The organism is Neorhizobium tunisiense (genome assembly GCF_039631515.1).
GTDB lineage: Bacteria > Pseudomonadota > Alphaproteobacteria > Rhizobiales > Rhizobiaceae > Neorhizobium.
The window spans coordinates 1-115,343 of sequence record NZ_JBDIUU010000003.1 but is presented as its reverse complement, the minus strand read 5'-3'; the positions used below and the strand labels follow the sequence as shown (position 1 = coordinate 115,343).

The following is a 115,343-nucleotide window of genomic DNA, read 5'->3' as shown; positions in this document are numbered from 1 at the left end:
GGAGATCGATGCTACCTCGTCGATCCAGACGACCGGCAGCGAGAAGACATAACGGGAAATGACCCCTGCCAATAGAAGCGCGATGATGCCGACGAGAAGGGCAGCAGCAATCGCTTCTACCGGTCGCATCCAGACAGAACCGCTCTGCTGCGGCGCCACGCCCTCGAGCCCGGCGAGCAGAGAAGCCTCATCCATGGGCTCGATCGTATTATGGGCTGCCGTCACGCATCATCCTCCTCTGTGCTGTGCAGGAGACAGACGGAAGAAACGCTCCGGATCGATCCGCGAATCCAGGCGGACTACACCCCTCTCCGGCGTGCCCGCTTCTCCTCCCGGCGTCCGGCTCCTCCAGCCATCCGCAATGGTCCATTATCTGGATCTTGTTCTTCTTCAAGTTGCCGGAGTTTGCTGAAGACGGACGGATTAGGCAAGCCTAAATTTGTCGGCGAGGCATAAAACTTCGAAGCAGATCCATATTGTAGACCAGACCATGTCGTGCCTCTGACCGTTTCAATTCAAGCTGCCGGAGACCGTTACATGCAGCCCGCCATCGATCGGAAGCTCGACCCCGGTAATGTATCTCGCCTCGTCCGATGCAAGGAAAACCGAGGCCCAGGCGATATCCCAGCCGTCTCCCTGGCGTTTCATCGGCGAAAGCGCGTCTCTTTTAGCCTTCATTTCATCGGGAGAGCCGTAGTAGCCGCTGATCTGTTTCTGGATATGCGGCGTGTCCATCACGCCGGGCAAAATCGCATTGGCGCGGATACCCTTGGCCGCATATTCGATCGCAATCGCCCGCGTGAAGTGATTCAGCGCCGCCTTCGATGCATAATATGAAACGTATGGATAGCCGGTCCATCTGATGGAGGCGAGCGACGAAATATTGACGATCGCCCCGCCGCCCTGCTTTTCCATGATCGGCAGAACGGCCTTGCAGGTGAGGAAGGCGCTGGTCAGGTTGACGTCCATCACCTTGCGCCAGCTCTCTTCGGTCGCCTCAGCTGCCCCGCCCGGCAGGTTGATGCCGACATTGTTGTGCAGCACGTCGATACGTCCGAAACGCTCCATGGTCCTTTCGACGACGACGGCGATGTCGGAGGATTGGGTGACGTCGGCGGCGAGCGCCAGGCCCGTGCCGCCCTCTGACTCGATGACGTCGAGCGTATTCTTAGCCGCATCGAGATTGACGTCGACGCAGACGACGCTGCCGCCCTCGCGGGCATAGGCGACGGCGGCGGCCTTGCCGTTCCCGAAACCCGGGCCGACCGAACCGGCGCCGAAAACGAGAACGACCTTGTTCTTCATGCGATCCATAAACTGCTCCTCCGAGCCACCCTCCCCGGCGGCGCGAAGCAACTTACGGTGCGGTTTCCGTTCGGTCCATGTCCAATCGCGGACAGAACATGTGCAAAAAGGTACATAACCGCCCGGAAATGCCCGATGTCCGCGCATTTTCGCCGATATGCCGCAATGAAAAAGTTATTTCGCGTCTGCCGGGCCGGTTTCGAACGCGGCTCGGGCGAGGGATCGGGCATGGTCCCGGATGTCCGTCGGCCAACTCTCCGTCAGTTCCTTGAAGCGACCCTCTTGTCCGGCATAAAGCGCCCGCGCCGCTTCCTCGTATCCCGGCTGATCCCCGGCGAGCGCCCGCATGAAACGATCGGCGGCCTCCTGAGCGCGGCGCCGATCATCTCCCGAACTGCTGGCTGCGCGCGCCGCATCGACGAGCCTGCGCAGAGCAACCGACGCGCCGCCCGGCTGCTGGCCGAGCCACTCCCAATGCCGCGGCAGCAGCGTCACCTCGCGCGGCACCACCCCAAGTTTGGGGCGCCCGGGCCGCCGTTCCACCGGCTCGACAGGCTCCGCATTATCCTTGGGAAGGCGACCGAGACAGTTTTCGAGTGTGCCGCGGAGGTCGAGATCGACCGGCTTTCCCGTCGCATCGTCAAAAACCAGGACGCTTTCATGTTCACCCTTGATCGCCGTCACGACCTCGGCCGGTGATCCGCTCGCGATGCGGTTTTCGCCTCGAAAAGCTGTCCAATGAAAATCTGCCATCTGCTTCCTCGGAATTGAGACGTAGATTTACCCGGGTAAAATAAAGCCGTCAATCCGGATCAGGCCGTCCGCTGTCTCAGGCGGCCGAGACCTTCTCGAAGATGACCCGCGGCGCGGATGATCGCCCGCCGCCCCGCCGGTTCGATGGTCCGTGCGATGATCCAGGCAACGAAAAGCAGGACGGCAATCACGCCCAGAGCGACGAGCCAACGGTTCTGCTCGGTCCCGAAACGGGCAAATACCGCGTAGCCGATATTCTGATGCAGCAGGTAGAGCGGATAGGTGAGACCACCGAGCCCGATCGCCAACCCTGGAGAAATGCGCAGCGACGGGGCCGCCGCGCAGACCGCGACCGCTGCAAGGGCCAATGGCCCAATGAGGGCAAGCCCGACGGCGTTGCGACTCAACGCGTATGTTGCGACGAAATCCGGTTCGGTCAGGAAGGGCGTGGCGATTGCCCAGCAGACTGCGGCAGCAAGCACGCAGAGGCTCGACAGGGAAGCGTGCTGCCGCATCTTGTGGAGCGCCAGGCCGAAGGCGAAATAACCGGAATATTCGGTGATTAGCAGTTTCTGGATGGCGACGCTGCCGATAAAGGCCTCGTTGACGACGGAAATCGCCAGCCATGCCAGCACGACGACGCGCCAGCCGCGCTCGAAAAGGCCGGTCGCGATCAGCAGGAAAACCCAGAAGTAGAAGATGATCTCGTAGGCGATCGTCCAATAGGCGCCGTCAAGGAACGGCTGGCCGAGGCCGCGCGAAATAATCACCACATGCGCCAGCCATTGCCTGGCCGTCGGCGGATCGAGGGTCGGCACATGCCAGACGGCGAGCACGGCGGCGGTGATCGTCGCGCAGGTGATGAAGGTCGGCCAGAGCCGCGCGAAACGACCAGCCGCGAAATCATAGGCCGAGCGGCCTTCCGCCGACATGGTGATGACATAGCCGGAAATCGCAAAGAAGATCAGCAGGCCGGTGTCGAACCACATGGCAAAGGGTGCGAGTTCCGGAAACCCGATGCCACCGCCCTCGCCGGAAATCCGCATGCGGAAACCGTAGTGGAACGTCAGCACCATCAGCGCCGAGACGAGGCGCAGGATATCCAGGTTCAGCAGCCTTGGCGTCTTCGGGGCCGTCATCCGATCCTCTGGGTGTGGAACAAATCCGCCCGACCCTATCGCACCCGCCTTTGGAAAACGTGAATTCTTCCGGGACAATATGAGCGGTTCCGGCTGGAAGACGCCAGGTGATGCGAGGACTTCCCTTCCCTTGACGAATATCGTTTGTTGTCAAATTCATGACAGGGCCTACAGAGGGTCCTGAGGGAGGTTTCGATGTCGATTTTTCTCTGCGGCGCCTGCGGCACGTCCTTCGACGAGGCTGAGGACGCGCCGCAAAGGTGCCCCATCTGCGCGGACGAACGTCAGTATGTGCCGCCATCCGGGCAGGCCTGGACGACGACGGAAAAGCTTGCACGGACGCACCGGAATGCTTGGAGGCAGCTCGAGCCGGACCTGATGGCGGTCCAGACGGTCCCCGCCTTCGCGATCAATCAGCGCGCCCTGCTGCTGCGGACGTCGGCGGGAAATATCCTGTGGGATTGCATCGCGCTGCTGGACGACGCGACCAAGGCGATCGTCCAGGCGCTGGGCGGCCTCAGCGCCATCGCGATATCCCACCCCCATTATTACACGACCATGCAGGACTGGGCGGCCGCCTTCGATGCGCCGATCTATCTGCATGCCGCCGACAGGGAATGGATCTGCCGTCCCTCGGATCATGTCCGGCTGTGGGACGAGGATGCGCTGGTGCTCTCCTCTTCCGTCACGCTGGTGCATGGCGGCGGGCATTTTGCCGGCGGCACCGTGCTGCATTGGATGGGCGAGGACGGCAAGGGCGTGCTGCTGGCCGGCGATATCGTCCAGGTCACGCCCGGCACCGACCATGTCTCCTTCATGTGGAGCTATCCCAACATGCTGCCGCTGAGTGCCGCCGAAGTTGCCGATGTCGCAGAGCGCCTGGCACTTTGGCCTTTCGAGCGCATCTACGGCGCCTTTTCGCACCAGAATGTCCGGGCGGACGGGCAGGCGATCGTCGCCCGCTCCGCAAAACGTTACATCGACCGGCTGTCCAAATGAAAAACGCGCGGGCGTTTGCCGCCCGCGCGCTCGATAGCTCAGAAAACCGGATCGCTTATTTCAGGCCGAGAAGCTTCTTGGCATTGCCTTCGTAGATCTTCTGGCGGGTGGCGTCGGAAATGTCCATGTTGTCGAGAACCTGAATGGTCTCGCGAATGTACATCGGCCCGCCTTCCGGGTCGAACGGCGCGTCGGACGCGAACAGCACGCGGTCTTCGCCGAAGAACTCGATTGCGTGCTCGATCGCCTTGGTCGAACCGAAGCTCGCCGTATCGGCATAAAATTCCTTGAAATATTCGAGATGCGGACGCTCCAGAGCCTTCAGCACGGTAGAGAGATCGCGGTCGGAGGTGCGCTTGCCCATCTGATCCCAGCCGGCACCGACGCGGCCTTCGAAGAAGGGCACCATGCCGCCGGCATGATGGGTGACGACCTTGAGGCCCTTGTACTTGTCGAAGATGCGCGAGAAGACCAGGCGCGCCATTGCCGCCGAGGTTTCATAGGGCCAGCCGAAGGTCCAGAAGATTTCGTATTCCGAACGGTCTTCGGTCAGGTAGTCCGGGAAATTGGCGCCGCGCGACGGATGCAGGAAGACCGGCTTGCCGGACTTTGCCATATATTCGAAGAAAGGCTCGAACTGCGGCAGGTCGAGCGGCTTGCCGCTGTAATTGGTGAAGATCTGGACCGCGCAGGCGCCGAGATCTTCGACGACCCGCTTGGTTTCCGCCATCATCCATTCCTGGTTTTCCATCGGCACGGTGGCGATGAAGGCCGGGAAGCGCTCCGGAAATTTGTCGCAGAGTTCCTTCTGGGAATCGTTGCCGATCCGGCCGAGATCGTAAGCGCGCTCAGGCCCGGCCAGCTTTTCGAGCGGCGGCGAAGCGAGCGACAGGACCTGCTGGTAGTCTTCGCCGAACATGTCCATCACCTGGAAACGACGGTCGAGATCGGTCATCATCGGCACCGCGCCCGAGCGCATGGTGACGTCGGTCATCGTGCCGATATAGCCGATCAGCTTGTCGAAAAAGGGCTTTGGCCAGATATGGTTGAAAGCGTCGATCTTCTTCATGGAATGCTCCTCCTGCCTGTCCTGCTGCGGCACCGCGAACTTGAGGGAAGTCCAGTGCCCCTAGGCGTTTAAAAATCCGCAAGCGAAGACATGCCGAGGTTCCGGCCACGCTCCGCCGCGGCAAGATGCGAAGGCAGGCGCCGAAAGTCAACACATTTTCTTGCAATATGAGATTATTGACTCGAAATTCGATGTCGGTGCGAGGCGAGCGCGGCGCTGATCTCGCCGGCTGCGCGCAGGACTTCCCGGCCGATCTCCTCTACAACAGGCCCAGGGACATGATCCTGGGCGATCGTTACAGAAAAACTTGCAATCGGGCTCTGCCCCGCGTCAAAAATCGGCGCTGCGAAGCCGACGACGCCGGGCGTCACTTCGCCATAGGCCACGGCATAGCCTTTCTTGCGAACGGACTTCAGCCCGTCCAGGACCGCTTCCACGGTGTCGCCGGCGCCTGCCGCCTGCCATTCGTCGAGCGTGCGCTTGATCAGCGGCACCTGATTGCGGCGCGGCAGGAAGGCGACGATGGAGCGGCCGATCGCGCCGCGGCTGAGCGGCATCGGCCGCCCTCGCGGATAGCTGCTGATCGCCTCGCGGCTGGAACTGATCGAATCGACGCAGAGGATCTTTTCGCCGTACCAGCGCACCAGAAGCGCCGTGCATTCGTATCGTCCTGTGAGCTTTTGCAGATAGGGCGCGCCGGACAGGATGAGGTTGTCGGACTTCCGCAGCAGGTAATCCATCTCCACCACCCTTGGTCCGAGCGTGAAGCCGGTATTGGGCATGGAGGTCAGAAAACCGCTCTCCTTGAGGATCTTCAGATAACGATAGAGCGTTGGCCGGCTATAGCCCAACTCCTCCATCAGCTCTTCCGGCGTCCATTCCAGACGGTCCTCGGTGAAGACCTCAAGGACTGCCTGCAGGCGTTCGAGACTGTTGACGGCCTTTTTTCTCAAGAATGCTCCCGCTCTCTGCTGGCGGCGCGTGACATCAGACCGGCCGGACATTCGGCAATAACGATAACCCCGAAAACTGCAATGGCAAGTGGCGCTACTCGGCGGCCTTGAGCGCGGGCAGGCGGGCACCATCTGCAGCGCTGACCGCCTCCTCCGTCGCCACCACGCGACGGATCGCGGCCAGATATTCGGCCTGAAGAGCGGTCGGCTGCCAGTTGCGCCGGGTGGTGATGCCGATCGACAGCGGCTTTCCCGGCACGTCATAGTTCAGAAGCGTCAGGAACCCCGCCTTCAGCTCATGCCGGAGCTGATGCCGGGAGAGCAGCGCCAGCCGATCCGTCTGCATCAGGATACCGCGCAACGCCGTCAACGAACCGGTTTCCACGGTTCCCTGCGTCTGCGGTCCATCGGGGAACTTCGCCGCCAGCGCATCGAACGTGCTGCGGTTGGGCGTGCCCTTGCGCGCCACGACCCATGGGTAGGAGGCAAGTTCGGCAAGCGAGACATCCGTCTTGCCGGAAAGCGGATGGCCGGCACCCGCGACGACCGCGAGCCGGAAATCGAAAAGCGGTTCTTGGCTCAGCGACGACGTCAGGCGGCTGCGCAACGCACCGATCAGAAAATCGATATGCCCCATTTCCAGATCGCTGAGGAGTTGTTCGTAACTGCCTTCGAGGATTTCGAACCGCGCCAGCGGATGGGTGAGGGCCAGCGACGCGATCGCATCCGGCACGATGGTGGTGCGCGCCATGGGCAGCGCGCCGATCGATACCAGGCCGTCGAACTTGCCGCGCAGTTCCTGCACTTCCTCGGTGGCGTTGCCGAGCTCTTTCAGCGAAAGGCCGGCCCAGCGGGCAACGGCACGGCCCGCGCTGGTAAAGCGCGTCGCGCGGCCGTCGGCCTCGAAAAGGCTTGTGCCGAAGATCGCCTCGGCATTGCGCGCCGTGCGCTGAACCGCGGCACCCGATTGTTCGAGAATGCGCGCCGCACCCGGAAATCCTCCGGTCTGGGCAAAGGCCTGCAGGGCGCGCAGGTGCGAGATCGTCAGCCTTGCGTCGGCCGGGGACCCTCGCGACCCCGAATCCGCCTGGAGTTTTTGGCAACCGGTACGAATAAGTTCAAGCGCGCGCAGCGACCGGGCCTGAACGACGCGGCCCGCCGGCGTCGCCATGGCATGCCCCGGACCGCGCTCGAGAAGCCGGGTGCCGAAAAGGTCTTCGAGACGGGAAATCGCCTGCGACGCCGCAGGCTGGGTAACGCCGACGAAATCGGCCGCCCGCGTCAGCGAGCCGGTGCGCAGGCAGGCGCAGAAAAGACGAATGTGGCGCAGATTGGGATAGTCCACGTATCTGTCCTCCCCTGCCAATCTCCTCCCGGCAGCGGGTCAAGCGGGGCAAGCCTATCGCCTGTCCCGCCTCGGTTAAATCACGGTGCGACGTTGCGCTCGCCGGTCTGCTGTTCGTTCATCCATTCCGCGCTGGCCCGAATGCCGCCGAGCGGGAAGACATGGATCTTCTCAATCAGGCTTCCCGGATGGGCGGTCTTGTAGTTGGCGATGTCGGTCAGCACTTCGGTCGGGTCGTAAGGAACCAGCAGCTTACTGAGGTCCATCGCGCGCTTCTGCAGCACGCTGAGCGACGGGCCGACGCCGCAGGCGATGGCAAACTTGATGAGTGTCTGCAGCTTGGTCGGGCCGGCAATCCCGAGATGGATCGGCAGCTTGACACCGGCAGCAGCGATGCGCTCTGCCCAGGCGATAACCGGCTTGGCGTCGAAGGCGAACTGGGTGGTGATCGCCATCTCCGCATCGGTACGTTCGGAATAGGCCTGCTTGAACTTCAGCGCCTCATCGACGATCCTGGAACTGCCGTCCTTGTCGATATCCTTGTTGCCCTCCGGATGGCCGGCGACATGCAGCCGCTTGAAGCCGTAGCGGTCGAACAGGCCGGTCTCGATCAGCTGGATGGAACTGTCGAAATCGCCGGCCGGCGTCGATACGCCGCCGCCGAGCAGCAGCGCCTGGTCCACGCCCGCCTCGTTCCTGTAGCGCGTGATCCAGTCTTCCAGGATCGCGCGGCTTGCAATGATGCGGGAGGGAAAATGCGGCATGACAGGGAAGCCGTCTTCGTGGAGGCGCCTTGCGGTCTCCACCATGTCCTCGATCGGCGTCCCGTCGATATGCGCGATATAGACCCGCGTGCCCTTCGGCAGCAGCGTCCTGAAATCCTCGATCTTGGCCGCGGTGCGCGGCATGACTTCGATGGAATAGCCGTCGATAAGGTCCCTGAAGCCAGCTGGCTCCGCAGCCTTCTCTTCCTGCTTGCTCCTGAACAGATTCAAAAGTGCCATTGTCGATCCTCCCCCCATTTAGCCGGTAAAAACGTCCGCTCAGAACGGACGGAGCGGCGTGCGAGAAGAGCTTTCTCGCACGCCATGACCATTAGAGGGCCTTCTTGGTGCGCCAGCTTTCGGCGTAATTTTCGCGGGCTTCCTGAGCATAAGGCACGGCTGCGACACGAACGCGGATTTCAGCCTGGCCGTGGCCCTGCTCGACCGAGGTCTTGGAAGTGCCGCCATCCGGCTCGCCCCAGACGAGGGTGAGGATGTCGTTTTCCTTGATGTCGGCATCGACGACGCCGAGCGACAGCATGGAACGCTCGTTGTAGCTGTAGCCGTTGAACATCGACAGACCAACGACCTTGCCGTCCTTCAGCACCTTGTCGAAGCTCGACGAGGCATAGTTGGAAAGCGGAAAGTCGATCCACTTCTTGGCCTGTTCGCCGGGCTGGAAAGCCGAAGCGATGACCTTGACGACGTCGTCGGAGTTCCACTCGAAGGTGACCTTGCGGCGCTGCGGGGTTGCCTTCTGCTTTTCGACGGCGGCGCGGCCTACGAAGTCATGGTCGAACTTGACGTAGACGCCGTAACCCAGCTCGTAGGGGTTCAGGTAGTAGTCTTCGATATTGTCCGAGACGTAGCTGCCGCCGATCGAGCCCGAAGCTTCGTAGCTCTGGGCGGAAAGCCAGTCGCGATAGGCCTGCAGTTCGTCACCGGTGTAGATCGCCGGAAGCGGCGACGGGATCCAGCCGGATTCCAGGGTGTTGGTGGCGTAGGCGCGGCTGCCGACCGGGCGCAGATCGACGCCGGCTTCTTCAGCTGCCTTGATGATGGCAGCGCGGACTTCGTCCTTCTCCGCATACGGACCCCAGATTTCGAGACCCGGAGCGCCGGCCATGCCGTGACGCAGAGCCTGAACCTTGCGGCCGCCGACATTGATCCAGTCGACATGGAAGAACTTGATCTCCGGGATCGGGCCGCCGTTCATCTTTTCGAAGACTTTCGGCGCATCCGGACCCTGGATCTGGAAGCGGTAATGGATGCGGGTGACGAGCTTGCCATCCGGACGCGAAGGCGAACGCGGGTCGTGGGTCAGCTTGACGTTATGCTTGCCGAGCGACGCATTGTAGAGCAGCCAGTTGGCGGTCGGCGCGCGGCCGACGAGGACGAACTTTTCTTCGGTTTCGCGGAAGATGATCATGTCGCCGATGACGTGGCCGGCAGGCGTGACCGGAACGTAGTGCTTGGCGCGATCGACGCCGAAATTGGCGAAGCTGTTGATCGACAGGCTTTCGAGGAACTTGGCAGCGTCCGGACCTTCGACGACCAGTTCGTCCATGTGATGCGACTGGTCGAAAAGAACGGCGCCTTCACGCCATGCAGCCTGTTCCGAGCGCCAGTTCGAGAATTCCGGAGCGACGACCGGGTATACATAGATGCCGGTCTTGGAGTTGCGCAGATGCTCGACGGTGTTGCCCGCATCCTTCAAAACTTGAGTGAGATTGGCCTGAGTCACGGAATTCCTCCCTATGGTTTGCCTGTGGCTTGCGATATCATGTATACATGACGGCATCGGCAGACAAATTCAAGGGGAAATATTCGGCAGGCTGATGATCACCTCCGGATAGGAAACCGAAGGCTTCCGACCATGAAAAATGCGGCAGGCAGTCGGGTCTCAGGAGTTGAGGAGCACCAGGCCCGGAACGGTCAGCATCAGCTCGGGATCCTCAAAGACGGCGTATTCGAGGTTCTTGCGGGCGATGCGGGCATGCTCGCGGGCGATGAATTCGGCCCTTGCACCCTCGCGCCCGGCAATCGCCGACACCAATGTGCGATGCTGTTCCTGCGCGATATGCAGCGACTGGCGGAAGGCCGCTACATGCGCCCGACCCGACAGAAAGGCCGATGGTGACGCGAACGGCAGCCGTGTCGCGCGCTCGACCTCCCGCTGGATAACGGTACTGCCGGAAAGCTCGACCAGCACCGCATGAAACTTCGCGTTCGCCTCCGAATAGGCTTCCAGATCCACATCGTCCGCAGCTTCGCCGAAACAGTCGTCGAGCCGGGCCTGGATTTCCCGAAGTTGGTCCAGACCTGCCTGAGAGACGCCGCGCTCGGCGGCCAGCCGCGCCGCGGTCCCTTCCAGCACGCCGCGCAGCTCGATCGCATCGACGGCATCCGCATAGGTGAAGCTGCGGACCACGAAACCGCCATTCGCCAGCCGGTCCAGCAGCCCCTCTTCCGCAAGGCGCGACATCACCTCGCGCACCGGCGTTCGGGAAATCTGCAGCGTTTCGGCCAGCGATACCTCGAAAAGCCGGGTGCCGCCGGGATAATCGCCGCTCAGGATCTTCTTGCGCAACTCCATCAGCGCGCGCATCGTATGGGTCGTTCTCGAGGTCTCTTCCAAATCCGCACCTTTGCCCGGACAAGGCGCACAACTTCCGCCTGTCGATCACAAATCTTAGCCATATCTGATGGATTGGCCAAGCCTCATGTATACAGGGGTTTCGGGCTGTGGATGACGGCGGATATTTCGGGCGGAAAAGAATGGCGCGTATACAAGGAAGGCCCTGAAGAGACGGCCTTATTTTCCTTCGCGCCGAGCTGAAAGAACCCGCGCGACCGTATCCCTGAGATCGTCGGCCGGCTTCACGCCGCTCGCCGCCATTTCGTCCTGGACCGCAGCAATCTCGCGGGCGAGGCCACCGTTGAGCCCCAGCGCATCGAGCGTGACGCCGCTTTCGCGCATCTCGGCAGCCCGGCGGCGGCCGTGGCGGGTCGTGCGCTCGAACTGGTAATCGGCAAATTTCGACCAGTCGAGACCCGGAAAACTCCGGGACAGCGAGAACAGGATCTCCTCGAAACAGCCCGAGGCTTCTGCCGCGAGCAGCGCCTCGACAGTGATCGCTTCCAGACCCTTGACGAAAACGGACCGAACCATCTTGATGGCCGTCGCGGAGCCCACTGCTTCTCCGGCTACATCGGCACTGAAGCCAAGAGCGCGAAAACGTTCCAGAAGCTCGGCGGCACTTTTGCCGGCAATCAGAACCGGGGTCGCATGGCCCTTCGGATGGACAGGGGCCATGACCGCCATGTCGAGGTAGTCGGCACCAGTTTCGTTGATCAGCACGGCAGTCTCGCGTTTGCGGCCGGGGGAGACGGAGTTGATGTCGATCAAGAGAGCGCCCTGGCCGAGATGCGGTGCGATCGATTGGGCTGCCTTGAGGCTCTGGTCTGCCGTGACCGCACTGAATATCCATTCGGCATCGGCAAGACCGGCAGGCGAGGCCTCCGGTCGGACCCCACGGCTCGTCATCGCCGCCTGCATCTCGCCTGCCTTGTCGGCATTGTCGAGGAGCAGGTCATAGGCACGGAATTCGCCATCTCCGAGCTTCGGCGCCAGGCTGTCATGGAAGGCGCGTGCCGCTTCGCCGAAACCCAGGAATGCGATCCTCATGCGCTTATCCTACTCTCAGTCCCCGAAAACCACGCCGTCGAAAAGCTTGCGCGCCGTGCGCAGCACGGCCGCACGATAGACTTCGCCGTTCTTCATAGTGGCGATGACGCTCATCTCGCCCGTCGGATGTTCGATCGACAGCAGCTTTTCGTCACCATCCGGAATGACGGCCAGTTCCGAAGCCGGACCTTCCGGCAGAAGGCAGGCCGTCGCAACGCTGACCGCGCCGAGCACGCCGATCGCGTCATGGCACGTATGCGGAATGAAGGTGCGGGTCGAGATCGCCCCGCCCGCCGTCGGCGCCGAAACCATCGTCATCTTCGGAACGGATTTTTTGGTGACGTCCCCAAGGTTCATCATCGGCCCGGCCTTCAGCCGGATCGCCTCCAGTTTGGCGCGAAGCTCCTGGTTCGCCTCGAGATCCTTGGGGCTTTCGTTACCGGTAATGCCGAGCACATCGCCGCGCATGACGACGCAGGGCATGCCGTTGTCGATCAGCGTGCAGGCAATACCTTCGATGACGTCAACGGAATTTCCGGTCGGCAGCAGCGCGCCGCAGGAGGAACCGGCCGTATCCGCAAACACGATCGGCACCGGCGCGGATGTGCCCGGTACGCCGTCGATCCGTGCGTCGCCCTTGTAGGTCACCTGGCCACCGGGTGTCTCGATCGTTGCGATGGCGATCTGGCCGGTATTTTCCATGAAGATCGAGACTTCGGTCTTTTCGCCCTTAGCTGGCACCAGCCCGCGTTCGATGGCGAAAGGCCCGATGCCCGCAAGAATATTGCCGCAGTTCTGCGCGTCGGTGACGATCGGCTGGTCGACGAAGACCTGCAGGAAGAGGTAGTCGACATCGACCCCTTCCCGCTCGGATTTCCGCACCACCGCCACCTTGGACGTCAGCGGATGGGCGCCGCCCATGCCGTCGATCTGGCGGGGATCAGGCGAACCCATGACCCGCAGCAGGAAGGTGTCACGATCGGCCGGCAGGTCCGAGGCGAGAAAATATCCGCCTTTGGAGGTGCCGCCGCGCATCCACATGCAGCGAATGCCGGTTTCAGTGTCAGTCATTCTCCAACCTCCCTCTTCTCCCCTGTAGGAAAAGGAGAAGCAACTTTCGCTGGCCGCGTGCCGGAAAAGGTTTCAACCTTCTCCACCGCCATCCTCGGGCTTGTCCCGAGGATGGCGCAAAAACTCACCGCTCAGATATACTTCAAACCCTTTTCGGCGAGCTTGCCGCGCATGTTATAGATATCGAGACCGAGTTCGCCGGCCGCGAGCCGCTTGCGTTTGTCTTCTTCCGCCGCGACCCGGGCTTCCGCCTTCCTGGCGACCGCTTCCGCTTCCTCGCGGGCGACGACGCAGACACCGTCGTCATCGGCAACGATCACGTCGCCCGGCCGAACATAGGCGCCGGCGCAGACGACCGGGATGTTGACCGAACCGAGCGTCTCCTTGACGGTGCCCTGCGCATAGACCGCCTTCGACCAGACCGGGAACTTCATGGCGGTGAGATCGACCACGTCCCGCACGCCCGCATCGATGATCAGACCCTTGCAGCCCCGCGCCTGCGCCGAGGTGGCGAGCAGATCCCCGAAATAACCGTCTTCGCAGGGGCTGGTCGGCGCAAGCAGCAGGATATCGCCGGCCTTAAGCTGTTCGATCGCTACATGCAGCATCCAGTTGTCGCCCGGAGGTGCGGAGATGGTGACGGCGCTCGCGGCCAGCCGCGCGCCCGGATAGATCGGCCGCATGTAGCTGGCGAGCAGGCCCTTGCGGCCCTGGGCCTCATGTACAGTGGCGACGCCGCAGGCGGCCAGCCGGTCGATGACCGACTGATCCGCGCGTTCGATATTCTGGACGACAACCGACATCAGAGTTCGTCCCCTATCAAAGTTCGTCGACAGTGCGCGGGAAGACCGACTGGAAACCTTCCGCATGGGTCGATTTGCGCCCGCTGGCCTGGCCGCCTGAATTGCGCATGAAATGGTTGCCGCGGTTCTCGGCGACGTTCTTGTAGAAGTGCCAGAGATGTTCCTGCCCTTCCATGCACTGGATGGCCGCCCACTTCTTTTCCCAGACGGGCGAGATGTCGAGGAAGACGTCCGGCTTCCATTCCATCTGTTCGGTCTGGTGCGGCTCGAACAGATAGAGTTGCGGCGCGCCAAGGATCTTTTCACCGGGATTGTGGCCCCAGGCCTGGGCGATCATACGCGCCTCGATCGCCACCTGCGTCGCATACATGTGGTCGGTATTGTAGGGGTCCCACTTGGAGTGCGAGAGCATGAATTCCGGCTGAACCTTGCGGATCACATCGACCAGCTTGAACTTGGCGTCCTGGTCGACGACCAGCGGATAATCGCCGAGATCGAAGAACTGGATGTCGGTGACGTCGAGGGCTTTTGCGGCGTTTTCCGCCTCCTTGCGGCGCTCGGTCTTCACCTTTTCCAGCGTCATGCCCGGGTTCTTCCAGAGCTTGGCGCTTTCGCCGCGCTCGCCATAGGACAGGCAGATGACGGTGACGTCATAGCCCTTTTCCTCGTGAAGCGCGATCGCGCCGCCACAACGCCAGACGAAATCCGCCGAATGGGCGCTGATGACCAATGCTGTCTTTGCCATGGGATACCCCTTGCTCTTACTTGTGCGCAACCGGCGGCGTGCCGTGCGTATGGAAGGTTTCGATCGTCTTCATGCCCCAGGCCTGGCCCTTCTTGCGGTCGGTTTCGGTCCACACGACCGGCTTCCAGTCCGGCCGCAGGATCAGGCGGGCGCCGGCATTGGCGAGTTCGACGCGGTTGCCGGCAGGCTCCCAGACATAGAGGAAGAACGTGCCCTGGATCGCGTGTTTGTGCGGCCCGGATTCGATGTGCACGCCGTTCTCCAGGAAGATGTCGGCGGCGCGCAGGATGTCCTCACGCTGGTCGCAGGCATAGGTGACATGGTGGAAGCGGCCATGCGAGCCGGTATGGTCCTCGGAGCAGGCGAGGTCATAGGTCTTGTTGTTGATGGTGAACCAGCAGCCGCCGAGGCGGCCATTGTCGAGCTGGATCATCTCCGTAACGCGGCTGCCCAGCGCCGTGGTCATGAATTCGCGGATGAGGCTGACATCGGCTGCGAGCAGGTTGACGTGGTCGAGGCGGCGCGGGCAAGCGCCACGGCCATGGTAACGCTGGGCGATGTTCTTGAGCGCCGGCTTTTCTTCCGGCGGCGCCACATATTCCCTGGTGTCCCAATAGAGTTCGAACAGATGGCCGTCGGGGCTCTTGAACTGGTAGGCGCGGCCATGGCCAAGATCGCCTTCCGTCCAGCCAACGCCCCAGCCCTTTTCCTCGATTACCTTTACGCGGCGTTCCAGCGCTTCCGCAGATGACGTCCGATAGGCGATATGACCGACACCCGTGGTGTGATGTTTGGTGAGCTTCAGCGTGTGGAACTCGTAATCGTCATAGGCGCGCAGATAGACACTGTCGCCCTCGCGGCCGCTTTCGGTCAGCCCGTAGACACGGGTGAAGAAGTCGAGCGATTCCTCGAAACGGTCTGAATAGAGCTCGACGTGGCCGAGATGGGCGACGTCATAACAGGGTTCGGTCATGGCTTTTCCCAGATGAACGATCTTCAGCGCCCGGCGGACAGGCGCATTCTCCTCCAAAAATCGAGCCCGCGTCCTCCACTCCAACACGGCCGGCGCATGGGCGCCGCAGCTTGGCTTGAAGACATAAAAGCAGATCGGCAGCCTGACGAATAGGTTCTGCTGACGCGGCATAAGTTTTGGTTGAGATCAGGAAAAAGCCGCCCGGCAAATGGCGAGCGAAGACGGGAGTTGGAGACCCGAAGGAAACGGCGCGGCGGCAGGACCGCCGCGCCGGAAGACATTACCCGGCGATATAGGGCGCAATTTCGTGATAGCCGCGCCAGATCATCTCGAGCGCCACGTAAAGGATGACGGCCAGACCGACATAGGCAATCCAGCGATGCTTGTTGAGCAGGCGTGCAATGAAGCTTGCCGCGATACCCATCAGCGCGATCGAGAGGACCAGGCCGAAGATCAGGACTTCTGGATGTTCATGGGCGGCACCCGCAACGGCAAGCACGTTGTCGAGCGACATGGAGACGTCGGCAATGACGATCTGCCAGGCAGCCTGGGAGAAAGTCTTGCGCGGCGCGCCGCCCGCGACCGTACCGTCGGCATTGAGGTCTGCATTCTGCAGCGCCTCGTTGGCTTCGTCCTCATGCTGATGGGGGGTGCGCAACTCGCGCCACATCTTCCAGCAGACCCAGAGAAGCAGGACACCACCGGCCAGCAGCAGGCCGACGATCTGCAGAAGCTGGGTCGTGGCGAGCGCGAAACCGATACGCAGCACGGTCGCTGCGATGATGCCGACCAGAATGGCTTTGGAGCGCTGTTCCTTCGGCAGGCCGGCAGCGGCAAGGCCGATGACGATCGCATTGTCGCCGGCCAGCACGAGGTCGATCATGATAACCTGCAGGAGGGCGGACAACGCCTCTGCACTAAAGAATTCCATCATTTGGCACCCAATCTCTCAAAGGCGGGAGTGCCCGCGAGTGGACCGAGACGAACCTGAGACGCTCACGACCTGCATTTCCGCCTGCCGTAGGTCACCGCCGTTGTCGTCACATGATTTCCACGAACACCAGGCACCCAAGTTGGACTAATCCAGTCCGACATCACAGCTCAAGCTTGAACTGTCAGAGGGGCCCGGTCCTGGCGGCGTGAGATTTAGCCGCATGATCGCAGAAACTCAAGTGGCGAGTTTATGAAACAGCTGGTTTTGGGCTGTTTTTGCCCGGGATCGTTGACGATCCGTTGTAATCTGTCCACAGCGCCAATAGCGGCATCGATGGAAGTGGCCGCCGCGCTTGCAGCGAACCAGCCCCAGGTTACGAAAGGGTGGGGTCGAGCTTGTCGCGCAGCCAGTCGCCGACAATGCTGATCGAAAGGGTCGTCAGCACGATCACGACCGACGGAGCGAGCATGATCCACGGCGCGCGCGTCAGGTATTCGCGGCCGAAACCGACCATGTTGCCAAGGCTCGTCTCCGGTGGCTGCACGCCGAGACCGAGGAAGGAAAGGCCGCTCTCCATCAGGATGATTTCCGGGAAGGTCAGCGTCATCGAGACGATCAGCGTCGAGGCGACGTTCGGCAGGATATGATGGAAATAGACCCGCGCCGGTGTTGCGCCGAGCTGCACGACGGAGGCCGCATATCCTTGCGAACTGGCGGAAATCGCAAGGCCGCGGGCGATGCGGGCGTAACGTTCCCAGCCGTAGAAGCCCATGAGGCAGACGAGCAACACCATCGAGGAGCCGAAGAAGGCGAGCACCGCGAGCGACATGATCAGGAACGGCAGCGCTGCCTGAAAATCGGCAAGCACCAGCACGAGATGTTCGACCGCGCCCCGGAACTGCGCCGCCGCGAAGCCGAGCGCCGTGCCGAACACCGCAGACAGGATCGTGGCGCCGAAGGCGATGATCAGCGACACCCGGACCGATTGGAGAAGGCGCGAGAGCACGTCGCGGCCCAGTTCGTCGGTGCCGAGCAGGTGTTTCAGAGCCCCCGGATGGGAAAGGCGGCTCGAAAGGTCCATCGCCGTGATGTTGTACGGGCGGATCTGGTCGGCGAAGATCGCGACCGCGACCATGGCCGCCAGCCAGACAATGCCGAGCCCGACGGTGAACGGCACGTTGCGGCGCAGGCGCTTGATGAAGGTCGCATACCAGCCCGGCGGCCGCGAGGTTTCCGACAGATTGATCGTAGCCATATCTCTTGTCCTCAATGCGCCGCGTTGGAGCGAAGGCGGGGGTCGAGCCAACCGTAGAGCAGGTCGACGACCAGGTTCGAAACCACCATGGTGGCTGCGATGATCAGCAGGATGCACTGGACGACGGCGAGGTCGCGGTTACCGACCGAGACGATCAGCAGCCGGCCGATGCCAGGCCACGAGAAGATCGATTCGACCACGACGGCACCGGCGATCAGCGAGCCGACCATGAAGCCGACGATCGTTACGATCGGCACGGCAGCGTTGGGTAGCGCGTGGTTCCAGACCACGTCACCCCATTTCAGGCCCTTGGCGGAGGCAGTGCGGATATAGGGCTGCCCCATCACCTCGATCATCGCGCTGCGCGAGAACCGGGCGAGGATGCCGATCCCGCCGATGCTCATGGTAATCGTCGGCAGGATGCCGTGTACCCAGGTATCCTGACCGCCGGACGGCAGCACGCCGAGAATGACCGCGAAGATCAGCACCAGCAAGAGACCCATGACGAAGGAGGGGATCGTGAAGCCGAGAACCGCGAGCAGGATCACGCCGCGATCGGCAAAGCTCTGGCGATGCAGCGCCGCGTAGACGCCGGCGGGGATGCCCAAGGCGAGCTTCAGGAGCAGCGCCGGCACGGTGAGCTGCAGCGTCGCGGGCACGCGCTGCAGGACCAAATCCAGCGCCGACGCCTTGTCACGCATCGACACTCCGAAATCGCCGGTGAAGATCGATCTTATATAGGCGAGATATTGAACCCACAGCGGCTGGTCGAGACCCCAGGAACGGCGGAACGCATCGACAGCCTCCTGCGGCACGTCGGGACCGAGCATGACCTGCGCCGGGTCGCCCGACATGCGCAGAACGACGAAGGCGAAGGTGACGACGGCAAAGATGGTGATCAAAGCCCGCAGAAGTCGAACGGCTATGAAGCGGATCATCGAAAACTCCTCTCAGGCCGCGATCGAGGCGGCTTCACCGGCCACGATATGGCAGGCGGCCGTGCGGCCGTTGCCGATCGGGCGGAGCTGCGGCACGACGGAACGGCAGACATCCTGCGCCAGCGCGCAACGGGGGTGGAAGGCGCAGCCGGACGGACGATTGGCCGGGTTCGGCGGCTCGCCCTGAAGGATGACGCGGCCTTCGAGGATCTTGCCCGGCACCGGCACGCTCGAAACCAGCGCCTTGGTATAGGGATGCTGCGGCGAATGGAAAATCACGTCGGAGGACGCTTCCTCGACGATCCGGCCGAGATACATCACCGCCACCCGGTCGGCGATGTTGCGCACCACTTTCAGGTCATGGCTGATGAACACCATGGCGATGCCGTTCTTTTCCTGCAGGTCGCGCAGCATGTTGACGACCTGCGCCTGGATGGAGACGTCGAGCGCCGAAACCGGCTCGTCACAAACCAGAAGCTTGGGACGCGCGGCAAGCGCGCGGGCAATCACGGCGCGCTGCCGCTGGCCGCCCGACAGTTCGTGCGGATAGCGACCGGCCTGATCCGGACGCAGGCCAACGGCCGTCATCAACTCGGCAATACGGGCTTCCTGGTGCTGTTTCGGAATGAGCTTGTGGATCTCCAGCGGCTCGCCGATCTGTTTTGCAATCGTCACGCGCCGGTCGAGGGCCGCCAGCGGGTCCTGGTAGACGAACTGCATCTTGGCCCGCAGCGCGCGCCATTGCGGCGTCTTCAGATGCGGCATCGGCTTGCCTTCGAACCTGACTTCGCCGCCCTGTGCGGCGTCGATGCCGAGCAGCATCCGCCCGAGAGTCGATTTGCCCGAGCCCGACTCGCCAACGATGCCGAGCGTTTCGCCCGGCTTCAGTGCCAGCGAGATGCCATCGACCGCGCGCACGGGATGTGCCTTTGCAAACACGCCGCGGCGGATCTGGTAGATACGAACGAGATTGTCCGCTTCGATAAGGGCGGTCATTGCAGCATGTCCTCGGTCACTCTGGTTCTTGGCTCGACGGGCTCGTTCGCCGGAACCGGGCGGAAACAGGCGAGCTGCCGGCCATCGGCCGACGTCTCGAGCGCGGGGCGCTCGCTGCGACAGCCCTCCACTGCGCGAAAACAACGCGACGAAAAGGAACAGCCTTCGGGCGGATGTTTCGGGTTCGGGACCGTGCCGGGGATGGGGATGAGCCGGTGGCGGGGACCGTCGATCCGCGGGATCGCGTCGAAAAGACCGCGCGTATAGGGATGGCGCGGCTCGGAAAAGAGCTGCGCGACGCTGCCCTCCTCGACGATCCGGCCGGCATACATGACGCAGACCCGTTCGCAGACCTGGGAAATGGCGCCGAGATCGTGGCTGATGAACACCGTCGCCATGCCGGTCTCGGCCCGGAGCTGGATCATCAGGTCGAGGATCTGGGCCTGGATCGTCGCGTCGAGCGCCGTGGTCGGCTCGTCGGCGATCAGCAGGTCCGGCTCGCCGGCAAGCGCCATGGCGATCATCAGGCGCTGGCACTGGCCGCCCGAGAACTCATGGGGATAGAGATCGAAACGGCGGCGTGCATCGGGAATACCGACCATGTCCAGCAGCCGCAGCGCCTCTCTTTTCGCGGGGTCACCCCGCAGGCCACGATGCAGCGACAGCGCCTCGACGATCTGCCGACCGATCCGGAGCACCGGATTGAGCGAGCTCGACGGATCCTGGAAGATCATCGCAATCCGGCCTCCGCGCACCTGTTCATAAGCCTCGCGCGGACCGCCGGAGAGTTCTCTTCCCTCAAGCTTTACGGACCCGGTGACGCCTGCCTTGCCGGGAAGCAATCCCAGAGCCGCAAGCCACGTCACCGACTTTCCGCACCCCGATTCCCCGACGAGACCGAGCGCTTCGCCACGGCCCACATTGAGATCGATACCGTGCAGAACCTGGACGCCGTCGAAGGCGACCTTCAGATCACGCAGTTCCACCAGATTGGACGATGCCCTATCCATATCCCGCCATACTCCTGCCTCCCGCCGCTTCCGGGCGAAGACATTGCCGTTCTTGAAAACAAATGCTCCGGCGGCCGCATGGTCGCCGGAGCAGGGGAGAAAGATCCGATCAGATCGCCCAGTTGGTGGAGCGGAAGTCCATCGCGAAAGCCGGGGCGGCCTTCCACTTGAGCGACGACTTCATGCCCGTAAACACGGCGTTCTGGTGCAGGACCTGATAGACGGGGTCTTCGCGCTCGGCGATTTCCAGCATGCGGGCGATCGCCTTCTTGCGCAACGCGCGGTCGGTGGAGGTCTCCATGACCTGCGAAAGCTTGTTCATTTCGTCGTTGGTCCAGTCCTTCTTCTGCTGGATTTCGCCGTTCGGGCCGAACTGCACGACGAGCGGAGTGATCGGGTCGTTGATCGTATTGGAAGCCGACCAGTCGCGGACGCCCTTGACGCCTGCCGGATCATGGATTTGGCCCCAGTTTTCCTTCATCTCGATCTGCACGTTGATGCCGACCTGCTTCCACATCTCGACCATGATCTGGCCGTTGGCCGTCTGGTTCGTGTAGTAGTTGTTGAGCAGGCGGTAGGGGATCGGGTCACCCTTGTAGCCGGCCTGCTTGAGGAGATCCTTGGCAAGCTGCGGATTGAATTCCGGAGCGGCCCAGCCTTCGATGAACATGTCCGAGGTCCGGAAGGATTCGAACTGCAGACCGGCCGGGACGACGGTCTGGCCGGCCCAAAGAGCCTCGACGATCGCCTTGCGATCGATCGAATGCGTCATCGCACGACGCATCAGCGGGTTGGCAAGGATCGGGTTCTGGGTGTTGAAAGTCGAAACGCGGTGGTTCCAGATGGTGGAGCTCTGAACTTCAAAGCCCTTGGCAGCCCGTATCGTCGCGATCTGGTCCGGCGGCAGGTCGCAGGCGAAGTCGTATTGGCCGGAAAGCAGGCCGTTGACGCGCGAGGCAACTTCCGGAACTTCGACGAAGCGGATCTGGGCGAGCGGCGGACGGCCACCCCAGTACTGGTCGAAGGCGACGAGCGTCAGCGAGACGTCCGGCTTGTATTCGGCAACCATGTAGGGACCGGTCGTGACCGGCTTGCGGGCCCATTCGGTGAAGGACTTGGCTTCGTCCCAGGCGCGGCGGTTGGTGATCTGGCTGCCACCGGAATAGAGGCGGCCTTCCATCGTGACATCCGGCGTCGCGTTGTGGAAACGGACGGTGTACTTGTCGACGGCCTCGACGCCGGCAAGGGCCGGCCACAGACGGCGGCCAACGCCGGGAACGGTAGCCGGCAGTTCCTTGACGGTGGTCGGCTTGTGCTCCGATTCGAAAATCGTCTTGCCGCCGGCCGGCTCCGTATTGCCGAACACGCGCTCCCTGGAGAACGAGAACACGACGTCGTCAGCCGTCAGCTCGTCACCGTTGTGGAACTTCACGCCCTGGCGCAGCTTCAATTCCAGCGTCTTGTCGTCGATGCGCTTCCATTCGGTGGCGAGACCCGGAAGCGGACCCTGGTTGCCCATCCAGTTGCGCAGGATCAGACCTTCCCAGAGATTCGGGAAGAAAACGCGCTCGCCGACATTCGACTGTTCGTGCCAGACGTCGAGCGTATTGTTATTGGTGATCTTCTGGACGGCGATGGTGATCGAGGGGCGCTTGTCGCTCTGGGCGATCGAGAAGCGCGGCAGGATCAGCGAACCGGCAGCGGCGCCGGCAAGACCAAGCGTGCTGCGGCGGGTGAAGTTGACCATGGAATATGTCCTTTGGCGTCGGGTTAATGGACGAGCTCGATCAGCCCCTGCGGGCTGGAGCGGTGACGGTTGAGGGGTCGGAAAGCTTGAGCTGATAACAGCAAGCGACCCGCGCGGGCTGAGGACATGAAAGCCGCTCGGCCCGATCCGCGATGATGAAAAGCGTATTGCTGCGGCTCACGGCTACCCCCTGATTTGCAGGGGCTATTTGGCCAGCCTGTGTATCAGTTCCGTGACGCTATCTTGGCGATTCGATGAAATTGAACACGGATGCAAACTTCATGATCCTGCGTTACAAATGTAATATTGCCGACACAAAATTCTGGCATGGAGGCCTGTGCGAGGATTTTCTTCCGGCGCATTCCCCTCCCCACATTTCTTTGTTTAATGGAGTTTTCCATGTCCTCCCTTCCCGTGATCGGCGCCGCCATGACGCTTGGCGAGCTCGAAATTCACCGCAACTGGCTTTTCGACAAGCAGCGCGATCTCGAACTCCAGGATTTCACCACGGCTGATGTTCTGAACGGCGACTGGACGCCGCTCGCCGAACGCGCCAGGAAGCTGCTGGATGGTTTTGAAGGCCGTCTCGGCATCCACGGCCCGTTCTGGGGCTTCACCATCGCCTCCCAGGATCCGGACATCCGCGCCGTCGTCGCCAAGCGCCTGAAGCAGGGCCTCGACGTCTGCGCCGCGATCGGTGCTACGCAGATGGTCGCCCACAGCCCCTACACGACCTGGTCCTACAACAACCTGGACAACAACAAGGGCGAGGCCGAGCGCGTCGTCGAGCAGGCGCACCTGACGATGCGCGATGCCGTCAAGCGGGCCGAGGATATCGGCGCCGTGATCGTTCTGGAAAACATCGAGGATATCGACCAGCATATCCGCGTGGCGCTCGCCGACAGCTTCAATTCGCCGGCGGTTGCCGTGTCGATCGATACCGGCCATGCCCATTACGCACATGGCTCCACCGGCGCTCCGCCGGTCGATTATTTTGTGAAGGCAGCCGGCAACCGCCTGCAGCACGTGCACCTGCAGGATGCCGACGGTTACGCAGACCGCCACTGGGCGCTCGGCGAAGGCAATATCCTCTGGCCGTCAGTCTTCCAGGCGCTCGCCGAGCTCACCAGCAATCCGCGCCTGATCGTCGAGATCAAGGACAAGTCGAAGATCCCGGCTTCGGTCGAATATCTCGCTTCGCTCGGCCTCGGCCAGTAAGCATTCCTTGGACGAAGGCTCCGGCGCCCGGCGCCGGGGTCACCGCAATTCCGGGGACATCTCCCGCAGGTGTGATTGCGTGGCGAGGATATCCCCCACCATCATGTCCCGCGCGAGCGCACCGTTGCGCTCGCGCAGTGCGGCGACGATCCGGAAGTGATAGGATGAGAAGGGGTGCACGACGCCCTTGTCGAATTCCTTTTCCACATACTTGGTCAGCATCCGCATATAGGGGCCGAACCGCAGCCAGAGCATCTCGATATGCTGCGGCAGCACTTCGGAGCGCGACGCTTCGTAGATGCCGAAATGGAACTCCTGGTTCTTGCGCAGCATGCCATAGACGTCGCCGGCCTTGCCGGTTTCCTCGTGCTCCCGGGCAAGCGCCTCCGAACGGTCGATATCCTCGTCAGTCATGTGGACGGCGGCCAGCTCCGTCGCCAGGCCCTCGAGCGCGATGCGCGCCTGGCAGAGATCGTCGAGCCGCTCGCGGGAGACTGCCGGCACGCGGGCCGAACCGTTATGGCCGATCTCCAGGCCGTTCTCCGCCGCAAGCCGTCTCAGCGCCTCGCGCACCGGCATATGACTGGTGCCGAACTCGGTTGCCAGCGACGAAATGGTGATCGCCTGCGATGGGGCAAACGAACCCCACATCAGCGCCCGGCGCAGCTGCTCGTAGACCGTATCCTGAACAGTCACGCGCGACGTGACCTTCAAAAGCCCGCTATCCGCCATCCTTGTCCTCTGATCCATTCCCATCACAACCAGGCCTCGCATAACGGGCCGCGCTCTTCAAGTCTCCTCGCGTCCGGTCATCTCCCGTTCCCGAAGCAATTCCCCTTGATCAAATGCCGACCGCACAATAGAACATTTGAAAGTTTGATCAAATGCTCATTTGGTAACTGGGCCAAACATAAACACGGGGAGGCTCGTTGTCACCTGCATCCCTCCTCATCAATCCACGACATCTGGGAGAAATCCATGAACACGCATGTGACGGCAGGCGATAATCTCGCCAAGGCTTTTCCGGTCGATGAACTACGGCTGAAATTTCCAGCCCTCCAGAAATACAAGGACTTCATCTTCTTCGAAAACGCCGGCGGCGCCCAGGTGCCCCAGGCCGTCGTCGATGCGGTCGCGGCCCATCTCGTCGATTGCAACGTGCAGCGCATGGCGCCCTATCTGCATAGCCAGGGCGTCGATCGCACGATTGCCGAAGCCCGCGTTTCGGTTGGCCTCTTGGTCAATGCCTATCGTCCGGAGGAAATCTCCTTCGGCCTCAACGCCACGTCCTTCATCCGCCTCGTCAGCCTCGGCATCGCCAAGATGCTGCAGGAGCGCAACGAGATCATCGTCACCGACATGGACCACGACGCCAACATCGCTACCTGGACGGCGCTTGAAGCCGACGGCGCCAAGATCGTCTGGTGGAAGATGCGCGAAGACGGCACGCTGCATACCGACGACCTGAAGCCGCTCCTGAACGACAAGACCCGCCTCGTCGCCTGCACCGTGACAGCCCATTCGATCGGCACGATCGTCGATGTGGCAACCGTCGGCAAGCTGGCGCATGCGGCCGGCGCCGAGGTCTTCCTCGACTGCGTGCATTACGGCCCGCATGCGCTGATCGACGTTCAGGCCTGGGATTGCGATTATCTGGTCTGCTCCGGCTACAAGAACTTCTCGCCGCATATGGGCTTCCTCTGGGGCCGCTATGACGCGCTGGTGAAGCTTCCGACCTTCAAGGAAGACTTCATTCCGGACGTACCGCCCTACAAGATCGAGGTCGGCACCTTCACCTACGAGAACGTCGCCGGCATGAACGCTGCCGTGCTTTATCTGGAAGACCTCGGCCGCAGATTCCTGCCCGAAGGCGAGCATTCGCGCCGCGACGCGCTTGCCGCCGCCATGGGCGCCATCCGCGCCTACGAGCAGACGCTGTCGAAGAAGATGCTGTCGGTGCTGAAGAAGCACGGCGCCACGATCTACGGCGTTTCCGACGAAGCCCAGGTGGAAAAGCGCGTTCCGACGATCTGCTTCAGCATTCCGGGCCTGACCCCGCAATATCTCTCGGCCGAGCTCGGCAAGAACGGCATCGGCAGCCGCGACGGCCACATGTTCGCACCGCGCCTTATGAAACGCCTCGGCCTCACCATGGAAACCGGCTGCATGCGCGTGTCCATGGTCCACTACAACAAGGCGGAGGAGATCGACCGTTTCGACACGGTGCTCGGTGAGATCATCGCAAGGGCGAAGTGAGCGATGCCCGGCGCCAAGGCCGGGCATGACGAATGGTTGGGTTTGGCTGCCACGAAGGAAGCTCGCTTCACTTGAGATGATGGTAACGCCGCCGGAAATAGACGAGCGCCTCTTCATCCGCCGGGCCATGGGCAATCCCGATGACCCGGCAAAACAGCACATGATGCGTACCGCTCGCGACCGCGCTTTCCACTTCGCAATCGAACGAGACGATCGCATCGGTCAGCCGCGGCGATCCGGTCGCGCCGAGCACCCAGTCGCCAACCGCGAACCGTTCGTCCTGAGGCGTCGAGCCGCCGAACAGTTTCGACATCGCTTCATGGCTGGCATTGAGCGTATTGACGCACAATACCCGGTTCCTCTCGAACATCCCGGCCACCGAACTCGACCGGTTGAGGCAGACGAGAAGCGTCGGCGGCCGGTCCGTCACGCTGCACACGGCCGAAGCCGTAAAACCCGCAAGCCCGCCCGGCCCGTCGGTGGTGACGATATTCACCGCCGCTGCCAGCTGCGCCATGCCTTCCCGGAAGGCGAGCCGCGTTGATTCCGTTTCGTCGCTCAGGATATCCATCGTCATTCGACCCTTAGTCCCGCATCTCTCAACAAAGGCATGACGCGATCGCAGAAGAAAGGCAGCTCATAGGTGTAGTTCACGAAGGACATGGCAATACCGGAATACCCCTGTTCGGATATGGCGATCATGTCTTCGACGATTTTTTCGGGCGTACCGATCAACGGAAAACCGCCCGCGCCCCCTGCAAACCGCTTGCGATAGAGATCATAGGCGTTTTTGTCATGCGACTGGGTAAACTCCTTCTTGCCGGCCATATGCGCGTCGACCGCAGCGTGATCGGCCATCGTCACCGCATAACGCTCGTAATAATCCTCCGCCTCCTGCTGGGTTTCGCGACAGACGACGTGGCAGACCGTATAGGCGCCGACATCGCGCCCCAGCCCGTCCGCCCGGCCCTTGATGTCTTCCACGTGTTTTCCGGCTTCGGCAATCTCGGTGAAGGTCGTGAACAGATATTCGCAGTTCCTGGCCGCAAAATCCCGGCCCGGCCCGCCGAAAGCGGCGTTCATGGTAACCGGCCGCGGCGACTGCAGGCTGGCGGGCCGGCTGACGACGTCCTTGAGCTTGTAATAGGTGCCATCGTAATCGAACGGAGCGTCTGACGTATAGGCCCGCTCCATGATCTCCAGCCATTCGCCGGCCTGGTCGTAACCCTTCTCGACCAGCGGTACGCCGAACATGCCGAATTCCTTCGGGTTCCAGCCGCAGACGATGTTGAGCCCTGCCCGACCGCTGCTGATATGGTCGACGGTCGCCAATGCTTTCGCCGCATAGAGCGGATGCACGAGCGGGACGTGCACCGTCATGAACAGCCCGATCCGCTCGGTGACCGAGGCGAGGCCTGCCGCCCAGGTGAAGGTCTCGAACGACCATTCGCGCACCCGGTTCTTGCCGCCGAACCCCTTCCACCGCGCGATCGGCAGGAAGAAATCCAGCCCGCCGCGATCGGCGATCTGCACCGCGTTGAGATTGTCTTCCCAGCGCGCCTGCCAGCGTTCAGGCACGTCGGTAATCGCAAGCCCCCCGTCTGCATTCGGCGAAAACACGCCGAGTTTCAGTTTGCTGGGACCTTTCAGCGGATGCGGCTTGATCATGCTGTTCCTCTCTTCCGTGTTCTTCTGCGGGCGGGGCGCGCAGTCTCCGCCTCTTCCAACTGGCGCCGCCGGACGGAGAGATAGGCCTCCTCCGCCGCGAACATAAAAAGGGTCATGCGGTCCTGCGCCATCAGCGGATCGTGCGCCAGGAAAGCCGCGTGAATGCGGGAGAGACCGTCGATATACTGGTAGGCGGCGCCCGGATCGGCGAACGTGCCGAGCCGCACCGACTGGAAATAGTCGATGAAGCGCGAAATCGTTGCCGCCATATGCGGATTGTTGACCGCCTTCAGCCAGGCATTGCGGAAATCGACATTGGCCGCCAGCAGAGCCGGAATGTCGCTTCGGCTCAGCGCCAGCTCCACCCGGTTCATCGCCGCAGTAATTTCCGCCTCGATCTCGGGCGTCATGTCGCGGGCGGCACAGGCCGCAGCCCGCGGCTCAAGCTGACGCCGCACCTCGAAAAGTCCGGAAATATCGTCCAGCGACAATTCCCGCACCGCAAAGCCGCGGGTCGTGCCAACGAGATAACCCTCCGAAACCAGCCGAAGCAGCGCCTCGCGCGCTGGCATGCGGGAAATGCCGTGGGCGTTGGCGATCTCGGTATCCACCAGGCGATCGGCCGGCGAAACGGCACTCCGTTGCAGCTTCAGCCGCAGATCGGCATAGATCGCATCCACCAGATTGTCGTTCGGCTTTAACATGGAAATCTCCTGCGCAAACGGTATACTGATTCCAGCGATATTCAAGAGTATCTTTAAAAAAGCCTTTTGATGTGACTGATCGCTGGCATTTTTAGTATACTGTTTTATTCACTTGCGGCATCAAGAATTTTAGGCTTAAACTTTAATTTGGCGCATATCCCGAAGCCGCGCCGGGCAGATTGCAAAGGCACCCCGATGAGCGAATTCCGCAGGAAATGTATCGGTCATGAGCGCGTCATCGGCACATTCGCGGCGATCCCTCATCCGGTCGCCATCGAAGTGACTGCCGCGGCCGGTCTCGATTTCATCTGCATTGACGCCGAACATTCCCAGATCGGCCGTGAACTCATCGAAAACCTCGTTCGTGCCTCGGATGTCCACCGGGTGCCAGCCATGGTGCGCGTCCCGGGCCATGCACCGGAATCGATCGCCGGCGTGCTGGATGCCGGAGCCGCCGGCGTACTGGTGCCACGCGTCTCGACCGCAGCCCAGGCCAAGGCCGCCGTTCTGGCGACCCGCTATCCGCCGATCGGCGAACGCGGCGTCGGACCAGGACGCGCCGCAGGCTACGGCTACCGCATTCCCGACTACCTGCTATCAGCGAATGAAAGCCTCGTCCTGGCGATCCAGATCGAGACTGCCGATGGTCTCGCCAATGTCGACCAGATCGTCGCCGTCGAGGGCATCGATGTGATCTTCATCGGCCCGGGCGACCTCTCGGTCTCCATCGACGCGATGGGGCCGGATGGAGCAGCAAAGCTCGACGCGGCCATTCTCAGGATCACCGAGGCCGCACGCAAGGCCGGCAAGGCCGTCGGCATCTTCCGCCCTTCCGCCGATGACGTCGGCAGGTGGTCTCAAGCCGGCATCAGCTTCTATCTGCTCTCAAGCGATACGAGGTTTCTCGGCGCCGGCATCGCGGCCGACGTCGCCGCCGCGCGCTCCGCATAAGCCGCATCAATTTTCCGGGAGTGAAGACGTGAAGGCCATCCAATACAGCGAGCACGGCCCGGCCGACGTGATGCACTATGTCGATCTGCCTGATCCGGTTGCCGGACCGGGCCAGATCCTGGTGAAGCTCGAGGCCGCCAGCGTCACGCCTTTCGACTGGAAACTCCGCGCCGGTTATCTGCAAAGCCATTTCACCCTGCCGATGCCAAGCGTGCCAGGGCGCGATGGCGGCGGCACGGTGATCGCGGTCGGCGACGACGTCACGGAATTCAAGGTGGGAGACCGGGCCGCGGTCATTGCCGGCGTTTTCGCCCAGGGCGGTTATGCGGAAATGATCGCCGTCGATGAAAAGCATGCTGTCAAGATTCCAGACAGGCTCTCCACGATTGAGGCCGTGGCGCTGACCAATGCCGGCCTCAGCACCTGGATTGCGGTGCGAACCGCGGAAGTCAAATCCGGCGACAAGGTTCTCGTGCATTCCGGTTCCGGTGCGGTCGGCGGATTGCTGGTCCAGCTCTGCCACCATCTCGGCGCCCATGTGACCGCCACCTGCCGCTCGACCAACCGCGATTATGTCCTCGGTCTCGGCGCCGATCGCGTCATCGCCTATGACGAGGAGGACTTTTCCGAACTCCTCACCGATCAGGATATCGTCTTCGAACTGATGGGCGGCGAAGTCCATGACAAGTCCTACAAGGTACTCAAGAAGGGCGGCCACATGGTCTGGCTGGTTGCCGACCCGATCAGGGATCGCGGCGAGGAATTCGGCGTCAAGGTCACTCGCGCGATGATCACCGACGACAAGTCGGCGCTCCAATCGATAATGGATCTCGCCGGCGCGGGCTTGCTCAAGCCCCAGATTGCCCGCACCATGCCCCTGTCGGCGGCGGCCGAGGCTCACCGGCTAATGGAAAAAGGCGCCATCTCGCGTGGGCGCCTCATGCTGACGATGTGACGTGCATGTCCTCAAAGCCTGAAGCGGTTTTGGGATGACGACAGGCGTAACCAATAAAGTCAGTTGCCGCTCGGAAACAGCGGCGCTTGACGGCCGTTGGCGACGAAAGTCCGGAAATCCTCGATCGCATGCTCGTTGGCGAGCGCACAGAACGGCCCGCGGCTCACTTCGATGCCGTTGATCTTGTGCAGCCGCACGTCCATCTCGGCGCTCTTCAGCGCCACCGCCGCCGTGTTGACGACCGGCGCATGCAGGACCTTGAACCCATATTCGCCGCCGACCAGGAGACCCGGCAGTACGCCCGCCGGCACCACGACATCGGCGCCATCGCGCACCAGCGGCTCCGCGCAGGCGGTGAAGTTTTCAAGCATCCGCCACCGCGCCTCGTCGTCGCCCGCAAAGGCGGCGCTGAAATCCGACGGTTCGCAATTCATGCCGACCACGTGCTTCACGCGGTTGCCAAGGCCATAGAGATCGGCCTGCTCGTAGTGCCAGGCCTGGAAGACGTCGTCGAGAGTGACTAGCGCCATGCGCCGCCCGAGCCGCGCCGCATAGTGCATGCAGACCTCGCCGGTACCGATCACCGGAATTGTCAGTGCCGACTTGAGCTCGTAGAGGCCGGGATCCTGGAAATGGCCGATGACGACGGCGTCGTAGCCGCGGCTTGCCGCCTCCAGCCCGTTGTCGATTGCGATCGCAGCGCAGCGGAACTCAGCCAGCCGCCCGAAATGCCGGTCCGGCGGGTTGATGCCGAAGACGTCCACCGTCGTGCCCGGCTCGGCAATCCTATTCAGATAATTCGAGAGCCGCTTCATATAGGCGGCGCTTGACGTGGCGTCGATGAAGCTTTGCCAGAAGATGCGCATGTTCCCCTCGTTTCGTTCGTTTGCCCGTGCGATTTTGCGCTCGTCAAAACACCAATTTAAAGCTTTACTCCGATTGCAGAAAACACCCGGAGAGCCGCATGACGTCACCGACCACGCCCGAGAACCCGCTGAGCGACACGGCCGTCGAGATGTCGGAAGCCGCGCTGACGGAGTTCGAATGGTCGCTCTGGCGAATCTCCGCCGCCTTCCTGCGCTGGCAGGCGGAATGCTCCAGCGAACTCGCCGGCGCGGGCCTCAGCGGCCTCGACACCGCCATCCTGCACACGATCCGCTATCGCAACAAGCCGAAAGGGCTTGGCGAAATCTCCCGCCTGCTTGGCCGCGACGACACCGCCAACATTCAATACGCCATCAAGAAGCTGCAGACCCTGCAGCTGATCGAACGCGTCAAAGGACGGTCGCGCAAGGACACGCTCTACACGCCGACCCGCAAGGGCACCAAGCTCACCCAGGATTACCGGGCTCTGCGGCGGCATCTGCTGATTTCGCTGATCCAGAAGATGGACCATGCGGAAGAGGGACTTGGCGGGGCGACGGAAATGCTGGAACTGTTGACGAGCTTCTACGACACCGCCGCCCGGCGGGTGGCGAGCGGGTCTCATCCGGTCGAGCGTTCCTGAACGAGTGCCAGCACGCGCAACGGGCTGCCCGAACCGTTCTGGATTTTAAGCGGCGCCGCGACGATCATCGCGCCTGTCGGCGGCAACTGGTCGAGATTGGTGAGGCATTGCAGCCCGTAGCGGCCGGCGCCATGGAGGTAATGATGCGCCGGATAGGGTGGCGAAAAGTGCCCCGCCTGCCCGGCATCGGTGCCGATCGTTTCCGTCCCGAAGCCGATAATATCCCGTTCCGCGACAAGCCAGCGCATCACTTCCGCATCCGGCCCGGGCGTATGCGCGCCATCGGCCTGCAGGTTGGCATAGGCAGCGCCTGACTTCTTCGACCAGTCGGTGCGCAAAAATACCCAGGATCGCGCCGGAATGCGCCCGCGCTGCTCTTCCCAGGTCACGACATCGGCAACGCTCAGCAGGAAATCCGCATCCCCGGCCGCCTGCCGTGAACAATCGATCACGCAGGCCGGCGCGATCATGTCGGCCGGCGGCAGTGTATCGACGGAATTGAGCGGCAGATCGCGGCCCGTATACCAGTGGATCGGCGCATCGAAATGGGTGCCGGTATGCTCGCCGAAGGAGAGGTTGTTCCAATACCAGGCGGGCCCGCCGCCATCGTAGCGGGAGATCCTCTCCATGCGGAACGGCGCTGATTGCCCGAGTTCCGGCGGCATGACGATGACCGGAAAATCCGGCGACAGCGTGTGGGTGAGATCGACGACCCGGACTGCCCCGCTCGCCAAGGCTCCGGCGAATTTGCCCAGAATATCGCCGCTCATTGGCCAGCCTCCCGCTCGACGGCCTTCGGATTGTCGAACAGCCGCGCCTCGATATCCTTGGCGACATCGCCGACATAAATGTCTTCCAGCCCGCGCTTCAGCCCGTTGAGAACGGCATCGGCCACGGCCTTTGGCGCCACCTTCGGCGGCGGCACCGTCTGGAACCATTCGGTATCGAGCGGCCCGGTGAATGTGTTGATGACCCGGATACCGCCCGGCCTAAGCTCGGTGCGCAGCCATTGCGACAGCGACAGGCAGGCCGCATGCGCGGCGGAATGGACGCCGAACTGCGGCACATTGCTGAGCCCATGGACGGAGAGCACGTTGACCCAGGCAACGGCTCCAGCCGCACCATCGGCGCCGCGCGAACGCATCACCGGCCCAAAAGCCTGGGCAAGGCGCATCAGTCCCATCACGGTATGATCCATCGCCTCACACGCCGCATTGGCCGCTCCCGCGTCGAAAAGATGCGCGGGCCGGACATGATCGGCCGTGTTGACCAGGATCTCGACCTTGGCGCCGATATCCATCGCCAGCTCCTGCACGGAACGCTCGCTGGTCAGGTCCAGATCGACAAGTTCGATGCCCTCGATCGCCTCCAGCGACGCCTGCTGGTCAAAAGGCTTCCAGCGATCGGCGAGGCCTACGAAAATCTTCGCCGCTCCCCCTTTCCGAAGAGCCTGCGCCAGCGGCAATGCAACCGGGCAGCGTCCGTCGGTGATCAAAACCCGCCGATGCTTCGGATCGGCAGTCATTTCCCGCCATTGAGGATCGTCTTCCATGTGCGGCACCTCCGAAACGGGCTTGGCGAAGAACACGGCCTGTCCGGCCCGGTCCAGCTGCAGGGACAGTTTGAGCCGACTACCCGGCCCGCCGCAATCGCCGTGCAGATGCACAACGGCGACCGGCCCGCAATCGAGCTGAACCAGCCCCGTGCGCCAGGGCATATGCTCGCGGAAATAGGGGTCGCTGGTGACCTCGATCCGCGTTTCCGACAGCAGCGAACCGCCGGTCGGCGCGTCCCTGAACGTCAGGTCGGACGAAAGGCAGTTCGGGCAGGCCTCGCGTGCGGGATAGGTGTAGCGCCCGCATTCGCCGCAGCATTGCAGCAAGAAGCGGCCTGTCGCGGCAGCGAGCGTCAACCCATGCGCCTTGCGGCTGCGCGCTTGAGGCGGCAGCAGCGGCTGCGTGGTGCGGGCGAGCGGATTCTTTCGCTTCGGCTTGAGAAAGGGTCCGGTCATGATGCCCTCGCCAGAATGGCGGCCGCGGAAGCGAGCCCGCGGTCGTAGTTGATCATGCCGAAACCCGAAACCAGCCCGAGCTTCGCATCCTCGACCTGCCTGCCCTCCGCCGTCCCCAGAAGCTGGCGCATCGCTTCGGTAATCCCGAGATGCCCGCCGGCCGCCCCCGCCTGGCCGGCCGAAAGCTGGCCGCCGGACGTGTTGTGCGGAAAGGACCCGTCCACCGTGAACGTGTGCTGGCGCACGAAATCAGGCCCCTCGCCCTTGGCGCAGAAACCCAGATCCTCGAACTGCATCATCGAGATCACCGCATAATCGTCATACGTCTGGACAAAATCCACATCGCCTGGCGCCGAACCGGCCATTCCATATAGCTCGTCGCGATCGACCACCCAGCCGCCGCGCACCTGCACCGGATCCTCGGCAAACGCATTGTGCCGCTCGATGGCCGACAGCAGCCGGACGAAGGGAAGCCCCAGCGAAATGGCCGTCTCCTCCCGCATCACCAGAAAGGCCTCCGCGCCGGCGCAGGGCATGACGCAATCGAACAGATGGAACGGTTCGGCGATCGCCCGCGCCGACATATATTGCTCCAGTGTCAATGGCTTCTTCATCAGCGCATTGGGATTGCGCAACGCGTTGTCGCGCTGGGCGACGCAGAGCTTGCCGAAATCCTCACGCGTCGCGCCGTAGCGGTCCATGTAGTGGCGCGCGATCAACGCGAAACTCGCATTGGGGCCACCCGCGCCATAGGGATAGGAAGCATCCTGTGCGAAGCGGGAGAAGTTGGCGAGCGTCTTGCGGAAGGTATCGACTTGATTGGTGTCGGCCGCGACGCAGGCGACGATATCGGCGTCACCCGCCTGCACCGCCCGCGCCGCCCGACGGAGCGAGACGATACCCGCAGCCCCACCCATCGGCACGTGGTCGATATGGCGCGGCGACAACCCGAAGTGCTGGGTCAGGCCAACCGCGACATCCGGCCCCATCGTGAAGCTAGCGACCGAAAAACCATCGAAATCCCGATGGCTGATGCCAGCGCCTTCCGCCAGAGCCCTCAGTGCCTTGCCCATCCACCAATGCGCGGTCTCTATGGAATAGCGCTTGTAGGGAACCGTCACCGGAACCGCCAGAACGACGCCATCATAGGATTGCCGCGCGCGGGGAGAAACCATCAGGCCACCGTCAGCTTGACATCGACATTGCCCCGCGTCGCGTTGGAATAGGGGCAGCGCTCATGCGCACCGGCAACGATCTCTTCTGCGACTGCTCGCTCTATGCCGGGCAAGGACGCCACGAGTTCGACCGCCAGTGCGTAGCCGACCGGCACCGGGCCGATGCCGACCTTGGCGGTGATCGAAACATCATCCGGCAACGCGATCTTGCTGGTGCGCGCCACCAGCTTCACCGCGCCGAGAAAACAGGCCGCATAACCGGCCGCGAAAAGCTGCTCCGGATTGGTTCCCTCGCCACCCGGACCGCCGAGCCCTTTCGGCACCGACAGATTGACGGCAAAGCTGCCGTCCGTGCTCTGCGCTTTCCCTTCCCGGCCGCCGTGCGCGGTAACGGACGTCTCGTAAAGGATCTTTTCCGGGGTCATACATGTCTCCATATCATGATTTAAGCTGTGATTTATTGTATAACAGAAGCAACAGAGAACCGTAAGAGAATTCAGCCCGACTTGCGGATCGATGTCTTCAGCTTCCTGAGATCGATCGCCGAACCATCCTCGACCGCCTTCGCCGCCATCGTCTTGATCTCGCCGCGCAGCAATTTCTGGGTCGAACTCACCGGCAGTCTGTCGATAAAGACCACGTAGCCAGGAAGTTTGTGGTAGGCGATATGGGCGCCGGCCGCCTCGATGATCCGCTTCGCCTTTTCGGCCGGTTCGCCCACTCCGGCGGTCTCGCTTTCGACGATGAAGGCGAAAACCTCCTCGCCGCGCAGATCGTCCGGCACTGGCGTTACCGCAGATGCCTTGACCGCCGGATCCTTGGCAAGGGCTGCTTCCACCTCCAGCACGGCGATGTTCTCTCCGCTGCGCCGCACGATGCTCTTCTTGCGGTCGAAGAAATAGAGGAGCCCCTTCTCGTCGGCATAAACGACGTCGCCGGTGTGGAACCAGCCGCCTTCCCACGCCTCCTCGGTCGCCTTTTCGTCGTTAAGGTAGCCGCTGAAGAAGCCGTCTCGCGGATTCGGCCCCTTGGCGCGAACCAGCAATTCGCCCGGCTTGCCGAGCTCCGCGTCATTCCCCGCATCATCGACGATCCGAAAATCCATGCCGGCACGCGGCCGGCCGATGCAGCGCAGGCCTGGCGTATAGTCATCCGCCGCTGTGGTGGTCACGGCTCTGCCGCCGGTCTCGGTCATCGCCCAGGCTTCAACGATCGGGATGCCGTAACGCGCCTCGAACTCGATCTTGTGGCGCGCATCGACGCCCGGTCCCAGCGCGAATTTTACCCTGTGTGCCCGTTCCGCTTCGACAGCCGAGAGCTGCAGCAGGATCGCGGGGATGACGCCGAGACAGTGAATGATCGTCGCGCCGGAATCGGCGATCGATGCCCACCAGCTGCTCGAATGGAACCGGTCGAGCGGCACGATCGCACCACCCTTCATGATCATGCCGACCGCCGTGCAGCCGAGCGCATTCATGTGGAACATCGGCAGCGGCGTCAGCGCTACTTCGGCTCCCTCGCCCATTTCGGCGATGCCGCCCTGCGTCGTGTACCATTCGGCGATGCCGATGAAATAGATGTTCGAAAGAATACAGCCCTTCGGCTTGCCGGTGCTGCCGGAGGTGAACAGCAGCGCGCATTCGGCATCCGGACCGCCGGGTCGTGCCTCGCGGGTTTCGGGCGAAGGCGGAATGTTGTCGCCTGCAGCGATCACCGTCACCTTGCCGGGCGAGATGGCCCGCAGATCATCCAGCCGCTCGCGGATAACCACCATCAATGGGGCTTCGGCCATGTCGAGCTGGAACAGCAACTCGTCGCGGCGCAGATCGGGATTGATCGGCACGATCGAGACGCCGATCGCGTTCAGCGCCAGCCAGTAGTCGAAGAACTCCGGGCGGTTTTCGAGGAGGAGCGCTACGCGGGCTCCGATCCCGTATCCTGCCGCCACGAACTTCTGCTTCAGAAGACCGACGCGAGCGAAAACCTCGCCATAGCTATAGCGAAAGCCTTCCGGCGCATAAGGCAGTTTGGCGCTGGCCGGCGCAATCAGCATCGGCGCATCGGGGCTTTTCAGCGCCTGGTTTTCGAATAGGAGATAGGGAGAATGCATCGTCCTGTCCTTATGCCCGTTCCAGGATGCCCTTGATCAGGAACATTTCTGCCTCGTGGATCGTGCCGAACTGGATCCACTCCGCATCCGTCTGCGTCTCCAGCCGCCAGGTCAGCAGCGTCACCACGCACTTATCCGGCGCCATGCGAAGCAGTTCGCCCGGGATGACCCGGGACATGTTGCGGAACTGCATGGCGTCCTTGGCCGCGCCGACTTCGTAGTCCACCTGGAAGCGGGGCCGGTCGACATGGAGCCGCACGAATGTCTGTTTTCCCGTGAAGGTCGAGGTGCCGGCGAAGAGACCCGGCTCGACCTCCGTGCGGTTGAGGCTGCCCCACGCCCACTGGCCCTGTTTCAGCCCGTCCGACATCAGCTCGAAGGCGACCGCCGCTGGGCGCTCCACCATAATGCTGCTGGAATGACAATGCGGATCGATCATGAGCGTCCCTCTTTCAGCTGCGCTGGGCGTCATTTCTCTAAAAGACATTTTAAGCATAAAATAATTGGAAAGGACGTCAACGGATTTTTGTGTGCTCGGCCTTCGGCTGCCGCTTTGGCAATCGGCGCTCGTCGCGTTCTCAACCTGCAGGCTGAGAAAACCCCTGCATTTCCGGCCTTCCACACGCAGAAGTCGACAGGTTTCTCAATTTCTGACGATCGGAAATTTTAGGCTTGAAGTAATTTATACCTCGTTCTACGATCCTCTCAATTGTTAAGGGGACGACCGCAAAAAGCGGCATCGAAAATCAAGAGAAGCCCCTGGCAGGATTGCAGGCTTGCGTTTCACCAACCGCCGCAGGTCCGTCGGTCACGATCGACGGGCAAACCAGAGGGATCGTCATGACTTTTGAAATCGACCGCAGAAATCTCCTGCAGATGCTCGGCCTTGCCGCGGTCAGCGGCTCCGTGCTCTCGCAGGCCAACTTCGCCTTCGCCCAGGGCACCGACAGCGTCACCATCGGCTGGCCGTCCGACGTGCCGTCCTGGGACCCGAACCTGCGCTTCGTTCCGGATGCGCAGCCGCTCTTCAAGATGGTCTTCGACCAGCCGCTCGACCAGTCGCCGGACCTGAAGCTGATCGGCAATCTCATCACCAAGTGGGAGCTGAAGCCGGATGGCCTTTCGATGCCGTTCGAGATCCGCAGCGACGTGAAGTTCCATAACGGCGATCCGATGACGATGGAGGACTTCAAATATACCTTCGTCGATCGCATCAAATCCGGCCTGAAGCTCGACATCGCCAATTCCTGGCGCACGCTTACCGACATCGAAATCCTCTCGCCGACTTCAGGCGTCATGAAGTTCTCCGCCCCGACTCCGACCGCGCCGCAGTGGCTTGCCTTCCTCGGCAGCTATCTGGTGCCGAAGAAATATATCGAATCCGTCGGCCCGGAAGAATTCGCCAAGAAGCCGGTCGGCACCGGCCCCTATAAGCTCGTCGACTATCAGATGAACTCCCGCATCGTGCTGGAGCGCAACGACGACTATTTCGGCACCAAACCGAAGATCAAGCGCGTCACCATCGACATCATCAAGGACCCGTCGGCGCGCACCGCTGCCATCCAGTCCGGCCAGGTGGACCTGACCGTCAACATTCCGGTCCGTGAAGCCGAACGTCTCGGCAAGACCGAGGGCCTGACCGCCGAGATCAACCCGTTCACCCGCCTGATCCTTCTGCAGATGCGCAACGACCTGGGCTTTACGGACAAGGCCGTCCGTCTTGCCGCCCACCATGCGATCGACAAGGCAGCGCTTTCCAAGGCGTTTTATGGCGGTGCCGCAGTGCCGCTCTCGATTCCGGCAACCCCCGGCACGCCGGGCTACCTGCCCGACTATAAGTTCCCCTACGACCCGGAACTGTCGAAGAAGCTTTTGGCCGACGCGGGTTACACCGCGGACAAGCCCGCAACCTTCAAACTCGCCGCGACCAACGGCCAGTTCCCGAGCGACTTCGATATCGCCCGTGCCCTGGTGCAGATGTGGCAAAAGGTCGGCCTCAAGGTCGAACTCGAACAGATCGAATATTCGAAATATTTCGAGCTCAACCGCGGCGGCAAGCTGCCGGAAGCGACCCTCTACAGCTTCGACAACGCCACCGGCGACCCGGAAATCTTCTCCGGTTATCTGATGAACCCGAAAATGCCGTTCGGCGCCTGGAAGGGTCCGGAGATCGGTGAGAAGATCCTCAAGCTCTTCGTCGAGCCGGTCTATGAGAAGCGCATCGCCGGATATAAGGCCGTCGCGCAGGAGGCTGTCGAAACGGGCGCCAATATTCCGATCCTGCAGAGCGTTCAGACGCTGGTCAAAAAGAAGAGCCTCAACTACGTCAAATACGGCAATGCCTGGGTCCTGGGCAGCACCATGTCCTGGTCCTGATACCGGCTGACGTCACCATCCAGGGGTCCGGGCACGTCCGGACCCATTCCTTCACATCGTCATACGGGGCATGCGCATGATTGCGACCATTGCCAAGCTCTTGGTAAAGCGTGTCCTCACCGCGATACCGATCCTGCTGCTTGTTTCTGCGCTTCTCTTCTGCATCCTGCGCATCCTGCCGGTCGATCCCGCTGCAATGTCGCTGCCGCCCAATGCGACGGTCCAGGAAGTCGAGGCGATGCGCACGGAAATGGGGCTCAACCTTCCGCTCTATCAGCAGTATGGCATCTGGCTGAACAAGCTCTTCCATGGCGATATCGGCCGCTCCATCCATTTCCGTCAGGATGTGACGAGCCTGATCGGCTCAACCTTGCCCGCCACCATCGAGCTTGCCGTCATCGCCATGATGGTTGCCACCGTCTTCGGCCTCGCGGGCGGTCTCTTCCTCTTTTATGTCCGCGGCACCCGCGCCGAAGCGGTGATGGATTTCGTCTCCATCCTGCTGCTCTCGCTTCCCGAATTTCTCTGGAGCCTGTTCCTGCTCCTCATATTCGGCGTCTTTTTCGAGGTCCTGCCCTTCACCGGGCGGCTGAGCCCCGGTTTCGAGCGCCCACTCGTCACCGGTTTCCTGCTGCTCGACAGCCTGATCACCGGCAATATCCCGACATTCTCCAATGCGCTCCAGCACATGATCCTGCCGTGCCTCGCACTCGGCATCGCCTTGTCCCCCTCTCTTATGCGCGTGCTGCGCTCGAGCCTGCTCGATGCCTACCAGGACGACTACATCCAGCAGGCGCGCCTGCGCGGGCTTTCCGAAAAGCGCATCCTGATCTGCCACGGCCTGAAGAACGCCATCCTGCCGACGCTCAGCCTGATGGGCGTGCAGTTCGGCTTCCTGTTCGGCGGCACGCTGCTGGTCGAAATCATCTATTCCTATCCGGGCATGGGCAACCTGATGGTCGATGCGATCCGCAACGCGGACCTGCCGATCATCCAGGGCGCGGGGCTTACCTATTGTGTCGCCGTTCTGGTGATCAGCATCGTGGTCGACAGCCTCTATCTGATCCTCAACCCCAAACTGAGGGTGCGCTGACATGCTGCAATATACGAAGGGGCGACCGCTTCCACTCTGGCTGAAATCCGGCCGCGTCCAGACAGGCCTTGTGATCATCTTCATTCTGGCCGTCTGCGCAATCTTCGCACCCTATCTGGCGCCCAACGATCCGAACGAACAGAACCTGCTGTCGATCCTGACCCCGCCCGTCTGGGCCGACGGCGGCGATGCGATGTTTCCGCTCGGCACCGACAGCCTCGGCCGCTGCGTCCTGTCCCGCCTGATTTTTGGCGCCCGCGTGGCGCTCACAGTGGCGTTTACAGCCTCAATCGGCGCGATGATCATCGGCGCCTTTTTCGCCCATGTCGCCGGTTATTTCGGCGGCTGGGTCGATTGGGTGATCGGCCGTATCGTCGAAATCTGGCTCTCCTTCCCGCCGGTCATTCTGTCCCTGATCCTGATGGTTGGCCTCGGCACCGGACTGCGCAACGTCGTACTCGCCATCATCCTTGTCGACTGGACCCGTTTCTGTCGCGTACTGCGAAGCGAAGTCATCGTCCTGCGCCGACGAGACTACGTCTCTGCCGCGCAACTCATCGGCTTTTCCCACTGGCGCACCATCACCCGCGAAATCCTGCCTGGAACCCTGCCGCTGCTGATCACGCTGATGAGCCTCGAAATGGGCGTCGCCATCATCGTCGAGGCGATCCTCTCCTTCGTCGGCATGAGCGTCGGCTCGGAAACGGCCGCATGGGGCCAGATGATCGCCGATGCGCGCCAGAACATCTACGAAGCGCCGTTCAACCTGATCGCGCCGATCTTCGCGATCTTCTTCGCGGTCTTCGGTTTCAATATCCTGGGCGACGGCCTGCGCCGCACCCTCGACACGCGCCTGACCCAGACGGAGCGCACCTGACATGGCCATTCTTACCGCCCAAAATCCCATTCTTTCAGCAAGGAATCTCTGCGTTGAATCGGTAGGAGCCAAGGAGAGCTTCCCCGTCCTGACCGACCTCAACTTCTCCCTGGAGCCCGGCAAGATCCTCGGCCTGGTCGGCGAATCCGGGGCCGGCAAATCGATGATCGGCCGCACCATCTCGCAATATCTGCCGAAGGGTTTTGCGGTCACCAAAGGCACGCTCGCCTTCGACGGCGAAGACCTGGTGAGCATGCTGCCGGAACGACGCCGCAACCTTCTCGGCCGCGACATCGCCTTCATCCCGCAGGAACCGCTTTCCGGCCTCAACCCGGTGCTGACGGTCGGCCAGCAGATCAAGGAACATCTTCTGCGGATCGGCCTTGCCGCCGGCGAAAACTGGCGCGAGCGGGCTCTCAAGGAATTCGAATCCGTACATCTGCCGCATGGCGCGGCGCTGCTCGAAAAATACCCGCACCAGCTTTCCGGCGGCATGTGCCAGCGCATCCTGATCGCCATGGCCTTTGCCAGCCGCCCGCGACTGTTGATTGCCGACGAACCGACCACCGCGCTCGACGTGACGATCCAGGCCCGCATCGTCAAGCTGATCGCCGAAATGCAGAAACGCGACGGCACTGCGGTGATCTTCATCACCCATGACCTGCGCCTCGCTTCGCAGATCAGCGACGAGATCATGGTGCTCTATGCCGGCCGCCCGGCCGAGCGGGGCCCTGCCAAGCAGCTTTTCTCGTCCCCGGCGCATCCCTATACGCGTTGCCTGCAGCTGGCCAATCCGACCATCACGGGCCCGCGCCGCGGCCTCTTCATCCTGCCCGAACGAATGCCCGGCCTGCGGGTGCTGAAGGAGTTGAAGGGCTGCCGTTTCGCCTCGCGCTGTCCGAACGCGATCGAGGCCTGCACCCAGACCGAGCCGCCGCTTGCCGATATCGGCCCGAACCATATTGCCGCCTGCATTCGCACGGAAAAGACGCCGGACATCGTGCCGCCGCCGCTGGCGCCTGGCCGCGAGATCGCATCGGCCAGGATCCATCTCAATGGCGAGAAGCTGACCAAGGCCTACACGACCGCCTGGAGCCCGTTCGCCAAGCGCAGCAGCTTCAAGGCCGTCAACAGTGTCGATTTTTCACTCGGCGAGGGTGAGTTCGTCGGCATCGTCGGGGAAAGCGGCAGCGGCAAGAGTTCGCTCGCCCGCCTCGTCGTCGGCCTCGATACGCCGACAGATGGCAGGATCACGCTTGCCGGCCGCGACATCACCGCCAACGGCAATGCCGACCGGGCCTATCGCCGCGAATACATCCAGATGGTCTTCCAGGACCCGCAATCGGCGCTCAACCCGCGCCGGCGGATCGGCAGCATCGTCACCCAGGCGAACGAGGCGAGCGGGCTGCACAACAGCACCCGCGAACGTATGGACCGCGCCGCCGAACTCTTGAAGGAAATCGGCCTGCCGCCGGATGCGGCGATGCGCTTTCCCTCGCAGCTCTCGGGCGGACAGAAACAGCGCGTCAACATTGCCCGCGCGCTTTGCACCCTGCCGCGCATCCTGGTCGCCGACGAGATCGTCTCCGGCCTCGACGTTTCGGTGCAGGCCCAGCTTCTCGACCTTCTGCTGAAGCTTCGCGACGAACATGGCTTCTCGATGCTGTTCATCAGCCACGACCTTTCCGTCGTTCGTTATCTCTGCGACCGGGTGATGGTCATGTATCGCGGTGAAGTGGTGGAAAGCGGCCGAACGGAAACGGTATTTGCCGATCCGCAGCACGCCTATACCCGCAGCCTGCTCGCCGCCGTGCCGCCGGATGACGTCAACGCCGAATGGTCGCCGGTATTGGCGGAAGCCGGCTATCAGGTCGAGTGATGGCAATCGCCGGACGCAGATATTACAGCGGCCGGGATGTCAGCCGCGCCGTCACCATCGTCGACCTGCAGGCCATGACGCGCCGCCGCCTGCCGGCCTTCGTCGCGGAATATCTCGAGGGTGGCGCCGAAGACGAATGGACGCTTCGGCGCAACCGCGAAGTCTTCTCGGAAATCGAGTTTCGCCCCTCGACGCTGACCGGCGTCGGCACACCCGATCTTTCGACGACGATCTTCGGCCGAAAAATGCGGCTGCCCTTCATCATCGCACCGACCGGCTTCAACGGTCTGTTCCAGCATCAGGGAGATCGGCTGCTCGCGGAAGCCGCCGCCAAGGCCGGTGTGACCTTCACCCAGAGCACCGTCTCCAACATGCGGATCGAGGAACTTTCCAACATCCCCAACCTCTCCCACTGGATGCAGCTTTACGTCTTCCGCTCCCAGACCTTCATGGATGAGCTGGTCGGCCGCGCGGAAAGGGCCGGCTGCCAGGCGCTGATGGTGACGACCGACGCAGCCACCTTCGGCAACCGCGAATGGGACCGCCGCAATTATCGCTCCGGCATGGACCCGACCTTCCGCCACAAGCTGGATATTCTCTGCCACCCGCGTTGGGCATTGTCGGTCATGGCGCGCGGCATTCCGCCTTTCGGCAACCTTCTCGATTTCCTCCCCGCGGACCAGCAGACCTTCGCCCGCACGGCCATCTGGTCGCGCGAGCAGGTGGAGCCGGACCTTCACTGGAGCCACATCCGCCGCCTGCGGAAAATCTGGAAGCGCCCGCTGATCATCAAGGGCGTCATGACATTGCGCGATGCGGAACTGGCCGTCGATGCGGGTGCCGACGGCATCGTCATCAGCAATCACGGTGGCCGCCAGCTCGACGGCGCCCCCTCGCCGATCACCGTCCTGCCAAAGATCGCCAGCAAGCTGAAAGGCAGGATCACCATCCTCGCCGACAGCGGCTTTCGCCGCGGTACCGATATCGTCAAGGCCCTGGCGCTCGGCGCCGATGCGGTCATGACCGGCCGTGCGACACTCTATGGCCTCGCCGCCGGAGGTGAGGCGGGTGCCACCCGCGCCATCACCATCCTCGAAGAGGAAATCCGCCGCACCCTGGCGCTTCTCGGCTGCCGCTCGGTCGCGGATCTCGACCGCGACCATATCAAGCTCTGAGCAGCCTCATCGCCCTTCAAGGGACGATGATCTGCGTCTCCATCGGGAAGTGGGAATTGCCGCCTTCGAAGGGCGGGAAGGTCTTGAAGTCCTCGCGCATGGCGATGCGTGCCGGCGATTGCAGCGCGGCCTGCAGTGCCGCCGGGCTGTCGAACATCACCCGGTTGCGCTGCATGTGATTGACCCGCTCCCAGGGAAGGAAACCGCACCAGTCGATCCGCGACAGGACCTCGATCTTGCGGATCCCCGGGAAGGTGCGCATCACCGGCGGATGATGGCTGACATAGTGATGCATCCAGACGTTCAGGTCCTCCGCCGGACCGGTATAGTGCACCACGTAGGAACAGGGATTGCCGTTCTTTTCCATATCGAGCCTGGCGTCGTCGACCGGGAAATGCCGCGCATACATGGCCTGCTGCGTGCCCTTCGCGCCACGGATGCTCGAAAGCACGCCGGAAGCAGCGAGCTGGTGCAGGTGCCCAGCCGGCGCCATCGCGTCTTCCAGGTCGGTCAGGTCGTTGAAGTAGAGCTGCATGCCGAAGATCGGCGACTGCTCATCCTTGTTGTACATATCCTTGGTGACTTCGGGCGTGTAGAGATTGGCAGCGGTGAGGCCAGGTGTCAGCTTGACGATCTCGGCAACCGTCTCGACATCCGCCTTGCTCACTTCGAGCTGGCTTCCATCGACATTCTCGAAAAAGGCGAAATAGGCAAAACGCATGGCTTGGTTTCCTGCTTCTCTATGGGGCCGCAACGATTGCCGGCGGCCTCTGTTCCCCGGTCCTGCCGACTATCGAACCGGCAGAAAGAAAAAACAAGTTTAAACCTAAACTATTTGCGTGCCGTAATTTATGCACTCAAATAGGCCGCCCGGACTTGATTTAAGCTTCAATCTTTCCGCTTGAAACTTGCCGGATTTTCCATCACGATCCGCTCCAATCGCGCGTGGAAAGAGGGTATGAGATGGCGCTGGAGTGCTCTTGGAAGAGAGCTTGTGCCGGGCCATTCCATTTGCCAACGACCAAGAAGAATCGCATCCGATCCGGCAGAGGAAAAACGCCCGCCGGTTACGAAAACAGAGGGAACGCAATCATGACCATGACCTTTTTCCGCCGCGCCTTTTTTAGCCTCGCGGGTGCCGCCGCGCTGTCCGCCGCAGGCGCCGGCTTCGCCTCCGCCGCCGCACTCGCTGTCGGCTCTTATCCGAGCAACCCGCCCTTCGAATACAAGACGGCCACGGGCACGTTCGAAGGTTTCGAGGTCGACATCGTCAATGAAGTGGCAAAACGCCTCGGCATGACGGTCGAGATTTCCGACCTCGGTTTCCAGGCTCTGTTCGCCGCCACCTCCTCGAAGCGTATCGACGTGGCGATCTCGTCGATCACCATCACCAAGGAACGTCTCGGCAGCCAGTCCTTCACGCAGGCCTATTATGACGCCGACATGGGCATCGCCACCCGCAAGGAAGCAACGGTTTCCAAGATCGAGGACCTGAAGGGCAAGGTTGTCGGCGTGCTGGCGGGCTCCACCGGCGACAAGTGGGCCAAGGACAACAAGGAAAAATACGGCATCACCGACATCAAGAGCTACAATGCCCAGCAGGACCTGCTGATGGATCTCTCCGCCGGCCGCGCAGATGTCGCCGTCAGCGACGTTCCGGGCATGGAATACGCCTTCCTCAAGATGAAGGACCTTGCCGTCAAGGTGCGCATCAAGACCGGCGAACAATACGGCCTGATGATGACCAAGGACCATCCGCTGCTTGCCAAGGCGAACGATGCGATCACCGCGATGAAGAAGGACGGTACGCTGGCCGCGATCCACAAGAAGTGGTTCGGCTCGGATCCGGCCGCCGGTTCCGCATCCGCAATCGAACAGCCGCTGCCGAAGCCCTGAGCCGGCTACCGATAACACGCCTAATCATGCCGGCCGGCGACGGCCGGCTTTTTCGTGAGCATAGAGGCACCAGGACATGACCCTCCTCGATACATTCTTCAACCTCGGGGTTCTCGGCGACGCGTTTCCGGCGTTGCTGCGCGGGCTGATCAACACCTTCCTGCTCGGCGTGGCGGGCATCGGCATCGGCATTCCGATCGGCCTGGTGATAGCGCTTCTGCGCCTCTACGGGCCGAAGCCGGTGCGTTATCTGACGGTATTCTACATCGACATCTTCCGTGCGGCGCCGATGCTGGTGGTGCTGATCCTCATCTACTACGCGCTGCCGTTCGTCGGCATCCGCCTGTCCTCCTGGACGTCCGCGGGCCTTGCCTTCTCGATCGTCATGGCCGCCTACTCCGCGGAGATCTTCCGTTCCGGCATCGAGGGCATCCCGAAGGGCCAGTTCGAGGCAGCCGATGCACTTGGCCTGCCTTTCTACATCACTCTGCGCAAGGTCGTGCTGCCTCAGGCGATCCGAATCGTCATTCCGCCGATGACCAACAACTGCGTCTCGATGTTCAAGGATACTTCGCTTGCCTCGACCGTCGCGCTGCCGGAACTCCTCAAGGAAGCGACGGACGCACAGGCGCTTTATGCCAACCCGACGCCGCTGATCGGAGCTGCGCTGATCTACATCGCCTTCCTCTGGCCGATGGTGCGGCTGGTCAATCTTCTCGAACAGAGGTTCAACAAGGAAAAGAAGCGCTGACGCCGGAGGCAGCGAGCCTATTCGAAGGCGGCGGCGGCGAGGTGGTTGTTGGCGGAGGTCTTGACCGTGCCTATCTCCGACCAGAGCGCAGCAATCGCATGCGGGTCGATATCCGCCATCATGTCCTGCAGCCAGCCTTCATGCGCCGCGGCCATTGCCGCAAACAGTATCACACCCGCCTCGGTGAGTTTTGCGACCGTCACGCGCCGGTCGCCGTCCGGCGTCACCCGCTGGACGTAACCGTCCGCTTCCAGCCTTTCGACGAGCCCGGTGACATTGCCGTTGGTGACCATGGTGCGCTTGGAAAGCTCGCCAAGCCGCAGCCCGTCCTTTTCCCGATAGAGCTGCGCCATCAGGTCGAACTGCGGTAGCGTCGCGCCGAATTCGGCACGCAGGCGACGGCGGATTTCCTGGCTGATCAGCTTGGTCGTGGACAGCATCCGCAGCCACAGGCGCAGCTCGGGTTTCGACCGCCCGTGGGCACCTTGGACGATGATCTCCAGATCGATATCGATCGCTTCCGCTTCTGCCATTCCAAATATTGCCTCTGTAACCGATCCACCCTCTAGAAGCAGATATTTGAAATGTCAAAGGTTCGTCACCTGGATCGCCCCCTGCTGGAGGTCATCCTGTTCCCATTATTAATCCATATGCATATATTTTCGGAAGACGGCAGCACGGACGGGCAACGTATCGGCAGGTTGCTGCCGGTCGCGCTCGTCCTCGATCGAGTCCGAAACAGGCAAATTCCGGTGAAACTTCCGGCTTTTTCATTGGCACCCCCACCACCTAAATTTGCGCGATGCAGCCCCGCCCGATTGCTTGCATCCTCATATTTTCTGCAATAGGCTCCGTCATCGGTTAGCGGCACCCGAAGAGGAAAACCGGCTGCTGCCCGGCTCACGAAACCGGTCATTCAAGGGGAACCCGGCACCATGTCTTCCAGCACACTCACCAGTCTCGCTTCCGCTCTTCTCTCCGGCTCGGTCAAGGTCGTGGACCTGACGGCGCCGCTTGGGCCGGATACTCCCGTTCTCTACCTGCCGCCGCAGTTCGGCAAGAACACCCCCAAGGTCGCCGTCCACACGATCTCGGAATACAACGAGGACGGTCCGTTCTGGGCCTGGAACTGGCTGGAACTCGGTGAGCACACCGGCACCCATTTCGATGCGCCCTGTCATTGGATCACCGGCAAGGACAAGCCGAACAATACGACAGACACCATTCCGCCGCAGAATTTCGTGGCGCCGGTCAATGTCATCGACCGTTCCAAGGAAGCCGCCGAAAACCCGGACTATCTGCTGACCGTCGACAGCATCAAGGAATGGGAAGCAGAGCATGGCGCGATCGAGGCCGGCAGCTGGGTGCTGATGCGCTCCGACTGGTACAAGCGCAACGGCTCCACCGAAACCTTCCTGAATGCAGACGAGAACGGCCCTCATTCTCCCGGCCCGACCGCCGAAGCCATCCAATATCTCATTTCGAAAGACATTATCGGCTGGGGCCAGGAAACCATCGGCACCGATGCCGGTTCGGCCGGCGGCATGAACCCGCCCTTCCCCGCCCATAACCTCATGCACGGCGCCGGCAAATACGGTCTCGCATCGCTGTCGAACCTCGACCAGCTGCCACCGAAGGGCGCCGTGCTGATCGCCGCACCGCTGAAGCTCGTCAAGGGTACCGGCTCGCCTGTCCGGGCGCTGGCTCTGATCGCCTGATCCGATCGAAGGGCCGGCCCCGAAAGGTTCCGGCCCTTTCTGTATCCAGCGGGAAGACGGATGGCATGGCGGATTTCGACTACATCATCGTCGGCAGCGGCATCAACGCACTGGTCGCCGCCGCCATGCTCGGCAAGAAGGGTAAAAAGGTTCTCGTCCTGGAACGCAGCGACCGCATCGGCGGCTGCCTGCGCACGGAAGAGATCACCGCGCCGGACTTCATCCACGACGTGATGGCCACCACCATGGTGCTGTTCCTCACGTCTCCCGCCTACGCGGCGCTTGGCAAGGACCTGGAAGCCCGCGGCCTGGAATTTGCCCATGCCGACCTGCCGACCGGCGTGCTGCGGCCGGACGGTTGCTCCGTCATCTTCTCCAAGGATCGCCAGCGCAATATCGCCACCTTGGAGGGGCTAGCGACCGGCGACGGCAAGACTTTCGATAAGGAAATGAGCGCCCTTGGCGCGGATGCCGCCTTTCTGTTTTCTTTGCTCGGCGGCGCGCTCTGGTCCGGCGCAACACTGAAGACGGTCGCCAAACAGGGATGGGGCAAGGGCCTGCGCCAACTCGCCGCCTGGTTCGGCGATGCGCTGACGCCGGCGCGCGGTTATCTCGAAACCACCTACAGGTCCGAAGCCACCCACGCCCTCTGGGCGCCCTGGGTCCTGCATTGCGGCCTTGCGCCGGAAAGCGCCTATTCGGCCGAGATGGTCAAGGTCATCGGTTTTGCGATCGAACTTGCCGGTTGCCCGATCGTCAAGGGCGGCGCTGCCAATCTCGTCCGGGCGTTCGAACGACTGATCGCGGATCAGGGCGGCGCGATCCGCATCGGTGCGGACGTCGAACGCATCCTTGCCAGCCCAGGCCACAGGGCCGCCGGGGTGAGGCTCGCAAACGGCGAGACGATCGACGCCGCGGCCGGCGTCGCCTGCTCCACGACGCCGAACCAGATCTACGACCGGCTGCTAAAGGACTGGCCGCAACCGGCCCCGACCGAGATCCAGGAAGGCGTTGCCCGTTATCGCCACGGCAAGGGCAATATGCAGATCCACTACGCCCTCTCCGCACCGCCGCGCTGGAAAGGCGATCCGGATCTCGCCAAGGTGGCGCTGCTGCACCTGACATCCGGTCTCGACGGCGTCTCGCGCGCCACCAACGAATGTGAACGCGGTCTGCTGCCGGCCGAGCCGACCGTCTGCGTCGGCCAACCTGCCAGCTTCGATCCTTCGCGCGTGCCGGACGGCAAGTCGATACTCTGGCTGCAGCTTCCCGAAGCACCGCGCTTCATCAAGGGCGATGCGGCCGGTGAGATCGCCACACCTGCCGACGGCCGCTGGACCGATGAACTGCGCGAACTTTACGCAGATCGCATCGAGGCGCTGCTTTCCCGCCATATCGAGAATTTTGCCGAGATCAAGCTCGCCCGCCGCGCCTATTCGCCGGCCGATCTGGAATCGCTGAACATGAACCTCGTCGGCGGCGATCCCTATGGCGGCTTCTGCGGGCTCGACCAGTTTTTCCTCTGGCGACCCTTCAAGTCGTCTGTTAACCACCGCACCCACGTACCGGGCCTATATCATATCGGTGCCTCGACCCATCCGGGACCGGGGCTTGCCGGCGGCTCCGGCTTTCTGCTCGCATCGTCGTTGCGTTGAAACGACGTGGCCTAGGAGACATGGATTTCATGGCAGAACGGTTTTCAGGCGTGGTGCTGCGCTGGCATCAGGAGGGCGATCCGGAAAGTCGGCCGACCATGGGGGAGATCGGCCTCAACCATTTCGCACCCTACCTGATGAACCGCATCATCTCCCGCTGGAACTCCAACATGGCGGAGGAGCTGCGCGAGTACGACCTGTCGACCGCCAAGATGCGCACGCTCGCGGTCCTCAGCGTCTCCGCTTCGCTCACCATCAACGAGCTTTCCGTGTTCGCGGTCATCGAACAGTCGACCATGAGCCGCACGCTCGATTCCCTCGAAGACCAGGGCTACATCCGCCGCACGCCCCGAGCCGAGGACATGCGCATCCGCGATGTGACGATTACCGAGGAAGGCCGTGCAGCCTTTGGGCGCTTCTGGCCGACCATGTATGATTCATTGCTGCGGATGTTCGACGGCATCGACGAGGAGGAATACCGCGCCTTCACCGGCACGCTTCACAAGATCCTCCTCAACATCCGCAAGCACGAGATCTGATCGGCCTATTTCGTCAGCCGTGTCTGAAGGCTGTCGCGGATGCGCTTGCCGAGCGCCTGGTAGTTCTCGTCGAAATGATGTCCGCCCTCGATCGGCACGACTTCGACGCCCTTGTCCTTCAAGGTCGGGCAGGGATCGTCGTCCTCGTCGGTACCGTAGACACACTGGATGATCTTCGGATCGATCTTGACGACGTCGGTCATTGGGTCACCGCCCTTGCCGGCGCCGGCGACACCGAGCCAGCCGGTCACGGAAATCTCGTAGTCCACTTCATGCGACAGGCCGAGCAGCGTGATCTGTTTGACGCGCGCCCGGTCTGCCGCAGGCAGGAGGTTGTAGGTGGCGGGCAGCACATCCGCGCCGAACGAATAACCGACCAGTAATACGTTCTGAACGCCCCATTGACGGCGATAATGTTCGATGATCTTCGCCAGATCGTCCGCGGTCGCTTGCGGCGTGCGTTCGGACCAGAAATACCGCAGCGAATCCAGTCCGATCGTCGGAATCCCCTGGGACTGCAGATAGCCTCCCACTTCGCTGTCGAGATCTCGCCACCCGCCATCGCCGGAAAAGATCACCGCCATCGTGTTCATGGCCGGCTTCGCGTCGAGCACGTTCAGCGGAAGGTCGAGCGGCTGGTTGGTCCGGCCGGCAGCGGCGATGCGGGTTGCAAGCACTTGTGACAACGCCACGTCCGGCGCCTCACTGGAATTGATCAGCTCGACCTCTGGATGATCCTGTTTCAGGCGCTGTCCATGGGCCTTGCCGGCCGCGTCGGCCGAAGGCGTGGAAACGATCGTCACCGCCGCCGGTACTGCGCCGTCGTCAAAGCCATAGACCGTGCGATCGCCGACCTTCTGTTTGGAAGCCGGCGTGCAGAGTTCCTTGGCGAGCGGGATGCCGGCCAGCGGATCCACGGCAATCGCCTCGTCGATCGTCGCGTTCGGGCTCTGGGAGATCATCGCAAGCGCCAAGGCGCCGCCCTCGCCGATACCGGCGACGATCGGGTGGCGGTATTGCGGGTTGCCGATCCGCCGCTGCACCTGCTGGGAGATGTCCTCGATATCGGAAACCATATAGACGCAGTCGCCGTCATCGGCGGCCAGCGACTTGATATAGGAGGGGAAATCGATGCCGACCACGGCGGTACCGGAAGCGAGCAGCTTCTGCGCCTCGGTGTCCTCCCGAGCCCCCCAGCCCTGCCCGCCTGAAATCAGGAAGACGATGCCTTCGAGCTCGCTGCCATTGTTTGGCACGAGGATGCGCGGCTGCGGGATAAGGCCCGTATGGTAATCCTGCTGATCCTGCGCAGCCGCCATCGGGGCGCCGGACAGCAGCGCTGCAAACACGATAACAAGAAGACGCATATACATCATTTACCGACCACTCCCCTCAAGCCGCCGCCGATCAGGAGCGTTGCGTCCATCATCACGATGGCGGGGCTGACGCCCCCTGCCACAGCCAGATAACGGGGCTCCCAGGCGGGATGGAACTTCGACTTGAAAGCTTTCAACCCTTTGAAATTGTAGAACCGTTCACCGTGCTCGAAAACAACGCTGCCGATCCTGTCCCAAGCGAGTGCCGCCTCGCGTGTGGACATGCCGGACAGCGGCGCCATGCCGAGATTGAATTGTCCATAACCGGCATCGCGGAGATATTCCATAATCTTCACGAACAGGAAATCCATGGACCCTTTCGGCGCGTCCGGCATGAAGCGCATCAGATCGACGGTGCCTTCGTGTTTCGTGTTGGTGATCGACAGCGTCGCGAAGGCGACGATGCGGTCCTCCTTCTTGAGGATCGCGACCGGCTGGGCACTGACATAGTCATCCCGGAAAGCACCGAGCGAAAATGTCTTTTCGCGCGTGTTGTGATCTTCGAGCCAGGCATCCGAAACCCGCCGGAGTTCTTCGATATGTGCCATCACATCCGGCTGCTCGATGACCGAGAACTCCAGCCCCTCGCGCGCCCCCTTGTTGACGGCCTGACGAAGCCCGGCCAGCCGGCCGCCCTTGAGGTCGAAGCTGGACAGGTCGACGATCGCCAATTCACCGAGCTTGAAGGCCCTGAGGCCTGCATCGACGCAATGCGAAAGGAGGCCGGGCGAAATCTGGTAGAGCACGGCGCGGCCACCTCGAGCCCGGGCTTCCTCCACGAAACGCCAGACGAGATCCGCCGTCTCCTCCTGCGGCCCGACCGGATCGAAAAGCGCGATCCAGGAGCGGCCCTGGATGCCGTACATGATGAAGGCATTGCCGCTGTCGGAAAACATCAGCCGCTTGTCGCCCATCCGGACAAGGTTGGCATCGGCATTGTCCTGGGCCATGACAAGCTGGATCGCCCGCTCGAGATCGTCCGCGGTGGACAGGGCCGAGCGTCGGGCCGCCGGCCGCAACAGGCTGAACACGGAGATCGTCGCCGCAAAAATCGCAAGGCCAAGGACCGCGCGCAATCCGCGCGGCGCTTCCTCGGAGAATTCGAATTGCCACCAGAGCTCACGGCTATATTCCACTTCGCGATAAACGAAGAGCAGCACGGTGATCGCCGCGGCGACGACGATGAACATCGCGGCGATCCAGCTCGGCGTCAGCACCTGGCCGAACAGCGACGCCCGGCGCTTGAACTGCTTGGCACTCAGGACCAGACTGATCAGCAGGATGATCAGGAACGTCGCCTCGAAAAGCGCGATCGCCCGCATGAAGGCGAAAACCAGCGCCAGAGAGGTGCAGACCATGGCGGTCCACCACGCCCCGTCCAGCCGCTGGCCGATGCCGCGCGCCGCGACGAACAGCAGGAGACCCAGGATGCTGGAAAGAAAATGCGCACCTTCGAACACCGGCAACGGCAGGTAGTTGCCAAGAAAATTGATGTCGGAATCGGGCGTTGGCGTCACGCTCGAGAAGATCAGCATGGCGCCGGCGATCATCGAGAAGGTCGCCAGAAGCGGCGGCGCGAGGCGGAATTCAAGCTTTCGAAGCGTCGACGCAATGGGGTGATGGGCAAGCTGGCGAATTTCGACGCCGATCACGACCAGCGTGGCGATGAGCAGCGGCAGGACATGATAGATGACGCGGTAGAGGACGAGGCTGCCGAGCACTTCATCGAGGCTGACCGTGTTGCCGAGTGCCGCGACGATCACCGTCTCGAAGACGCCGAGACCGGCAGGCACATGGCTGAGGACCCCTAGGCCGATGGCGGTCGCATAGATCGCTAGGAAGGACGGCCAGCCGATTTCCGTCTGCGGCAGGAGCACGTAGAGGACGGAGGCGGAGGCGGCGACGTCAAGCGCCGTGATCAGGAACTGCTGCGAGGATGTACGGCTGTCCGGCAGGCGGATGCTCAATCGTCCGATGGATACCGTCCGTCCGCCACGCCCGAGGATCATAAGAGCGATGAGCACGAGGATGATCACGATCGCGCCGGCGCGGACCCACGTTCCGTCGATGTCGAGGATTGCTCCGATCCTCGGCGCCGTGACCAGCGATGCGAGCGCCGTGACCGCCAGAAGCCCTATACCGAAGGCGAGCGTCACAAATGCGATGACGCGACCGATATCGTCCGGCGAAAGCCCTAGGCGCGAATAGGCGCGGAACCGGATCGCTCCGCCGCTGAGGGCTCCGAAACCGGCCGTGTTGCCGACCGCATAGGCGCTGAAAGCCGTGATCGCGACAGGCACGAAAGGCAGCGTCCGGCCGATATAGGTGATCGCGTTGATGTCGTATCCGACCAGCGCCGCGAAACTCAGTGCCGTGAAGAAAACAGCAAGGCCGACCGAAGACCATCGCGTATTGCCAAGCGCCTCGATAACGTCGTCATAGCTGACTTCGTTGGTGAGTTTGTAGATGGCAAATGTCGTGAACGCGAAAACCGCCAGCGCCGCCAGGGCGATGAGGTAAGGACGGTACGTCTCAAGGATGTCTCGAAAGCGACTTGGCTGACGATCCGTGGATTCCATGTGGGCTGCCGGGGCTGAAGAACTGCGCATCTAGGTTTCGGTCAGATGCGCAGCAAAAGCAACGGGATCGCGGCTATAATGTGTCTTTATGCTTAAAACCTAAAGCGTAGAGACCGTCTTCAGCGCGCCGTCCAGCGCAATGCCGCTTTCATCGAGCAGTGCCGCCTGGCGCAGGCGTTTCATCCAGGCCGCACCGTCGTCGCGGTCCGCCAAGGTCGTGAGCGCCGACATCACCCGGTCGAATTTCGAAAGCCCGCGCGCGTGGGTGTCGGAATAGCCCTTCACCAGGCGGCGATTGTTGATCACTTCGACCGCGAGATCGTAGTTCCGCGACAGAAGCGAAGTCGCCGCACTGAGCCAGGCTTCGCGATGCTCGGCTTCCCGTGCGTGCCGCAGCGTGCCCCGACGGGTGCGGCGCAACGCCGCCAGCGTATAGAGCGTCAGGAACCAGAACAGCGTGCCGGTCTGCACCCGGCGGCCCTTGTTGATGCGCCGGTCGAGCCAGGCGAAAACCTTGGAGCGGTGTTCAACCCACAGGCCAAGCCGCTTCGGCATGGTCCCAACAACCTCTTCCATGCGCGGATGCATGTATTCGGTCATGTAAAGGATCTGATCCTGCTTCACGCCGACTTCCTTGGCGACGCGGTCGAACCGGGTGCCGCGGGTCTTGAGATCCGCGACGCGGATCACGTCGTCGTAAGCCATGGCGATGGCGACGTATTTCGCCGACTGGACGGTGAAGGCATAGTCGCGATCCTCGCCGCCATTGTTACGGTCGAGCACATGAAGTTTGCCGACCCGATCGAGATACTCGCCGGCATAGGCCGGATCCTGGAAGTCCGTGAGCTTCTTGACCCCGGCAAACAGCAACGGCCAGGCGGTTTCCGGGAACTCGGCGCGCATGCGATGGACCAGCCGATCGAGGTCCGGATGGCCGGCGGTTTCCGGCATGACGTCGAAACGCTTCGGCGCCGAGGCGGTGACTTCGTCCCGCGGCTTGGCCTTGGTGCGCTCGTAGGCGGCATTGAAAGCCCGAAGGCTGGGCTCGACACCCTTGCCGCCGCCGCGAATGGTCGCCTCGAAGGCTTCCTTCGGGAAAGGCAGCACGTCAGCCGCTGCAAGCGCGCCGAACATCGAGGCGGAGATCACGCTGCCGTTCTTGAGTGCCAGGCTATCCATGTCGAAGGCAATGGTGCGCCTGGCGGCGAAATCGGTCGCGCCAACCACCACGATCGGATCGCCGATGCCATCACCCGGCTTCTCCTTCTCGCCGACCGCAAAGGAACGATGCGTGGACGCAATCAGCGTGGTCCTGTCCGGCGTCACGAGGCCGCGCAGTACGGAACGACCGGCTTCCATCAGTTCGGCGGCCAGCACGACATCCACATCGCCCGGCGTCGGCATCAGCGAGAAGATCGGCGATACGCCGTCGCGCGCCGGCAGCATCTCGATATAATAGATCGTCGCGCCGGTGCGCTGGGCAACGCCCGGCACCGAGGTCGATTGCGCCATCCAACCCTGTTCTTCGGCAAGGCCGACGATCCAATCGGCCAGCACGCCGCCGCCCTGGCCGCCCATGGCCATGATCGCCAGCGTCAGCGGCTTGTCGGAAGCATGGAGCGTCTTCAGGTTCACGGTCTCGTTCATGGATCAAACCTCCGCGAAAACAACGCGGCCAGCGGCACGGCGGGCCTGCAGCCAGCCGATTACCGAAGCGCGGAATTTCGAGAGGAACTTGTCCCAGCCGGTCGGATTATGAATGATGTCGGCGCGATAGAACGAAGGACAGAGAACGGCGGCCTCGGAGACCTCGCCGCAATTTCCGCAGCCGACGCAGCTATTGTCGATCGCCGCGACCGGATCGTCCTTCAGCGGATCGTCGGTGTGCTTCACCGAAAGCGAGGGGCAGCCCGAAAGCCGAATGCAGGCGTGATCGCCGGTGCAGACATCCTCGTCCACCCCGAAACGCTCTTTCACCATGCGCTTGCCGTCCTTGACCGCCTGGTTGAAGAGCGGTTTTACACGGCGCTGCTTGTTCAGCATGCATTCGGAAGAGGCGACGATGATCTTCGGGCCTTTTTCCTTGCTCGTCAGCGCTTCCTTCAGCGTGTCGCGCATCTTTGCAACGTCGTAAGTTCGGTCGATCTGGCGCACCCAGGTGGCCCCGATACCCTTCACCGCATTGACGATCGAATTGTTGGTCTTGCGGTTCGGATTGATCGCCCGTGAGGACAGGATGTCCTGCCCGCCGGTCGCCGCCGAATAGAAATTGTCGACGACGAGGATGACGCCGTCCTGCTTGTTGAACACCGCATTACCGACCGAGGTCGCCAAGCCGTTGTGCCAGAAACCGCCGTCGCCCATGACCGCAATCGAGCGCTTGTCCGCCTCGACGTTGAAGGCGGACGCGGAAGCCGGGCCGAGGCCATAGCCCATCGTCGTACCGCCGATGTTGAACGGCGGCAGGATCGAGAACAGGTGACAGCCGATATCGGCCGACACGTGGTGTTCGCCGAGCTCCTTTTCGACCAGCTTCATGGCCGCGAAGATCGGCCGCTCGGGACAGCCGGTGCAGAAGCCGGCGGGGCGCTGAGGCACGACTTCGGCCAATGCCTTCACCTTCGGATCGTTGAGAACATCGCTCGGATCCGGCACAGGCGGCTGGTTGCCGAGCAGCAGCCGGTCATACTTCTCGATGAAGGTCTTCAGCCCCTTCATCATCACCGGCGCGGTATATTCGCCGCCGAGCGGCAGGATGTCCTTGCCATGCAGGCGGGTCTGGATGTCGCGGCGGCGCATCAGCGTGTGGAGCGACTGCTCGATATATTCGGGGGCGCCCTCCTCCACCATGATCACCGCCTTTTTGCCGAGACAGAAATCCACGACTTCGTCGTCGATCATTGGATAGGCGACATTCATCACATAGATCGGCACGGACGAATTGCCGTAGACATCGGCCAGGCCAAGCTGCTGCAGACCACGCATGACGCCGTTGTAAAGGCCGCCGAGCGTGATGATGCCGATCTCGCCTTCCGCGGGGCCGAAATGCTCGTTGAGCTTCTTTTCCTTGATGAAGTTGACGGCCGCCGGCCAGCGGCGCTCGATCTTGTCCTTGTCCTGCGCAAAATTCGCCGGCGGCAGGACGATGCGGTTGACGTCGCGGACCGGGTTTTCCAGCGCCTGGCGGAGCGTGAACTTTGGCCGCTGGTTATCCTTGGCGACGAACTGGCCGTGCACGTGACAGGCGCGGATGCGCACTTCGAGCATGACAGGCGTGTTCGACGCTTCCGACAGCTGGAAGCCGTCCTCGACCGCCTGAACCATCGCGGGCAGGTTGGGACGCGGGTCGAGAAGCCACATCTGCGACTTCATCGCAAACGCATGGCTGCGTTCCTGCATGATCGAAGAGCCTTCGCCAAAGTCCTCGCCGAGGATGATCAGCGCACCACCATTGACGCCGCCGGAGGAAAGGTTGGAGAGAGCGTCCGACGCGACATTGGTGCCGGCTGTCGATTTCCAGGTGACTGCACCACGCACCGGATACATCACCGAGGCCGACAGCATCGCCGCCGCCGCCGCTTCCGAGGCCGACGTCTCGAAATGCACGCCGAGATCCTCCATGATGTCCTTGGCGTCGGCGAGCACGTCCATCAGATGCGAGATCGGCGAGCCCTGGTAACCACCGACGTAGGAAACGCCCGATTGCAGCAGCGCCTTGGTGATCGCGAGAATGCCTTCGCCCCGGAAAATCTCGCCTTCTCCAAGCTTGAGATCCTCGACTTCGCGCGCAAAAGATCGCTCGGCCATGGCAGTTCCCCTTCGCCTTGTCGGCTTCAATCCATAATCATTTGCAAAAGCATATTTTCGAGATCAGCCATTTGTCAATTCACAAATGCCGCGAGGACAGTAGGCGGGACTTCAATCGAACGGCGGCATGGCAGGACAGCGAATAACAAGAACCAATATATATGCTGATGCATATTATTTGCTCGATCGGGCACGAAAACCGCCGGCGTTGCCACAAATCATCCTCGCCACCTTGGAGAGGTACGCCCTTGGCGCCGAAACCGACGCCTGAACCGGTGGCCCGGTAAAACCCCAATCACGGGAATTATCCGCTTGACGGGTCGATCAAACGCCATATAGTTTAAACTTAAAATAATCAGCGACTGAACGTCAGGAGGACTTGGATATGCGCATCGTCTGTATCGGTGGCGGCCCGGCCGGTCTCTATTTCGCGCTCCTGATGAAGAAGCTGCATCCCGAGCACTCCATTTCCGTCGTCGAACGCAACAAGCCCTACGACACGTTCGGCTGGGGCGTGGTCTTCTCCGATGCCACCATGGTGTCGATGAAGGCATGGGACCCGGAAAGTGCTGCCGAAATCGAGGATGCGTTCAACCACTGGGACGATATCGAGCTGCTCTTCAAGGGCACGCGCCAGCGCACCTCCGGCCACGGCTTTGTCGGCATCGGCCGCAAGAAGCTCTTGAACATCCTGCAGCGCCGCTGCGAGGCGCTCGGCGTCGAGCTTGTTTTTGAAACCGATTCCAACGGCGATGTCGATTATCCGGATGCGGACCTGATCATTGCCTCGGACGGCTTCAACTCCAAGATCCGCAACCGTTATCCGGAGGTCTTCGAACCGGATCTCGTCGTGCGCCCGAACCGTTATATCTGGCTCGGCACCAACAAGCTCTTCGACGCCTTCACCTTCGATTTCCGCAAGACGGATCACGGCTGGTTCCAGGCGCATATCTACAAGTTCGACGACAAGACCTCGACCTTCATCGTCGAAACGACGGAAGAAGCCTACGAAAAGCACGGCCTCGGCCGGATGGACCAGCAGGGATCGATCGATTTCTGCCAGGACCTGTTCTCGGAAGTCCTCGAAGGCTCCGAACTGATGACCAATGCCCGGCATCTGCGCGGCAGCGCCTGGCTGAACTTCAACCGCCTGATCTGCGGCAAGTGGAGCCATTTCAACGGCAACTCACATGTCGTTCTGATGGGTGATGCCGCCCACACCGCCCATTTTGCGATCGGTTCCGGCACCAAGCTGGCAATCGATGATGCGATCGAGCTTAGCAACCAGTTCAACAAGCTCGGCCATTCCAAGGACAAGATCCCGGAAGTCCTCGAGACCTACGAGGAAATCCGCCGCGTCGACGTCGCCCGCATCCAGAATGCCGCCCGCAACGCCATGGAATGGTTCGAAGTGGTCGGCCAGCGTTATGCCGATACGCTGGAGCCGGAACAGTTTATGTATTCGATGCTGACCCGCTCGCAGCGTATCAGCCACGAGAATCTCCGCCTGCGCGATCCCAAATGGCTGGAAGGTTACGAGCGCTGGTTCGCCAGGAAAAACGGTATCAAGGTGACCGGCAACGGCCGCACCCTGCCGCCGATGTTCACGCCCTATTCGCTGCGCGAAACCCATCTGCCGAACCGTATCGTCATGTCGCCGATGGCCATGTACTCCGCCAAGGACGGGCTGCTGGACGATTTCCATCTGGTCCACCTCGGCTCCCGCGCGCTCGGCGGCGCCGGCCTCGTGTTCGCGGAAATGACCTGCGTCTCGCCCGACGCCCGCATCACCCCCGGCTGCCTTGGCCTGTGGAACGCGGAACAGGCGTCGCAATGGAAGCGCTTCGTCACCTTCGTGCATGACAACTCCGCCGCCAAGGTCGGCATTCAGCTCGGCCATGCGGGCCGCAAGGGTTCGACCAAGGTCGCCTGGGAAGGTATCGACCAGCCGGTCGAAGAGGGTGGCTGGCCGCTGATCTCGGCTTCGGCGCTCCCCTACCTCAAGACCAGCCAGGTTCCGAAGGCTATGGACCGCGCCGACATGGATCGTGTCATCGCCGACCATGTGCGCTCCGCAAAGTTCGCGGCCGAATCCGGCGCCGACTGGTTGGAACTGCACTGCGCCCACGGCTATCTTCTGTCGAGCTTCCTCTCGCCGCTCACCAACATCCGCACCGACGAATACGGCGGCAGCCACGAGAACCGCGCGCGTTATCCGCTGGAAGTCTTCAAGGCGATCCGCGAGGTCTGGCCGCAAAACAAGCCGATTTCCGTTCGCCTCTCCTGCCATGACTGGTTCGAAGGCGGAAACACGCCTGAAGACGCGGCGATCTACGCGCGGATGTTCAAGGAGGCCGGAGCCGACCTGATCGACTGCTCGTCCGGCCAGGTATGGAAGGAAGAAAAGCCGGTCTATGGCCGCCTCTTCCAGACGCCCTTCTCCGACAAGATCCGCAACGAGATCGGCATCCCGACCATCGCCGTCGGCGCGATTTCGGAGGCCGATCATGCGAACTCGATCATCGCCGCCGGCCGCGCCGATCTCTGCGCCGTCGCCCGCCCGCATCTCGCGGATCCGGCCTGGGTTCTTCACGAGGCGGCCAAGATCGGCTTGACGGACATTCCCTGGCCAAAACAGTATTATTCCGGCAAGGCGCAATACGAGACCAACCTCGCGCGTGCGGCAGCCGCCGTTGCCCCTCCGGCCGCCGGCCCCGCGGCCGCGAAATAAGGATCGCATCATGAGCGAAGCGCCCTCTGCCAGACTTGCCAACCGTCACGCCCTCGTCACCGGCGCGGGCTCGGGCATCGGCGCGGCGATCGCAACGGCGCTGGTGGAAGCCGGCGCGCGGGTGACCCTCGCCGGCCGGCGGGCCGAGCCTCTGGAGGCACTTGCCGCAACGCTTGGCAGGGAAAAGGTCTGCGTTGCCGACGGTTTCGACGTCACCGACGAGATCGCCATCGACAACGGCCTGAAGACGGCGCGAGCCGCGTTCGGTCCTGTCGACATCCTCGTCAACAATGCCGGCGAAGGCCCGAGTGCGCCGTTCGAAAAGACCTCGCTTGAGATGTGGAACCGGGTGATGTCGGTCGATCTCACCGGCGTATTCCTCGTGACCCAGGCAGTGCTGCCGGATATCAAGGCTTTTGGCGCAGGCGCCCGCATCATCAATATCGCCTCGACCGCGGGGCTCACAGGTTATGCCTACGTCTCTGCCTACGTGGCCGCCAAACATGGCGTTATCGGCCTTACCCGTTCCCTGGCGCTGGAGCTTGCGAAGACCGGCATCACCGTCAACGCCGTCTGCCCCGGCTTTACCGACACACCGCTGATCGCCCGTTCGATCGAGACGATCGTCGCAAAGACCGGACGGACGGAAGAGCAGGCGCGACAGGAATTTACCAGGAGCAATCCGCAGGGGCGGCTGGTGAAGCCGGAGGAGGTTGCAGACACGGTTCTGTGGCTGGCATCGCCCGGAGCCGCGTCGATCAACGGACAGGCAATCGCGGTTGCCGGGGGAGAAGTCATGGCAGGCTAGTCGGCCTCGGCATGAACCAGGAAACGAAACCGGGAGAGCAGGATGGAACTGGAAAAGGGCATAACAGAGAATGGTAGCGGATATAACGGCACGAGCTGGAATATCCTCGGCCAGGTCTATTTCCCAAAGGCGGTCTGCGACGACACCTTCGCCTTTGAAACCAACAGCCTGCCGGGACAGTTCGTGCCTGTGCACGTCCACCCGACCCAGGACGAATTCATCCTCGTGCAGGAGGGTGAACTCGATCTGAAGCTCGACGGCCAATGGGTCAAGGCGAAGGCCGGAGATCTGGTGCGCATGCCGCGCGGCATCCCTCACGGATACTTCAACAAGTCCGACAAGCCGTGCCGGGCGCTTTTCTGGGTCTCACCGGCCCGCAAACTCCAGAAGCTTTTCGAAGAGCTGCATGAAATGACCGACGTGGAGGAGATCGTGAAGGTTTCCGCCGCGCACGAGGTGGATTTCCTGCCGCCCTCCGCCAACGACTGACCCGGGAGAGGTCCTGCCGCCCGGAAAGGGACGGTCGGCGAAAAGGAGAGGAGACGAACATGAGTGACGTGATGAAGGACATGAAGCGCAGTTTTCGCGATTACCAGCCGAAACATTTCCTCTGGGAAGTGAGCGAAAACGGCCGCGTCGGAACGGTTCGTCTCAATCGTCCGGAGCGCAAGAACCCGCTGACCTTCGAAAGCTATGCGGAATTGCGCGATCTTTTTCGCGATCTCGTTTACGCCTCCGACATCCGCTCGATCGTCCTGACCGGCGCCGGCGGTAATTTCTCCTCCGGCGGCGACGTCTTCGAAATCATCGAGCCGCTGACCCATATGGCGATGCCGGACCTGCTCGCCTTTACCCGCATGACCGGCGATCTCGTCAAGGCCATGAAGAAATGCCCGCAGCCGATCGTGGCTGCCGTCGACGGCATCTGCATGGGAGCCGGCGCGATCCTCGCCATGGCGTCGGACATGCGGCTGGCGACGCCGGAAACCAAGACCGCCTTCCTCTTCACCCGCGTAGGCCTTGCGGGAGCCGACATGGGCGCTTGCGGGATCCTGCCGCGCATCATCGGCCAGGGCCGCGCCGCCGAGCTTCTCTTCACCGGCCGTACGATGAGCGCCGATGAAGGCCAGGCATGGGGGTTCTACAACGCACTCCATGCCCAGGACGCCGTCGAGGCGGAGGCCGCCAAGCTCGCCCATTCGCTGGCGGACGGCCCGTGGTTCGCACACACGATGACCAAGACCATGCTGAACCAGGAATGGGCCATGGGCATCGAAGAGATGATCGAATCGGAAGCCCAGGCGCAGGCGATCTGCATGGCGACCAAGGATTTCCGCCGCGCTTTCGAGGCTTTCGCCGAAAAGCGCAAGCCGGTCTTCGAGGGCGACTGATGGCCAATCCCACGACCCTCAAAGGACCGGCACGCGATTTCCTCGACTGGCCTTTCTTCGACGAGAGCCACAAGGCGCTCGCCGAAAAGCTCGATGCCTTCACGGCGTCCGGCGCGCTGAGCCATATCGACCATTCGGATACCGACGGCGCCTGCCGGGGGATCGTCAAGGCGCTCGGACAGGCCGGCCTTCTCGATGCGGCGACCGGCGCCGGCGGCAGCCAGCCGATCGACAGCCGCGCCGCCTGCCTGACCCGTGAGACGCTGGCCTGGCATGACGGCCTTGCCGATTTCGCCTTCGCCATGCAGGGTCTCGGCACCGGCGCCATCGGCCTTTCCGGTTCCGAGGAACTTCGCCGAACCGTCCTACCGAAAGCGCAGTCGGGCGAATGGATCTCAGCCTTCGCGCTCTCTGAAAAGGAAGCCGGTTCGGATGTCGCCGCCATGGCCTGCGCCGCCCGAAAGGATGGCGACCACTATATCCTCGATGGCGAGAAGACCTGGATTTCCAACGGCGGCATCGCCGATGTCTACACCGTCTTTGTCCGCACCGGCGAAGCGCCCGGCACGCGCGGCATCTCCGCTTTCGTCGTGTACGCAGACGATCCCGGCTTCTCGATCGCCGAGCGCATCGACGTGATCGCCCCGCATCCGCTGGCGACGATCCGCTTCGAGAACTGCCGCATTCCCGCGTCGCGCCTGCTGGGCGCGCCGGGTGAGGGCTTCAAGATCGCCATGCGGACACTGGACATTTTCCGAGCCTCCGTCGCCGCCGCCGCTCTCGGTTTTGCCAAGAGGGCACTGGACGAAGCGCTCGCCTATGCCAAAGCGCGGCCGATGTTCGGCAATCACCTGTCCGATCTGCAACTGACGCAAGCTGCTTTCGGCGACATGGCGGCGCAGATCGATGCCGGCGCGCTCCTCACCTACCGCGCCGCCTGGCGCCGCGACGTACAGGGCCTGCCGACCACCAAGGAAGCCGCGATGGCCAAGATGGTCGCGACCGAGAACGCACAGAGCGTCATTGACCGCGCCGTGCAGATCTTCGGCGGCCGCGGTGTGAAGAGCGGTGAGATCACCGAAAGCCTCTACCGGGAAATCCGGGCGTTGCGCATCTACGAAGGCGCGACCGAGGTCCAGAAGCTCATCATTGCCCGCGAACTGTTGAAGACCTGAGGACGATCATGGCTTACAGGACCTCTCGCCGATTGAACTTTGGAGATTGCGACCCCTCCGGCATCGCGTATTTCCCCTCGTATCTGAACATACTGGTGGGGGTCTGCGAGGAGTTTTTTGGCGCGATCGGCTCGTCCTGGCCGGACATGATCAGCCACCGGAAGATCGGCGTGCCGACCGTGACGCTGGACGTCGCCTTCAAGAGCCCGGGCTACCATGGCGACATGATGGATTTCGCCATCAAGGTTATGCGGATCGGCAACAGTTCCGCCGATCTCGAGTACGAGGTGCGGGCCGGCGACCGGCTGCTCTGGACCGCCCGGCAGCGGCTGGTCGCCACCTCGAACGAAACCCACAAGGCCCTTCCCTGGCCCGATGATATGCGCACCGCGCTGACACAGCATTTGGAGAGACAAGATGCACACCATTCTGCAGCCTGAAGGCTGGGCAAAACCGATCGGTTACGCCAACGGCGTCGCCGCCACCGGCCGCCAGGTCTTCGTCGGCGGGCAGATCGGCTGGAATGGCCAATGCCAGTTCGAAACCGACGATTTCGTCGGCCAGGTGCGCCAGACGCTGCTGAACGTCGTCGCCGTGCTGGCCGAGGCTGGCGCCGGACCCGAGCACATCACCACCATGACCTGGTATTTTACCGACAAGGCCGAATATCTCGGCAACCTGAAGGGCATCGGCCAGGTCTACCGCGAAATCATCGGCAAGCATTTCCCTGCCATGGCCGCCATGCAGGTCGTGGCGCTGGTGGAAGACCGCGCCAAGATCGAAATCCAGGCGACCGCCGTCATTCCGGCCTGAGGCAATCATGAGCAAGGCGATCGAATTTTCCGCCACGGTTTCGGCCACGACCCGCAACGGAGTTCTGGTCGTCACGATCGACAACGCGCCGGTCAATGCCACGTCCGTCGATGTCCGCCGCGGGCTGGAGAAAGCGCTCGCTCATGCCGAAACAACCGCCGATGTAACCGCAGTCGCCATCACCGGCGCCGGAAAGACATTCATCGGCGGCGCCGATATCAGGGAATTCGGCAAGCCGGCCATGGAGCCGACCTTGCCTGATGTCATCGAGAAGATCGAAGGCCTGTCGAAACCGATCGTCGCAGCGCTCAATGGCGCAGCACTCGGCGGCGGTCTCGAAGTGGCACTTGCCTGCCACTATCGCATTGCCTCGCCGGCAGCACAGGTCGGCTTGCCCGAAGTCAAGCTCGGCATCGTACCCGGCGCCGGCGGCACGCAACGCCTGCCGCGCCTGATCGGCATTCCGGCGGCACTCGACCTCATCACCTCGGGACGTTCCGTGAAGGCCGACGAGGCCCTGAAGCTCGGGATCATCGACGAGGTGGCTGCGGGCAATCTCGTCGAGGCTGCAATATCCGCGGCATTGGCGCTGGCCGGCAAACCCCTCCGCCGCACGGGCGATCTGACCGTCGCCGCTGCCGATCGGGTCGAAATCGAAAAAGCCTCGGTTAAAATCCTTGCGAAGGCGCGCGGTCAGAAAGCGCCCGCGGAAGCGGTCCGGCTGGTCATCTCGTCCAACCGCCCGCTCGCCGAAGGTCTGGCGGACGAACGCGCTACCTTCCTCGCACTGCGCGACAGCCGCGAGGCTGCGGCCCTGCGCCATGTCTTCTTCGCCGAACGGGAATCCTCCAAGGTCGATGGTCTGGAAGGCGTCGAACCTCGTCCGGTCCAGACGATCGGCATCTGCGGCCTTGGCCTGATGGGCAGCGGCATTGCCGTCGCGGCCCTTGGCGCCGGTTATTCGGTGATCGGCCTCGACCAGACTGTTGAAGCTGCCGAAAAGGGCGGCGAGCGCATCGTCGGCCTGCTGGAACGCAACCTCGCTTCCGGCCGCCTCGACCAGGCCGGCTTCGAAGCCCAGAAGGCGCGGCTTTCCGTGACTGCCGAAGATGGCGATCTCGCCCCCTGCGATCTCGTCGTCGAAGCCGTATTCGACGATCTCGCCGTCAAGACCGATCTCTTCCAGCGTCTCGACAAGGTCATCCGCCCGGATGCCGTGCTGGCGACTAATACCAGTTACCTGAACCCGGACGAGATCGCCGCCGCGACCGCCCACCCGGAACGGGTGCTCGGACTGCACTTCTTCTCGCCCGCCCATTTGATGCGCCTGCTCGAAGTCGTGCGTTGCGCCAAGACCGCACCGGACGTGCTGGCAACGGGGCTGGCGGTCGCCAAGAAACTGCGCAAACTGCCGGTCGTTACCGGCGTCACCGAAGGCTTTATCGGCAACCGCATCTTTTCCGCCTATCGCCGCGAAGCCGAGTTCCTGTTGGAGGATGGCGCTCTGCCGCACGAAATCGACGCTGCGCTGGAGGATTACGGTTTCCCGATGGGTCTCTTCGCCGTCTATGACATGGCCGGCCTGGAAATCGCCTGGGCACGCCGAAAGCGGCAGGCGGCTACCCGTGACCCTTCCGCCCGTTATGTCGAGATTGCCGATACGCTGTGCGAAGCGGGTCGCCTCGGCCAGAAAGCCGGCCGGGGCTGGTACGCATACCCGGACGGCAAGCGCACCATCGATCCGGAAGTGACGGCTATCATAGAAGCCGCCCGAGCTAAAAGGGGCATTACCCCCCGCGCATTCTCGAAAAGCGAAATTCTCGAAAGAATGCTCGGTGCTATGGCTTCCGAAGGTGAGGCTCTGTTGGCCGAGCGGGTAGCCGCAAGAGCCAGCGACATCGACCTGGTGATGATCAACGGCTATGGATTTCCAGCCCACAAGGGTGGGCCGATGTTTGCCCGAGCCTAAGGCTCGCAGCTCCAACCATCATATATGGCATTGAAATTCTTGATATATTCCGATGCGCCTGCGCTTCGGAAGCGCTTCCGCGCGCCGGTATTTTGCTCGCCCGAAAGAGTTGCGCTCATTTGATCAAACATGCTTGCATGTTTCGTTATTTCGCCTATTGTTTGCCCAAGCCTCGCAAGTAGGCATCTCAAAACAACGACAGGGAACGCTGCATGCTCGCAATTCCAGGGCTCACTCCGTCGAGATATTTTAACTATAAAATATCTACCGCATCGTTGTTCCATATTCCGACTGTCTCGTAGCGCGCTTAGGAGATCATGATGCCTTTCCCGTTTTCTGCATTCAAACGTAAGATGCTGCTGGGTACCATCGCCGCAGCCGCGATTGCCGCTCCGCTCGGGGGCATTGCCCAGGCGGCGGATTTCAAGTTCGCAGGTCCGCTCGATGCCTATACGCTCGATCCCCATGCGGTTTCGAACACGCTGATCTTCGCCGTTCTTGCCAATGTCTACGAGCCGCTTGTGCGCCGTAACGCCGAGCAGAAGATCGAGGGCGCACTTGCGACCGACTGGAAACAGATCGACGGCACGACCTGGGAATTCAACCTTCGCAAGGACGTGAAATTTTCGAACGGCAATGCCTTCACCGCCGATGACGTGGTCTTCTCGCTGACCCGCGGGCAGGCCGGCGGCATCAAGGCCAACCTGAATTCGATCGCTTCGATCGAGAAGGTCGACGACTACAAGATCCGCATCAAGACGCGCGCCATCAACCCCATCCTGCCGAACCAGATTACCAACTGGTACATCATGGACAAGGAATGGGCCGAGGCGAATAACACGGTGCAGCCGGGCGCCGCCAACAACGCCACGGAAACGTTTGCCAACCGCAACGCCATCGGCACCGGTCCCTACGTCATCAAGGAACGCGATCCGGGCGTGAAGACGGTCTTCGCGCCGAACCCCGGTTGGTGGGACAAGAAGACCGGCAATGTCGACAACGCGACGTTCTTCGTGATCCCCAACCCGTCGACCCGCGTATCCGCACTCATCTCCGGCGAAGTCGACATGATCGACGGCGTACCGCCGCAGGATGCCGAGCGCATCGAGAACGATCCGAAGCTGCACATGCAGGCAGGCCCCGACCTTCGCACCATCTACATCCAGCCGGATGTCGCCCGCGACAGCCTGATCTTCGGCAGCGAAAAGACCAAGAACCCCTTCAAGGACCTGAAGGTCCGCCAGGCCATGGAACTGGCGATCGACACCGGCGCGATCCAGAAGCGCATCATGCGCAATTTCTCGGTCCCGGTCGGCCTGCCGATCGGCAAGGAAGTCAACGGTTTCGATGCCGCCCTCGGCGCACCGGTGAAGCCGGATGTCGACAAGGCCAAGGCGCTGATGAAGGAAGCCGGCTACGAAAACGGTTTCTCGGTGACACTGGATTGCACCAGCGACCGGTTCATGAACGACGAGGCGACCTGCCTGGCGGTCGCCGCCTCGCTCGCCCGCATCAATATCAAGGTCGATCCGCGCGCCCAGCCGACCGCCAAATGGGCGACCCAGGTCAATCCACCGGAATACAATACCAGCATGGCGATGCTCGGTTACTCGCCGGCCACCTATGACGCCCACATCTTCCTGACTTCGATCGCCGCCACCCGCGATCCCAAGAGCGGCCTCGGCGCCTTCAACATCGGCGGCTATTCCAACCCGGAAGTCGACAAGCTGATCGACCTGATCGGCAAGGAAACGGATCAGGCCAAGCGCACCGGCTATATCACCCAGGCCTTCAAGCTCATGAAAGCCGATGTCGCTTTCATTCCGCTTCACCAGTTGAACATTCTCTGGGGCGTCAAGGACAACGTCACCGTTGTCCAGCCGGCCGACCTTGCCTATCCGCTGCGTTATTTCACGGTGAAATAATGACGATTGCATCCGATATCTCGCGCCAGCTTGCCGGCCTCGTTGCTTTCCCGACTGTCAGCGCCGTTTCCAATCTCGACCTGATCGAATATGTCGAAGCCCAGACCGCCCCCTTTGGGGGGCGCGTCCGGCGCTTCGCAAATCCCGAGGGCGACAAGGCGAACGTGCTGATCACGATCGGCCCGGAAGCGCCCGGCGGCATCATCTTCAGCGGCCATACGGATGTGGTGCCGACCGAAGGCCAGGCCTGGACCGGCGATCCCTGGACGCTGAGGGAAGCCAACGGCCGCCTGATCGGCCGCGGCGCGACCGACATGAAGGGCTTTCTCGCCTGCTGTCTCGCGGCCGTGCCCGGCATTGCCGCCAAGAATCTCAAGAAGCCTGTGCACCTCGCCTTTTCCTATGACGAGGAGGTCGGCTGCACCGGTGTCGGCTCGATGGCCGAGTGGGTTGGCCAGAGCGACCTGAAGCCGCGCCTTGCCGTGATCGGCGAAGCGACCAGCATGGACATGATCGCAGCCCACAAGGGCGGCCTGATCGGCTGGTGCCGCATCAAGGGCAAGCCCGGCCATTCCTCGCAGCCGGACCGCTACGTCAACGCCGTCATGGTCGCCGGCGACATGATCGCCGAAATCAACCGCATTCGCGAGGACATGCGCAACGGCCCGCGGTTCGAAGGGCTCGACCCACCCTATTCGACCACCCAGGTCACCGTCATCAGGGGCGGCCTGCACGGCAATATCGTCTCCGAAAACTGCGAGTTCTTCTGGGAAATGCGCCTCATCCCCGGTCAGAGTACCTATGAGGTGCTGGACCACATGAAGCGTTTTGCCAGCGAGAAGCTCGAGCCGGCGATGAAGGCGATCGACCCGTCCTGCGGCATCGTCTTCGATGTCCAGGCCAGCATTCCCGGCCTGAAGCCCAACGACGATCCGGCGCTCGATGCGGAATTATTGACGCTTCTCGGCCGCACCGAACCCCGTTATGTTTCCTATGGCACGGAAGCGGGTATTTTCCAGATCGCCGGCGTCCCTTCGGTTGTCATCGGTCCGGGCGATATCGCCGATGCTCATCAGCCGGACGAGTCGGTCGCCATTTCCGAGCTCGAAAAATGCACCGCCTTCCTCGACAAGCTCGGGGACAGCTGCTGCTGAGGAGCCTGTCGTGCTGAATTATGCCGCGTCACGGATCGTGCAGACGGTCATCGTCCTGCTGGTGATCAGCTTCATCGCCTTCCTGCTGGTCGCCAATATCGGCGACCCGCTGGCGGCTCTCCTCTCCGCCGACGCGACCGTCAACGAGCGGCTGGAACTGATCGCCAAGCTCGGCCTCGACCAGCCGCTCTGGACGCGGTTCCTGCATTTCATCGGCAATATGCTGCAGGGCGATTTCGGTTTTTCCTATCGCACCCAGGATCCGGTCGCCAACCTGATCGCCGAACGCCTGCCCGCCACCGTCGAGCTCGCCTTCGTCAGCCTGCTGATCACCATCGTGGTCGGCGTGCCGGCCGGCATCTATTGCGGCGTCAACCCGAACTCGCTGTTCGGCCGCTTCATCATGCTGATCTCGACGGCCGGCATCACGCTGCCGAATTTCGTCGTCGGCATCCTGCTGATTGCCGTGTTTTCGGTTCAGCTCGGCCTGCTCCCCTCGTTCGGACGTGGCACGGTTGTCGATCTCGGTTTCTGGAAGACCGGGCTTCTCAGCGTTTCCGGTTGGCGGGCGATCATCCTGCCGGCGGCGACCCTTTCCACCTTCCAGGTCGCCTTCATCATCCGCATGCTGCGCACGCAGTTGATGGAAGTCGGCCAGAGCGAGCATATCCGCTTCGCCCGCGCCCGCGGCCTGTCGGAAGCGCGCATCTGGTATGTCTATGCGATCAAGAACACGCTGCTGCCGGTCATCACCATGCTCGGCCTGCAGCTCGGCAATATCATCGCCTTTTCGGTGGTGACGGAAAACGTCTTCGCCTGGCCGGGCCTCGGCTCCCTCTTCCTGCAATCGATCCAGGGCGCCGACATCCCGGTCATCGCCATTTATCTCATCTTCGTCGGCCTGGTCTTCATGGTCATCAATCTCATCGTCGAACTGCTCTATCCGCTGATCGACGCCCGCGTGTTGAGGAGGCAATCATGACGCCTGTCGTCAACACTCCCGCGGCCGGTCCCGCCCGCCGCAGCAGAGGCGCCAAGCTTCTGCGCGCGATGCGCAGGGCGCCCGGCCCCACCCTCTGCGCGCTCGTGATCTTCGCGCTGCTGATCTACGCCTTCGTCGTGCCGCTGTTCTCGCTGAACCCGTTCGAATTTTCCGGCATGTCGGTGCTGGACAGTTTCATTCCGCCGGCATGGATGGCGGACGGTTCTGCCGATTTCCCGCTCGGCACCGACGACCAAGGCCGCAACCTGATCACCGCCATGGCCTATGGCATGCGCACCTCGATCATCGTCGGCTTCCTGTCGGTCACCATCGGCCTCGTCCTCGGCGGCAGCCTCGGCCTGATCGCCGGTTTCGTCGGCGGCAAGGTGGATGCCTTCATCATGCGCGTCGCCGACGTGCAGCTCGCCTATCCCGCCCTGCTGCTGGCGATGATCATCGACGGTGCGGCCCGTGCAGCACTCGGCACCGAGCGCAGCGTCGGCACCGCGATCGCCATCGTCGTGATGTCCATCGGCATCGCCTTCTGGGTCCAGTATGCCCGCACCATCCGCTCGTCGGTGATGATCGAGCGCGATCAGGACTATGTCTCGGCCGCCCGCATCACCGGCCGCAGCAATTTTTCGATCATCGTCCTGCATATCCTGCCGAATGTCATGGCGCCGGTCCTCGTCATTGCCACCATCAACCTCGGCATCGCCATCATCACCGAGGCGACCCTGAGCTTTCTCGGCATCGGCATTCCGGTCACCTCGCCTTCGCTCGGCACGCTGATCCGCAACGGCAACAATTTCCTGCAGTCGGGCGAATGGTGGATCTCGGTCTGGCCCTGCCTGATCCTCGTCCTCTTCGTCGTCTCGGTGAACATCCTCGGCGACCACCTGCGCGACGTCTACAATCCGCGCCTGCGGGGCCGCTCATGACCGCCACAACCACTCCGCTCCTCGACGTCCGCGACCTCACCGTCACCATCAACCGAGATGGCGGGCTAGTTACCGCGCTCGACAAAGTCTCCTTTTTCGTCAATCCCGGCGAAGTGCTCGGCATCGTCGGCGAATCCGGCGCCGGCAAGTCGATCACCGGTGCCGCGATCATCGACCTCCTCGTACCGCCGCTCAAGCGCACCGGCGGCACCATCACCCTCGCCGGCGAGCGTCTCGACCAGCTTTCCCCGAAAGCGATGCGCCGGGTGCGTGGCGGCCGGATCGGTTTCGTCTTCCAGGATCCGATGACCAGCCTCAACCCCGTCATCACCATCGGCCAGCAGCTCTGCGACACCATCCAGGCGCATATGAAGCTCGGTGGCAACCAGACGAAAAAGAGGGCGCTCGACTGGCTCGACCGCGTCGGCCTGCCCAATCCCGACGTCCAGTTCAAACGTTACCCGCACCAGCTTTCCGGCGGCATGCGGCAGCGCGTGGTGATCGCCCTGGCGCTCTGCGCCAACCCCGCTCTGGTCATTGCCGACGAGCCGACCACCGCACTCGACGTCTCGGTCCAGGCGCATATCCTCGAACTGCTGCGTGACCTGCACCGGGAAAGCAATGTCAGCATGATGCTGATCACCCACGATCTCGGCGTCATCGCCAAGATGGCCGATCGCGTCGCGGTGCTTTATGCCGGCCGCGTCGCCGAGATCAGCCCGGTCGGCGAACTCTTCAACGCCCCGAAACATCCCTATACGCGCGGCCTGATCCGGGCGACGCCGATGCCATCGGCCACCGGCGAGATGCGGCTAGACCAGATCCCGGGCGCCATGCCCGGACTTGGCGCGGTTCCCCCCGGCTGCGCCTTCAATCCGCGCTGTTTCAAGGCGGAAAGTGACTGCCGAGCCACCATTCCGCCGCTCTATCACGCGGAAAGCTCTGCCTTTTCCTGCTTCCATCCGCTGGAAAGGGTGACTGCATGAGCGCTTCCGATTTCCTCATCCTCAACGACGTCAGCAAGGTCTATCCCCGTAACCAGAGCCTCCTGGAACGGTTGAAAAAGAACGAGACCGGCGGCACCAAGGCCGTCAGCGATGTCAGCCTCACCGTCCGCCATGGCGAGACCATGGGTCTGGTCGGTGAAAGTGGCTGCGGCAAGTCCACGCTGGCGCGCCTCGTCTCCGGCCTGATGGCACCCACATCCGGCGAGATCAGCTTTCCGCCGAATGCATCGGGCAACAAGCCGCGCCTGCAGATGATCTTCCAGGACCCCTATTCCTCGCTGAACGGCCGCTGGACGATCGAGGACATCATCGCCGAGCCCATCCGGGTGCATAAGCTGCGCCAGGGCCGCGCCGCGATCCGCGCCCGCGTCGACCAACTGCTTGTCCAGGTCGGCCTTTCCGCCGCCGACGCCGAAAAATATCCGCAGGAATTTTCAGGCGGCCAGCGGCAGCGTATCTGCATCGCCCGGGCGCTTGCCGGAGAACCGGACTTCCTGGTTCTCGATGAACCGACTTCGGCGCTCGACGTCTCGGTTCAGGCGCAGATCCTCAATCTGCTCCGCGACCTCCAGAAGAACCTCCACCTCACCAGCCTGTTCATCACCCACAATCTCTCGGTCGTGCGCATCATGGCCGACCGGATCGGCGTCATGTATCTGGGCGAACTCGTGGAAGAAGCGACGTCGGAAGAACTGTTCCGCAAGCCACGCCACCCCTATACGCGCCTGCTGATCGATGCCGCACCGGACATGGATACCAGCGATCGGTCGCTGCATCCGATTGCCGGCGAACTGCCGAACCCGGCCTTCCCGCCGTCCGGCTGCCGGTTCCACACCCGCTGTCCCTTCGCGCAGGATATCTGCCGCAATACCTCGCCGCCGCAGAAAGCGACCGAGAGCGGCGGCATGTTCCGCTGTCATTTCGATCTCGATCTGTCGAACGCGACGGTCTTTCCGCCGGCCGCACAGGTCAGGATGGCCTGAATTTTCAAGGATACCCCCATGACGACCGTCTCCCGCCAAGCAACGATCGACAAGGCCACCGGCTATCTCGATGACGGTTCCTTCGAAGAAACATTGCGACGGCGCGTGGCGATCCCGTCCGCCAGCCGCGTCGCGGCCAACAAGCCCGACCTTTGGTGCTACATCACCCACGACATACAGCCCTTTTTCGAACGACTGGGCTTCACGACGAAGATCTACGAAAACGATAGAGCTCCCGGCCCCTTCCTGCTCGCCGAACGCATCGAAGACCCGGACTTCACCACCGTCCTGCAATATGGCCATGGCGACGTCGTCGCCGGCCTGGACGGCCAATGGGAAGAAGGCCTCTCGCCTTTCGAGATGACCGAGAGGAACGGCGCTTGGTATGGCCGCGGCACGGCCGACAACAAGGGCCAGCATGCCGTGAACCTCGCCGCCGTCGAAACACTGCTCGCGGTCAAAGGCTCGCTCGGTTTCAACCTCAAATACCTGATCGAGATGGGCGAGGAATCCGGCTCCCTGGGCCTGGAGGAAATGTGCGCCGCGCACCGGGACGAGTTGAAGGCGGATGTCTTCATCGCCTCCGATGGCCCCCGCCTTGCCCTCGACCGCCCGACCATCTTCCTCGGCGCCCGCGGCGGCATGTCCTTCCATCTGGAGATCGATGCCCGCGAAAGCTTCCAGCATTCCGGCAACTGGGGCGGTATCCTCTCCAATCCGGGCATCGAACTCTGCCACGCGATTACCGCACTGGTCGGCCGCACCGGCCAGATCAAGGTGCCCGAAATGACGCCGGGTTCGATCCCGGAAAACGTCCGTGCGGCATTGAAGCATTGCCACATCACGCCCGCTGCCGGCGATCCGCCGATCGAGCCCTGGTGGGGCGAACCCGGCCTTACGCCGGAGGAAAAGGTGTTTGCCTGGAGCTCCTTCGAGGTGATGGAGATGGAATGCGGCAACCTCGCCCAGCCGCTCTACGCCATCCCGCCAAAAGCTCGCGCCCGCGTACAACTCCGTTTCCCGGTCGGCGTCGATCCGGATGCGGTGGTCCCGGCCGTCCGCAAAGCGCTAAGGGACGCAGGTTACGACCGCGTCGTGGTCAAGGATCCGACTGACGCGATTTTCCCCGCCAGCCGCCTCGATCCTGATCATCCGTGGGTCAAACGCGTCGCCGCTTCGATTGAAAAAACCGTCGGCGCCCCGCCGGCGATACTGCCCAATCTCGGCGGCTCGCTGCCGAACAACATTTTCTCGGATCTGCTCGGCCTGCCGACCATCTGGATCCCGCATTCCTATCCGGGCTGCCTGCAACACGCGCCGAACGAACACCTGCCGATCTCGATCGTCCGGGAAGGGCTCGCGATGATGGCCGGGCTGTATTGGGATATCGGCGAGACTGCGGCGTAACCTTCAGCTTCGGCGTCAGGGCCTGCGCACGGCGCCGCTCGCTATGACAGGACCGGTCGCTACACCGGTGGGCGAGCCGCCGAACGGTTCGAGGCTGACGGCAAGCGTCGCGCCCTCAGCCATGTCGCGACGCAGATCCGCAGGTATCACGAGCTCTCCTGCCTGATCCGGCTCGAACACGCCGAGAGACCGCGGGTCGCCGCTTCCGGGCACCAGCCAGAGCTCTAGCGACTTCTCTTCGCGTCCGCCGGCCGCGACCGGTACGATCCGCAAACGCCCGTTTCCGGCATCGTAGGACGCAAGCAGGTTGATCTGGCTATCGGTCGAGGACAATTCCGCCACCAGGGGCGCAGATCCCTGCGGTCCTTGGATCACGCCCGACGCATAGACGACGGCAACCACCGCAACCGCCGTCGTGGCGAATGAGAGCCGTCGCCAGAACAGCGCGGAATTCCACAGACCCCATGAAGATGGAGCAGCCCGGGCGGGGCCGAAGAGCCGCGTTTCGATCCGGCCGAAAATCGCCGGGCTCGGCGTCACGTCCTCATAGTCGTCGTTGAATGAGGCGAGGTCTGCTTGCCACCGTTCGACGATCCGGGCAAAAGCGCGGTCATTGGCGATCCGCTGTTCCACGGCGCGGCGGGCCTCGAGCGACAGAACGCCGAGCACATACTCGCCGGCCAGGATCTCGTCCTGCGGCCGCCTGCCCTGACTTTGTTCGCCCGACGTCATCGCTCCATGCACTCTCTCAATTTCAGAAGGCTCCGGCGCAGCCATGTGCGCACCGTATTCAACGGTACCTTCAATTCTTCCGCCAGTTCAAGATAACTCAAACCTTCGACATAGGCACGTCGAACCGCACGTGCATGCGCGGACGCGAGCTCCTCCATGCACCTGTCGATGCGACGGCCTTCATCCGCATTGGCCACCTGCTGTTCGGGATCGAGCGTGCCGTCGTCGGCAAGGTCGTAAGCGTCATCAAGGTCTTCTGCGACAGGCTTCCTGGCCCGGAGGATGTCGATCGCATGATTGCGGGCGATCGCCGCCAACCAGGCGAGCGGCGAACCGGTATCCACGGCAAAAGTCCTGGAGCGCTGCCAGACCCTGACATAGATTTCCTGAAGCGCTTCTTCCGCGTCGGCCCTGTCTTTCAAGATACGCAGGCAGATCGAAAATAGTTTCGCGCTCGTCGCATTATACAACGAGGCGAACGCTTTGCGATCACCCATCGCCACGCGATTGACCAGAGCCGCGATCTCATTGCTTTGCATTCGGAAAAAACCTCGCCGTCCCCATCTATAGAGAACGCAGATCTCAAAAAACAAGGCGCCTTCGTCGCAAAACCCGCAGCAGGGTCTTCCATCTCCTCGCAGCCGATATCCCGCCCTGGCTTTGCCTCGTCGGGATCACTGCTGCTCGCCGGGGCATTAGCAGGCGGCGTCGAGGGCCGGCACCGCCCGTTGACCCTTCGGAAAAGGCTTGAAGGTCAAGGCGATCAGGAAGGCGCCGATCCCGATCCCCCAGGAGCCGACATAGAGCCATGTGTAGCTGGCGAACGTGTCGTAGATCAGTCCTCCGGCCAGGGGGCCAGTCGCCATACCGAGGCCGCCGGCCATTGCCGTTCCGCCGATGACGGTGCCCATCATCCGCATCGGGAAGTTCTCGCGGGCGATCACCGCATAGAGCGGCATGACGCCGGCATAGATGAAGCCGAACAGGGCAGCGACCGTATAGAACGACCCAAGACCCTGCGCGAAAACATAGGCCAGTGCCCCGAAAGCCTGGACCAGCAGGCCGAGAACGAGAACCTGCTTGGCGCCGAACCGGTCTCCAAGAATGCCGAAGACGACACGCCCGCCCATGCCCGCCAGCCCTTCGATACTATAGATCGACACGGCAGCGATCATCGGAATTCCGCAGGTCACCGCATAGCTCACGGTGTGGAAGATCGGGCCCGAATGGGTTGCGCAGCAGAAGAAATTGGTGAGCAGCAGGATGATGAACTGGGGCGATCTCAACACCTGCGCCGTCGACATGGACGACTGCAGTTCGCCGTCGGCAGAGGCAGCGGCACCGCTTTCTTTCGGAGCCGGAGCACGTCGGACAAGGAAGGAAACCGGGATCATCACGACTGCCACGAGTATGGCGATGATCTGCAGGGAGGTTCTCCAGTCGTAGATCGACACGAGCCACGCTGCGAATGGTGACATGGTCATCGGCGCCATCCCCATGCCGGCCGAAACCAGCGAGACCGCGAGGCTTCGATGCGTGTCGAACCAACCTGTGACGCAGGCCATCATCGGCGCGAAGATTGCCGCGATCGCCGTGCCGACGGCGAGCCCGAAGATGAGCTGAAAGGCCACCAGCGATGATATAAGGCTTGCCGATGCGAGACTGGCGGCAAGCAGAACCGAGCCGGCAAAAACGATGGGGCGCGGCCCCCACCGATCGAACAGGCTGCCCCATGCAATGCTGGCGAATGCCATGGCGACAAAACCGATGGTCATCGCGCTCGAGACGCCAGTAACCGACCATCCGGTGTCGCGCGCGATGGGCAGGAGGAAAACGGGCAGGGAAAACATCGAGCCGATGGCAAGGCAGCCGAGTAGGCCGCCAGCGGCCACGATTACCCATCGATATTGAATATTGGTCATCTTCGTCTCCGTTTGGGGTGTCCGGCAAGCAGCCATGCGGCAATGCTGTTGCCTGCGCACGGCCGCGAAATCCCGGCATGTCAGAAGGTTAATTGCCTGGACCGGATCGACTTCCGTCGGCTCCGGTTCCTGTCGAGACGGGCCAAAGGCTGCCTCAATACTGGTCGTGCCGGCGCAGCCACGCCATCGGGAACCGGAATTCGTCCTCATTGCGGCCCTTGGGCACGAGATCGAGATAGTGGTAGGCGCCGTTGAGCATGTCGACGCCGCGCGAATAGCAGGAATAGGTGTGGAACACCTCGCCGCTCTCATCCCGGTAGAAGACGCTGATTCCCACTTCTTCGGATGCGTTGCTCGGCTGGACCTTGTAATTGTAATAGGCCACGCCCTTGGGGAGATCTTCCGGCCTCACCGACGCCTGATAGTCGAAATTGAAATCGCTGCCGTTCGAGGAGAACCACGGGAAGTTCCAGCCCATGCGCTTCTTGTAGGCGTCGATCTTGGCAAGCGGCGCCCGCGAGATGGCGACGAAGGTCACGTCGCGATGGTTGAGGTGGATTGGGATGCCGTTGAAATTGTCGGCCCAGAACGAACATGACTTGCATGCCTCCTCCCAATCGGGACCGAACATGAAATGATAGACGATCAACTGCGGGCGCCCTTCGAAAAGATCCCCCAGGGAAAGCTCGCCATCCGGCCCCTCGAACTGGTAGGGTTTTTCGACCCGTTCCCAGGGCATCGCCATCCGGCGGCGCGTCAGCGTATCCCGTTGGCGAGTGAATTCCTTCTCCGCAGCGAGCAGTTCAAGGCGGGCCTTCAACCATTCTTCCGGCGAAACGACTTGATTTCGCATATCAACCTCCTGTTTGTTGGAATGCAGCTTGATGGTCGAGGGATAGACTAGGGCCGGATATCGAATGGTGAGAGTGACAAGTGTGACGGGATTCCGATGGACTCGCTGATCACCGCCGCGGCGCGTGCGCTCGCCTCAGGTGATCCCCTTGGCGCCTTGAAACGGGTGGCCCTGCGCGACGATGCGCCTGCGCTCGCACTGAGAGGCATCGCCATGGCCCAGCTCGGCGATCTCGTCCGAGCAAAGGCTCTCCTCAAAAGGGCCGCCCGCGCGTTCGGTCCCAAAGAGACGATAGCGCGTGCCAGATGTGTCGTTGCCGAGGCGGAGATCGCCCTCGTCTCCCGTGATCTTGCCTGGCCTGTAAAGGCGCTCGACGCCGCACGGGCAACACTCGAAGCGCATGGTGACAGGGTAAACGCCGCACATGCGTTCACTCTGGAGGTCCGGCGCCTGCTGCTGATCGGCCGCCTCGACGAGGCCGAGCGTATGCTCGCCGCCTTCGCCCCGCCTCCGCTTCCGCCCGCATCGAGAGCTGCGTATGAACTGGTCGTTGCAGGCGTGGCGCTCCGGCGCCTGCGGATAGAGGCGGCCCGCGCCGCGCTCGCGCGCGCAGGACAGGCGGCACGGGAAGCCGACATTCCCCCGTTATCGGCAGAGGTCGAAAGCGCGGCGCTTGTCTTGAAAACACCTGCCGCCCGGCTGGTGGCGCGGGGGGTCGAACGTCCGATCCTGCTGGAGGAAGTCGAAACGGTCCTCGCCTCGGGCGCGCTCGTGGTGGATGCATGCCGCAACGTCGTGCGGGTCGGCGACACGCAGGTAGCGCTTTCGTCGCGGCCGATATTGTTCGCGCTGGCCCGCGCCCTGGGTGAGGCCTGGCCGGGCGACGTGCCGAGAACCACCCTGCTCTACCGCGCCTTTCGAGCCAGGCACGCGGATGAATCGCATCGTGCCCGGCTGCGGGTGGAAATTGGCCGGCTGCGCCTTGAGCTTCAGACGCTGGCGGATGTCACGGCGACGAAGAGAGGCTTTGCGCTGTCGCCGCGCGGAGATGGCGAAGTCGTCGTACTGGCCCCGCCCGTGGACGAGCCGCACGCGGCAGTGCTCGCCTTCCTTGCGGACGGCGAGGCCTGGTCGAGTTCGGCGCTGGCGATCGCGCTTGGCGCGAGTTCCCGCACCGTGCAGCGGACGCTGGACCAGCTCTTGGCAGCCGGCAAGGTGCAATGGTTCGGCCAGGGGCGGGCGCGTCGGTGGATGGCCCCCTCCGTGCCGGGGTTCCCGACAATCTTGTTACTCCCCAGTCCGCTCCCAAACGACTAGGATGAGCGCATGAAAAAATCTCAAGCCGAAATAATCCGAGAATACGGACCCTTCCCGGGGATAGATGAGGTGCATGGCGTCACCTTCGATGGCCGGCACGTCTGGTTTGCCTCGGGAAACAAGCTGAACGCCTTGGATCCGGCGAGCGGCGAGACGGTGCGCTCGGTCGATGTCGCCGCGCATGCGGGGACGGCCTTTGACGGCGAGCACCTGTTTCAGATCGCCGAGGATCGCATCCAGAAGATCGACCCGAAGACGGGCCGCGTGCTCGCGACGATCCCGGCCCCTGGGAATGGCGGTGATTCCGGGCTCGCCTGGGCCGAAGGAACCCTCTGGGTCGGCGAATATCGCGGCCGAAAGATCCATCAGGTCGATCCCGATACCGGCAAGATCCTTCGTACCATCGTGTCCAATCGCGTCGTCACCGGCGTGACGTGGATCGACGGCGAGCTCTGGCATGGCGTCTGGGAAGGCGACGAGGGCGAAGTAAGGCGCGTCGATCCCCGAACGGGAAAGATGCTGGAAACGCTCGAAATGCCACTGGGACTTGGAGTATCGGGTCTGGAGTCGGACGGCGCCGGCCAATTCTTCTGCGGCGGCGGAAGCAGCGGCAAGGTGCGAGCCGTCCGCCGTCCCAGATAGGATCTCGCGGCCAGTTCGAAAACGGGCTCTTTCATCCCGCGCAGCAAGGTCATCATCGGACGCCAATGTCGGCAAGGCGGCTTAGCAATCCCGCCGATGTCCGGAATTGCCGGATGCAGTGCTTTTAGGGCGGCTGGACCATTCCGTTCAAGGCAACGACCGCGATCAACGGTCAGCCGCCTCGGCCAGGGGTCTCGGCCATTTGCGGTGGGCGTTTCGGGCGATCTGAGGGTGATGCGTTCGAGCCTCCAAACGCACGAAAGCCCTCGGGTGAGGAGGGCTTTCGTGTTGATGATTATGTAAGATTTGGTTGCGGGGGCTCGCAACAAACCATTCCTGCGAATGGTTCAATGCGCGATACCAAAACTGGCAGAATAAGTTATTGGTATCTGGTGTTGAGACCATGCGACCCATCGGACCATGAGCGCAAATACTTACCTTTTAAGCCAGTATTGCCGGAGCCCCGGACGCGCTGCCGAGGATTTGATCCATCTTCTGATGACCAAATTTAATTCGGATCGGGTCCACATCGCAACAGCGGCGGCGTGGTCCCTGGTGGACGTTGCGGGTGCTTCCTTCAGCGCCCGCACCCCGCCTTTCCTGCTTCACGGCCAACAGCTGGGTCGAAGATGATCAATCAAGGCTGGCGCCGCACGCGCCACCGCAAAGCGGCTCGGGCCTTGAGGGAGTGACTTCGACCTGGCACACTCCCCGCAGGCAATCAAAGGAGGTTCCGCTTCGACCGGAAGCGTAAGCGCAAGCAGGCCCTGATGTAAGCCGCTTCAGAAGTCTACCGACAGTGAGAACGAGACTATTCCGCCTCGGGTTCGTCCCTGCCCGCACAACTTTCACCACCATGGTCGTTGGCGGCCGCCCACGCAGCATGATGCTCCCGAGCCATCTGTCGTCCGATCATTCGGGCAATGTCCAAGGCGACCCGTTCAAAGTGTTCACCTGCGGTGCGGCGGGTTTCGTCGACTCTGCATCCAGCGTCCTCTGGGCGCGCATTGTCTGCTGTCCCATGTCCCTTGTCGTCTGCGTCCATGTTCGACCTCTGCCTTACTCGTATGGAAATGCCATCTAAGAACCAGAGACAGGACAAGGAAAAGCAGAAATTCACTGCGTATCGTAGGGTATCGCAGAGCGTTGAAGGAACCGCGAAAATCTTCGCCTGCTATGTCTTCGCCTTCGGTGACCCCGCCAGCCCAAGAAAGACAAGTACCGCCTGATTGAGCCGCACGATATCCTCGTCGTCCAGCCGCCCTACCCTTGTTCCCACCTTTGATTTTGGAACGGTCGTGATCTTGTCGACCATCAATCGACACGGCGAATGCAGGCCGTTTCGCTCGTTCGGCTCCACCGGCAGGCGGAACAGTGGCGCCTCGGTCTCATCCGTGGTGAAGGCGCAGATGGTGATGGAATCTGTGGCGTCGAATGCTTCGTCCTGTACAACGACAACAGGGCGAGGTTTGCCCGCGTAATCCTTGCCGCCCGATACGGTCCAAATGTCGCCGCGTCTCACGCGTCGTCGCCATCTGCGAAATCGATGTCCGACACCGCATCGATGAAGGCCTGATCGCTCAGGGCATGATCACTGGTCGCCACGGCGAGCGACTGCCGATGTGCTTCCGTCTTGAATGACGGTGCGCGGACATCCGGCACCCAAATCTGGATTGGCCGCAAGCCCTGCGCGCGCAAGCGTGCGCGGTGCTCGCTCACCTTGACGCGGGACGGCTTGGGATTGGAAACAAAGGGCATGGTGGGCTCCATCACGGCTGGTTACATGTAACCTATCACAAGCCGACGCAGATCGCGAGTCTTACTGTTGAGAGGAGCGCCAGTGCCTTTGCCTCATTGCCGCCAAAAAGGGTACAAAGAACGCTCACTCCTTGTTCACTATATTTTCTTGACCGATACTGAGCAGGTCCATCATCGCCACCCGAATTTGCGGCCATGGAAATTCATCGCCTGGACTGTCTTCTCCCATAGCAATAACGGTATGCAGCTTTGCGGCCACACCGACAACCGATCGAGCCGGCTGTGAAAACAGATCATTCAATCGTTGCTCTCGCATCGTAAAGGCTTTGTCCTCCGCCTCCTTGGCGCGGCTGTATCCGATCCGCTCGTCCAGTGCGTCCCAAACGGCTTGACGCTCTGCAAGAACCGCCTTTGCCGCCCCCTTTGCTTTGGTGTGTTCCGGCGCATCGCCAAATTGGCGGTCAATTTCCTCAACCGTGAACGCCGCAATCACGCAATGCTGATCAGGCACAGTGATGTCGACATGGGGGAACCCGACAGCCGCGATCAGAGCAGTTTCAAGACGCTGCTGTCTTCGGCAGAACTTCTCAACCTGATTATGGGCCGCCCGCCAGTCTTGCCACAACATCAATGTTGGATCGCCACCGTCTGGTCGGCCGTTTCCAGGATGACGCGCCGCATTCACATCCAAGACCTGTGCCGCCAGCCACGTGGCCGACGTGGATAGCAATCTGCGTCGCGTGACGACAGGCAAAGTTCTGCTATTGTCGGAATCAGCCATGATCCGAGTTCCTATCAACTTGGTTTACGGTCAGGCTGAGCAATGTGGCCCACACATTGTTCAGCCGTTTAGCAAAAGAGATTACACAGCAGAGGCAAAATGCGCAATCAAAATCACTACAATGTTGTGAAATGAACGAGCTCCAGTGCAGACTAGCGCGCACAGCTTTGGGATGGGGAGTCCGCGATCTAGCTAAAATTGCCAACCTCTCGACGCAAACAATCTCCCGCTTCGAAAAGGGCGATGAACTACGCCCCACCACATTAAAGAAGTTGCGCGAAGTATTTGAAGCCGCCGGCATCGAGTTCATAGACGAGAGCGATGGCAAGGGCGTCGGCGTCCGGCTGGCAAAGGCTTCTGACCCGCAAAAGACCCACGACGCAGAATAGCGACCCGTCACAACCCCAGTCCTCGCTTCCTAGCAAAGCTCCAATCAACTCCACCACCGTCTCTCACTACGCCACTGATATGCTGGCCGATCCGCTGGTCGAGCGCCGGCTGCCAGGGCACAAGCTGGAACCCGATGCCGTCATCGAGCATTGCGAAACGTCCGCTGGCGAGATTGACGCTACCCTTGAGTGATCCACTGACATATTCCCCCGACTGGCTCGGCCTATAGGGCAGACCCCGCTCCGCCGCCATCTGCCGGCCGACGCGGTCGATCTCGGTTCGCTCCAGTCGCTCCAGCAGATCTTTGGGCGCGCGGATGCTGCCATTATCGAGACGCACGGCTTGTCCCTGATCGACAAGGCTTTGGCGGCGGCGGTCCAATGCCTCGCTGACCTCCCGCCCAAAGCCCGCTTGCGCGAGTGGCGTGCGGTTGCGTGAGACCAGCTCCCGGTCAAGCCACGTCGCGCCGTCGCTGCTGATTTGTCTGTTGAGGTCGAAGGTGGACAGCGTTCGGACGGCAAAATCCTTGGCCCTGTCTCTGGCATCATAGGCCATGCCACGTTCGGGAAGATCACCGGGGACCTTCCAGTGATCGGCATCGATCCGCTCGACATGACCGGCACGGCGTAGTGCCTCGAGACGGCGAACGTGGGAACGGATGAAGGCGTCGGGATCACCGCCGATCTTTTCGATCTTTGCCCTTGCCTGCTCAAGATGATCGCTTGGCCGGTAAATGCCGTCGTTGTTGGCGGCAAGATCACGGATGTTGATGTCCGATGCCCTGGGCTCGGTCTTAAGCGGGATCGGGTCGAGTGAGATGATGTGGCCGCACTGCAGATCGTCGAGCCGGCCGATATCTCCTGTCTCGACATAATGGGTGCGTCCGTCCACACCATCAATGACCAGATGCAGCCGATCGCTCATCTCGTCGCCTGCCAGACCCTTTGCCAGGACCCGACCGACGATTGGCTCGGTGATGCTTTTGCCGTGGGTGATGTAATCGCGGGCACCACGCTCCTCGGCAAGGCCGTGATCCTCCAGTGCCCGGTGCATGGTCTTGATGATATCGCCACGCTCACCCAGCGCACGCAGCGTCTGCTCCGCTTCATCGCGGATGGTCCATCGTCCGGTGTCGATCTCGTCGGTCAAGCCATACCGCTCCAGGCGCTTCGCCCGGTCGATCAGGAGCGATCGATTGGACCGGACTGTGTAGCTGTCGGAATCATCGGGACGAAGGTCGATGATGCCCTGTTCCCGGCACTCCGCGATCAACATCCTGTCGAGCCGGGTCAGGCGTTCGGCCTCGACCTCATGGCGCAGTTTTGCCGCGACCTCCAACTCGCTCTGCTGGCCCAGTTCCAGCGTCACCAGGGCCTCGGCTCGATTGCGGACCCCGTGGGCAATATAGTCGCCGGCAATGTTGAGGATGCGGCCATCCTCCAGCACACCCCGGACGATGACATGGGTATGGGGATGACCGGTATTGTAGTGATCGACAGCGATCCAATCCAGCCGGGTATCCAGATCGCCTTCAACCTGCTTCAGGAGATCGCGGGTAAACGATCGCATGTCAGCCATGTCGGCAGCATCTTCGGGCGCAACGATGAACCGGAACTGATGGCGGTCATCGCGTCCGCGCTGGACGAACGCCTTTCCATCGGCCTCATCCTCGATTGCCGAATAGACCCTGCCCTTCTCTCCGTCCTTGGTGACACCATCGCGTTCCAGATAGCGCAGATGTGCATCGACTGCCTTGGCCGAAGTCGAGCGGAATTTCGAGCCACGCGACTGCCCCCGTTGTGGGGCAAGCTTTACCACCCGTGCCTTGACCACCACACGCCGTGAACGGAACCGGGTACCACTGCCATCGCGCGTCCATCCTCCACCGTCTTTCGCAAACGACGGCGCAAGTCTCGCGCCACGGCCTCGGGCATTGAAGCGCCCGCTCCCCTGTCCCGTCGCCCCACCGATCCGGTTGGGGTTTCTGCCGGCCTTGCGCACGGCGATCTTCACCTGGGTGATGAACGGTTTCGAGTGCAGGCTGGCGGAACCGCCCCGGCTCTTCGGGCGGCCCGGTTTGATGCGGAAACTGTCGTCGTCACGGTCGGCCATATCGGCACGTTCGGCGCCCGTCCCAGGCCTGACAAGCGGCAAATTGCCGTCATCGCAGGCGGGCGTAAAAACACTTGCAGCCACGTAGATCGGCGTAGCGCACCTCGCAGCAGGTGACCGCTATCCTCACGGCGCACCAAGAAAATCAGCGGGGTATAAAATTCATCTCACATCGCGGATCGCGAGGCTTCCCCGTTTTCCGGCACGGAAAACAATGTGCAGACAACATCTTACGAGCGTAGCTCGGGCGAACCATCGGTTCGCTTTATCTTGCCGTACTTCCCTCCCCCAGTTCCCCTCCTAACCCACTGCTCCCTGAAAGACCTAAATTCCAGCGCTCCGTATGGACAAAACCTCCGGCCTGTCAGGCATCGGCAGATACATTAGATCAATTTCGACCCAGAGACGTGGCAGGCTGCGCGCAACGGTGTTGATCGCCGTTTTCAAACCATGCAGAGTTTGAAACCATCAAAATATCCTTGATGGGATTGAGCATATCTGACGCTATTCAAACTATAGGTGTTCAGCGCCCGCCCCTGGCGGGCGCAAATTTCCCCCCGACAGAAAGGAAACCGCCGCTTACGCGGCGGCTCCTTCCTTGGTGTCCGCAACGCTTTGCAGACCGTGCAGGAAATCGGCGGCGCGCTGCGCATGGGCGGCGGCGCTGAAGATTGCACGCTTGTCTTCCTTGAGCACTTTGAGCCAACCCTGAATATAAGCCGCATGGTCCGCGCCGGGCTCCGGCGTCAATTCCAAGTCAGCGCACAGAAAGGCTGCGCCAAGCTCGGCAACCAGTTCCTCGCGGGCGTATCCTTCATCGCCCCACTTTTTGCGCCCAAACTCCCGGTCAAGGCGGTTCGTGTGTTTTGTCCAGTGGGTGAGTTCATGCGCCAGCGTCGCATAGTAGGCCTCGGGCGCGTGAAAGCTCTCGAAACAGGGCATTTGCACATGATCGCTCGTGCCACTGTAATAGGCCTGATTGCCGCCATGACGAATATCGGCACGGGTCGCCGAAAAGAACCCTTCGGCGTGTTCGATCCGCATGGCCGGATCAATCACGGGTTCGGGCCTCGCATAATATCGCTCGGGCAGCCCTTCGATTTGCTCGGCGTTGAAAACCGTATAGGCTTTCAAGAACGGAATATGCCGCTCTTCCTCGCCGCCGTCGTCCTGTTCCTCGGTCCTGGTGATAGTGTTCGCATAGACAACCATATTGCCACGTTCGCCCTTGCACACATGCGCGCCAAGCTCTCTGGCCTGTTTGAAGGTCATCCAATAGGGCGAGCAAAAACCAGCCTCAATGGCCGCACCCCACAGCATCAGAACATTGATGCCGCTATAGGCCAGTCCGTTATGCCGTAGTGGTCTGGTGATCCGTCCCTCCATATTGCCAGCACTCCAAGGCTTCAGCCAGGTCAGCTCGCCCTTTTCCAGATCGGCGATAATCTTATCGGTCACTTGGCTGTAAACATCGTTCTTCATGTCCCTTTTCCTTTGATCGGGTTGCGCATGCAACCGATCTGCCCCTCTGGCGAAGAGAGGGGGGAAACCGTCCAGACCAAAAGCGTCCGGGGTGGTGCGGGCGCAGGCGAACGCCGAGCCACGGCCCGGATGCTTTTGCCCGAAGGGCTTGGTCTTGACGGAGGAGGGGGCTGCAAGCCCCCAAACAGACAGAAGAAAGATCGCAGGGCTCCGCAATGAGCCGTGCTCAGCAAACGGGCCGCATAAGCGGCCCATCAAACGCAAGGGATGGATGCCGAATGCCGGAGACGACAGGCTCGGCTCACGACAGTCCGGTCCGCAGGATGCCTCTGGTTACCGGAAGCACACCATTCTGGGCAACTTGTCCCGCGCCATGTGAATGTCATGGCCAACTCTGCGCAACTCACCTCGGCCTCTATCCGAGGGATAGACCGCTGCAGGCCATTCAACTGTTAAGACGCCTGTTCGGTGATCCTCTGCAGCGATCCAGCCCGGCTTGAGATGACCTTGCGTATTGCATTCAGGATGGGGTGCCTGATCCCCTCGTCAGCCAATTCTGCAACAAGGGTGTCGGCCTCGCTCACAACCCTTTCCGCCATTTGGGCAAGATCGCGAACAAGGATGCGCTGAGAAGATTTGGTGTCGGGCACCAATGTCTTCCAATGCTTCAGCTGGATCGTGTCGGGGACATCGCGGCCGCCAATCTTCATGGCGAGCCTCTTTGACAAACGGGGATAGACGGCCGTGCAAACGACATCATAGATCGGTGCCAGATCCGGTGCATCGGAGCCGTAAAGCAGGGCGTAGTTCTTGCCGTGAGCATCGGCGTTGCCCACGAGATAGTGGAAGATGAGCATTCGGATGAACTGCAACCGATCCGCGACGGGTCTGGCACAGGCCTGATCGATCAGCCCGAGAGATCGTTCTGTTCCAGGTCCGCCCTCAGCCTCATACTTCAGTTCCGGCGGCACGCTAAGGGCCTGGCAGAAGTCTTCCTGATGCAGGCGCTCGATGTTGCCATCTGCAGCCTTCGTCCGATCATAACGTTCAACCAGGAGAAAGGCAGTCGCCCCGTCTAGGCGTATCTCGACATGGGGAACCGACAGCTTGAGGCGGGCAGCCAGCCGCATGCAAAAATACTCGTTCTCCACGGTGCCTTCCAGCGCCTGGATCACCGGTTTCAAGATATGGGTCGTTGGTCGACCATCTCTCGCCAAGGCAATGGATTCTCCATCGACAATGACCGCCAGTTTGTCCTGCGCGCCGGCGAGCGACAGACGAATGCCCTCATCTCCACCAAGCAGAGGCCGGGTCCGCAGCCTGCTAAGAATTTCGTCCAGACGTTCTGAGGTGAGAATTTCCGCTTGGGACTGGCCGGGAGGTTCGGGTGCCGTGCCCGTGGGATAGAGTGACAAGGCACCTGCGCATTCGCCCCCGATAACTTCCAGCAGCCCGAAGGCGTTGCCTGCCGAAAGGCCGAGCGCGCCAGCGAGGCGTTGCCGCGCGCCTTCGTCCGGCAAGAGACCGGAGAAAAACGGGCGCACCACCCGATCACCAAAGGGTTCTTCTTGCAGGGGCATCGAGAACGAGATCGCACGCGATCGTTGGTCCAGGAGATACGCGCCATCATAGGCAAAAGTCAGCAGGCCGTCGTCAAGCCGGCCGAGTACGCCCGCCTTGGTGTCGCGAAAATAGACGTCTAATACGCGGGTCATGATCGCAAATTCTGGCGACGCCCGACCGACACAATAAGGCCAAGACCGGCCAAGACTTGCATCGCACGGCCAATCTGGCAGCTCTCTTTGCCAGCCTCGAGTTCACGCAGAAACCGTACGCCCACACCAATCACTCCGGCGAGTTGCTCCTGGGTTAACCCTTGCTGTTTGCGCTCCTGACGGATCAGCATGCCGAGGCTTTTCGTATCTTTGATCTTTTCCATAATCACCCCTATCGGGATGATTATATCACCAAACGGCACAAAGAGAAGCCAAAAGAACCGATCGGGATGATTCTAGGTCTAATGGCGCCAACGGACCGAAATAGAACCGATCGGGATGACTCTACAACTCCGCAGGACTACCTTAATCTTTACTGCTTGAAACAGTTCTCACGGTGCCATCTCAGGAACTGGGGATGTGGCCGCTCGAAGACCCTGCCAGGCACAATCGCCCTCCCTGTCTTGTTGAGGAGGCCCTGAATGCTGCCAGGATCGTTTGCCTGACGCGAGATGAGGATTTCAAGATCATCCGAGAGGCCAATCAGACCGCGGTCAAACATCCAGTGCGCGGTACCCGAAAGCGCAATCCCGTTGGAAAGAATGTCAGGTCCACTTGCTTCCACCGGGCGAATATGAGCGGCATCAACCTCCGCTCGGCCGCCGCCATTGATGAGCTTCAACCCCGTGATGGCGCATCGTTTGTCATAGGCGTGAAGAACGAGCCGACGAAACAGTCGATTTCGAACGATCCGCGACGAGAGTTGCGTGACCCGGTCGCGCTCTTGCTCGAACATGAACGGCGCTTGAGCTTCATCTGCAAATCCAGCGACCGCATGCGTCACTCCCGGCTCATCCAGTCGAGGCAGTTCAGGCTCATGGTCGTCGATGCCGATCGATACGATGCGGTTGAAATCTGCTGCGGATATAGGCCGGACTGCGGCCTGTGCTCTGCCGGAAATGCGGCCCTCTTCGTTCAGCACACCTCGTTCTATGACACCGTCTGGTCCACTGAACGGAACGGGATTGATGAAGTCGAGATAGCTACCGTGTTCGATCAGTGCCAGATACATGCCGGGCGCCTTCGGATCAGGAATGACCTGTTCAACCTTGGCGACAGCAAAATAGCCGCGGGTCGCGGCGACCTTCCGAGGCTCGTAGTAGACGATCCAGTCACCGACACATGCCTGGACACGACCGAGATACTGGCCTGGGAACTGGTATTGTTCGGCCGGGCTGTCGTCGTAAATCGAATCTGATCGGTGAATGAAAACTCCGAATCCCATCCGCAACCTTTAGCATGAGGCTCTGGATGCTTCATTTGAAATCTAAGTCTAAGCTTGGCCCCAAATGCTCGCATCTGCGGCAAAACCATTTGTTAAATTTCCACTCCTATTCCCGCCCGCCCTCGGCACCGTTGCCGAGAGAATTGGAATAAGGACATGGCGAAACACGATATTTCATCTCATCACTTCCAACAGAAAATCTCGGATTTCTGCGAGGTGCGCATTGCGCCAATCGCCTCAAAGCGGGTGTTAGAAAGCATTCGGCCCTATCTCATAGGTCTCGTCATACACCGCCGGCCACCGCCGATCGTGAATGGCCGTATGGACTGGACGGCTATTGGCGAGGCATGCGGGATTGAGGGCGAATTGACAGCGGAGTTGAAGAAGCAGCTGCGTCCAGGTTTGGACGCGATTATCCGCTGGCTCGGAGCGCCACCTGTTGCCGAGCACAGCCGGTCCACAAAACCACGTGCGAAATCGAAGAATACCGCTCCGCGCAAGTCCGACACAACCACGCGTTCCAGGCCGCGACAGATCCTCTCCGACAAGACCCCGGCTCCATCTTCGTCCATGCCAAGGGGGTCACAACCGAAACCGATTAGTCCGTTTCCTGAACCATTGTTCGAAGCAACCGATGATCCGGCCAGCTTCCACGATGCACTCGTTTATCAGATGCGCCGGTTCGGCGAGAGCTACTGGCAGCTTTACCGAGCCGTCGTTCGCTTGGGCGAGACTTTCGATGACAAGACGCTGCTGTCATGGGTTCAGGGCGAGCGTGTGCCGCGATCTTTGACGAGCTTCGAGATCCTGTCCCGCATCGAGCGGCGTTATCGACTGGCGCAAGGTTACTTCAAGGCGAAGTTGCCGCATCAATACCGCTCCCTTTACGGCCATGATTTGGGTGACATCAGCGCGGCCGAGCGGCGGCGCCTTGCATGGCATCTTCCGGACGATTTCAGCAGCCTGCCGTTCTCCAAGCGGGAGGAAATCATCGAATGGGTGCGCAGGGTCATCATCTCGGGCTCAACCGACTATCGTCGCTACCAGGCGGCGGCGACCAAACAACGTTATGCAATACGGTTTCCGGGGATCACCTATGGCGGAGGCACCTTGTCTCCGCGGCCACAAATGAACCCGGACAGCACGAGCCACAATCCCGAAGCCGTAGAAGATCCTGATCTCCTGTCAGGCGTCGTCGATGCGCCACCGCGGCTGGCTATGGAGATGGCCGATCTGATCCGCTTCAAGACATCGACGCTGACCGCAATCGGCTTACAACGAAACGGAGTTTGGGGAGAGGAAACCGCATCCCAGAAGGTCGAGCATCTCGGCCTCATGTTCGGGGCGCTCGCCGCCTCGCCTGCCGGGGTTGTCAAAGGGCGCGGCGTCCCGCTGAGCCAACTGACTTTTGGCCTGCTGATCTTCCCAGGTGTGTGGGATTGGTACCTGCAATGGCGCGAGCAGCGCCGTGGCTTCTATACCAAGTGGGAAGAAGACATGTTGATGGTAGCAATGGCGCTGACCCGTGCCGAAGTCGGCTGGATACGACAGCATCCGGAATTATTGAAGAAGGTTCAGCCAATCGACGGGCTGATCGCTCCGGAGGAAATTGAGTTTGCGACGCGCGATTGGCACGGCGCCTGCGATGCATTCCACCGGCACGCCGCCAATCGCTCGAAGGAAATCCAGCGGGTCATGCGTGTCCATCGCGATCCATTCGAGCCGATCATGGTGGTCCTTGAGGCCGACAGCCCACTGTTGGAATACCGCAAGATCACAGATGAGATACTGAAGCGCATGCCTGATGAAGATCGTTATCCTCGAGCAGCAGCCGAAGCGGTCCGCTCTTTCCTTTTGCTTCGCTTGGGTCTTCATCTTGGGCTTCGACAAAAGAACCTTCGCCAACTTCGCTTGTGCCCGCGCGGGCATTTTCCGACATCTGAGCGACGGCTGGAAGACATGAAATGCGGCGAACTGCGCTGGAGCGATCGAGAAACCGGATGGGAGGTGCTCATCCCTTCGGTCGCCTTCAAGAACTCAGGCTCATCATTCTTCGGACAAAAGCCGTTCCGGCTGATCCTGCCGGATCTGCTCGACCTCTACAAATATCTTGAGGCCTATATCGATCGCCATCGCGGTGTGCTGCTTGGTTCGGCAAAGGATCCCGGCACCCTGTTCGTCAAGACGGTGAAGACAACCAGTCTGGACGCGGCATACGATTCCACCAAATTCTATGAAGCCTGGCGAACCGTGATCCAACGCTATGGCATCTACAACCCCTATACCGGCCGCGGCGCCATCAAGGGATTGCTACCGCACGGACCGCATAACCTTCGGGATATTCTGGCAACGCATATCCTCAAGCAGACCGGATCATACGAGCAGGCTAGCTACGCCATTCAGGACACGCCGGATGTCGTTCAGCAGCACTACGGTCGCTTTCTACCGCAGGACAAAGCTGCACTTGCGGCGAAAATCCTCAATCAAGTTTGGGAAGCTGCATAGCCGGTCCATACAGGCAGATACGGAAACAATCTCCGCCATCTGCCTGTCCGCCAGTCGTCTTCGCCTTGAGGGATATGAACCGTTGACCCCTTAGGGCAATTGACACTAAGGCACTGAATATATCTGATATGTTCTTTGTTTCTTACAGGTAGTTATAATGACCCGCGATGAATACGAGCGCGATATTTGTGCGAGGAGCGAAACCGCATCCTTTGTAAACATCAAGGGCGATTCGGGGTTCGACGGGTGGGAGCCGAAGATCGGCGGTTGCCACGACAACGTCGATCATTGGGTGAAATACCACACCGGGCATACAGGGGTTCGAGGATGGATAGCGTGCATGAGCGGCGGACCCGATCACATAGTTTATACAGCGCACTCGGTAGTACGCGACCAGGACGGTGAACTCTTCGATATTACACCCCTCTACAACAACGACGAACCGCGCGGGCGGTTCATCACACATGCCGGGGATGAGGCGACGTTTCTGGCAATGAGAATAGGGAGCATGATCAATATCAGATGCCAGGGCAATTGTCCCGAGCCGCCGTTCCATCCTATGTTGGCGTTGCAACGATATGAACCGGAGCCCGAGGAAGGGCTATGAAGTCGCGTTGCGCGACGGCTTTCTCGCCCGCTCAATCGCAGATCTTAACTGCTCGACGGTCAGGCATGGAGTGGACGTATGCACCATTCGGTGACAGTTTGAGCAGAGCACCGCAAAGTCATTGACGGATGTCGGTTCGCTGATCCCATCACGCGCGGAAAGTGGGTTGATGTGATGGGCCTCGATGAAGCCATTGCCTATTGATCCATAGACCTTCCCGAAATCGAAACCACATCCTCGACATACAGGCCCATAAAGCGCTTTTGCGACCAGCACTATTGCACGGTTCCGTTTGATAACTTCAGCTTCGCGACGAAAACGCTCGCCCTCCTGGACCTCGAACTGTTTCAAATCTTCGTCGTCATCGAGATCGGGCTCGTATTTAAGCTCTTCAGCTGAATCGATCATCTGAAAACCGTCCGCGTCTCGCTTGATAGTCCTTATTTCAAATCCGAGCGCCATTAATCCGGGCTCAGCATCTTTGTACCCAAAGTCTCTGTGGTGAACTGCCGGATTGTGGGACGCAGCCCACAGCGCTTTCATGGGAATGAGTTGCCGCTCGTACTTGACGTACTTGGATTTGGGCATGGAGCCGTTAGTATACTTTTCGAGGAAGGCGTTTGTCCCCACTCGAATGAATTCCTCGATTGAGGCAATGATGCTATCGTATGTTGGTTTCTCGGCAAGTTCTCTGCTCGCGGAGTTCTTCAAGTTCACAATGTCGGTGAACCCAAGTTTAGGTAAACCTTTCAGCGCTTCGCGATAATCAAGCTTGCTCGGGTTGGCCGCGGGGCGGTGCGACGCTACCCATAGCGCCTTCATCGGGTATTCCCGCTTATTCCAACTTAGCACGTAGGTCGTTGGATGATGACCTTTTTCATACTTAATTAGAAAGGCTTCCAAGCCGATCTGATCGAATTCGGCGATTGTCTCTATAACAGTTTCAGTTGTCGGCTTCACTCAATTCTCCATAACCAAAGCTGCAAGCAGACCAAGTTTCAATCGACCGTCTAACGCATTGCATTCTCACGTCAAATTACAGGTTCTGGTGCCAAATAGAACGATGGCTAAACTGGCGTTTCTGACGGATCGGCCGAGGCTTTACACTCGGCCGACACCAATTCGGCCGTGCTATAATTCTGCAACTTCGGCTTGGCCGGCGGCTTGACGAAGTGGTCGGATGAACGTTTTCAGCCACGCTCTGGCAATTCGGCGGTCTAACTTTTCACGCAGGTCATCATGTTCTTCAAACCAACTTTGAAGCAAGTTTGCGACATGCTCTCGGTAGTTTCCCTGTCCACGTCCGTATGGATCCTCACAGGCATCCCATAGGATCTGATCCCCACTCAGCGCAGCCTTATAAACTGCGATTGCATGATGCCGTGAAGCATCTACGAAATCCGCTTCCCATTGATTTGCGTTTTCTAGCAGTTCCGCGAGGAACCCGTGCGTGCTCTCTAGCTCAGGATCGGCAATGCGGGATGCGATGACTTCGATGAGGCCATCCAAAACTTTCCTGGACCTTACTTTTGCGACAGCGGCTGCGCCGTCGCCGACACGCTGAAATACGTTGAAATTCCAAAACTCTCCAGCGCGCGTGGTAGCTGCCCAGACGGTGCGCGCATGCAAGCTTCGAACAGCGGAAATCAACCGTTCATGAGCGGGACGAGGCGGCGTGATGAGTCGTTCATGACGTTCTGCAAAACGGACAAGATCATTGTTGACAAGCTCCAGAGCAGCAAGTGCCTGCTGCTGCTCAAGGTTCTCGAACATTTTGTCAATGGCAGAGATCGTCGCCTTTCCAGCATCAATCTGGGTGCGGCGGACTGCCGCGATTCGATCTAGTACAAAATCTGTGAGAAGCTGCGGATCATCCTGGCCAGCATCATAGACAAACGCTTTCACGCCCATGAGGCCGATTTTTTGTAAGGCTGTCTCGATCTGACCCTGCTTTATGTCATAGCCCTCTTCGACATCTTCCGCAGCCTCGCCGGAATCATGCCGCATTGACATGGCATCGCCAGGCCGAGCCAACGCTACGATAGCGGTTCGTGCAAACAGCGTGGGATCAGAGTCGGTCTCTCGCACGTGCTGTAGGAGGTCTTGGGAGGTCGGATCGGGAGCACTGCCCCACTTTGAGCACAGCAGCGTGATCGCGCGCTGGTTCTTCATATGGCCGATGATGTCTGATCGGATGGCGGTTCCGTCGACCCCTCTGGTATCAACAAGGGTGACCGACAGCTGTTGATCGGGGACCAACGGGAATGGCACGGTTACCGTAATTTTTGTCGGCAGTGTGAATTCTTCGTGCCGCCCGTTGTTGATGGCGGTGAAAGTATTCTTGAGCCATTGCCGTCCTTCTCGAGGATCCGACCCGTCGAACTCAATCACTCGCCGACTGCGACGCCACAGACTGAGCCGACTCGCGAATTCCGCTGTAAATTCTTCAAGGTCAGCGTATTGGTTCGAAAGCTCAACACCTGGATCCGGCGCAGCAGGGATTCCTTTCCGCGCGGCCTTGGGCCGCGGTAGCTGTGCCATGTTACGCACGGCACGTTCAACCTCTTCCGAAGGCTTGAAGTCCGCTTGCCCAGTGGCCGTTTCACCAACCACTTTCTCGCGAATGCCGCGGCATACTTCACTTACCAGCTTGTACACTTCTTCGTCCGGAACAGGATCGACAGTCAGCGCATAGCGATCTCCTGTCTCAACCCGAACATCGCAGAGCGTCGTTCTTCCGCCTCCCGTATCGAGGAGAAGGCCTTTAAGGTCTGATGCCGATTGACTATCGATCACTAATCCAGCTTGGCGGCAGGCAGCGGTTGTCTTTCCTGCGCCGATTTCGCCGACGTAAACGATCTCATGACTGAGTTCGAACAAAAACCGACCCACGTCGTCCAAGCGCGATAGAAAAAGCTCGGCTTGACCAGCCAGAACTTTCGGCACCTCACCGTCCGCCAGAAAAGTCCTCAAGCGATCAAGAGCTGTCTCAATCTCCATCAAAGGCTCAATATCGGGGTGGCGGAGGGAGGGTGTCAGAAGGTTTCTCCAGTTAAACTGCAACATAGTTGCTAGCTTTTCAGCTTCCTCAGTGCCAATCGCCGCTAGGTAGAGGAGCGCATCGTCGATGGCCCCCTCACCCGCCTCTAGACGAGAGATCCGCGTCTGGTTCCCACTCATCGCGACGGCGATATCTTTTTGTGTCTTCTTTGCCGCGTCCCGGGCTTGGGCAAGCATTTCGCCAATCTCTCTATTCATCTCGCAATCTCCACAATTCAATCCGTTGCTGAATATATTCATTGAATGTCTGAATTTGTCAATGGCAAATTGAAAAGAGACGGCGACGGCCTACGCCAATATTGAGCGCAAGGGACCGACGCCTAAAAAGCTGTTAAAAAACCGACAGTTGCTTGATTAGTGAAGTTTTATGGTGCATCTTGATGCTGCAATTTTTGCGGGAGATTCGATGGCTAGGCCGCGAGGACAAAAACATCCGGTACGGTTGAGTGTGAGCCTGGATGAGGATGACCACGCCGCGATATCTCGCCTGGCGTCCGATATGAATTTGTCCGCCGCATGGATCGTGCGTCGCGCGGTCGCTGAATTTGTCGAGCGTCATTCCGATGGCGCGCAGTCCGAACTTCCGCTGTTGCGGCGCGTATCGAAAGAGTATTGATAATGACATACGTCACGCTTCAAATTGAGGATGATATCTCCATAGAGGAGACTTGGTCCTCGATCGTTGAAGGCATAAAAAGAGAGTACCTTTCCGACCAGCAGGATTATCCTTGGATCATTGGTTTCTCCGGTGGGAAGGATAGCACGGTAGTTACGCATGCCGTGTTTGAAGCGCTGCTCGATGTTTCACCTTCGAAGCGAACCCGTCCTATCCACATCGTTTCAAACGACACGATGGTCGAATCCCCGCTCGTGATCAGTCACCTCGATCAAGTAACCGCGCGAATTGCCGATGCTGCCGAAAGCCTGCATCTTCCAATTACAGTTGCACGTACTCAGCCTGACCCCGACAAAACGTTTTGGGTTCTCTTAATCGGGAAAGGCTACCCGAGTCCGAATATGACGATGCGGTGGTGCACCGACCGACTGAAAATTCAACCGACGAGCGGGTATATCAAAGAGAAGGCGTCAGAGTCCGGCGCCGCTATTGTAATCCTCGGAGTCCGGCGTGACGAGAGCCAATCGCGTCAACGTTCGATTGACAAATGGCGTAATGGAAGGGGCGGCAACCTATCTCCTCATGAACGTTTGCCCGGCGCGCTCATCTACCGACCGATTGTCGATCTCGGACTTGAGGATGTTTGGGAAATCCTTGGCACTTATCACGCCCCTTGGGGTGGCGATCACTCCTCACTAATCAAACTATACCGCGACTCTGAGGGAGGAGAATGCCCGGTCGTTCTAAGCGCCGACGAAGCCCCTGGGTGTGGCACTTCGAACAGTAGATTTGGATGCTGGACCTGCACTGTTGTCGAGAAGGACAAGAGTCTGCAGGGTTTCGTTGATGCTGGAAAGCATGAGTTTAAGCCACTGATTGATTTTCGAGACTGGCTCCGTTCCATCCGCAACAATCCAGTGATGCGCCAGATCGTACGACGCAATGGCAAGGTATCGTTTGACACCAACGGAAAGCATATTCCTGGTCCGTTCACGATCCAGGCGAGGCGGGAAATCCTCGCTAAGCTGCTTGAGGTTCAGGAGCAGTTCGGGGACCGGCTTATAAATGATGACGAGCTAAAGCTTATTTATCGTCACTGGGCCGATGAACTACAGGCACAAGGGGGCTTGGCGGATGTCTGAAACTTTTGCTGAAGAAGCGCAGCTCAACGATCTCCCACTGTGGGCAGACGAAGAAGCCAGCCAGGTCTTAAAGAACATTGCGGAAGCGAACAACGTTCCTGTCGACGTTCTGGCTGAACTGGTGGGTTTGCAGCGCGCCAGACAACATCAGGAGCGGGCTGCGGGCATCTATCAGCGGATCGAAGAAATCCTTGGGCGAATGGATTGAGGGCGGGGCGTACGACATAATGTGGATATCTAGAATCGAGCTCGTTTGCTTCAAGTCATATCAACGCCAGGAATTTGAGTTTCCTGAACCAACCGACGGCCGCAATGTCGTCCTGATTGGGGGAATGAACGGTTACGGGAAGACCTCGATTCTCGAAGCTCTTTATCTCTGCCTCTACGGCAAAGATGCGATGTCGCACCTTGCTCGCGCCGGTCTCAAAACCGATGAAACACGCGGCTACCCAACTTTTTTGGAGAAGGCGTTCAACGGGGAAGCTCTGAGAGACGGTCGAGACACCATGATGGTCAAGGTGGTTATCCACCGAACCAAAAGCAAAGCTGTCGAGATCTCTCGGAAATGGTATTTCCGGTCAAACGGTAGTTGGACTGACGAAGAGGCGACTTATCGGGAGATTCTTCGCGGCGTGCCGCAGCTGCCACGATCTGATGGTAGGAACTCATTCCACTTATCTGAAGCGTTGGACGAGTTTTTCGTGCCTGCCCATGTCGCTCCATTCTTCTTCTTCGACGGCGAAGAGGTAAAAAAGCTGGCCGACCAGGGCCGAGTAGAGCAAGTGAAACAAGGGCTCGAGGGCCTATTGGGCGTCGTACTGCTACGAAATCTAGCGGATCGTTTGAAACAGTTTGAACGGTCGAAACGCGAGACCGTGGCAAATGTGGATGAAGATCGGTTGTCGCTCCTCTTCAACCAGCTTTCAGAGAACGAGCGAACTGCCGGCGAAATCAAAAGGAAGCTAGATGAAGCGCGGCAGCAGCGTGGTCGCCTCGACGGGGAGTTTCAATCCCTTCTAGAGCGCGTAACAGCAGCAGGTGGCGGCGGCGGTGACACAGCAACCTATAAAGACCTCATTGAGGAGCGCGAGCAGGTACGTAGTCAGCTCCGGGACACACACCGGAAGCTCGAAGATTTTCTTGCGGTGCGGCTTCCTTTCCATTTGGTCTCAAAGGACCTTGTAATCGCCTACCAGACGCAGCTTGAAAAGGAGCAACGTTGGTTTCAATGGGATGCGGAGAAACGCGCGCTTGAACCCAGGCAACTCGAATTCAAATCGGCCTACGAACAGCAATCCGATCCTGCGATCGATCCCCCGTTGACTGAAGAGCAGCTTGAGGCGATCCGTAGCCGCATGAATGCGGCATGGGCGAGCTTGTTTTATCCGCCCCCGAATGATTGCGCCGAGGTGATCGACCACGACTACCTTTCGTCCACGGAGCGAGAAAGAGTGCTTTCAACGCTTGGAAGCATGTCGCTCGGTTATCAAGAAATACAAGACGTCTTGCGCGCCGAAGCTGACCTCACAGATCGAATTGACGATCTCGGAAGAAAGATTACGCGCCTTGAAGGGATCGATCGCGACGGGACTTTGGCATCACTGACAGTGGAGCTGAAAAGTGTGCAAGACCGGATGACTGCCCTGGATGACGAATGGCGATCTGACGATCGGCGCCTGGTAGCCTTGGATGCTCAAATTTCTTCGCAGCGTGCCGATTATGAACGCGAGCGGCGTAAGCTCGACGAGTCGTCGCCGGCACGCGCTATCATCGAGCGGTCAGATCGTGTGCGGAAAGTGATCGAAGCCGTGATACCTGCCCTTTTCCCGCTCAAAGTAAAAGAACTCGCTGCCAATATGACCACGGTCTACAAACAGCTCGCCCACAAGGATCAGGTGTCAAAAATCGAAATTAAAGACGACGGAACGACAATTATTATAGGAAAATCGGGCAAGCCGCTCGCCTTCGATCGATCAGCAGGCGAAAACCAAATCTTTGCAACTGCCTTGATCGCCGGTCTCGCGCGGGTCTCTGGGGTCAAGGCCCCGCTTGTAGTAGATACCCCGCTCGGCCGTCTCGATAGCAAGCACCGTCAGAACATCCTAAAATACTGGACCGGAGAAAAGAACCGTCAGGTGATCCTTCTTAGCCAGGACGAGGAAATCGACGCTGCGTTTCTTGCGCGCATTCGCGATAATATCTCGAAGACGTATCTTCTTGACCACTCCGATGTGGGCGACGGCATTGGCAGGACCAAGGCGTACGAGGATAAGTACTTCCTTGAGGAAGTGGCATGAGCACTATCAGTCTTCAACAAATCATGGCTGCTCGATTCCGCACGTCGGCGCATGCAGATAACCAAACCAAGACATTGATGGAAGTCCTCGGGTTGTCGACCAAAGCCGCGGTTGCACGGTTGGCAATAGGCCGATCACTTTCGCTCGGAAAACTGACCGAAGAACAAGTAGATGCCAAGGGCCTTGAGATCCCTGCTTCGTCACTATTTACACAGGATGACGTTGCGATTTGGGTTGGTCTGATCTTAACGCACGCGAGAACATCCGGGAGTGCGGCTACTGAGGGAATGGATACGTTTCGCGGCCTCCTCAGGCAGCACTGGCATCGTGGCGCCGGTCTCCTTTATGACGATTGGAGAAATAGCAACGAAGATTTTGATGATTTTGTCGGCACGCTTGTGAAGCGAAGAGCCGATCTTCCGGATCGGTCGGTCCTCCAATCCGAGGGCACCCGCGAGAAGGCAGAAAATACCGCCGCCGCCGACCAATCGGGGCAGTTGATCCGAAGCCTGTCGGAGATTGGCGTGAATGCCGAGGTCAAGGGTGTCGTTCATGGCCCCCGTCTCACCCGCTATCGGGTGGCACTACGCGACGTTAATCAACTGGACAAGCTAAAGCGTGGCTTGGAACGGCTCGCTCTTGCGATGAGTCTTCAACAGCAGATGCCAACATTGAGTGCAGGTGACGAAGCTCGGACAGTTATGATCGACGTCCCAAGACCTAGGGACACTTGGCGCGTAGAGGGCAAACAGGCTCTGATAGACGCCCTCCGTACTGTGCCCTCCAATGGTCAACACCTTATCGTTAGCCCTGGGGTGGATGTTGTGGGAAAGCCGATCCAATTCGATTTGACCACCGCTCCTCATCTATTGGTAGGCGGCGCGACCGGGCAGGGTAAGAGCGTGTGCGTTCATTCTTTGCTGGTTTCACTGATCACCAAGCACTCACCGTCCACGTTGCGACTCGCGCTCATGGACCCGAAGCAAGTCGAGTTTGGTGTTTATTCTAGCTCGCGTTTTCTCTGGCGCGACAGTATGGCGGTAGGGGGACCCGCGTGCCGTACAATGATCGACGATCTTGTTGCAGAGATGGACGATCGTTATCGCCGACTCAGCGAATTGAACGTAAACAGTATCGCAGACGCCGCGAAACGAGGCATGCACCTTCCTTTCATCGTGGCATGCATTGATGAGCTTGCGGATCTTGTTCTTCAGGATCGCGATGTGGAACAGAAAATCGTCAGGCTGGCCCAAATGGCCCGCGCGGCTGGCATCCACCTCATTCTGGCTACACAGCGTCCAGATGCTCAGACGTTCCGGGGTCTTCTTCGAAGCAACGTTCCTGCACGTATTGCTCTTACCGTCCAAAAGAGCTCGGAATCCCAGATCATTCTCGACGAGCCTGGAGCAGAAGATTTGCTCGGTCGCGGCGATATGATTGTCAAGCTGTCAGGAACTGACGCTGTACGTGCGCATGGCTACCTCCTGTCGCTGACTGATGTAGAAAGTTTGGTGCGCAAGTGATCTTAGAAAGCGAAACCATTTACCTGCTGGATATGAAGGGACTTAAGTGCCCAATCCCGGTGGCGCGTACTCGAAAAGCGGTCCGAAAACTGCCATCGCGCACTTATATACGCGTTGAGTGTACGGACCCACTTGCCGATATTGATATTCCCCACATGGTCAACTCGGACGGACATCAACTGCTGGAGAAAGGCGTCGCCGACGACGTGAGATGGTATTTGATCCGGCTGAAATGAGCACCGCAGAAGGCTAAGACTAAGACAAAACCACGGTCCGCCATTTCACCTCTGGACGGCCCAGTAAATCCTCACGTTCGCCGAATTCTTGAAGCTTCAGCCCGAGCGGCACGCCAATATCGCGAAGCTCCTCAACAGAGACAGGATAGATTTCTCGCGCTGGATCAGGCGGGCCTAGCCGCAGGGTGATGTAGATCTTACCGGTTGGAGTGAGTAGAGTTTTAAGTCGGGCTAATGCAGCAGGCCGATCCTGGGGATGAACATGCATCCATACGGCGCTCATTACAATCCAATCAAATCGCTGCGCCGTCAGCTTTTCGAGCTTCGGCAGTCGATCGTCGAGCCACTGGGCGGATGCATTTGGATGGAGGTGTGCTGCCAACGCCCTGAAAGACGCTGCGGGTTCGATGGCAACAACGCTGTGGCCATTGGCAGCCATCCAATTTACATCGCGACCGGTCCCGGCGCCCACGTCAAGGATCGACTTAGGCGGTTTACCACCGAGCTCGTTGGACAACACAGGATGAGCTTGGTCAAAGGGCACGAGTTCGTAGTTCTCGGCGAGATCTTTGGCTTGACGTTCATAGAACGCGACGGCGCGGGAACCGCTCCCATCTCCGAACCACCCCGCTGTGTTCATTGTAGCCACCATGAGAATCGCGCTTGTTATCGCTGCGAGCAGTAACATTATCTGAAAGGTTGACCTCACCATATATGGCTTTGTGAAGAACCCATCCCCGGGTGCGCCCACATATCCACCTTGATCGAAGTTTTTCAGCCAGCCAAGGTAGCGTTCCATGACATAACGCAACCTGTAGAGGACAATGAGAAGGCCAATATTTCCTGCCGCTGCCAAGCCGAGAAGGCACACTTGAAATAGCGGCAGGGAGTCTGACCTAGAGACCCCAAACCAAAGTCCGCCAGTCAACGTCATGGAGATCAGCGGAATCTGCCACATTAGTTGATTCAAAGATCGGAAGTTCTCCGAGTTTTGAGTATACAGCGCGACTCTAACCGTCTCGTTCTCTGGCATCACACGATCTTTTTCGGCAGCTGTATGCTCGGGTCGTCTTTCTCCGCTCCGGAAGCAACTCGGTAACGCTCTACGAGCGCAGCTTCATCGACGTTCAGGTCAAGCATGTAGCGCAGGACATCGTGTGACACCGACTTGTTTGAAACACGCATAGTATGCGATGCGGGGCTCCAAACCACATTACGATAGGGCTCGCCGTCGAGTTCAGTTGGCAGGTGCTTCATCAGGGCAACCGCGCTCACGAGACTAACTTTCTTGGCCTTGCTCAGTTCAATGGCCGTCCGCGTGAACATTTCCAGACCAATCTTCCGAAAGAGAATGTGGCCACCCTCGGCGTGTCGATAGTTTGGAGTAACCAATCCAGGATCGTTTGCGTCAAACAGATCCTTCACTGGCGGGAATGCATCCGCAAGTGCTCGGAAATAATCGACCGCAACCTTCCTGAAATATATCAATCTTTCATCTGAGGGTCTATTGAACCGGAGTTTCCGATCCGTTTTTGATTGTGTTACGTGAACAAATAGCAGTCTAAGCACCTCATAAAGGGTGGAAATTGTTGCCAGGCAAACTCGATTTCCAGAAGGTATATTCGGGCTCGCTATCACTGCGATTTTTGGGTCGCGAAAACTGGGCTCATTCTCGACGAGTTGGCGCGAAACTATTGCCATCACATCGTCTTCATCAAGCGCAATAATGTCGCTCTTTTTAACCGGGACTGCGGTTTTGTTGAGTGTCGTGAAAAGTCGGCGGGTACGCTGAAGACCAGCGGCCGTCTTCTTATGGCCAACGAGAATTACGGGTAGAAGATCTTGACCCAACTCTAGATTATCTTCCAGCGCTTGCTTGATCCCAGCTAAGCGATGTTGGCCGTCGACAGCAAAGAGTTTCTCCTTACCGTTCAGACTAAGGAAGCCCAGGGTGTCGAGGGCCTGCTGCGAAATCTTCTCAACGATACTTGCGTTCTTTTCGGAGCGGAAGTTACCGACCTCCAACCATTCTGGCTTACCGCCATAAGTTGCCAGTACCAGCGAGTTGAAGAAGCGGTCGTCGTTGCCTGAGAGGTATTGCGCGATTTGGCGGGCACGAGGTCCTTCAAGACTCCGTTGAATAAGGCGCGAGAGCGCTTTGTCCGGGTGGATATCTTCTGCAAACTTGACCCGCGCACCAACCTCTGCAATCGGGATCAGACAGGAGTAGAAGATCCAGCTGCCAAAGCTTCCACGCAAAGAGGGGAGTATTAAAGGTTCATCATTCATTAGAATTTCGCCGCTCGCGGAGCCATGATTTCAGCTTCAAAATCACGCTTGTTGATAGGAGGAATAATAGCGTTCAACAACGATCGCTCTATCTTCTTTAAATCGATGTTTTCGTCTGGAAGTGAAACGAAGTTGAAGAATAGGTCACCCATCCAATTCTCAATCATAAACCTGACCGCTGGGCGTCCTGATCCACCTTTCCATTCTCGAACGTATTGGACATATCGCTTACGGAGCGTATTTGCGGAATCCTGTCCTGCTTCACCGATGTACAAAATATATCCGTGTGCTGGCAGCTTTGACGGCATCAACTCCACAGTGAAGAAGTAAAGTCCCCGTTCGTTTGGTATTGCCGGATGCCCCCCATCCACAAAGCGAGCCTTCGACCATACGAGCTTGTACCTCGTTCTAAATTTCTTCCAGCTCTTCATGCTGAGGAAAAATTCATAGTTTTCTGCTTTGTACCGCTTCGTTGCATTGACGAGGTCGAAACTTTGGGATGGCATTGCTGTTTTCTCAGTTTAGTTCTTTGTTACCGAGCTACGCTGAATAATCAATTAAAAGTTGCGCAACTCTCAACGTATCGCAAGAAGCTCCTCTAAGCTCCATAGTCCTTGAGTTCTTGTTTTGCTAACATGATAAACGTCGTCTTCAGCGGATGCAGACTAGGCGCATTAGCGTCCGCAACCTCCCCGGCCAAATGCGATAAAATGATATGGTCTGCCATCTGTTTAGCAGCCTCCGTAACGTCGTCACGTGCCAGAAGCTGTATCTCGCCAAACTTTCGCAAAAGATCGTGAAATCCAACAGGATCCGAGATCTTACTCTGAATGCTGAACAGCAGCAGCCGATCGGCTTCCGAAACAAAGTCTGCATAAAGGCGCTGGCGAGCCAGAATTTTTTCGCGAACGAGCATCAGTTGCCACTCATGGCGCTTCATGCCGCGTCCTGCGATGTAGCTCACCACAGCTGCGACTATTGCCGCGGATATCGTGCCCGCAGTAGTAAAAATAATTGAATACGTATCAACCATGAATCCAACCGACCGAAACACCGATGAAACTCCACCCCCTAATGCTCCGATAGTCAATTCATTAAATCATTCCCCACGCCCGAAACCTCCCCCTCCCCGTCATCTCGCGCCGCCGTCACCATCATCCCCCTCCCCTTGCGGAACGATGGCGACCGGGGGCCGCGTGACACCAGGCGCCTTCGCCGCCCCCGCGGCGGGCAACCGGATTGATGGCCGACGTCTGTCGCAAAGTTCGGATATCCTCTGCCGATAACGCCCAGTTGGGCAGCCATGCGCAGATGGCGTTTGCAGGGGAGAAAGGGGTAGGATCCCTTGGCGTCGCCCAAGATCGGCAGGGAATCGGCCGCAGCCGATCGGCGAAAAGCTGGCGCAGCTATCCTTGTGTCGATTGGCAAGTGCAGGATCTACGATCACGCAAATTCGCGAGCTGTCATGGAAACGAAGAACGCAAAATAATTCTACCGGCAGGGGGATTCGCCCGCCGCAAAATTCAAGTATTCTTACGCCGGTGCCCTCTGTTTCCGCCGCACGACCTGCGATCGAATGCGCGCCGGACCGTCAAGGCACGATGGACTACGCTGGAGGTCGCTGACATGCCCGCGAATTCGCATTCAAATACGCCGGTTACCGGCCCAGTCTTTGCCCGGAGCGGAATGGACCGTTCATGGGCGAGGATCGTGCTATGGCAAAGCGGAAAGGGACAGCGGCAGACAGCGTGCGGGTCGTGCTCGCCCCCGCCGACGACATGCCGGTCTACGATCCGTCGAAGCCCGATCCGCGCCTCCGCGAACTTGTCCGCTTGCTGGCGCGACAGGCTGCCCGTAAATTCGTCGAAGCCGAACAGGAGCGCGCCACCCGCGAACGCCTCCTCAGATAGGGAGGCCATCTCATGAAGGTTGCTCTTTACGCCCGCTATTCCTCCGACAACCAGCGTGATGCCTCGATCGAGGACCAGCTTCGCATTTGCCGCACACGGGCTCAGCGCGAAGGCTGGACGATCGTCGACAGTTATACCGATCGCGCTATCTCAGGTGCCTCGCTGATCCGGCCCGGTATCCAGGAACTGATCGCCGACGGACTGAAGCGACGCTTCGACGTCATCCTGACGGAATCCCTCGATCGCCTTTCGCGCGATCAGGAAGATATCGCTGGGCTTTACAAGCGCATGCGCTTTGCCGGCGTCAGCATCGTTACCCTATCCGAAGGTGAAGTCAGCGAATTGCATATCGGCCTCAAGGGCACCATGGGCGCCCTTTACCTCAAAGACCTTGCCGATAAGACCCGGCGTGGTCTGCGCGGCCGGGTGGAAGAAGGCAAATCCGGCGGTGGCCTCTGCTACGGCTACGACGTCGTGCGCCACGTCGAACCATCAGGCGAAACCAGCCGCGGCGAGCGCACCATCAACGAGCCGGAAGCCAATATCGTCCGGCGGATTTTCACGGACTATCTGGCGGGCAAATCCTCGCGCACGATCGCCATGGTGCTGAACAGCGAAGGAGTGCCAGGTCCGCAAGGCAGCGAATGGGGACCATCCACCATTCATGGCAATCAAAAGCGCGGAACTGGCATTCTCAATAATGAGCTTTATATCGGGAAACTGGTCTGGAACCGCCTGCGATACCTGAAGGATCCTGATACGGGCAAACGCGTATCGCGCCTCAATCCAGAAACGGATTGGGTCGTTCAAGACGTGCCGGATCTGCGGATCGTCGATCAGAACCTGTGGGATGCGGTGAAGACACGCCAGGACCAGATGGCGCTGGAACCCGGAACCCAGCTGGGCGACAATCGAGTTCTAAACGAACGTCGCCGGCCAAAACATCTGTTCACCGGCCTCATCAAATGCGGCTGCTGCGGTGGCGGTTATTCAATGATCTCGAAGGACATGCTCGGCTGCACCAATGCCCGGACCAAGGGGACTTGCGACAACCGGCTGAACATCCGCCGTGACACGCTTGAGGCCTCCGTTCTCGACGGCCTTGACAAGCACCTGATGGAGCCGGAACTCTACAAGGAATTCTGCGAGGAGTTTACGAGGGAGGTCAACAAGGCGCGAATGGAAGCCCGCGCGTCGCTCGATTCATCGGCTGCCGAGATCAAACGGATCGACCGCGAGCTCGATACCCTTCTCGACCTTATTCTGAAGGGCGGTGCTGCTGACCGGATCAACGCAAAGATGGTGGCTCTCGAAGCACGCAAGAAGGAGCTGACCGGCTTCCTGGACAATGCGACAGAACCACCGCCCCTGCTCCACCCCAATCTGGCGAAGTATTATCATGAGGAGATCGCGGCACTCCACGACCAGCTTGGTAACGAGCAGACGCGGGCACTGGCGGCTGACAGACTCCGCACGTTGGTCAGCCGCATCGATCTCGTGCCTGATGGTGCGGAACTGGTGATCGTGCTGCGCGGCGATCTGGCCGCGATCCTCACCTTCGCATCAGGCAAGAAGAAGCCCGAGTTTCTCAACGAGAGGGCCATCCTGGAAGACCTCATGGGCCGTACTGATCAATCCGGTAGCCAAAAACGCAAAAAGCCCCGTAATGGGGCTTTATTTGGATCGCAGGAATGGTTGGTTGCGGGGGCAGGATTTGAACCTGCGGCCTTCAGGTTATGAGCCTGACGAGCTACCGGGCTGCTCCACCCCGCGTTAAGCGCAAACCTCTTTGAGGTTTGTCGCGGCTCCGCCGTCGCGACGCGATGGCGGACTGTGCCGGAGCAAATTGCCGAAGGCGATTTGTCTCCTGTGAGGGACGCAGGGGAAAGTTTCCAGTGCGGCTTGCCTCGTATTTCGGTATTGAACGGCAAAAGGGCCGCTTTTGGGCGGCCCTTGGTTTCGGCCAGGGGCCGTTTGTTTTCGTGAATGAGAAGATATGTTGCGTTTAGCAGACCTGGCAGCGACCTACTCTCCCGCGTCTTGAGACGGAGTACCATTGGCGCAGGGGCGTTTCACGGCCGTGTTCGGAATGGGAACGGGTGCGGCCGCCCCGCAATAACCACCAGGTCAGCGAAGCGCAACATTGTGAGAAGCTGGTGAAGTTTTCACTTCGTTTTTAGTCTTTGAACACGTCTTTAAACCTTTCCAGACCCGATGAGCGCTTTGGGCACCCATGCAGGCCAGAGGCCGTCGCGCCATGTGGCGCGGGCCGTCCGCAGGCAGCAAACCAAAGGTTTGCGTACGCCGTCAGGACAAAGGTCTTAGGCACATCGAACTTCGTTCGATGAGCATAATCAATGAGAACGATCAAGCCAATCGGGCTATTAGTACCGGTAAGCTTCATGCATTGCTGCACGTCCACACCCGGCCTATCAACGTGGTCGTCTTCCACGGCCCTGATAGGGAACACTCGTTTTCAGGTTGGTTTCCCGCTTAGATGCCTTCAGCGGTTATCCATTCCATATATAGCTACCCTGCTATGCCCTTGGCAGGACAACAGGTCCACCAGAGATATGTCCATCCCGGTCCTCTCGTACTAGGGACAGATCCTGTCAATATTCCTACACCCACGGCAGATAGGGACCGAACTGTCTCACGACGTTCTGAACCCAGCTCACGTACCGCTTTAATTGGCGAACAGCCAAACCCTTGGGACCTGCTCCAGCCCCAGGATGCGATGAGCCGACATCGAGGTGCCAAACAACCCCGTCGATATGGACTCTTGGGGGTCATCAGCCTGTTATCCCCGGCGTACCTTTTATCCGTTGAGCGATGGCCCTTCCACGCGGGACCACCGGATCACTATGACCGACTTTCGTCTCTGCTCGACTTGTCAGTCTCGCAGTCAGGCGGGCTTATGCCATTGCACTCGACGACCGATTTCCGACCGGTCTGAGCCCACCATCGCGCGCCTCCGTTACTCTTTCGGAGGCGACCGCCCCAGTCAAACTACCCACCATACACTGTCCCGGATCCGGATGACGGACCGCGGTTAGACATCCATGACGATAAGGGTGGTATTTCAAGGATGGCTCCACGAAGACTGGCGTCCCCGCTTCAAAGCCTACCACCTATCCTACACATGCCGACACGAATGCCAGTGTAAAGCTATAGTAAAGGTGCACGGGGTCTTTCCGTCTAACCGCAGGAACCCCGCATCTTCACGGGGAATTCAATTTCACTGAGTCTATGTTGGAGACAGCGGGGAAGTCGTTACGCCATTCGTGCAGGTCGGAACTTACCCGACAAGGAATTTCGCTACCTTAGGACCGTTATAGTTACGGCCGCCGTTTACTGGGGCTTCGATTCAAAGCTTGCACCTCTCCTCTTAACCTTCCAGCACCGGGCAGGCGTCAGACCCTATACGTCGTCTTTAGACTTCGCAGAGCCCTGTGTTTTTGATAAACAGTCGCTACCCCCTGGTCTGTGCCACCCCATTATGGTTGCCCAAAATGGGGTCACGCTTCTTCCGAAGTTACGCGTGCAATTTGCCGAGTTCCTTCAACATAGTTCTCTCAAGCGCCTTGGTATACTCTACCTGACCACCTGTGTCGGTTTCGGGTACGGTCTATAATGGTGGAGCTATTTCCTGGAACCGCCCCACTGCCCAACCAATCCAATAAGGTTGAACAATTTTTGCGATCCGTCACTACCACCAGGCCCACGAATATTAACGTGGTTCCCATCACCTACGCATTTCTGCCTCGGCTTAGGGGCCGGCTAACCCTGCTCAGATTAACTTTAAGCAGGAACCCTTGGTCTTTCGGCGAGAGGGTCTCTCACCCTCTTTATCGTTACTCATGTCAACATTCGCACTTCCGATACCTCCAGAGGCCCTCACGGGTCCTCCTTCACAGGCTTACGGAACGCTCCGCTACCACACGTGACAAGTCACGTATCCTCAGCTTCGGTGCATGGCTTTAGCCCCGTTACATTTTCGGCGCAAAGACCCTTAATTAGACCAGTGAGCTGTTACGCTTTCTTTAAATGATGGCTGCTTCTAAGCCAACATCCTGGTTGTTTTGGGATCCTCACATCCTTTCCCACTTAGCCATGACTTGGGGACCTTAGCTGGAGGTCAGGGTTGTTTCCCTTTTCACGACGGACGTTAGCACCCGCCGTGTGTCTGCCGATTAGTACTCCCGGGTATTCGGAGTTTGGTTAGGATCAGTAAGACGGTGAGTCCCCATAGCCCATCCAGTGCTCTACCCCCCGGGGTATTCGATCGACGCACTACCTAAATAGTTTTCGCGGAGAACCAGCTATTTCCGAGTTTGATTGGCCTTTCACCCCTAGCCACAAGTCATCCCAATCTATTGCAACAGATGCGGGTTCGGTCCTCCAGTTGGTGTTACCCAACCTTCAACCTGCTCATGGCTAGATCACTCGGTTTCGGGTCTAATGCAACTAACTGAACGCCCTGTTCAGACTCGCTTTCGCTGCGCCTACACCTACCGGCTTAAGCTTGCTAGTTACACTAAGTCGTTGACCCATTATACAAAAGGTACGCCGTCAGGGTTGCCCCCTCCGACTGTTTGTAGGCATCCGGTTTCAGGTTCTATTTCACTCCCCTTGTCGGGGTGCTTTTCACCTTTCCCTCACGGTACTTGTTCGCTATCGGTCATGCACGAGTACTTAGGCTTGGAGAGTGGTCTCCCCATGTTCAGACAGGATTTCACGTGTCCCGCCCTACTCTAGGACAATCAGTGTTCTACGCCTACGGGGCTATCACCCGCTGCGGCCGCCTTTTCCAAAGCGTTCGGCTTTATTCCTGATTGCCACTGGCCTGGTCCGCGTTCGCTCGCCACTACTTGCGGAGTCTCGGTTGATGTCCTTTCCTTCGGGTACTTAGATGTTTCAGTTCCCCGAGTTCGCTTCTTACCCCTATTTTATTCGAAGGTAAGATACCTTTTAACAATACCTAGAAACCTAAACCGATCCGAAGATCGGCTTAAACTTTCTAGGTATCTAAGGTGGGTTGCCCCATTCGGAGATCCATGGATCAAAGCTCATTCGCAGCTCCCCACGGCTTATCGCAGCGTATCACGTCCTTCTTCGCCTGTGCATGCCAAGGCATCCACCAAATGCCCTTACGACACTTAATCGTTCTCATTGCCAATGCTCATCAATATAGCCACCCATCAGGCTTTCAGACCCAATGCGCGACGGACCGGTTACCTTTTACAACCAGCCCTTCTCATGATGCCATCGACGTGTTCGACAGGCCTGCTTGATTGGGGTCACGCCGAGCGACCCGCTTGCAAACCTGTCTTTAAGACCAGCTTCTCGAGATTAAATCCGGGTCCGCGCGGTTAGCAAACGGACATCAGCAAGTCGTCAGAGATGCTCAAACCCGAAGGTCAGAACACCAACAACGACCGACCAGAGTGACAAGCTTCCTACCTCTTCCGGCCCCTCTTTCGTATCCGGCCGGCTAGGCCATCCACGACGTCATTGGAACCGGCCTCGGACATGGGCCTAAACCCATACCTGGAAGCCTCCAGATCAATCTTCTCTTCACGATTTTTGCAGAACAGGCAGCACTTCATCGAAGTGATGCAAACTTTTATTTCTTCAAAGGATATGTTTCGCGCTCGCATCGACACCAAAGTGAATTGGTGGAGCTGAGCGGGATCGAACCGCTGACCCCCTGCTTGCAAAGCAGGTGCTCTCCCAGCTGAGCTACAGCCCCAACCATCACAAACACCTGACGAAACAAACGCCAGGATCAGGCAAACCATCAAACAAACCACATTGGCGAACCAAAAATGGTGGGCCCGGGTAGACTCGAACTACCGACCCCACGCTTATCAAGCGTGTGCTCTAACCAACTGAGCTACGGGCCCATCTCGCCAGGCTCGAAAGCCCAAACGTAAACCGCCCATACAAGCTCAGCGAGCCGTCGCCGGTCGTCCGGCGCCCTCGCGGAGCACAGCCCGAAGGGCGGTACGTGCGTGAGCGCAAACCAATGGTTCATATCCTTTTGAAGAAAGAGAAACGTAGTCGGCGGGTTCGCCATACCATCCGATACCCGAAGGTATTCCGTGGCGTATTGCGTTTCGATGGTCACCTGACTGGTGCCATCTATTGTTCTAAAAAGCACGGGAAGGTTCATCCTGAGTTGATCCGAAGATCAGGTCAGGCGTCTTACCAATTCCACAGCTTCCTTAGAAAGGAGGTGATCCAGCCGCAGGTTCCCCTACGGCTACCTTGTTACGACTTCACCCCAGTCGCTGACCCTACCGTGGTTAGCTGCCTCCTTGCGGTTAGCGCACTACCTTCGGGTAAAACCAACTCCCATGGTGTGACGGGCGGTGTGTACAAGGCCCGGGAACGTATTCACCGCGGCGTGCTGATCCGCGATTACTAGCGATTCCAACTTCATGCACTCGAGTTGCAGAGTGCAATCCGAACTGAGATGGCTTTTGGAGATTAGCTCGGGATCGCTCCTTCGCTGCCCACTGTCACCACCATTGTAGCACGTGTGTAGCCCAGCCCGTAAGGGCCATGAGGACTTGACGTCATCCCCACCTTCCTCTCGGCTTATCACCGGCAGTCCCCTTAGAGTGCCCAACTGAATGCTGGCAACTAAGGGCGAGGGTTGCGCTCGTTGCGGGACTTAACCCAACATCTCACGACACGAGCTGACGACAGCCATGCAGCACCTGTGTCCCGGTCCCCGAAGGGAAAACCACATCTCTGTGGCGAGCCGGGCATGTCAAGGGCTGGTAAGGTTCTGCGCGTTGCTTCGAATTAAACCACATGCTCCACCGCTTGTGCGGGCCCCCGTCAATTCCTTTGAGTTTTAATCTTGCGACCGTACTCCCCAGGCGGAATGTTTAATGCGTTAGCTGCGCCACCGACAAGTAAACTTGCCGACGGCTAACATTCATCGTTTACGGCGTGGACTACCAGGGTATCTAATCCTGTTTGCTCCCCACGCTTTCGCACCTCAGCGTCAGTAATGGACCAGTAAGCCGCCTTCGCCACTGGTGTTCCTGCGAATATCTACGAATTTCACCTCTACACTCGCAATTCCACTTACCTCTTCCATACTCAAGATACCCAGTATCAAAGGCAGTTCCAGAGTTGAGCTCTGGGATTTCACCCCTGACTTAAATATCCGCCTACGTGCGCTTTACGCCCAGTAATTCCGAACAACGCTAGCCCCCTTCGTATTACCGCGGCTGCTGGCACGAAGTTAGCCGGGGCTTCTTCTCCGGATACCGTCATTATCTTCTCCGGTGAAAGAGCTTTACAATCCTAAGACCTTCATCACTCACGCGGCATGGCTGGATCAGGCTTGCGCCCATTGTCCAATATTCCCCACTGCTGCCTCCCGTAGGAGTTTGGGCCGTGTCTCAGTCCCAATGTGGCTGATCATCCTCTCAGACCAGCTATGGATCGTCGCCTTGGTAGGCCTTTACCCCACCAACTAGCTAATCCAACGCGGGCTCATCCATCCCCGATAAATCTTTCCCCCGAAGGGCGTATACGGTATTAGCTCCAGTTTCCCGGAGTTGTTCCGTAGGGATGGGTAGATTCCCACGCGTTACTCACCCGTCTGCCGCTCCCCTTGCGGGGCGCTCGACTTGCATGTGTTAAGCCTGCCGCCAGCGTTCGTTCTGAGCCAGGATCAAACTCTCAAGTTGAGAATCCAATCCGACTAATCACTCTTGTTCTGAATCGACGAGAACTCACTATGATCTTAAACCGCATCACTGCGCCAAAAAACCAGGTGTTCTCTTGTTCAAAACGTGACCGTCATTTGTCTTCCTATGAGCAAAGCCCGAAAGCTTCACCCGCGAAAACCGCCGACCACGTTTCTCTTTCTTCTCATCTTCAATTGTCAAATAACCGACGCTTCAAAACCAAAAGGCCAAACCGTCAAAACTTCCCGAACAGCACTGCTTTCAGAGACCAAACCGTAACCCGGTCCCAACCAGCATGCGCCAATCAATCAGTGATTTCTTTAGAACGAAAGTCGTCGTCGCCAGCAGCGCCGCCGCCCTCGTTCAGTGAGCGGGTTATAGTGCCCACCACCATTTGAAGTCAACAGC

100 protein-coding genes, 3 tRNA genes, 3 rRNA genes and 1 pseudogene (1 of these 107 running past the window's edge) are annotated in these 115,343 nt (G+C 60.4%); 44 read left to right on the top strand and 63 right to left on the bottom strand.

Annotation, left to right across the window (positions count from 1 at the left end):
• From ABCW43_RS14725 to ABCW43_RS14710, 4 genes are all read right to left on the bottom strand, one after another.
• A protein-coding gene (locus ABCW43_RS14725) for a TRAP transporter large permease subunit (protein WP_345926225.1) crosses the window boundary here: on the bottom strand, positions 1-195 show its start. Its footprint begins 1,662 nt before the window's first position; only the first 195 of its 1,857 coding nucleotides appear in the window; it begins with the start codon at positions 193-195; the stop codon falls past the left edge of the window.
• A 315-nt stretch (positions 196-510) separates the two neighbouring features.
• Positions 511-1,314, bottom strand: a complete 804-nt coding sequence (locus ABCW43_RS14720; protein WP_345925687.1) for an SDR family NAD(P)-dependent oxidoreductase — start codon at positions 1,312-1,314, stop codon at positions 511-513.
• A 165-nt stretch (positions 1,315-1,479) separates the two neighbouring features.
• The gene (locus ABCW43_RS14715; RefSeq protein WP_345925685.1) at positions 1,480-2,058 is read right to left on the bottom strand and encodes a DUF2239 family protein; all 579 of its coding nucleotides are present in this window, start codon (positions 2,056-2,058) and stop codon (positions 1,480-1,482) included.
• 59 nt (positions 2,059-2,117) lie between these two features.
• Positions 2,118-3,197 carry an acyltransferase family protein gene (locus ABCW43_RS14710; protein ID WP_345925682.1) on the bottom strand — a complete coding sequence of 360 codons (1,080 nt, stop codon included), beginning with the start codon at positions 3,195-3,197 and terminating at the stop codon, positions 2,118-2,120.
• Positions 3,198-3,392: 195 nt separating this feature from the next.
• On the opposite strand from ABCW43_RS14710, the gene ABCW43_RS14705 reads away from it, so the two are divergent.
• Positions 3,393-4,196, top strand: a complete 804-nt coding sequence (locus tag ABCW43_RS14705; RefSeq protein WP_345925681.1) for an MBL fold metallo-hydrolase — start codon at positions 3,393-3,395, stop codon at positions 4,194-4,196.
• Between the two features lie 55 nt (positions 4,197-4,251).
• Here ABCW43_RS14705 and ABCW43_RS14700 read toward each other — a convergent pair whose 3' ends face one another.
• The 17 genes from ABCW43_RS14700 to ABCW43_RS14620 form a co-directional block, all read right to left on the bottom strand.
• Positions 4,252-5,265, bottom strand: coding sequence for an amidohydrolase family protein (locus ABCW43_RS14700; protein WP_345925678.1), 1,014 nt, complete (start codon positions 5,263-5,265; stop codon positions 4,252-4,254).
• A 173-nt stretch (positions 5,266-5,438) separates the two neighbouring features.
• Positions 5,439-6,218 (bottom strand): IclR family transcriptional regulator, encoded by a 780-nt coding sequence (locus ABCW43_RS14695; RefSeq protein WP_345925676.1) that lies wholly within the window; start codon positions 6,216-6,218, stop codon positions 5,439-5,441.
• 94 nt (positions 6,219-6,312) lie between these two features.
• Positions 6,313-7,563 carry a LysR family transcriptional regulator gene (locus ABCW43_RS14690; RefSeq protein WP_345925674.1) on the bottom strand — a complete coding sequence of 417 codons (1,251 nt, stop codon included), beginning with the start codon at positions 7,561-7,563 and terminating at the stop codon, positions 6,313-6,315.
• An 80-nt stretch (positions 7,564-7,643) separates the two neighbouring features.
• Entirely contained in the window at positions 7,644-8,567 is a 924-nt protein-coding gene (locus ABCW43_RS14685) for a methylenetetrahydrofolate reductase (protein WP_345925672.1), read from the bottom strand.
• Positions 8,568-8,658: 91 nt separating this feature from the next.
• Positions 8,659-10,071, bottom strand: coding sequence for a vanillate/3-O-methylgallate O-demethylase (gene ligM, locus ABCW43_RS14680; RefSeq protein ID WP_345925670.1), 1,413 nt, complete (start codon positions 10,069-10,071; stop codon positions 8,659-8,661).
• Between the two features lie 159 nt (positions 10,072-10,230).
• Positions 10,231-10,965, bottom strand: a complete 735-nt coding sequence (locus ABCW43_RS14675) for a GntR family transcriptional regulator (protein ID WP_445738948.1) — start codon at positions 10,963-10,965, stop codon at positions 10,231-10,233.
• A 177-nt stretch (positions 10,966-11,142) separates the two neighbouring features.
• A complete protein-coding gene (locus ABCW43_RS14670) occupies positions 11,143-12,015 on the bottom strand; it encodes an NAD(P)-dependent oxidoreductase (protein ID WP_345925668.1) in 873 nt (290 codons plus the stop codon).
• A gap of 15 nt (positions 12,016-12,030) precedes the next feature.
• Entirely contained in the window at positions 12,031-13,086 is a 1,056-nt protein-coding gene (locus tag ABCW43_RS14665; protein ID WP_345925666.1) for a 4-oxalomesaconate tautomerase, read from the bottom strand.
• Positions 13,087-13,217: 131 nt separating this feature from the next.
• Entirely contained in the window at positions 13,218-13,889 is a 672-nt protein-coding gene (locus ABCW43_RS14660; protein ID WP_345925664.1) for a 4-carboxy-4-hydroxy-2-oxoadipate aldolase/oxaloacetate decarboxylase, read from the bottom strand.
• A gap of 16 nt (positions 13,890-13,905) precedes the next feature.
• Positions 13,906-14,634 (bottom strand): PIG-L deacetylase family protein, encoded by a 729-nt coding sequence (locus ABCW43_RS14655; RefSeq protein ID WP_038591148.1) that lies wholly within the window; start codon positions 14,632-14,634, stop codon positions 13,906-13,908.
• A gap of 16 nt (positions 14,635-14,650) precedes the next feature.
• Positions 14,651-15,607 (bottom strand): VOC family protein, encoded by a 957-nt coding sequence (locus ABCW43_RS14650; RefSeq protein WP_345925660.1) that lies wholly within the window; start codon positions 15,605-15,607, stop codon positions 14,651-14,653.
• Positions 15,608-15,887: 280 nt separating this feature from the next.
• Positions 15,888-16,541 carry a TerC family protein gene (locus ABCW43_RS14645; RefSeq protein WP_345925658.1) on the bottom strand — a complete coding sequence of 218 codons (654 nt, stop codon included), beginning with the start codon at positions 16,539-16,541 and terminating at the stop codon, positions 15,888-15,890.
• A gap of 373 nt (positions 16,542-16,914) precedes the next feature.
• Positions 16,915-17,796, bottom strand: coding sequence for an ABC transporter permease (locus tag ABCW43_RS14640; RefSeq protein ID WP_345925656.1), 882 nt, complete (start codon positions 17,794-17,796; stop codon positions 16,915-16,917).
• Positions 17,797-17,807: 11 nt separating this feature from the next.
• Positions 17,808-18,734: an ABC transporter permease gene (locus tag ABCW43_RS14635; protein ID WP_345925654.1), complete on the bottom strand. Its 927-nt coding sequence runs from the start codon at positions 18,732-18,734 to the stop codon at positions 17,808-17,810.
• A 12-nt stretch (positions 18,735-18,746) separates the two neighbouring features.
• Positions 18,747-19,730, bottom strand: coding sequence for an ABC transporter ATP-binding protein (locus tag ABCW43_RS14630; protein ID WP_345925652.1), 984 nt, complete (start codon positions 19,728-19,730; stop codon positions 18,747-18,749).
• The gene (locus ABCW43_RS14625; protein WP_345925650.1) at positions 19,727-20,740 is read right to left on the bottom strand and encodes an ABC transporter ATP-binding protein; all 1,014 of its coding nucleotides are present in this window, start codon (positions 20,738-20,740) and stop codon (positions 19,727-19,729) included. The genes ABCW43_RS14630 and ABCW43_RS14625 overlap by 4 nt, the downstream gene beginning before the upstream one ends.
• Positions 20,741-20,849: 109 nt before the next feature.
• Positions 20,850-22,487, bottom strand: a complete 1,638-nt coding sequence (locus ABCW43_RS14620; RefSeq protein ID WP_345925648.1) for an ABC transporter substrate-binding protein — start codon at positions 22,485-22,487, stop codon at positions 20,850-20,852.
• Between the two features lie 399 nt (positions 22,488-22,886).
• Between ABCW43_RS14620 and ABCW43_RS14615 the strand changes: the two genes are divergently transcribed.
• A complete protein-coding gene (locus ABCW43_RS14615; protein WP_345925646.1) occupies positions 22,887-23,705 on the top strand; it encodes a sugar phosphate isomerase/epimerase family protein in 819 nt (272 codons plus the stop codon).
• A gap of 39 nt (positions 23,706-23,744) precedes the next feature.
• On the opposite strand, the gene ABCW43_RS14610 is transcribed toward ABCW43_RS14615, so the two are convergent.
• Entirely contained in the window at positions 23,745-24,455 is a 711-nt protein-coding gene (locus ABCW43_RS14610; protein ID WP_345925644.1) for a GntR family transcriptional regulator, read from the bottom strand.
• Positions 24,456-24,683: 228 nt separating this feature from the next.
• Between ABCW43_RS14610 and ABCW43_RS14605 the strand changes: the two genes are divergently transcribed.
• Positions 24,684-25,961 (top strand): cysteine desulfurase-like protein, encoded by a 1,278-nt coding sequence (locus ABCW43_RS14605; RefSeq protein WP_345925642.1) that lies wholly within the window; start codon positions 24,684-24,686, stop codon positions 25,959-25,961.
• Positions 25,962-26,028: 67 nt separating this feature from the next.
• Here the strand turns inward: ABCW43_RS14605 and ABCW43_RS14600 are convergent, their stop codons facing one another.
• The 3 genes from ABCW43_RS14600 to ABCW43_RS14590 are packed head-to-tail and all read right to left on the bottom strand — an operon-like array spanning position 26,029 to position 28,333.
• Entirely contained in the window at positions 26,029-26,538 is a 510-nt protein-coding gene (locus ABCW43_RS14600) for a flavin reductase (protein WP_345925640.1), read from the bottom strand.
• The gene (locus ABCW43_RS14595) at positions 26,535-27,629 is read right to left on the bottom strand and encodes an LLM class flavin-dependent oxidoreductase (RefSeq protein ID WP_345925638.1); all 1,095 of its coding nucleotides are present in this window, start codon (positions 27,627-27,629) and stop codon (positions 26,535-26,537) included. Before ABCW43_RS14595 ends, ABCW43_RS14600 begins: the two co-directional genes overlap by 4 nt.
• On the bottom strand, positions 27,626-28,333 hold the full coding sequence (locus ABCW43_RS14590) for a GntR family transcriptional regulator (RefSeq protein ID WP_345925636.1): 708 nt from the start codon (positions 28,331-28,333) through the stop codon (positions 27,626-27,628). The genes ABCW43_RS14595 and ABCW43_RS14590 overlap by 4 nt, the downstream gene beginning before the upstream one ends.
• Positions 28,334-28,528: 195 nt before the next feature.
• Here ABCW43_RS14590 and ABCW43_RS14585 point away from each other — a divergent pair, with 195 nt between their 5' ends.
• Both ABCW43_RS14585 and ABCW43_RS14580 read left to right on the top strand, forming a co-directional pair.
• A complete protein-coding gene (locus tag ABCW43_RS14585) occupies positions 28,529-29,284 on the top strand; it encodes an HpcH/HpaI aldolase family protein (protein ID WP_345925634.1) in 756 nt (251 codons plus the stop codon).
• Between the two features lie 28 nt (positions 29,285-29,312).
• Positions 29,313-30,239, top strand: a complete 927-nt coding sequence (locus ABCW43_RS14580; RefSeq protein WP_345925632.1) for an NADP-dependent oxidoreductase — start codon at positions 29,313-29,315, stop codon at positions 30,237-30,239.
• A gap of 59 nt (positions 30,240-30,298) precedes the next feature.
• On the opposite strand, the gene ABCW43_RS14575 is transcribed toward ABCW43_RS14580, so the two are convergent.
• Positions 30,299-31,105 (bottom strand): aspartate/glutamate racemase family protein, encoded by an 807-nt coding sequence (locus ABCW43_RS14575; protein WP_345925630.1) that lies wholly within the window; start codon positions 31,103-31,105, stop codon positions 30,299-30,301.
• A 98-nt stretch (positions 31,106-31,203) separates the two neighbouring features.
• Here ABCW43_RS14575 and ABCW43_RS14570 point away from each other — a divergent pair, with 98 nt between their 5' ends.
• The gene (locus ABCW43_RS14570) at positions 31,204-31,746 is read left to right on the top strand and encodes a winged helix DNA-binding protein (RefSeq protein WP_210013103.1); all 543 of its coding nucleotides are present in this window, start codon (positions 31,204-31,206) and stop codon (positions 31,744-31,746) included.
• On the opposite strand, the gene ABCW43_RS14565 is transcribed toward ABCW43_RS14570, so the two are convergent.
• The 6 genes from ABCW43_RS14565 to ABCW43_RS14540 all read right to left on the bottom strand — a co-directional run bounded on the left by ABCW43_RS14565 (position 31,725) and on the right by ABCW43_RS14540 (position 37,481).
• Positions 31,725-32,516 (bottom strand): cyclase family protein, encoded by a 792-nt coding sequence (locus ABCW43_RS14565; protein WP_345925626.1) that lies wholly within the window; start codon positions 32,514-32,516, stop codon positions 31,725-31,727. The two genes, ABCW43_RS14570 and ABCW43_RS14565, sit on opposite strands and share 22 nt — an antisense overlap.
• Positions 32,513-33,757: an SDR family NAD(P)-dependent oxidoreductase gene (locus tag ABCW43_RS14560; protein ID WP_345925624.1), complete on the bottom strand. Its 1,245-nt coding sequence runs from the start codon at positions 33,755-33,757 to the stop codon at positions 32,513-32,515. The genes ABCW43_RS14565 and ABCW43_RS14560 overlap by 4 nt, the downstream gene beginning before the upstream one ends.
• Positions 33,754-34,932 carry a thiolase family protein gene (locus ABCW43_RS14555; protein WP_345925622.1) on the bottom strand — a complete coding sequence of 393 codons (1,179 nt, stop codon included), beginning with the start codon at positions 34,930-34,932 and terminating at the stop codon, positions 33,754-33,756. Before ABCW43_RS14555 ends, ABCW43_RS14560 begins: the two co-directional genes overlap by 4 nt.
• Complete coding sequence (locus ABCW43_RS14550) at positions 34,932-35,357, bottom strand: organic hydroperoxide resistance protein (RefSeq protein WP_046631594.1); 426 nt, start codon at positions 35,355-35,357, stop codon at positions 34,932-34,934. Before ABCW43_RS14550 ends, ABCW43_RS14555 begins: the two co-directional genes overlap by 1 nt.
• A 71-nt stretch (positions 35,358-35,428) precedes the next feature.
• Complete coding sequence (locus ABCW43_RS14545; protein WP_345925618.1) at positions 35,429-37,042, bottom strand: AMP-binding protein; 1,614 nt, start codon at positions 37,040-37,042, stop codon at positions 35,429-35,431.
• 10 nt (positions 37,043-37,052) lie between these two features.
• Positions 37,053-37,481, bottom strand: a complete 429-nt coding sequence (locus tag ABCW43_RS14540) for a hypothetical protein (RefSeq protein WP_345925616.1) — start codon at positions 37,479-37,481, stop codon at positions 37,053-37,055.
• Positions 37,482-37,882: 401 nt separating this feature from the next.
• Between ABCW43_RS14540 and ABCW43_RS14535 the strand changes: the two genes are divergently transcribed.
• The 5 genes from ABCW43_RS14535 (at position 37,883) to ABCW43_RS14515 (ending at position 44,442) form a co-directional block, all read left to right on the top strand.
• A complete protein-coding gene (locus ABCW43_RS14535; RefSeq protein ID WP_345925614.1) occupies positions 37,883-39,418 on the top strand; it encodes an ABC transporter substrate-binding protein in 1,536 nt (511 codons plus the stop codon).
• A 76-nt stretch (positions 39,419-39,494) separates the two neighbouring features.
• Positions 39,495-40,511 (top strand): ABC transporter permease, encoded by a 1,017-nt coding sequence (locus tag ABCW43_RS14530; protein ID WP_345925612.1) that lies wholly within the window; start codon positions 39,495-39,497, stop codon positions 40,509-40,511.
• A 1-nt stretch (position 40,512) separates the two neighbouring features.
• Entirely contained in the window at positions 40,513-41,388 is an 876-nt protein-coding gene (locus ABCW43_RS14525) for an ABC transporter permease (RefSeq protein WP_345925610.1), read from the top strand.
• 1 nt (position 41,389) lies between these two features.
• Positions 41,390-43,267 carry a dipeptide ABC transporter ATP-binding protein gene (locus ABCW43_RS14520; RefSeq protein ID WP_345925608.1) on the top strand — a complete coding sequence of 626 codons (1,878 nt, stop codon included), beginning with the start codon at positions 41,390-41,392 and terminating at the stop codon, positions 43,265-43,267.
• Positions 43,267-44,442: an alpha-hydroxy acid oxidase gene (locus ABCW43_RS14515; RefSeq protein ID WP_345925606.1), complete on the top strand. Its 1,176-nt coding sequence runs from the start codon at positions 43,267-43,269 to the stop codon at positions 44,440-44,442. Before ABCW43_RS14520 ends, ABCW43_RS14515 begins: the two co-directional genes overlap by 1 nt.
• A gap of 16 nt (positions 44,443-44,458) precedes the next feature.
• Here the strand turns inward: ABCW43_RS14515 and ABCW43_RS14510 are convergent, their stop codons facing one another.
• Positions 44,459-45,163 (bottom strand): hypothetical protein, encoded by a 705-nt coding sequence (locus tag ABCW43_RS14510; protein WP_345925604.1) that lies wholly within the window; start codon positions 45,161-45,163, stop codon positions 44,459-44,461.
• 377 nt (positions 45,164-45,540) lie between these two features.
• On the opposite strand from ABCW43_RS14510, the gene ABCW43_RS14505 reads away from it, so the two are divergent.
• Positions 45,541-46,338: an ABC transporter substrate-binding protein gene (locus ABCW43_RS14505; protein ID WP_345926221.1), complete on the top strand. Its 798-nt coding sequence runs from the start codon at positions 45,541-45,543 to the stop codon at positions 46,336-46,338.
• Positions 46,339-46,414: 76 nt separating this feature from the next.
• A complete protein-coding gene (locus tag ABCW43_RS14500; RefSeq protein ID WP_345925602.1) occupies positions 46,415-47,089 on the top strand; it encodes an amino acid ABC transporter permease in 675 nt (224 codons plus the stop codon).
• Positions 47,090-47,106: 17 nt separating this feature from the next.
• On the opposite strand, the gene ABCW43_RS14495 is transcribed toward ABCW43_RS14500, so the two are convergent.
• Positions 47,107-47,622, bottom strand: a complete 516-nt coding sequence (locus ABCW43_RS14495) for a MarR family winged helix-turn-helix transcriptional regulator (RefSeq protein WP_345925600.1) — start codon at positions 47,620-47,622, stop codon at positions 47,107-47,109.
• Between the two features lie 402 nt (positions 47,623-48,024).
• Here ABCW43_RS14495 and ABCW43_RS14490 point away from each other — a divergent pair, with 402 nt between their 5' ends.
• The 3 genes from ABCW43_RS14490 to ABCW43_RS14480 all read left to right on the top strand — a co-directional run bounded on the left by ABCW43_RS14490 (position 48,025) and on the right by ABCW43_RS14480 (position 51,001).
• The gene (locus ABCW43_RS14490; RefSeq protein ID WP_007758445.1) at positions 48,025-48,807 is read left to right on the top strand and encodes a cyclase family protein; all 783 of its coding nucleotides are present in this window, start codon (positions 48,025-48,027) and stop codon (positions 48,805-48,807) included.
• 65 nt (positions 48,808-48,872) lie between these two features.
• Positions 48,873-50,462, top strand: a complete 1,590-nt coding sequence (locus ABCW43_RS14485) for a phytoene desaturase family protein (RefSeq protein ID WP_345925596.1) — start codon at positions 48,873-48,875, stop codon at positions 50,460-50,462.
• A gap of 29 nt (positions 50,463-50,491) precedes the next feature.
• Positions 50,492-51,001, top strand: a complete 510-nt coding sequence (locus ABCW43_RS14480) for a MarR family winged helix-turn-helix transcriptional regulator (RefSeq protein ID WP_345925594.1) — start codon at positions 50,492-50,494, stop codon at positions 50,999-51,001.
• Between the two features lie 5 nt (positions 51,002-51,006).
• Here the strand turns inward: ABCW43_RS14480 and ABCW43_RS14475 are convergent, their stop codons facing one another.
• The 4 genes from ABCW43_RS14475 to ABCW43_RS14460 all read right to left on the bottom strand — a co-directional run bounded on the left by ABCW43_RS14475 (position 51,007) and on the right by ABCW43_RS14460 (position 58,763).
• Entirely contained in the window at positions 51,007-52,377 is a 1,371-nt protein-coding gene (locus ABCW43_RS14475; RefSeq protein WP_345925592.1) for a virulence factor family protein, read from the bottom strand.
• Positions 52,374-54,956, bottom strand: coding sequence for a bifunctional lysylphosphatidylglycerol flippase/synthetase MprF (mprF, locus tag ABCW43_RS14470; protein ID WP_345925590.1), 2,583 nt, complete (start codon positions 54,954-54,956; stop codon positions 52,374-52,376). Before mprF ends, ABCW43_RS14475 begins: the two co-directional genes overlap by 4 nt.
• Before the next feature lie 99 nt (positions 54,957-55,055).
• Entirely contained in the window at positions 55,056-56,603 is a 1,548-nt protein-coding gene (locus ABCW43_RS14465) for an indolepyruvate oxidoreductase subunit beta family protein (RefSeq protein ID WP_345925588.1), read from the bottom strand.
• 3 nt (positions 56,604-56,606) lie between these two features.
• A complete protein-coding gene (locus tag ABCW43_RS14460; protein ID WP_345925586.1) occupies positions 56,607-58,763 on the bottom strand; it encodes a thiamine pyrophosphate-dependent enzyme in 2,157 nt (718 codons plus the stop codon).
• 385 nt (positions 58,764-59,148) lie between these two features.
• Here ABCW43_RS14460 and ABCW43_RS14455 point away from each other — a divergent pair, with 385 nt between their 5' ends.
• The 15 genes from ABCW43_RS14455 to ABCW43_RS14385 all read left to right on the top strand — a co-directional run bounded on the left by ABCW43_RS14455 (position 59,149) and on the right by ABCW43_RS14385 (position 76,049).
• Positions 59,149-61,494 carry a bifunctional salicylyl-CoA 5-hydroxylase/oxidoreductase gene (locus ABCW43_RS14455; RefSeq protein WP_345925584.1) on the top strand — a complete coding sequence of 782 codons (2,346 nt, stop codon included), beginning with the start codon at positions 59,149-59,151 and terminating at the stop codon, positions 61,492-61,494.
• Between the two features lie 10 nt (positions 61,495-61,504).
• On the top strand, positions 61,505-62,302 hold the full coding sequence (locus ABCW43_RS14450; protein WP_345925582.1) for an SDR family NAD(P)-dependent oxidoreductase: 798 nt from the start codon (positions 61,505-61,507) through the stop codon (positions 62,300-62,302).
• A gap of 42 nt (positions 62,303-62,344) precedes the next feature.
• On the top strand, positions 62,345-62,791 hold the full coding sequence (locus ABCW43_RS14445; RefSeq protein WP_038594288.1) for a cupin domain-containing protein: 447 nt from the start codon (positions 62,345-62,347) through the stop codon (positions 62,789-62,791).
• Positions 62,792-62,850: 59 nt separating this feature from the next.
• Positions 62,851-63,693 carry an enoyl-CoA hydratase family protein gene (locus ABCW43_RS14440; protein ID WP_345925576.1) on the top strand — a complete coding sequence of 281 codons (843 nt, stop codon included), beginning with the start codon at positions 62,851-62,853 and terminating at the stop codon, positions 63,691-63,693.
• Entirely contained in the window at positions 63,693-64,868 is a 1,176-nt protein-coding gene (locus ABCW43_RS14435) for an acyl-CoA dehydrogenase family protein (protein ID WP_345925574.1), read from the top strand. The genes ABCW43_RS14440 and ABCW43_RS14435 overlap by 1 nt, the downstream gene beginning before the upstream one ends.
• A gap of 8 nt (positions 64,869-64,876) precedes the next feature.
• Positions 64,877-65,308, top strand: a complete 432-nt coding sequence (locus ABCW43_RS14430) for an acyl-CoA thioesterase (protein ID WP_345925572.1) — start codon at positions 64,877-64,879, stop codon at positions 65,306-65,308.
• Positions 65,286-65,681: a RidA family protein gene (locus tag ABCW43_RS14425; RefSeq protein ID WP_345925570.1), complete on the top strand. Its 396-nt coding sequence runs from the start codon at positions 65,286-65,288 to the stop codon at positions 65,679-65,681. Before ABCW43_RS14430 ends, ABCW43_RS14425 begins: the two co-directional genes overlap by 23 nt.
• Positions 65,682-65,688: 7 nt before the next feature.
• A complete protein-coding gene (locus ABCW43_RS14420) occupies positions 65,689-67,650 on the top strand; it encodes a 3-hydroxyacyl-CoA dehydrogenase NAD-binding domain-containing protein (protein WP_345925568.1) in 1,962 nt (653 codons plus the stop codon).
• Between the two features lie 317 nt (positions 67,651-67,967).
• Positions 67,968-69,575 (top strand): ABC transporter substrate-binding protein, encoded by a 1,608-nt coding sequence (locus tag ABCW43_RS14415; protein WP_345925566.1) that lies wholly within the window; start codon positions 67,968-67,970, stop codon positions 69,573-69,575.
• On the top strand, positions 69,575-70,729 hold the full coding sequence (gene argE / locus ABCW43_RS14410) for an acetylornithine deacetylase (RefSeq protein WP_345925564.1): 1,155 nt from the start codon (positions 69,575-69,577) through the stop codon (positions 70,727-70,729). The genes ABCW43_RS14415 and argE overlap by 1 nt, the downstream gene beginning before the upstream one ends.
• A 10-nt stretch (positions 70,730-70,739) precedes the next feature.
• Positions 70,740-71,711, top strand: a complete 972-nt coding sequence (locus tag ABCW43_RS14405) for an ABC transporter permease (RefSeq protein WP_445738947.1) — start codon at positions 70,740-70,742, stop codon at positions 71,709-71,711.
• The gene (locus ABCW43_RS14400; RefSeq protein ID WP_345925562.1) at positions 71,708-72,652 is read left to right on the top strand and encodes an ABC transporter permease; all 945 of its coding nucleotides are present in this window, start codon (positions 71,708-71,710) and stop codon (positions 72,650-72,652) included. Before ABCW43_RS14405 ends, ABCW43_RS14400 begins: the two co-directional genes overlap by 4 nt.
• Positions 72,649-73,638, top strand: coding sequence for an ABC transporter ATP-binding protein (locus tag ABCW43_RS14395; RefSeq protein ID WP_345925560.1), 990 nt, complete (start codon positions 72,649-72,651; stop codon positions 73,636-73,638). The genes ABCW43_RS14400 and ABCW43_RS14395 overlap by 4 nt, the downstream gene beginning before the upstream one ends.
• Positions 73,635-74,642, top strand: a complete 1,008-nt coding sequence (locus ABCW43_RS14390; RefSeq protein WP_345925558.1) for an ABC transporter ATP-binding protein — start codon at positions 73,635-73,637, stop codon at positions 74,640-74,642. Before ABCW43_RS14395 ends, ABCW43_RS14390 begins: the two co-directional genes overlap by 4 nt.
• Positions 74,643-74,660: 18 nt before the next feature.
• Complete coding sequence (locus ABCW43_RS14385; RefSeq protein ID WP_345925556.1) at positions 74,661-76,049, top strand: M20 family metallopeptidase; 1,389 nt, start codon at positions 74,661-74,663, stop codon at positions 76,047-76,049.
• Between the two features lie 15 nt (positions 76,050-76,064).
• On the opposite strand, the gene ABCW43_RS14380 is transcribed toward ABCW43_RS14385, so the two are convergent.
• The 4 genes from ABCW43_RS14380 to ABCW43_RS14365 all read right to left on the bottom strand — a co-directional run bounded on the left by ABCW43_RS14380 (position 76,065) and on the right by ABCW43_RS14365 (position 79,556).
• A complete protein-coding gene (locus tag ABCW43_RS14380) occupies positions 76,065-76,781 on the bottom strand; it encodes an anti-sigma factor (RefSeq protein ID WP_345925554.1) in 717 nt (238 codons plus the stop codon).
• Positions 76,778-77,320: a sigma-70 family RNA polymerase sigma factor gene (locus ABCW43_RS14375; RefSeq protein ID WP_345925552.1), complete on the bottom strand. Its 543-nt coding sequence runs from the start codon at positions 77,318-77,320 to the stop codon at positions 76,778-76,780. Before ABCW43_RS14375 ends, ABCW43_RS14380 begins: the two co-directional genes overlap by 4 nt.
• Before the next feature lie 156 nt (positions 77,321-77,476).
• Entirely contained in the window at positions 77,477-78,703 is a 1,227-nt protein-coding gene (locus ABCW43_RS14370) for an MFS transporter (RefSeq protein ID WP_345925550.1), read from the bottom strand.
• Between the two features lie 154 nt (positions 78,704-78,857).
• On the bottom strand, positions 78,858-79,556 hold the full coding sequence (locus ABCW43_RS14365; protein WP_345925548.1) for a DUF899 domain-containing protein: 699 nt from the start codon (positions 79,554-79,556) through the stop codon (positions 78,858-78,860).
• Positions 79,557-79,652: 96 nt separating this feature from the next.
• On the opposite strand from ABCW43_RS14365, the gene ABCW43_RS14360 reads away from it, so the two are divergent.
• Both ABCW43_RS14360 and ABCW43_RS14355 read left to right on the top strand, forming a co-directional pair.
• Positions 79,653-80,873: a helix-turn-helix domain-containing protein gene (locus ABCW43_RS14360; protein WP_345925546.1), complete on the top strand. Its 1,221-nt coding sequence runs from the start codon at positions 79,653-79,655 to the stop codon at positions 80,871-80,873.
• Between the two features lie 9 nt (positions 80,874-80,882).
• Complete coding sequence (locus ABCW43_RS14355) at positions 80,883-81,515, top strand: Vgb family protein (RefSeq protein ID WP_345925544.1); 633 nt, start codon at positions 80,883-80,885, stop codon at positions 81,513-81,515.
• A gap of 1,174 nt (positions 81,516-82,689) precedes the next feature.
• Here ABCW43_RS14355 and ABCW43_RS14350 read toward each other — a convergent pair.
• The 3 genes from ABCW43_RS14350 to ABCW43_RS14340 all read right to left on the bottom strand — a co-directional run bounded on the left by ABCW43_RS14350 (position 82,690) and on the right by ABCW43_RS14340 (position 84,054).
• Complete coding sequence (locus tag ABCW43_RS14350) at positions 82,690-83,037, bottom strand: type II toxin-antitoxin system PemK/MazF family toxin (RefSeq protein ID WP_345925542.1); 348 nt, start codon at positions 83,035-83,037, stop codon at positions 82,690-82,692.
• Positions 83,034-83,273 carry an antitoxin MazE family protein gene (locus ABCW43_RS14345; protein WP_345925540.1) on the bottom strand — a complete coding sequence of 80 codons (240 nt, stop codon included), beginning with the start codon at positions 83,271-83,273 and terminating at the stop codon, positions 83,034-83,036. The genes ABCW43_RS14350 and ABCW43_RS14345 overlap by 4 nt, the downstream gene beginning before the upstream one ends.
• A gap of 124 nt (positions 83,274-83,397) precedes the next feature.
• The gene (locus ABCW43_RS14340) at positions 83,398-84,054 is read right to left on the bottom strand and encodes a hypothetical protein (RefSeq protein ID WP_345925538.1); all 657 of its coding nucleotides are present in this window, start codon (positions 84,052-84,054) and stop codon (positions 83,398-83,400) included.
• A gap of 131 nt (positions 84,055-84,185) precedes the next feature.
• On the opposite strand from ABCW43_RS14340, the gene ABCW43_RS14335 reads away from it, so the two are divergent.
• Positions 84,186-84,443, top strand: a complete 258-nt coding sequence (locus ABCW43_RS14335; protein WP_345926217.1) for a helix-turn-helix domain-containing protein — start codon at positions 84,186-84,188, stop codon at positions 84,441-84,443.
• A gap of 7 nt (positions 84,444-84,450) precedes the next feature.
• On the opposite strand, the gene ABCW43_RS14330 is transcribed toward ABCW43_RS14335, so the two are convergent.
• The 5 genes from ABCW43_RS14330 to ABCW43_RS14310 form a co-directional block, all read right to left on the bottom strand.
• On the bottom strand, positions 84,451-86,556 hold the full coding sequence (locus ABCW43_RS14330) for a DUF3363 domain-containing protein (protein ID WP_345925536.1): 2,106 nt from the start codon (positions 86,554-86,556) through the stop codon (positions 84,451-84,453).
• 579 nt (positions 86,557-87,135) lie between these two features.
• On the bottom strand, positions 87,136-88,038 hold the full coding sequence (locus ABCW43_RS14325) for an ArdC family protein (protein ID WP_345925534.1): 903 nt from the start codon (positions 88,036-88,038) through the stop codon (positions 87,136-87,138).
• Positions 88,039-88,490: 452 nt separating this feature from the next.
• Entirely contained in the window at positions 88,491-89,753 is a 1,263-nt protein-coding gene (locus ABCW43_RS14320; RefSeq protein WP_345925532.1) for a type II toxin-antitoxin system HipA family toxin, read from the bottom strand.
• On the bottom strand, positions 89,750-89,977 hold the full coding sequence (locus ABCW43_RS14315; RefSeq protein ID WP_345925530.1) for a helix-turn-helix domain-containing protein: 228 nt from the start codon (positions 89,975-89,977) through the stop codon (positions 89,750-89,752). Before ABCW43_RS14315 ends, ABCW43_RS14320 begins: the two co-directional genes overlap by 4 nt.
• A 149-nt stretch (positions 89,978-90,126) precedes the next feature.
• Positions 90,127-91,038: an HNH endonuclease gene (locus ABCW43_RS14310; protein WP_345925528.1), complete on the bottom strand. Its 912-nt coding sequence runs from the start codon at positions 91,036-91,038 to the stop codon at positions 90,127-90,129.
• A 156-nt stretch (positions 91,039-91,194) separates the two neighbouring features.
• Between ABCW43_RS14310 and ABCW43_RS14305 the strand changes: the two genes are divergently transcribed.
• Both ABCW43_RS14305 and ABCW43_RS14300 read left to right on the top strand, forming a co-directional pair.
• On the top strand, positions 91,195-93,543 hold the full coding sequence (locus ABCW43_RS14305) for a hypothetical protein (RefSeq protein WP_345925526.1): 2,349 nt from the start codon (positions 91,195-91,197) through the stop codon (positions 93,541-93,543).
• Positions 93,544-93,700: 157 nt separating this feature from the next.
• On the top strand, positions 93,701-94,150 hold the full coding sequence (locus tag ABCW43_RS14300; protein WP_345925524.1) for a hypothetical protein: 450 nt from the start codon (positions 93,701-93,703) through the stop codon (positions 94,148-94,150).
• Here the strand turns inward: ABCW43_RS14300 and ABCW43_RS14295 are convergent.
• On the bottom strand, positions 94,145-95,110 hold the full coding sequence (locus ABCW43_RS14295) for an HNH endonuclease (RefSeq protein ID WP_345925522.1): 966 nt from the start codon (positions 95,108-95,110) through the stop codon (positions 94,145-94,147). The genes ABCW43_RS14300 and ABCW43_RS14295 overlap by 6 nt on opposite strands.
• 171 nt (positions 95,111-95,281) lie before the next feature.
• On the bottom strand, positions 95,282-97,408 hold the full coding sequence (locus tag ABCW43_RS14290; protein WP_345925520.1) for a helix-turn-helix domain-containing protein: 2,127 nt from the start codon (positions 97,406-97,408) through the stop codon (positions 95,282-95,284).
• A gap of 169 nt (positions 97,409-97,577) precedes the next feature.
• Here ABCW43_RS14290 and ABCW43_RS14285 point away from each other — a divergent pair, with 169 nt between their 5' ends.
• Genes ABCW43_RS14285 through ABCW43_RS14260 form a run of 6 tightly spaced genes read left to right on the top strand, consistent with a single transcriptional unit; the run spans position 97,578 to position 103,024 of the window.
• The gene (locus ABCW43_RS14285; RefSeq protein ID WP_345925518.1) at positions 97,578-97,826 is read left to right on the top strand and encodes a ribbon-helix-helix protein, CopG family; all 249 of its coding nucleotides are present in this window, start codon (positions 97,578-97,580) and stop codon (positions 97,824-97,826) included.
• A gap of 2 nt (positions 97,827-97,828) precedes the next feature.
• Positions 97,829-98,968: a DNA phosphorothioation system sulfurtransferase DndC gene (gene dndC, locus ABCW43_RS14280; protein WP_345925516.1), complete on the top strand. Its 1,140-nt coding sequence runs from the start codon at positions 97,829-97,831 to the stop codon at positions 98,966-98,968.
• A complete protein-coding gene (locus tag ABCW43_RS14275) occupies positions 98,961-99,176 on the top strand; it encodes a DNA modification system-associated small protein (RefSeq protein WP_345925514.1) in 216 nt (71 codons plus the stop codon). The genes dndC and ABCW43_RS14275 overlap by 8 nt, the downstream gene beginning before the upstream one ends.
• Positions 99,160-101,265, top strand: coding sequence for a DNA sulfur modification protein DndD (dndD, locus tag ABCW43_RS14270; RefSeq protein WP_345925512.1), 2,106 nt, complete (start codon positions 99,160-99,162; stop codon positions 101,263-101,265). The genes ABCW43_RS14275 and dndD overlap by 17 nt, the downstream gene beginning before the upstream one ends.
• A complete protein-coding gene (locus ABCW43_RS14265; protein ID WP_345925510.1) occupies positions 101,262-102,788 on the top strand; it encodes a DNA translocase FtsK in 1,527 nt (508 codons plus the stop codon). Before dndD ends, ABCW43_RS14265 begins: the two co-directional genes overlap by 4 nt.
• A 32-nt stretch (positions 102,789-102,820) precedes the next feature.
• Positions 102,821-103,024, top strand: a complete 204-nt coding sequence (locus tag ABCW43_RS14260) for a sulfurtransferase TusA family protein (RefSeq protein WP_345926215.1) — start codon at positions 102,821-102,823, stop codon at positions 103,022-103,024.
• A gap of 19 nt (positions 103,025-103,043) precedes the next feature.
• On the opposite strand, the gene ABCW43_RS14255 is transcribed toward ABCW43_RS14260, so the two are convergent.
• From ABCW43_RS14255 to ABCW43_RS28830, 5 genes and pseudogenes are all read right to left on the bottom strand, one after another.
• Positions 103,044-104,057, bottom strand: coding sequence for a class I SAM-dependent methyltransferase (locus ABCW43_RS14255; protein WP_345925508.1), 1,014 nt, complete (start codon positions 104,055-104,057; stop codon positions 103,044-103,046).
• Positions 104,057-105,313: a DNA sulfur modification protein DndB gene (locus tag ABCW43_RS14250; protein WP_345925506.1), complete on the bottom strand. Its 1,257-nt coding sequence runs from the start codon at positions 105,311-105,313 to the stop codon at positions 104,057-104,059. Before ABCW43_RS14250 ends, ABCW43_RS14255 begins: the two co-directional genes overlap by 1 nt.
• Positions 105,313-105,819 carry a hypothetical protein gene (locus tag ABCW43_RS14245; RefSeq protein WP_345925505.1) on the bottom strand — a complete coding sequence of 169 codons (507 nt, stop codon included), beginning with the start codon at positions 105,817-105,819 and terminating at the stop codon, positions 105,313-105,315. The genes ABCW43_RS14250 and ABCW43_RS14245 overlap by 1 nt, the downstream gene beginning before the upstream one ends.
• Before the next feature lie 92 nt (positions 105,820-105,911).
• Complete coding sequence (locus ABCW43_RS14240) at positions 105,912-106,346, bottom strand: hypothetical protein (RefSeq protein ID WP_345925503.1); 435 nt, start codon at positions 106,344-106,346, stop codon at positions 105,912-105,914.
• A gap of 61 nt (positions 106,347-106,407) precedes the next feature.
• Positions 106,408-106,455: pseudogene (locus ABCW43_RS28830) on the bottom strand (helix-turn-helix domain-containing protein); the annotation flags it as partial.
• Between the two features lie 573 nt (positions 106,456-107,028).
• On the opposite strand from ABCW43_RS28830, the gene ABCW43_RS14235 reads away from it, so the two are divergent.
• Together ABCW43_RS14235 and ABCW43_RS14230 are read left to right on the top strand one after the other, a co-directional pair.
• Positions 107,029-107,223 (top strand): hypothetical protein, encoded by a 195-nt coding sequence (locus ABCW43_RS14235; protein ID WP_345925501.1) that lies wholly within the window; start codon positions 107,029-107,031, stop codon positions 107,221-107,223.
• Between the two features lie 12 nt (positions 107,224-107,235).
• Positions 107,236-108,963 carry a recombinase family protein gene (locus tag ABCW43_RS14230; RefSeq protein ID WP_345926213.1) on the top strand — a complete coding sequence of 576 codons (1,728 nt, stop codon included), beginning with the start codon at positions 107,236-107,238 and terminating at the stop codon, positions 108,961-108,963.
• Here the strand turns inward: ABCW43_RS14230 and ABCW43_RS14225 are convergent.
• The 6 genes from ABCW43_RS14225 to ABCW43_RS14200 all read right to left on the bottom strand — a co-directional run bounded on the left by ABCW43_RS14225 (position 108,920) and on the right by ABCW43_RS14200 (position 114,935).
• Positions 108,920-108,996, bottom strand: a tRNA-Met gene (locus ABCW43_RS14225). The genes ABCW43_RS14230 and ABCW43_RS14225 overlap by 44 nt on opposite strands.
• Before the next feature lie 239 nt (positions 108,997-109,235).
• Positions 109,236-109,350: ribosomal RNA gene (rrf, locus tag ABCW43_RS14220) — 5S ribosomal RNA — on the bottom strand.
• Positions 109,351-109,586: 236 nt separating this feature from the next.
• Positions 109,587-112,388, bottom strand: a 23S ribosomal RNA gene (locus tag ABCW43_RS14215).
• Positions 112,389-112,899: 511 nt separating this feature from the next.
• A tRNA-Ala gene (locus tag ABCW43_RS14210) sits at positions 112,900-112,975 on the bottom strand.
• Between the two features lie 77 nt (positions 112,976-113,052).
• Positions 113,053-113,129: transfer RNA gene (locus ABCW43_RS14205), tRNA-Ile, on the bottom strand.
• A 325-nt stretch (positions 113,130-113,454) separates the two neighbouring features.
• Positions 113,455-114,935, bottom strand: a 16S ribosomal RNA gene (locus ABCW43_RS14200).
• Together the 16S, 23S and 5S rRNA genes with 3 tRNA genes alongside form the textbook arrangement of a ribosomal RNA operon.
• Positions 114,936-115,343: the final 408 nt, after the last annotated feature.

Coding starts and splice junctions, on each gene's coding strand:
- ABCW43_RS14720 (WP_345925687.1), bottom strand. CDS start 1,314: ATGGATCGCATGAAGAACAAGGTCGTTCTCGTTTTCGGCGCCGGTTCG.
- ABCW43_RS14715 (WP_345925685.1), bottom strand. CDS start 2,058: ATGGCAGATTTTCATTGGACAGCTTTTCGAGGCGAAAACCGCATCGCG.
- ABCW43_RS14710 (WP_345925682.1), bottom strand. CDS start 3,197: ATGACGGCCCCGAAGACGCCAAGGCTGCTGAACCTGGATATCCTGCGC.
- ABCW43_RS14705 (WP_345925681.1), top strand. CDS start 3,393: ATGTCGATTTTTCTCTGCGGCGCCTGCGGCACGTCCTTCGACGAGGCT.
- ABCW43_RS14700 (WP_345925678.1), bottom strand. CDS start 5,265: ATGAAGAAGATCGACGCTTTCAACCATATCTGGCCAAAGCCCTTTTTC.
- ABCW43_RS14685 (WP_345925672.1), bottom strand. CDS start 8,567: ATGGCACTTTTGAATCTGTTCAGGAGCAAGCAGGAAGAGAAGGCTGCG.
- ABCW43_RS14670 (WP_345925668.1), bottom strand. CDS start 12,015: ATGAGGATCGCATTCCTGGGTTTCGGCGAAGCGGCACGCGCCTTCCAT.
- ABCW43_RS14665 (WP_345925666.1), bottom strand. CDS start 13,086: ATGACTGACACTGAAACCGGCATTCGCTGCATGTGGATGCGCGGCGGC.
- ABCW43_RS14660 (WP_345925664.1), bottom strand. CDS start 13,889: ATGTCGGTTGTCGTCCAGAATATCGAACGCGCGGATCAGTCGGTCATC.
- ABCW43_RS14655 (WP_038591148.1), bottom strand. CDS start 14,634: ATGGCAAAGACAGCATTGGTCATCAGCGCCCATTCGGCGGATTTCGTC.
- ABCW43_RS14650 (WP_345925660.1), bottom strand. CDS start 15,607: ATGACCGAACCCTGTTATGACGTCGCCCATCTCGGCCACGTCGAGCTC.
- ABCW43_RS14645 (WP_345925658.1), bottom strand. CDS start 16,541: ATGATGGAATTCTTTAGTGCAGAGGCGTTGTCCGCCCTCCTGCAGGTT.
- ABCW43_RS14640 (WP_345925656.1), bottom strand. CDS start 17,796: ATGGCTACGATCAATCTGTCGGAAACCTCGCGGCCGCCGGGCTGGTAT.
- ABCW43_RS14635 (WP_345925654.1), bottom strand. CDS start 18,734: ATGATCCGCTTCATAGCCGTTCGACTTCTGCGGGCTTTGATCACCATC.
- ABCW43_RS14630 (WP_345925652.1), bottom strand. CDS start 19,730: ATGACCGCCCTTATCGAAGCGGACAATCTCGTTCGTATCTACCAGATC.
- ABCW43_RS14625 (WP_345925650.1), bottom strand. CDS start 20,740: ATGGATAGGGCATCGTCCAATCTGGTGGAACTGCGTGATCTGAAGGTC.
- ABCW43_RS14620 (WP_345925648.1), bottom strand. CDS start 22,487: ATGGTCAACTTCACCCGCCGCAGCACGCTTGGTCTTGCCGGCGCCGCT.
- ABCW43_RS14615 (WP_345925646.1), top strand. CDS start 22,887: ATGTCCTCCCTTCCCGTGATCGGCGCCGCCATGACGCTTGGCGAGCTC.
- ABCW43_RS14610 (WP_345925644.1), bottom strand. CDS start 24,455: ATGGATCAGAGGACAAGGATGGCGGATAGCGGGCTTTTGAAGGTCACG.
- ABCW43_RS14605 (WP_345925642.1), top strand. CDS start 24,684: ATGAACACGCATGTGACGGCAGGCGATAATCTCGCCAAGGCTTTTCCG.
- ABCW43_RS14600 (WP_345925640.1), bottom strand. CDS start 26,538: ATGACGATGGATATCCTGAGCGACGAAACGGAATCAACGCGGCTCGCC.
- ABCW43_RS14595 (WP_345925638.1), bottom strand. CDS start 27,629: ATGATCAAGCCGCATCCGCTGAAAGGTCCCAGCAAACTGAAACTCGGC.
- ABCW43_RS14590 (WP_345925636.1), bottom strand. CDS start 28,333: ATGTTAAAGCCGAACGACAATCTGGTGGATGCGATCTATGCCGATCTG.
- ABCW43_RS14585 (WP_345925634.1), top strand. CDS start 28,529: ATGAGCGAATTCCGCAGGAAATGTATCGGTCATGAGCGCGTCATCGGC.
- ABCW43_RS14575 (WP_345925630.1), bottom strand. CDS start 31,105: ATGCGCATCTTCTGGCAAAGCTTCATCGACGCCACGTCAAGCGCCGCC.
- ABCW43_RS14570 (WP_210013103.1), top strand. CDS start 31,204: ATGACGTCACCGACCACGCCCGAGAACCCGCTGAGCGACACGGCCGTC.
- ABCW43_RS14565 (WP_345925626.1), bottom strand. CDS start 32,516: ATGAGCGGCGATATTCTGGGCAAATTCGCCGGAGCCTTGGCGAGCGGG.
- ABCW43_RS14560 (WP_345925624.1), bottom strand. CDS start 33,757: ATGACCGGACCCTTTCTCAAGCCGAAGCGAAAGAATCCGCTCGCCCGC.
- ABCW43_RS14555 (WP_345925622.1), bottom strand. CDS start 34,932: ATGGTTTCTCCCCGCGCGCGGCAATCCTATGATGGCGTCGTTCTGGCG.
- ABCW43_RS14550 (WP_046631594.1), bottom strand. CDS start 35,357: ATGACCCCGGAAAAGATCCTTTACGAGACGTCCGTTACCGCGCACGGC.
- ABCW43_RS14545 (WP_345925618.1), bottom strand. CDS start 37,042: ATGCATTCTCCCTATCTCCTATTCGAAAACCAGGCGCTGAAAAGCCCC.
- ABCW43_RS14540 (WP_345925616.1), bottom strand. CDS start 37,481: ATGATCGATCCGCATTGTCATTCCAGCAGCATTATGGTGGAGCGCCCA.
- ABCW43_RS14535 (WP_345925614.1), top strand. CDS start 37,883: ATGACTTTTGAAATCGACCGCAGAAATCTCCTGCAGATGCTCGGCCTT.
- ABCW43_RS14530 (WP_345925612.1), top strand. CDS start 39,495: ATGATTGCGACCATTGCCAAGCTCTTGGTAAAGCGTGTCCTCACCGCG.
- ABCW43_RS14525 (WP_345925610.1), top strand. CDS start 40,513: ATGCTGCAATATACGAAGGGGCGACCGCTTCCACTCTGGCTGAAATCC.
- ABCW43_RS14520 (WP_345925608.1), top strand. CDS start 41,390: ATGGCCATTCTTACCGCCCAAAATCCCATTCTTTCAGCAAGGAATCTC.
- ABCW43_RS14515 (WP_345925606.1), top strand. CDS start 43,267: ATGGCAATCGCCGGACGCAGATATTACAGCGGCCGGGATGTCAGCCGC.
- ABCW43_RS14510 (WP_345925604.1), bottom strand. CDS start 45,163: ATGCGTTTTGCCTATTTCGCCTTTTTCGAGAATGTCGATGGAAGCCAG.
- ABCW43_RS14505 (WP_345926221.1), top strand. CDS start 45,541: ATGACCTTTTTCCGCCGCGCCTTTTTTAGCCTCGCGGGTGCCGCCGCG.
- ABCW43_RS14500 (WP_345925602.1), top strand. CDS start 46,415: ATGACCCTCCTCGATACATTCTTCAACCTCGGGGTTCTCGGCGACGCG.
- ABCW43_RS14495 (WP_345925600.1), bottom strand. CDS start 47,622: ATGGCAGAAGCGGAAGCGATCGATATCGATCTGGAGATCATCGTCCAA.
- ABCW43_RS14490 (WP_007758445.1), top strand. CDS start 48,025: ATGTCTTCCAGCACACTCACCAGTCTCGCTTCCGCTCTTCTCTCCGGC.
- ABCW43_RS14485 (WP_345925596.1), top strand. CDS start 48,873: ATGGCGGATTTCGACTACATCATCGTCGGCAGCGGCATCAACGCACTG.
- ABCW43_RS14480 (WP_345925594.1), top strand. CDS start 50,492: ATGGCAGAACGGTTTTCAGGCGTGGTGCTGCGCTGGCATCAGGAGGGC.
- ABCW43_RS14475 (WP_345925592.1), bottom strand. CDS start 52,377: ATGATGTATATGCGTCTTCTTGTTATCGTGTTTGCAGCGCTGCTGTCC.
- mprF (WP_345925590.1), bottom strand. CDS start 54,956: ATGGAATCCACGGATCGTCAGCCAAGTCGCTTTCGAGACATCCTTGAG.
- ABCW43_RS14465 (WP_345925588.1), bottom strand. CDS start 56,603: ATGAACGAGACCGTGAACCTGAAGACGCTCCATGCTTCCGACAAGCCG.
- ABCW43_RS14460 (WP_345925586.1), bottom strand. CDS start 58,763: ATGGCCGAGCGATCTTTTGCGCGCGAAGTCGAGGATCTCAAGCTTGGA.
- ABCW43_RS14455 (WP_345925584.1), top strand. CDS start 59,149: ATGCGCATCGTCTGTATCGGTGGCGGCCCGGCCGGTCTCTATTTCGCG.
- ABCW43_RS14450 (WP_345925582.1), top strand. CDS start 61,505: ATGAGCGAAGCGCCCTCTGCCAGACTTGCCAACCGTCACGCCCTCGTC.
- ABCW43_RS14445 (WP_038594288.1), top strand. CDS start 62,345: ATGGAACTGGAAAAGGGCATAACAGAGAATGGTAGCGGATATAACGGC.
- ABCW43_RS14440 (WP_345925576.1), top strand. CDS start 62,851: ATGAGTGACGTGATGAAGGACATGAAGCGCAGTTTTCGCGATTACCAG.
- ABCW43_RS14435 (WP_345925574.1), top strand. CDS start 63,693: ATGGCCAATCCCACGACCCTCAAAGGACCGGCACGCGATTTCCTCGAC.
- ABCW43_RS14430 (WP_345925572.1), top strand. CDS start 64,877: ATGGCTTACAGGACCTCTCGCCGATTGAACTTTGGAGATTGCGACCCC.
- ABCW43_RS14425 (WP_345925570.1), top strand. CDS start 65,286: ATGCACACCATTCTGCAGCCTGAAGGCTGGGCAAAACCGATCGGTTAC.
- ABCW43_RS14420 (WP_345925568.1), top strand. CDS start 65,689: ATGAGCAAGGCGATCGAATTTTCCGCCACGGTTTCGGCCACGACCCGC.
- ABCW43_RS14415 (WP_345925566.1), top strand. CDS start 67,968: ATGATGCCTTTCCCGTTTTCTGCATTCAAACGTAAGATGCTGCTGGGT.
- argE (WP_345925564.1), top strand. CDS start 69,575: ATGACGATTGCATCCGATATCTCGCGCCAGCTTGCCGGCCTCGTTGCT.
- ABCW43_RS14400 (WP_345925562.1), top strand. CDS start 71,708: ATGACGCCTGTCGTCAACACTCCCGCGGCCGGTCCCGCCCGCCGCAGC.
- ABCW43_RS14395 (WP_345925560.1), top strand. CDS start 72,649: ATGACCGCCACAACCACTCCGCTCCTCGACGTCCGCGACCTCACCGTC.
- ABCW43_RS14390 (WP_345925558.1), top strand. CDS start 73,635: ATGAGCGCTTCCGATTTCCTCATCCTCAACGACGTCAGCAAGGTCTAT.
- ABCW43_RS14385 (WP_345925556.1), top strand. CDS start 74,661: ATGACGACCGTCTCCCGCCAAGCAACGATCGACAAGGCCACCGGCTAT.
- ABCW43_RS14380 (WP_345925554.1), bottom strand. CDS start 76,781: ATGACGTCGGGCGAACAAAGTCAGGGCAGGCGGCCGCAGGACGAGATC.
- ABCW43_RS14375 (WP_345925552.1), bottom strand. CDS start 77,320: ATGCAAAGCAATGAGATCGCGGCTCTGGTCAATCGCGTGGCGATGGGT.
- ABCW43_RS14370 (WP_345925550.1), bottom strand. CDS start 78,703: ATGACCAATATTCAATATCGATGGGTAATCGTGGCCGCTGGCGGCCTA.
- ABCW43_RS14365 (WP_345925548.1), bottom strand. CDS start 79,556: ATGCGAAATCAAGTCGTTTCGCCGGAAGAATGGTTGAAGGCCCGCCTT.
- ABCW43_RS14360 (WP_345925546.1), top strand. CDS start 79,653: ATGGACTCGCTGATCACCGCCGCGGCGCGTGCGCTCGCCTCAGGTGAT.
- ABCW43_RS14355 (WP_345925544.1), top strand. CDS start 80,883: ATGAAAAAATCTCAAGCCGAAATAATCCGAGAATACGGACCCTTCCCG.
- ABCW43_RS14345 (WP_345925540.1), bottom strand. CDS start 83,273: ATGCCCTTTGTTTCCAATCCCAAGCCGTCCCGCGTCAAGGTGAGCGAG.
- ABCW43_RS14340 (WP_345925538.1), bottom strand. CDS start 84,054: ATGGCTGATTCCGACAATAGCAGAACTTTGCCTGTCGTCACGCGACGC.
- ABCW43_RS14335 (WP_345926217.1), top strand. CDS start 84,186: ATGAACGAGCTCCAGTGCAGACTAGCGCGCACAGCTTTGGGATGGGGA.
- ABCW43_RS14330 (WP_345925536.1), bottom strand. CDS start 86,556: ATGGCCGACCGTGACGACGACAGTTTCCGCATCAAACCGGGCCGCCCG.
- ABCW43_RS14325 (WP_345925534.1), bottom strand. CDS start 88,038: ATGAAGAACGATGTTTACAGCCAAGTGACCGATAAGATTATCGCCGAT.
- ABCW43_RS14320 (WP_345925532.1), bottom strand. CDS start 89,753: ATGACCCGCGTATTAGACGTCTATTTTCGCGACACCAAGGCGGGCGTA.
- ABCW43_RS14315 (WP_345925530.1), bottom strand. CDS start 89,977: ATGGAAAAGATCAAAGATACGAAAAGCCTCGGCATGCTGATCCGTCAG.
- ABCW43_RS14310 (WP_345925528.1), bottom strand. CDS start 91,038: ATGGGATTCGGAGTTTTCATTCACCGATCAGATTCGATTTACGACGAC.
- ABCW43_RS14305 (WP_345925526.1), top strand. CDS start 91,195: ATGGCGAAACACGATATTTCATCTCATCACTTCCAACAGAAAATCTCG.
- ABCW43_RS14300 (WP_345925524.1), top strand. CDS start 93,701: ATGACCCGCGATGAATACGAGCGCGATATTTGTGCGAGGAGCGAAACC.
- ABCW43_RS14290 (WP_345925520.1), bottom strand. CDS start 97,408: ATGAATAGAGAGATTGGCGAAATGCTTGCCCAAGCCCGGGACGCGGCA.
- ABCW43_RS14285 (WP_345925518.1), top strand. CDS start 97,578: ATGGTGCATCTTGATGCTGCAATTTTTGCGGGAGATTCGATGGCTAGG.
- dndC (WP_345925516.1), top strand. CDS start 97,829: ATGACATACGTCACGCTTCAAATTGAGGATGATATCTCCATAGAGGAG.
- ABCW43_RS14275 (WP_345925514.1), top strand. CDS start 98,961: ATGTCTGAAACTTTTGCTGAAGAAGCGCAGCTCAACGATCTCCCACTG.
- ABCW43_RS14265 (WP_345925510.1), top strand. CDS start 101,262: ATGAGCACTATCAGTCTTCAACAAATCATGGCTGCTCGATTCCGCACG.
- ABCW43_RS14260 (WP_345926215.1), top strand. CDS start 102,821: ATGAAGGGACTTAAGTGCCCAATCCCGGTGGCGCGTACTCGAAAAGCG.
- ABCW43_RS14255 (WP_345925508.1), bottom strand. CDS start 104,057: ATGCCAGAGAACGAGACGGTTAGAGTCGCGCTGTATACTCAAAACTCG.
- ABCW43_RS14250 (WP_345925506.1), bottom strand. CDS start 105,313: ATGAATGATGAACCTTTAATACTCCCCTCTTTGCGTGGAAGCTTTGGC.
- ABCW43_RS14245 (WP_345925505.1), bottom strand. CDS start 105,819: ATGCCATCCCAAAGTTTCGACCTCGTCAATGCAACGAAGCGGTACAAA.
- ABCW43_RS14240 (WP_345925503.1), bottom strand. CDS start 106,346: ATGGTTGATACGTATTCAATTATTTTTACTACTGCGGGCACGATATCC.
- ABCW43_RS14235 (WP_345925501.1), top strand. CDS start 107,029: ATGGCAAAGCGGAAAGGGACAGCGGCAGACAGCGTGCGGGTCGTGCTC.
- ABCW43_RS14230 (WP_345926213.1), top strand. CDS start 107,236: ATGAAGGTTGCTCTTTACGCCCGCTATTCCTCCGACAACCAGCGTGAT.